Origin of the sequence: Bacillus sp. FSL H8-0534 (assembly GCF_038005885.1) — a bacterium.
In the GTDB taxonomy this organism is placed as follows: domain Bacteria; phylum Bacillota; class Bacilli; order Bacillales; family Bacillaceae_G; genus Bacillus_A; species Bacillus_A pseudomycoides.
On sequence record NZ_JBBOUC010000002.1, the window covers coordinates 173,014 to 269,664 of the forward strand.

At 33.4% G+C, this 96,651-nt stretch carries 79 protein-coding genes and 19 pseudogenes (1 of these 98 only partly in view); 49 read left to right on the forward strand and 49 right to left on the reverse strand.

Annotation, left to right across the window (positions count from 1 at the left end):
- From MHH71_RS27875 to MHH71_RS27885, 3 genes are all read left to right on the forward strand, one after another.
- Nucleotides 1-42, forward strand: partial view of a hypothetical protein gene (locus MHH71_RS27875; protein ID WP_167535696.1) — the end only. Its footprint begins 114 nt before the window's first position; only the last 42 of its 156 coding nucleotides appear in the window; its start codon lies off the left edge, out of view; it ends in the stop codon at nt 40-42.
- 1,207 nt (nt 43-1,249) lie between these two features.
- Complete coding sequence (locus MHH71_RS27880; RefSeq protein WP_006097560.1) at nt 1,250-1,795, forward strand: DUF3967 domain-containing protein; 546 nt, start codon at nt 1,250-1,252, stop codon at nt 1,793-1,795.
- Between the two features lie 1,318 nt (nt 1,796-3,113).
- Nucleotides 3,114-4,652, forward strand: coding sequence for a thiol-activated cytolysin family protein (locus MHH71_RS27885; protein WP_340725667.1), 1,539 nt, complete (start codon nt 3,114-3,116; stop codon nt 4,650-4,652).
- Between the two features lie 379 nt (nt 4,653-5,031).
- Here the strand turns inward: MHH71_RS27885 and MHH71_RS27890 are convergent, their stop codons facing one another.
- Genes MHH71_RS27890 through MHH71_RS27900 form a run of 3 tightly spaced genes read right to left on the reverse strand, consistent with a single transcriptional unit; the run spans nt 5,032 to nt 6,894 of the window.
- Complete coding sequence (locus MHH71_RS27890; protein ID WP_033799343.1) at nt 5,032-5,655, reverse strand: ABC-2 transporter permease; 624 nt, start codon at nt 5,653-5,655, stop codon at nt 5,032-5,034.
- On the reverse strand, nt 5,648-6,517 hold the full coding sequence (locus MHH71_RS27895; protein ID WP_006096961.1) for an ABC transporter ATP-binding protein: 870 nt from the start codon (nt 6,515-6,517) through the stop codon (nt 5,648-5,650). Before MHH71_RS27895 ends, MHH71_RS27890 begins: the two co-directional genes overlap by 8 nt.
- 2 nt (nt 6,518-6,519) lie before the next feature.
- Nucleotides 6,520-6,894, reverse strand: a complete 375-nt coding sequence (locus MHH71_RS27900) for a GntR family transcriptional regulator (RefSeq protein ID WP_006096960.1) — start codon at nt 6,892-6,894, stop codon at nt 6,520-6,522.
- Between the two features lie 1,344 nt (nt 6,895-8,238).
- Here MHH71_RS27900 and hblC point away from each other — a divergent pair.
- From hblC to hblB, 4 genes are all read left to right on the forward strand, one after another.
- On the forward strand, nt 8,239-9,558 hold the full coding sequence (hblC, locus tag MHH71_RS27905; protein WP_078212180.1) for a hemolysin BL lytic component L2: 1,320 nt from the start codon (nt 8,239-8,241) through the stop codon (nt 9,556-9,558).
- Nucleotides 9,559-9,627: 69 nt separating this feature from the next.
- Complete coding sequence (gene hblD, locus MHH71_RS27910; RefSeq protein ID WP_340725668.1) at nt 9,628-10,848, forward strand: hemolysin BL lytic component L1; 1,221 nt, start codon at nt 9,628-9,630, stop codon at nt 10,846-10,848.
- Between the two features lie 36 nt (nt 10,849-10,884).
- Nucleotides 10,885-12,012 carry a hemolysin BL binding component B gene (gene hblA, locus MHH71_RS27915; protein WP_018780621.1) on the forward strand — a complete coding sequence of 376 codons (1,128 nt, stop codon included), beginning with the start codon at nt 10,885-10,887 and terminating at the stop codon, nt 12,010-12,012.
- A 281-nt stretch (nt 12,013-12,293) separates the two neighbouring features.
- Nucleotides 12,294-13,694, forward strand: coding sequence for a hemolysin BL regulatory component HblB (hblB, locus tag MHH71_RS27920; protein ID WP_078212193.1), 1,401 nt, complete (start codon nt 12,294-12,296; stop codon nt 13,692-13,694).
- Nucleotides 13,695-13,823: 129 nt separating this feature from the next.
- Here hblB and MHH71_RS27925 read toward each other — a convergent pair.
- The 4 genes and pseudogenes from MHH71_RS27925 to MHH71_RS27940 form a co-directional block, all read right to left on the reverse strand.
- Nucleotides 13,824-14,429 (reverse strand): annotated as a pseudogene (locus tag MHH71_RS27925) (Tn3 family transposase); the annotation flags it as partial.
- Between the two features lie 241 nt (nt 14,430-14,670).
- Nucleotides 14,671-14,865 carry a hypothetical protein gene (locus MHH71_RS27930; protein WP_006097346.1) on the reverse strand — a complete coding sequence of 65 codons (195 nt, stop codon included), beginning with the start codon at nt 14,863-14,865 and terminating at the stop codon, nt 14,671-14,673.
- An 18-nt stretch (nt 14,866-14,883) separates the two neighbouring features.
- The gene (locus tag MHH71_RS27935; RefSeq protein ID WP_033799451.1) at nt 14,884-15,315 is read right to left on the reverse strand and encodes a hypothetical protein; all 432 of its coding nucleotides are present in this window, start codon (nt 15,313-15,315) and stop codon (nt 14,884-14,886) included.
- Nucleotides 15,312-15,518 carry a helix-turn-helix transcriptional regulator gene (locus MHH71_RS27940; protein ID WP_006097344.1) on the reverse strand — a complete coding sequence of 69 codons (207 nt, stop codon included), beginning with the start codon at nt 15,516-15,518 and terminating at the stop codon, nt 15,312-15,314. Before MHH71_RS27940 ends, MHH71_RS27935 begins: the two co-directional genes overlap by 4 nt.
- 410 nt (nt 15,519-15,928) lie before the next feature.
- On the opposite strand from MHH71_RS27940, the gene MHH71_RS27945 reads away from it, so the two are divergent.
- The 3 genes from MHH71_RS27945 (at nt 15,929) to MHH71_RS27955 (ending at nt 17,306) form a co-directional block, all read left to right on the forward strand.
- Nucleotides 15,929-16,123 carry a helix-turn-helix transcriptional regulator gene (locus MHH71_RS27945; protein ID WP_000956453.1) on the forward strand — a complete coding sequence of 65 codons (195 nt, stop codon included), beginning with the start codon at nt 15,929-15,931 and terminating at the stop codon, nt 16,121-16,123.
- Nucleotides 16,123-16,578, forward strand: coding sequence for a hypothetical protein (locus MHH71_RS27950; RefSeq protein ID WP_006097343.1), 456 nt, complete (start codon nt 16,123-16,125; stop codon nt 16,576-16,578). Before MHH71_RS27945 ends, MHH71_RS27950 begins: the two co-directional genes overlap by 1 nt.
- Before the next feature lie 566 nt (nt 16,579-17,144).
- Complete coding sequence (locus tag MHH71_RS27955) at nt 17,145-17,306, forward strand: hypothetical protein (RefSeq protein WP_006097342.1); 162 nt, start codon at nt 17,145-17,147, stop codon at nt 17,304-17,306.
- A gap of 160 nt (nt 17,307-17,466) precedes the next feature.
- Here MHH71_RS27955 and MHH71_RS27960 read toward each other — a convergent pair.
- Both MHH71_RS27960 and MHH71_RS27965 read right to left on the reverse strand, forming a co-directional pair.
- A pseudogene (locus MHH71_RS27960) lies at nt 17,467-17,696 on the reverse strand (hypothetical protein).
- 244 nt (nt 17,697-17,940) lie between these two features.
- Nucleotides 17,941-19,373: pseudogene (locus MHH71_RS27965) on the reverse strand (IS4 family transposase).
- A 221-nt stretch (nt 19,374-19,594) separates the two neighbouring features.
- Here MHH71_RS27965 and MHH71_RS27970 point away from each other — a divergent pair.
- Nucleotides 19,595-20,824, forward strand: a complete 1,230-nt coding sequence (locus MHH71_RS27970) for a serine hydrolase domain-containing protein (RefSeq protein WP_033799433.1) — start codon at nt 19,595-19,597, stop codon at nt 20,822-20,824.
- A 344-nt stretch (nt 20,825-21,168) separates the two neighbouring features.
- Here MHH71_RS27970 and MHH71_RS27975 read toward each other — a convergent pair whose 3' ends face one another.
- Together MHH71_RS27975 and MHH71_RS27980 are read right to left on the reverse strand one after the other, a co-directional pair.
- Nucleotides 21,169-21,867 carry an NADH dehydrogenase gene (locus MHH71_RS27975; protein WP_033799434.1) on the reverse strand — a complete coding sequence of 233 codons (699 nt, stop codon included), beginning with the start codon at nt 21,865-21,867 and terminating at the stop codon, nt 21,169-21,171.
- Between the two features lie 121 nt (nt 21,868-21,988).
- Nucleotides 21,989-22,135 carry a hypothetical protein gene (locus MHH71_RS27980; protein WP_006097276.1) on the reverse strand — a complete coding sequence of 49 codons (147 nt, stop codon included), beginning with the start codon at nt 22,133-22,135 and terminating at the stop codon, nt 21,989-21,991.
- Nucleotides 22,136-22,852: 717 nt separating this feature from the next.
- Between MHH71_RS27980 and MHH71_RS27985 the strand changes: the two genes are divergently transcribed.
- From MHH71_RS27985 to MHH71_RS30740, 4 genes are all read left to right on the forward strand, one after another.
- Nucleotides 22,853-24,022 (forward strand): serine hydrolase domain-containing protein, encoded by a 1,170-nt coding sequence (locus MHH71_RS27985; protein ID WP_078212152.1) that lies wholly within the window; start codon nt 22,853-22,855, stop codon nt 24,020-24,022.
- A gap of 187 nt (nt 24,023-24,209) precedes the next feature.
- Complete coding sequence (locus MHH71_RS27990) at nt 24,210-25,640, forward strand: IS4 family transposase (protein ID WP_006097613.1); 1,431 nt, start codon at nt 24,210-24,212, stop codon at nt 25,638-25,640.
- A 445-nt stretch (nt 25,641-26,085) separates the two neighbouring features.
- A complete protein-coding gene (locus tag MHH71_RS27995; protein WP_033799543.1) occupies nt 26,086-26,838 on the forward strand; it encodes a DUF4362 domain-containing protein in 753 nt (250 codons plus the stop codon).
- Between the two features lie 1,356 nt (nt 26,839-28,194).
- Nucleotides 28,195-28,374, forward strand: a complete 180-nt coding sequence (locus tag MHH71_RS30740) for an IS3 family transposase (RefSeq protein ID WP_167535699.1) — start codon at nt 28,195-28,197, stop codon at nt 28,372-28,374.
- Between the two features lie 98 nt (nt 28,375-28,472).
- Here the strand turns inward: MHH71_RS30740 and MHH71_RS28000 are convergent, their stop codons facing one another.
- Both MHH71_RS28000 and MHH71_RS28005 read right to left on the reverse strand, forming a co-directional pair.
- On the reverse strand, nt 28,473-29,000 hold the full coding sequence (locus MHH71_RS28000; RefSeq protein ID WP_018783672.1) for a M23 family metallopeptidase: 528 nt from the start codon (nt 28,998-29,000) through the stop codon (nt 28,473-28,475).
- 447 nt (nt 29,001-29,447) lie between these two features.
- Nucleotides 29,448-30,879: pseudogene (locus tag MHH71_RS28005) on the reverse strand (IS4 family transposase).
- 286 nt (nt 30,880-31,165) lie between these two features.
- Between MHH71_RS28005 and MHH71_RS28010 the strand changes: the two are divergent.
- Nucleotides 31,166-32,110 (forward strand): nucleoside hydrolase, encoded by a 945-nt coding sequence (locus MHH71_RS28010; protein WP_006097609.1) that lies wholly within the window; start codon nt 31,166-31,168, stop codon nt 32,108-32,110.
- 315 nt (nt 32,111-32,425) lie between these two features.
- Nucleotides 32,426-32,953 carry a DUF4352 domain-containing protein gene (locus tag MHH71_RS28015; protein ID WP_006097608.1) on the forward strand — a complete coding sequence of 176 codons (528 nt, stop codon included), beginning with the start codon at nt 32,426-32,428 and terminating at the stop codon, nt 32,951-32,953.
- Between the two features lie 536 nt (nt 32,954-33,489).
- Here the strand turns inward: MHH71_RS28015 and MHH71_RS28020 are convergent.
- Nucleotides 33,490-35,499, reverse strand: coding sequence for a serine hydrolase domain-containing protein (locus MHH71_RS28020; RefSeq protein WP_006097607.1), 2,010 nt, complete (start codon nt 35,497-35,499; stop codon nt 33,490-33,492).
- A gap of 277 nt (nt 35,500-35,776) precedes the next feature.
- On the opposite strand from MHH71_RS28020, the gene MHH71_RS28025 reads away from it, so the two are divergent.
- From MHH71_RS28025 to MHH71_RS28055, 7 genes and pseudogenes are all read left to right on the forward strand, one after another.
- A complete protein-coding gene (locus MHH71_RS28025) occupies nt 35,777-36,367 on the forward strand; it encodes a sensor domain-containing protein (protein WP_006097606.1) in 591 nt (196 codons plus the stop codon).
- Between the two features lie 4 nt (nt 36,368-36,371).
- Nucleotides 36,372-38,162, forward strand: coding sequence for a helix-turn-helix transcriptional regulator (locus tag MHH71_RS28030; protein ID WP_033799542.1), 1,791 nt, complete (start codon nt 36,372-36,374; stop codon nt 38,160-38,162).
- Between the two features lie 533 nt (nt 38,163-38,695).
- Nucleotides 38,696-39,025: pseudogene (locus MHH71_RS28035) on the forward strand (IS4 family transposase); the annotation flags it as partial.
- A 230-nt stretch (nt 39,026-39,255) separates the two neighbouring features.
- Nucleotides 39,256-40,365: an acyltransferase family protein gene (locus MHH71_RS28040; protein WP_006097603.1), complete on the forward strand. Its 1,110-nt coding sequence runs from the start codon at nt 39,256-39,258 to the stop codon at nt 40,363-40,365.
- A gap of 172 nt (nt 40,366-40,537) precedes the next feature.
- Nucleotides 40,538-41,194 carry a lysozyme family protein gene (locus tag MHH71_RS28045; protein ID WP_006097602.1) on the forward strand — a complete coding sequence of 219 codons (657 nt, stop codon included), beginning with the start codon at nt 40,538-40,540 and terminating at the stop codon, nt 41,192-41,194.
- A gap of 129 nt (nt 41,195-41,323) precedes the next feature.
- Entirely contained in the window at nt 41,324-41,656 is a 333-nt protein-coding gene (locus MHH71_RS28050; protein WP_001120967.1) for a DUF1904 family protein, read from the forward strand.
- Between the two features lie 136 nt (nt 41,657-41,792).
- The gene (locus MHH71_RS28055; protein WP_340725669.1) at nt 41,793-43,187 is read left to right on the forward strand and encodes an IS4 family transposase; all 1,395 of its coding nucleotides are present in this window, start codon (nt 41,793-41,795) and stop codon (nt 43,185-43,187) included.
- A 148-nt stretch (nt 43,188-43,335) separates the two neighbouring features.
- On the opposite strand, the gene MHH71_RS28060 is transcribed toward MHH71_RS28055, so the two are convergent.
- The gene (locus tag MHH71_RS28060; RefSeq protein WP_340725670.1) at nt 43,336-44,274 is read right to left on the reverse strand and encodes a transposase; all 939 of its coding nucleotides are present in this window, start codon (nt 44,272-44,274) and stop codon (nt 43,336-43,338) included.
- 604 nt (nt 44,275-44,878) lie between these two features.
- Between MHH71_RS28060 and MHH71_RS28065 the strand changes: the two genes are divergently transcribed.
- Nucleotides 44,879-45,067 (forward strand): hypothetical protein, encoded by a 189-nt coding sequence (locus MHH71_RS28065; protein WP_003202969.1) that lies wholly within the window; start codon nt 44,879-44,881, stop codon nt 45,065-45,067.
- A gap of 64 nt (nt 45,068-45,131) precedes the next feature.
- Nucleotides 45,132-45,401, forward strand: a pseudogene (locus MHH71_RS28070) (IS66 family transposase); the annotation flags it as partial.
- 354 nt (nt 45,402-45,755) lie between these two features.
- Here the strand turns inward: MHH71_RS28070 and MHH71_RS28075 are convergent.
- A complete protein-coding gene (locus MHH71_RS28075) occupies nt 45,756-46,376 on the reverse strand; it encodes a GNAT family N-acetyltransferase (RefSeq protein ID WP_078211927.1) in 621 nt (206 codons plus the stop codon).
- Nucleotides 46,377-46,534: 158 nt separating this feature from the next.
- Nucleotides 46,535-46,903, reverse strand: a pseudogene (locus MHH71_RS28080) (alpha/beta fold hydrolase); the annotation flags it as partial.
- A 400-nt stretch (nt 46,904-47,303) separates the two neighbouring features.
- Here MHH71_RS28080 and MHH71_RS28085 point away from each other — a divergent pair.
- The 9 genes and pseudogenes from MHH71_RS28085 to MHH71_RS28125 all read left to right on the forward strand — a co-directional run bounded on the left by MHH71_RS28085 (nt 47,304) and on the right by MHH71_RS28125 (nt 55,451).
- Nucleotides 47,304-49,160, forward strand: a complete 1,857-nt coding sequence (locus tag MHH71_RS28085; protein WP_006096824.1) for a S8 family peptidase — start codon at nt 47,304-47,306, stop codon at nt 49,158-49,160.
- Nucleotides 49,161-49,626: 466 nt separating this feature from the next.
- Nucleotides 49,627-49,758, forward strand: coding sequence for a hypothetical protein (locus tag MHH71_RS28090; protein WP_006096823.1), 132 nt, complete (start codon nt 49,627-49,629; stop codon nt 49,756-49,758).
- A 76-nt stretch (nt 49,759-49,834) separates the two neighbouring features.
- Complete coding sequence (locus tag MHH71_RS28095; RefSeq protein WP_006096822.1) at nt 49,835-50,086, forward strand: hypothetical protein; 252 nt, start codon at nt 49,835-49,837, stop codon at nt 50,084-50,086.
- A 145-nt stretch (nt 50,087-50,231) separates the two neighbouring features.
- Nucleotides 50,232-50,939: an IS6 family transposase gene (locus tag MHH71_RS28100; RefSeq protein ID WP_078211929.1), complete on the forward strand. Its 708-nt coding sequence runs from the start codon at nt 50,232-50,234 to the stop codon at nt 50,937-50,939.
- A gap of 150 nt (nt 50,940-51,089) precedes the next feature.
- Nucleotides 51,090-51,263 (forward strand): annotated as a pseudogene (locus MHH71_RS28105) (IS6 family transposase); the annotation flags it as partial.
- A 467-nt stretch (nt 51,264-51,730) separates the two neighbouring features.
- Nucleotides 51,731-52,387: an amidase domain-containing protein gene (locus MHH71_RS28110; protein WP_006097294.1), complete on the forward strand. Its 657-nt coding sequence runs from the start codon at nt 51,731-51,733 to the stop codon at nt 52,385-52,387.
- 142 nt (nt 52,388-52,529) lie between these two features.
- Nucleotides 52,530-53,197, forward strand: a pseudogene (locus MHH71_RS28115) (IS6 family transposase).
- A gap of 327 nt (nt 53,198-53,524) precedes the next feature.
- Nucleotides 53,525-54,166 (forward strand): F0F1 ATP synthase subunit alpha, encoded by a 642-nt coding sequence (locus MHH71_RS28120; RefSeq protein WP_006097290.1) that lies wholly within the window; start codon nt 53,525-53,527, stop codon nt 54,164-54,166.
- A gap of 445 nt (nt 54,167-54,611) precedes the next feature.
- The gene (locus MHH71_RS28125) at nt 54,612-55,451 is read left to right on the forward strand and encodes a YitT family protein (RefSeq protein ID WP_006097289.1); all 840 of its coding nucleotides are present in this window, start codon (nt 54,612-54,614) and stop codon (nt 55,449-55,451) included.
- A 195-nt stretch (nt 55,452-55,646) separates the two neighbouring features.
- On the opposite strand, the pseudogene MHH71_RS28130 reads toward MHH71_RS28125, so the two are convergent.
- The 6 genes and pseudogenes from MHH71_RS28130 to MHH71_RS28155 all read right to left on the reverse strand — a co-directional run.
- Nucleotides 55,647-55,829, reverse strand: a pseudogene (locus MHH71_RS28130) (SunI/YnzG family protein); the annotation flags it as partial.
- 1,028 nt (nt 55,830-56,857) lie between these two features.
- Nucleotides 56,858-57,088, reverse strand: a pseudogene (locus MHH71_RS28135) (IS4 family transposase); the annotation flags it as partial.
- Nucleotides 57,089-57,137: 49 nt separating this feature from the next.
- On the reverse strand, nt 57,138-57,842 hold the full coding sequence (locus MHH71_RS28140; RefSeq protein WP_078211931.1) for an IS6 family transposase: 705 nt from the start codon (nt 57,840-57,842) through the stop codon (nt 57,138-57,140).
- Between the two features lie 275 nt (nt 57,843-58,117).
- On the reverse strand, nt 58,118-59,164 hold the full coding sequence (locus MHH71_RS28145) for a zinc-dependent alcohol dehydrogenase (RefSeq protein WP_033799386.1): 1,047 nt from the start codon (nt 59,162-59,164) through the stop codon (nt 58,118-58,120).
- A complete protein-coding gene (locus MHH71_RS28150; RefSeq protein ID WP_033799387.1) occupies nt 59,142-60,089 on the reverse strand; it encodes an inositol monophosphatase family protein in 948 nt (315 codons plus the stop codon). Before MHH71_RS28150 ends, MHH71_RS28145 begins: the two co-directional genes overlap by 23 nt.
- On the reverse strand, nt 60,086-61,360 hold the full coding sequence (locus tag MHH71_RS28155; RefSeq protein WP_018783204.1) for an aspartate aminotransferase family protein: 1,275 nt from the start codon (nt 61,358-61,360) through the stop codon (nt 60,086-60,088). Before MHH71_RS28155 ends, MHH71_RS28150 begins: the two co-directional genes overlap by 4 nt.
- A gap of 381 nt (nt 61,361-61,741) precedes the next feature.
- Between MHH71_RS28155 and MHH71_RS28160 the strand changes: the two genes are divergently transcribed.
- Nucleotides 61,742-62,950, forward strand: coding sequence for an MFS transporter (locus MHH71_RS28160; protein ID WP_033799388.1), 1,209 nt, complete (start codon nt 61,742-61,744; stop codon nt 62,948-62,950).
- A gap of 69 nt (nt 62,951-63,019) precedes the next feature.
- Here MHH71_RS28160 and MHH71_RS30745 read toward each other — a convergent pair.
- A pseudogene (locus tag MHH71_RS30745) lies at nt 63,020-63,103 on the reverse strand (IS6 family transposase); the annotation flags it as partial.
- A 697-nt stretch (nt 63,104-63,800) separates the two neighbouring features.
- Between MHH71_RS30745 and MHH71_RS28165 the strand changes: the two are divergent.
- Nucleotides 63,801-65,186, forward strand: a complete 1,386-nt coding sequence (locus MHH71_RS28165) for a glycosyl hydrolase family 8 (RefSeq protein WP_006097088.1) — start codon at nt 63,801-63,803, stop codon at nt 65,184-65,186.
- 198 nt (nt 65,187-65,384) lie between these two features.
- Here the strand turns inward: MHH71_RS28165 and MHH71_RS28170 are convergent, their stop codons facing one another.
- Nucleotides 65,385-66,368, reverse strand: a complete 984-nt coding sequence (locus MHH71_RS28170) for a ribbon-helix-helix protein, CopG family (protein ID WP_340725671.1) — start codon at nt 66,366-66,368, stop codon at nt 65,385-65,387.
- A gap of 353 nt (nt 66,369-66,721) precedes the next feature.
- Between MHH71_RS28170 and MHH71_RS28175 the strand changes: the two genes are divergently transcribed.
- Complete coding sequence (locus MHH71_RS28175; RefSeq protein ID WP_033799759.1) at nt 66,722-67,882, forward strand: tyrosine-type recombinase/integrase; 1,161 nt, start codon at nt 66,722-66,724, stop codon at nt 67,880-67,882.
- Between the two features lie 85 nt (nt 67,883-67,967).
- Here the strand turns inward: MHH71_RS28175 and MHH71_RS28180 are convergent, their stop codons facing one another.
- On the reverse strand, nt 67,968-68,135 hold the full coding sequence (locus tag MHH71_RS28180; RefSeq protein WP_006096994.1) for a hypothetical protein: 168 nt from the start codon (nt 68,133-68,135) through the stop codon (nt 67,968-67,970).
- A 225-nt stretch (nt 68,136-68,360) separates the two neighbouring features.
- Nucleotides 68,361-69,167 (reverse strand): alpha/beta fold hydrolase, encoded by an 807-nt coding sequence (locus tag MHH71_RS28185; protein ID WP_006096993.1) that lies wholly within the window; start codon nt 69,165-69,167, stop codon nt 68,361-68,363.
- A gap of 121 nt (nt 69,168-69,288) precedes the next feature.
- On the opposite strand from MHH71_RS28185, the gene MHH71_RS28190 reads away from it, so the two are divergent.
- Nucleotides 69,289-70,512, forward strand: coding sequence for a helix-turn-helix domain-containing protein (locus tag MHH71_RS28190; RefSeq protein ID WP_170959261.1), 1,224 nt, complete (start codon nt 69,289-69,291; stop codon nt 70,510-70,512).
- 343 nt (nt 70,513-70,855) lie between these two features.
- On the opposite strand, the pseudogene MHH71_RS28195 reads toward MHH71_RS28190, so the two are convergent.
- The 4 genes and pseudogenes from MHH71_RS28195 to MHH71_RS28210 all read right to left on the reverse strand — a co-directional run.
- A pseudogene (locus MHH71_RS28195) lies at nt 70,856-71,574 on the reverse strand (IS6 family transposase).
- A gap of 397 nt (nt 71,575-71,971) precedes the next feature.
- Nucleotides 71,972-72,856 (reverse strand): Rpn family recombination-promoting nuclease/putative transposase, encoded by an 885-nt coding sequence (locus tag MHH71_RS28200; RefSeq protein WP_006097070.1) that lies wholly within the window; start codon nt 72,854-72,856, stop codon nt 71,972-71,974.
- 208 nt (nt 72,857-73,064) lie between these two features.
- Entirely contained in the window at nt 73,065-73,772 is a 708-nt protein-coding gene (locus MHH71_RS28205; protein ID WP_033799380.1) for an IS6 family transposase, read from the reverse strand.
- A gap of 123 nt (nt 73,773-73,895) precedes the next feature.
- Nucleotides 73,896-74,495: pseudogene (locus tag MHH71_RS28210) on the reverse strand (N-acetylmuramoyl-L-alanine amidase); the annotation flags it as partial.
- Between MHH71_RS28210 and MHH71_RS30750 the strand changes: the two are divergent.
- The gene (locus MHH71_RS30750) at nt 74,406-74,597 is read left to right on the forward strand and encodes a zinc ribbon domain-containing protein (protein ID WP_438263647.1); all 192 of its coding nucleotides are present in this window, start codon (nt 74,406-74,408) and stop codon (nt 74,595-74,597) included. The pseudogene MHH71_RS28210 and the gene MHH71_RS30750 overlap by 90 nt on opposite strands.
- 216 nt (nt 74,598-74,813) lie before the next feature.
- On the opposite strand, the gene MHH71_RS28220 is transcribed toward MHH71_RS30750, so the two are convergent.
- Complete coding sequence (locus MHH71_RS28220; RefSeq protein WP_006097727.1) at nt 74,814-75,692, reverse strand: Rpn family recombination-promoting nuclease/putative transposase; 879 nt, start codon at nt 75,690-75,692, stop codon at nt 74,814-74,816.
- A gap of 445 nt (nt 75,693-76,137) precedes the next feature.
- Between MHH71_RS28220 and MHH71_RS28225 the strand changes: the two genes are divergently transcribed.
- The gene (locus tag MHH71_RS28225; protein ID WP_006097725.1) at nt 76,138-77,082 is read left to right on the forward strand and encodes a tyrosine-type recombinase/integrase; all 945 of its coding nucleotides are present in this window, start codon (nt 76,138-76,140) and stop codon (nt 77,080-77,082) included.
- Nucleotides 77,083-77,444: 362 nt separating this feature from the next.
- Here the strand turns inward: MHH71_RS28225 and MHH71_RS28230 are convergent, their stop codons facing one another.
- The 5 genes and pseudogenes from MHH71_RS28230 to MHH71_RS28250 all read right to left on the reverse strand — a co-directional run bounded on the left by MHH71_RS28230 (nt 77,445) and on the right by MHH71_RS28250 (nt 80,816).
- A complete protein-coding gene (locus tag MHH71_RS28230) occupies nt 77,445-78,212 on the reverse strand; it encodes a delta endotoxin C-terminal domain-containing protein (protein ID WP_078211897.1) in 768 nt (255 codons plus the stop codon).
- Nucleotides 78,213-78,291: 79 nt separating this feature from the next.
- Nucleotides 78,292-78,944: pseudogene (locus tag MHH71_RS28235) on the reverse strand (IS6 family transposase).
- Nucleotides 78,945-79,178: 234 nt separating this feature from the next.
- Nucleotides 79,179-79,835: a GAP family protein gene (locus MHH71_RS28240; RefSeq protein ID WP_033799417.1), complete on the reverse strand. Its 657-nt coding sequence runs from the start codon at nt 79,833-79,835 to the stop codon at nt 79,179-79,181.
- Nucleotides 79,836-79,848: 13 nt separating this feature from the next.
- Nucleotides 79,849-80,607 (reverse strand): MerR family transcriptional regulator, encoded by a 759-nt coding sequence (locus MHH71_RS28245; protein WP_006097196.1) that lies wholly within the window; start codon nt 80,605-80,607, stop codon nt 79,849-79,851.
- A 65-nt stretch (nt 80,608-80,672) separates the two neighbouring features.
- Entirely contained in the window at nt 80,673-80,816 is a 144-nt protein-coding gene (locus tag MHH71_RS28250; RefSeq protein WP_003201958.1) for a hypothetical protein, read from the reverse strand.
- Nucleotides 80,817-81,211: 395 nt separating this feature from the next.
- Here MHH71_RS28250 and MHH71_RS28255 point away from each other — a divergent pair, with 395 nt between their 5' ends.
- The gene (locus MHH71_RS28255; protein WP_006097198.1) at nt 81,212-81,880 is read left to right on the forward strand and encodes a DUF4097 family beta strand repeat-containing protein; all 669 of its coding nucleotides are present in this window, start codon (nt 81,212-81,214) and stop codon (nt 81,878-81,880) included.
- A gap of 51 nt (nt 81,881-81,931) precedes the next feature.
- Here MHH71_RS28255 and MHH71_RS28260 read toward each other — a convergent pair.
- A pseudogene (locus MHH71_RS28260) lies at nt 81,932-82,146 on the reverse strand (heteromeric transposase endonuclease subunit TnsA); the annotation flags it as partial.
- 2,031 nt (nt 82,147-84,177) lie between these two features.
- Between MHH71_RS28260 and MHH71_RS28265 the strand changes: the two are divergent.
- The 5 genes and pseudogenes from MHH71_RS28265 (at nt 84,178) to MHH71_RS28285 (ending at nt 87,409) form a co-directional block, all read left to right on the forward strand.
- Nucleotides 84,178-85,097: pseudogene (locus MHH71_RS28265) on the forward strand (ABC transporter ATP-binding protein).
- Nucleotides 85,090-85,827 carry an ABC transporter permease gene (locus MHH71_RS28270; RefSeq protein WP_033799418.1) on the forward strand — a complete coding sequence of 246 codons (738 nt, stop codon included), beginning with the start codon at nt 85,090-85,092 and terminating at the stop codon, nt 85,825-85,827. The pseudogene MHH71_RS28265 and the gene MHH71_RS28270 overlap by 8 nt, the downstream one beginning before the upstream one ends.
- Nucleotides 85,828-85,928: 101 nt before the next feature.
- Complete coding sequence (locus tag MHH71_RS28275) at nt 85,929-86,528, forward strand: undecaprenyl-diphosphatase (RefSeq protein ID WP_033799419.1); 600 nt, start codon at nt 85,929-85,931, stop codon at nt 86,526-86,528.
- Nucleotides 86,529-86,681: 153 nt separating this feature from the next.
- Nucleotides 86,682-86,786: pseudogene (locus tag MHH71_RS28280) on the forward strand (DUF6262 family protein); the annotation flags it as partial.
- Between the two features lie 110 nt (nt 86,787-86,896).
- Nucleotides 86,897-87,409, forward strand: coding sequence for a DUF6141 family protein (locus MHH71_RS28285; RefSeq protein WP_006097205.1), 513 nt, complete (start codon nt 86,897-86,899; stop codon nt 87,407-87,409).
- 317 nt (nt 87,410-87,726) lie between these two features.
- Here MHH71_RS28285 and MHH71_RS28290 read toward each other — a convergent pair whose 3' ends face one another.
- From MHH71_RS28290 to MHH71_RS28315, 6 genes and pseudogenes are all read right to left on the reverse strand, one after another.
- Nucleotides 87,727-87,927, reverse strand: a complete 201-nt coding sequence (locus MHH71_RS28290; protein WP_018783661.1) for a helix-turn-helix transcriptional regulator — start codon at nt 87,925-87,927, stop codon at nt 87,727-87,729.
- Nucleotides 87,917-88,279, reverse strand: coding sequence for a DUF3796 domain-containing protein (locus tag MHH71_RS28295; protein WP_006097206.1), 363 nt, complete (start codon nt 88,277-88,279; stop codon nt 87,917-87,919). Before MHH71_RS28295 ends, MHH71_RS28290 begins: the two co-directional genes overlap by 11 nt.
- A 601-nt stretch (nt 88,280-88,880) precedes the next feature.
- Nucleotides 88,881-89,330 (reverse strand): hypothetical protein, encoded by a 450-nt coding sequence (locus MHH71_RS28300; RefSeq protein WP_006097207.1) that lies wholly within the window; start codon nt 89,328-89,330, stop codon nt 88,881-88,883.
- Between the two features lie 98 nt (nt 89,331-89,428).
- Complete coding sequence (locus MHH71_RS28305) at nt 89,429-89,875, reverse strand: hypothetical protein (RefSeq protein WP_006097208.1); 447 nt, start codon at nt 89,873-89,875, stop codon at nt 89,429-89,431.
- Between the two features lie 449 nt (nt 89,876-90,324).
- Entirely contained in the window at nt 90,325-90,558 is a 234-nt protein-coding gene (locus tag MHH71_RS28310; protein ID WP_006097210.1) for a hypothetical protein, read from the reverse strand.
- A 72-nt stretch (nt 90,559-90,630) separates the two neighbouring features.
- Nucleotides 90,631-91,074, reverse strand: a pseudogene (locus MHH71_RS28315) (IS4 family transposase); the annotation flags it as partial.
- Nucleotides 91,075-91,238: 164 nt separating this feature from the next.
- Here MHH71_RS28315 and MHH71_RS28320 point away from each other — a divergent pair.
- Nucleotides 91,239-91,457: a hypothetical protein gene (locus MHH71_RS28320; protein WP_006097212.1), complete on the forward strand. Its 219-nt coding sequence runs from the start codon at nt 91,239-91,241 to the stop codon at nt 91,455-91,457.
- Between the two features lie 101 nt (nt 91,458-91,558).
- Here the strand turns inward: MHH71_RS28320 and MHH71_RS28325 are convergent, their stop codons facing one another.
- The 5 genes from MHH71_RS28325 to MHH71_RS28345 all read right to left on the reverse strand — a co-directional run bounded on the left by MHH71_RS28325 (nt 91,559) and on the right by MHH71_RS28345 (nt 95,247).
- A complete protein-coding gene (locus MHH71_RS28325; protein ID WP_006097213.1) occupies nt 91,559-91,876 on the reverse strand; it encodes a DUF2834 domain-containing protein in 318 nt (105 codons plus the stop codon).
- Nucleotides 91,877-92,105: 229 nt separating this feature from the next.
- On the reverse strand, nt 92,106-92,573 hold the full coding sequence (locus MHH71_RS28330) for a hypothetical protein (protein WP_033799421.1): 468 nt from the start codon (nt 92,571-92,573) through the stop codon (nt 92,106-92,108).
- A 611-nt stretch (nt 92,574-93,184) separates the two neighbouring features.
- On the reverse strand, nt 93,185-93,937 hold the full coding sequence (locus MHH71_RS28335) for an alpha/beta fold hydrolase (RefSeq protein WP_033799423.1): 753 nt from the start codon (nt 93,935-93,937) through the stop codon (nt 93,185-93,187).
- A 165-nt stretch (nt 93,938-94,102) separates the two neighbouring features.
- Entirely contained in the window at nt 94,103-94,486 is a 384-nt protein-coding gene (locus MHH71_RS28340; protein WP_006097216.1) for a hypothetical protein, read from the reverse strand.
- Between the two features lie 188 nt (nt 94,487-94,674).
- Complete coding sequence (locus tag MHH71_RS28345) at nt 94,675-95,247, reverse strand: histidine phosphatase family protein (protein WP_033799424.1); 573 nt, start codon at nt 95,245-95,247, stop codon at nt 94,675-94,677.
- A 210-nt stretch (nt 95,248-95,457) separates the two neighbouring features.
- On the opposite strand from MHH71_RS28345, the gene MHH71_RS28350 reads away from it, so the two are divergent.
- The coding region (locus tag MHH71_RS28350; RefSeq protein ID WP_340725674.1) for an IS4 family transposase at nt 95,458-96,651 on the forward strand (1,194 nt) is incomplete at its 3' end.

Here is a 96,651-nt window from a genome sequence, read left to right on the forward strand (position 1 = left end):
AGAAAAGAATGGATTATCACAAGAAAAGCAATGTTTAAATGATTTGGAGAGCCAAAATCTAAAGTTGAATAAAATAATCACTCAAATTTTGCGTTTAGGAAAAAAGCGGGTGCTCAGATTCGTTTGTATGATGAGATAGGGGACGAATTAATGCAATTATATTCAATTCAGCTAAGTGATTATAAAGAAGAAGATAGAGCGTTATAAGTGATTTTGGTTAAATCTGTAGGTATTATATTTTATTTTTCATAAAAATAAATGTAAAATTCTACATACCGTATTTATATTAAAAAACAAATTAACCGAATTTAGGGGTTTCCTTGCTTTTTGTTTGGAGTGCTGGCTCGTCGTGTGGGGACGAAACCCCACGTACTAAACGTATCAAAATTTTGAGTAAGAACTATTTTTGAACGAATGATCTAAGCGGTTCGGCTCGTATAATTGCTAGTCCAAGTCGAGAACAATTGCTTTGCTTTTTGTCCTTCGGCTTGGCGAAAAAAGCGAATCGAGCCGAAAAAAGTTTGGCAAGGATTGTTTTTTACTGCAGTAACGAAGTGGAGCAGTAAAAAACCAAAAATACTACCTGTTCCTTGCGGAACTTTTAGCTTTTTCAGGTTTAGGGTTTTAAAGCCCGCCCACCGCCATTAAGGGGTAGCGTCCCGAAAATGCGGATTTACAACGTTAAGTTGTTTATAGTATTAAAAATGAATAACTTAACAACGATAAGGATTTTAAGACAAGTCATACGAGATAGTCGCAAACCTTATTTGAAGCAAAATCAGTTAAGTATCAATAGAGTAAACCCTATTGATACAGGGATTTCTACCTTGACGTTGTAAATCCGCAAAATCCTGATGCTACCCCATATAGTATCTGTTTCTAAAGCATTTCTATTATGAGAACAGAAACGATGTGCGTTTTCAAAGTTTTTTTTCACTACTAGATTCTCCCTTTTTTTGTTTTTGCTTTTATATTTTATAATGAATATTGTATTCGTAGAGAGTTTACATAATGTCCTATTATAAGAAGTTAGATATTCCCATAGTCCCCATGATACTAACATTCTGTGCATGACTTAAGATCTATCCTTCTATTTTACTTTCTAGTAATTCTTTTATATATTGCGTTTAGATGTTCAGGTGTTAAACTATTTGTATATTATCTAAATATCCATCTAAACAGAAAAACAAGGAAACCCTTGTTTTTCTGTTCAGATGTTTAGATGTTTAGAAGGATGGTGATCTGAACAGTGCAACAAAAAGACTGGTTATCAGCTGAAGAAGTAGCCAGGGAAATAAAAGTATCAGCTATGACTATAAAACGAAACTGTCAAACCTACAGTAGTTTTTTAAATTTCCAACAAGGTGAAAAGAACAAGTATTTAATTCATCAAGAATGTATACCTGTTTTTCAATTTATAGCTAAAATGAGAAATAAAAGAAACCTCCAAACAAAACAAATTATTGAGCTCCTCAGTAAAGAAGGATTACCTGAATATATAGACATTGAACCTATCCAAATAACTAAACAACAACCTGAACAGATCCAAGTAGGAGAAGGAGTTGTAGCCATTCAGGAATTGGATAGAATTGTTGCTGAAAGAGTATCTGAACTGCTAAAAAAACATGAAGAAAATTTAAAGGAATGGTTAACTGAACAGCAAAAACAACAACAGGATTTTCAAAAAATTAATGAACGTGATCAAAACCTAATGGCTATGATCCGTGAAAACCAGGAGACTAAAAAATTGATTGCAGCCACCCAACAAAAAAAGTGGTGGCAATTTTGGAAATAGAAAAAGCCTTGCTTATATGCAGGGCTTTTTTATACAGAATTCTATACAGATTTTTGTACTAATAGGGTAATTTTTCCTAAATCCCCGAAAAGGGGGAATAAGATTGATTCATTATAAATTTATATGTTATTTCAAAAAGTACACTTTATGACAATGCTGAAAATCTAGACTATTTCATTTCAAAAATACAACTTAATAATGTTTGAAACATGTCGTACCCCTTATTAACAATACAAAGAAAGGGAACCTGCTACATCCTTATATGCAATATTGCATATAAGGATGTATTGATAAAGCATAAGCGCTTACTATAATATAGATCACATCGTAGCAACAACAAAAGGAGGTGAAATCATATGGCAATCGCAATGGCAGCTTTAAAATTTATCGGTGGGATCCTTCCACTCGTACAAGAACTTTTAAAAGCAGTAATGTAAGTTCGTTATTCAGCAATTATTTATACAAATGATCTGTAGTATAGCGAAGATGAATCAAGGTCCAGATGAGAGGAGGTGAAATCATATGGCAATCGCAATGGCAGCTTTAAAATTTATCGGTGGGATCCTTCCACTCGTACAAGAACTTTTAAAAGCAGTAATGTAAGTTCGTTATTCAGCAATTATTTATACAAATGATCTGTAGTATAGCGAAGATGAATTAAGGTACAGATGAGAGGAGGAAATCATATGGCAATCGCAATGGCAGTTTTAAAATTTATCGGTGGGATCTTTCCACTCGTACAAGAACTTTTAAAAGCAGTAATGTAAGTTCGTTATTCAGCAATTATTTATACAAATGATCTGTGTAGCGAAGATGAATCAAGGTCCAGATGAGAGGAGGTGAAATCATATGGCAATCGCAACGGCAGTTTTAAAATTTATCGGTGGGATCTTTCCACTCGTACAAGAACTTTTAAAAGCAGTAATGTAAGTTCATTATTCAGCACAATTATTTATACAAATGATCTGTATAGCGAAGATGAATTAAGGTACAGATGAGAGGAGGAAATCATATGGCAATCGCAATGGCAGTTTTAAAATTTATCGGTGGATTACTTCCATTCGTACAAGAGCTTTTAAAAGCAGTAATGTAAGTTCATTATTCAGCACAATTATTTATACAAATGATCTGTATAGCGAAGATGAATTAAGGTACAGATGAGAGGAGGAAATCATATGGCAATCGCAATGGCAGTTTTAAAATTTATCGGTGGATTACTTCCATTCGTACAAGAGCTTTTAAAAGCAGTAATGTAAGTTCATTGTTCAGCAATTATTTATAAACAATTATCATACCTTAATACGAAAAAAAGAAGGGAATGAATTTTTTGAAAATTAAAAAAAGTGTTAAAGGAATCAAATTATTAGCATGTTTATTAGTTAGTTTAAGCACTATTAGTTATTCATCTATTTCCTTTGCGGAAACAAAAACAGGTAATTCAGCTGGTGCAACAAAAAATGCAAGTGGCATTGATACTGGTATAGCAAATCTTAAGTATAATAATCAAGAGGTTTTAGCAGTAAATGGTGATAAAGTAGAGAGTTTTGTTCCAAAAGAAAGTACAAATTCAAATGGTAAATTTGTAGTAGTTGAACGTGAGAAAAAATCACTTACAACTTCACCAGTCGATATTTCGATTATTGATTCTGTGGCTAATCGTACATATCCAGGAGCAGTACAACTTGCAAATAAAGCTTTTGCAGATAATCAACCTAGTTTGTTAGTAGCTAAGAGAAAACCTTTGAATATTAGTATAGACTTACCTGGCATGAGAAAAGACAATACAATTACTGTCAAAAATCCTACATATGGTAATGTGTCTGGTGCAGTAGATGAATTAGTATCTACTTGGAATCAAAAGTATTCAAAAACACATACGTTACCTGCAAGAATGCAGTATACAGAATCTATGGTGTATAGTAAATCTCAAATAGCAAGTGCTCTTAATGTTAACGCTAAATATCTTGACAATGCACTGAACATTGACTTTAATGCTGTTGCAAATGGAGAGAAAAAAGTGATGGTTGCGGCATATAAGCAAATCTTTTATACCGTAAGTGCAGAACTACCTAACAATCCATCAGACCTTTTTGATAATAGTGTTACGTTTGACGAGTTAACTCGTAAAGGGATAAGTAAGGCGGCTCCGCCTGTTATGGTATCAAATGTAGCTTATGGTAGAACAGTTTATGTGAAATTAGAAACATCATCTAAGAGTAAAGATGTACAAGCTGCTTTTAAAGCCTTAATTAAGAATCAAAGCGTTGAAGCGAGTGGACAGTACAAAGATATTTTTGAAGACAGTACCTTTACCGCTGTAGTATTAGGCGGAGATGCAAAAGAGCATAACAAGGTTGTTACAAAAGATTTTAATGAAATCCGAAATATCATTAAAGATAATGCAGAATTAAGTTCTAAAAATCCAGCATACCCAATTTCATATACAAGCACTTTCTTAAAAGATAACGCAACTGCTGCTGTTCATAACAATACAGATTATATAGAGACTACAACTACAGAATATTCTAGTGCTAAAATGACGCTTGATCATACTGGTGGATATGTTGCTCAATTTGATGTATCTTGGGATGAATTCTCATATGATAAAAATGGTAAAGAAGTACTAACCCATAAAACCTGGGAAGGAAACGGAAGAGACAGAACTGCTCATTTCAATACAGTTATACCACTTCCGCCGAATTCAAAAAATGTAAAAGTCGTAGCAAGAGAATGTACAGGTCTTGCATGGGAATGGTGGAGAACAATTATTAATGAACAAAATGTTCCATTAACAAATGAAATTAAAGTTTCAGTTGGAGGAACAACATTATACCCAAGTGCTAATATTAGTCATTAGGTAAAAGTGAAGCGCCCTGTAAACAGGGCGCTTTTTCAAATATATCATACTTCTCTATATAATTGTTGTAGCTATCACCTCTCAAAAATAAGTATTTTCTGAACAATCGGGTATTAATCAATTTTCGCTGTTTTTTTTGCTGTAAACTTCCCCAAAAACTCACTCTAGAAACTGTGTCCTAAAAATGTACGTTTTAGATTTGTTGTATGTAGTCTTAAGTGAGCCCTTCAACTCGTCTGTAAAAGTATACCTTTATAAACAGGTAGGGTACCAAAGAAAAAGGCATCTTTACAAGAGGTAGAACCATATAATAAAAAACGTTTCTAATTTTAGAAACGTTTTACTTGTTAGGTATTCTATATTTCTGTTAAAAAAATTTTTAAAAATCAGTATGTTTATAAATTCTCACTGTTAAGAAGTAAGAACCCATAAATATAAGTATGGTAACGATTGAAGCAAGTATAACTAGTTGATTAATAGTAAATTGTGTAGTGAAGCTATATGCAAGGTCAGTAATATTTACATATGCCTCAATTGTTCTCCATAAAACAACAAATACAGGAAAAATAATGCTGACAGCAGCTATCAAATATTTATTGGTAAAGCGATAGAAAAATGGTAAGTAGATAGATGTAAACAACATCGCAGTAAGAATACTAATCACAATTTCCTGTGGAGTTGCAATTTGACCATAAGTCGGAGATACAAACTGAATTATCGCTTGAATCGATAAAGAAAATGACACCACTATAAGCATGAACATCATTGTACCTATATATTTTGACATAATAATTAATTTTCTACTATAAGGAAGGCTGTTAATAAACTTGTGACTATTATTCTTTGCGTCGTAATAATGTAGATTTATCACATAAGAACCAACCGGTAAAACGACCATTAAGTAAAAGCTCCCAAATGTCATAATAAAAAAGCATATGATAATCAAATACAATAATATAATTAATTTTTGCAATCGAAAGTCCTTTAATATTAAATTATACATATTGAATATTCCCCTTTTTTGTATAGTACATAATATCTTCTAACGTCGCTTCTTCAATTAACACATCATTCCCTAGTTGAGTATGTGTATGTAGTGTATTACTTGTAAGTGCTTCAAATCCGATGTTTGTTTCACGAATCCCAATTAATTGTTCCCTGATTTTTGGTGTAAGTAAGGCTGTATCCCCTTTTACAATTGCATATTCTTCAGAAATACTATGCATATCTTTTTCGAACACAATTTCTCCATTATGAATAAATACAATATAATCAGCTATACGGTCTAAATCAGTTGTAATGTGCGTAGAGAAAAAGATTGTTTTATCTTGATCGACCATTAAATCATAAAGGATGTCTAAAATTTCTCTTCGAAATACAGGGTCAAGTCCAGAAGTCGGTTCATCCATAATAATAAATTCGGCATGGTGTGAAAGTGCAAACGCTAGGGAAGTCTTCATTTTCATCCCTTTAGACATCTTTTTCATTTTTATGTTAGTCGGTAACTCAAAGTTTCGTATGTAGGATTGGAAGAGATTTTCATCCCATTTTTTATAAGCTGGAGCAATGAATTTTTTAAGTTGATGAACTGTCATATCTTCATAAAAGTTATTGTCATCATATACGAATCCAATACGCTCTTTAATAGAAACCTGATCCTTTTGATAATCCTTACCAAAAACTTTGATATCCCCACTATCCTTGCTAATAAGATCCATAATTAGTTTAATTGTTGTACTTTTTCCTGCGCCATTTGCACCAATAAATCCTGTTACAAACCCCTTTTTGATGTTGAACGATGCATTTTTTAAGGAAAATCCATTATATGTTTTTGAAACATTTTTCAGTTCTACAATGTTTTCCATTTCTATTCCTCCTCATAAATACGATTAATAATCTGTATTAACTCATCTCTTAATAAATGATTAGCCTTACTCTCTCGAACGATTGTACTGAACTTTTCACGTATTGGATCACTTGGTTCATCTACTTGTTGTTTTTTTGTTTGTTTTGCAACAAATGAGCCTTTCCCCACTATAGAGTAGATGTAACCTGCTTTTTCAAGTTCTTCGTATGCTCTTTTTGAAGTAATAACACTTACCTTCAAGTCCCTAGCTAATGAACGCATGGAAGGTAATGCGTCATCTTCTTTCAATGTTCCATTTGATACTTGTAATATAATTTGGTCAATGATTTGTTGATAAATAGGAGACTTAGACTTATTAGATAGTAAGATTCTCATGATTCAACTCCTTGCGTCTTAAATGCTTATGAACACATTATACACACTATGTACATTATATACAATATATACATTTGGAACGGTGTTAATTTTTCATATAGGATACCGTCACATTGATAAAAAGACGTTATCCTTTCCTATGATTTCTCAGAAAGAATAACGTCTTTTTTCATTTTAGGGGGTATTTTGTCTTGTTAGCTTGATAGCGATGGTGCTACCCCTATTTCTGCTCAAATTTTTTCTTTCTGAGACGAAAAAAATGAGCTGAATTATTATAAATAACTATGAAAGAGAAAATTTTTGTTTTGGAGATACTTCAAAATATTAACTCGATGAGTATGGGGGAAAGGGTGTAGACAAAAATTGTTCTTTCTCTACAGCTAGCTATTTATAAGAACGCATGTTATTTAAACCTTTACTCGGGTATGCAATTTTGCATATCCGAGTAAAGAGGGTTACTGTGTAAAATATGATTAAATTATGTTAAAAAACAATTAAATTTTAGTAAATTTCGTATGTAGATTGAAATAATTATTTTATAATTAGATATATCAAGTTGTAACTATCGCAATTACTTGAAATATATTAAATAATAATTATAGCAATATAACATTTCTACTTACATCAATACGCTATAAATAGATTGTTGAATATAATCGACAAAATTCTACTATTTACGCATTAAAAGTTTAATGTTTTAATAAAGGTGTAATTGGTATGACCACTAAGAGGAGAGAAAATTGTACTAATAAAAGTGCAATAAAGTTGCAAGTAACCTCATGTTAAGGTAATTTTCATAATACTCAGTTAATTTAGTTTAGGAATAATCTAGAATCATCACATTTGTACAAAATGGAATTTTAAGTCTCTACAAAGCAAAAATGATCTTATTTTATTCCGAGGTGAAAGTATAAGCAATGTGCCGTATAATTTCATCTTTTGCAATCTTGTAGGGCTCTTGCTGGCAAAACTAGAAGAAACATTATGAAATTACTTTCAAAAAATTCATGGCAGGGTTAGTTGTAGGAGCAATAGGTTTATCTACCTGGGTTCCTGCAAGTCAAGCAGCAACTCCGGAGAAAAATAAATATTATACTATTCATTTGGAAGCTAATTCAAATATAGGTGATGAAATTTTATTGTTTACTTGTGAAAAACATAGTATTTAAATGAAGGGGAAGTAAGGTCCTTATATTCTATGAGAAGTAAATAATAACGAGAGTTGAACACTCTATTTGAAAGAATTCTCCGTCCTCAAGCGTGTGCAAGGAGAGAGCCTAGCGCTAGGTCATTCAAGATGTATGTATAAGATTCTAAAAAGACAATAGTGAAGAGGTGTACGGAATGAAAAATAAAATAATTACAGGATTTTTAATAACATCCATTGTTACTGGGGCGAATATTCCTATCAATGCTCTCGCAACGCCAATCGTTAAGGCAGAAACGCAACAAGAGAACACGGATATTTCCTCATCATTACGAAAATTAGGTGCGCAATCTAAATTAATCCAAACATATATAGATCAAGCTTTAATGAGTCCTAATGTACAGCTTGTGGAAGTCCCATCTTTAAATACGAACCAAGATCTAATCAAGAAAGATATGAACGAATGGTCAACGGAACTTTATCCAAAATTAATTCTATTAAATTCAAAAAGTAAAGGATTTGTAACTAAATTTAATAGCTACTATCCAGCATTAAAAGGATTTGTAGACAATAGAGAAGATAAAGAAGGATTTTTGGATAGGCTAGAAGTTCTTCAGGACATGGCTATGACGAACCAAGACAACGTACAACGTCAGATTAATGAATTAACAGATCTTAAATTACAGCTTGATACAAAACTTAAAGATCTCGATACTGATGTGACAAAAGCGCAAGGTGTACTAAGTTCAGATGGAACAGGGAAAATCGACCAGCTAAAAAATGAATTACTAAATACCCAAAAATCAATTGAGGGTGATTTACAACAAATAGCGTTGTTACCAGGAGCTTTAAATGAACAAGGGTTTGTTATATTCAAAGAAGTCTATAATCTTTCAAAAGATATCATTGAACCGGCTGCTCAAACAGCGGTGACAGCGTATAACAAAGGAAAAGAAATTAATAACTCTATTTTAGAAGCAGAGAAAAAAGCAGAGCAAGAAGCGAAAGAAAAAGGTAAATCTGCTTTAGAGATTGAAGCTGCCAAAAAAGAAGCTCGTGAAGCAATTGAGAAAAGCAAACAAGCTGAAATAGCTGCAGCTGCAGTTACAAAGACAAAAGAGTATGACCTTACGAAAGTTATTGACCCTGAAAAAATTAAAAAAACATATAGTGCCTTCGCTGAAGTAAATAAACTAACAGCAGAGCAACGAGCACATTTAGCTGATTTAGAGACACAAAACCAAAAATTTTATGATTTAACAAAGAACCTAACAGTAGCAGATTTACAAAAATCAATGCTTCTTATTATGCAAAATGATTTACATACATTTGCTAATCAAGTAGATGTAGAACTTAACTTACTAAAACGCTATAAAGAAGATTTGAATTTAATCAAAAATAATATTACAAAATTATCTACTAATGTTGATACAACTGACCAGCAGTCTCAAAAAGATACATTAAGACAATTAAAAAATGTAACAAGTTATCTTGAAGAACAAGCTAATAAGTTTTAATATTATGAATTTAATGAAAAAATATAAAGATTATAAGAATCTATCAAAAAACTGAGAAGGAGAATAGTTATGAAAAAACTTCCATTTAAAGTGTTAGCTGTAGCCACTCTAGCAACATTTATAACTGCTACGAACGGTAACACTATTCATGTACTTGCACAAGAACAGACCGCTCAAGAACAAAAAGTAGGGAATTATGAGTTAGGGCCTGAAGGGCTGAAGAAAGCATTAGCTCAAACAGGATCTAATCTTCTTGTAATGGATTTGTACGCAAAAACAATGATTAAACAACCAAATATAAATTTATCCAATATTGATTTAGGTTCAGAAGGAGCAGAATTAATTAAAAATATTCACCTTAATCAGGAATTGTCACGAATCAATGCGAATTATTGGTTAGATACAGCGAAGCCGAAGATTCAAAAAACAGCACGTAATATTGTAAATTACGATGAACAATTTAAAAATTATTACGATGTATTGGAAGCTGCTGTACAAAAGAAAGATAAAGCAGAGTTAAAAGAGGGCCTAAATGATCTAATCACTACAATTAATACAAATTCAAAAGAAGTTACAGAAGTAATTAAGATGTTACAAGACTTTAAAGCAAAACTGTATGACAATTCTACAGGGTTTAAAAATAATGTTGGTGGCCCAGATGGGCAAGGTGGATTAACGGCACTATTAGCCGGAAATAATGCCCTGATTCCACAACTGCAAGCTGAAATTGAGAAGCTACATTCTACTCAGACAGAGCATTTTAACAATGTATTAGCATGGTCAATTGGTGGTGGATTAGGAGCATTCATTTTAGTTGCTGCAGCCATTGCAGGAGGAGTAGTAATTGTTGTGACTGGCGGTACAGCAACACCAGCTGTTGTTGGTGGCCTTGCAGCTCTTGGTGCAGCTGGTATTGGTTTAGGAACAGCAGCTGGTGTCACGGCGTCTAATCATATGAACTCTTATAACGAAATTTCTAAAAAAATCGGAGAATTAAGTACGAAAGCCGATCTTGCTAGCCAAGCAGTTATTTCGCTTACTAACGCGAAAGCAACTTTGACAGATCTGTATCAAACAGTGGATCAAGCAATACTGTCTCTAACAAGCATCCAACAACAATGGAATAAAATGGGGGCCAATTATACAGATTTACATGATAATATCGACTCTATGCAAGAACATAAATTCTCTTTAATACTTGATGATTTAAAAGCTGCTAAACAAAGCTGGAGTGATATTCATAAAGATGCAGAATTCATTTCGAAAGACATCGCTTTTAAACAAGAATAGAACTTACAATCAAAACCTATATTGGAGGAATATGAAATGATGAAAAAAATCCCTTACAAACTAATCGCTGCATCGGCATTTTTAACCTTGACAACAACTTCTGTAGTCTCACCAGTAGCAGCTTATGCAAGTGGAATTGAACAAACGAACAATGGAGAGACGTCTCTTTCAGCAAATGAAGCGAAAATGAAAGAAGCCTTGCAAAAGGCTGGGTTATTTGCAAAATCTATGAATGCCTATTCTTATATGTTAATTAAAAATCCAGATGTGAACTTTGAAGGAATTAATATTAATGGATATGTAGATTTACCTGGCAGAATTGTACAAGATCAAAAGAATGCAAGAGCACATGCTGTTATATGGGATACGCAAGTAAAAAAACAACTTTTAGATACATTGACAGGCATTATTGAATACGATACAACATTTGACAATTATTATGAAACAATTGTAGATGCGATTAATACAGGAGATGGAGAGACTTTAAAAGAAGGGATTACAGATTTACGAGGTGAGATTCAACAAAACCAAAAGTCTGCACAAAAATTAATAGACGATTTAACTAACTTAAGAAACGAGATTGGAAAAGATGTTAGAGCATTTGGAAGCAATAAAGAGCTGTTGAGTTCGATTTTAAAAAACCAAGGTGCTGATGTGGAGGCCGATGAAAAGCGTCTACAACAAATTTTAGACTCAGTAAACTATTATAAAAAATTAGAGTCTGATGGATTTAATGTAATGAAGGGCGCTATTTTGGGCCTACCGATCATTGGCGGTATCATAGTGGGTATAGCAAGAGATAATTTATCTAAGTTAGAGCCTACATTAGCAGAATTACGTCAGACTGTAGACTATAAAATAACATTAAATCGTGTAGTTGGAGTTGCCTATATTAATATTAGTGAGATGCATAAGGCACTTGATGATGCTATTAATGCTCTTACTTATATGTCCACGCAATGGCATGATTTAGATTCTCAATATTCGGGAGTACTGGGACATATTAATAATGCATCTCAAAAAGCTGATCAAAATAAATTTAAATTCTTAAAACCTAACTTGAATGCTGCTAAAGACAGTTGGAAAACATTAAGAACAGATGCTGTCACATTAAAAGAAGGGATAAAAGAATTAAAAGTGGAATCTGTTACTCCGCAAAAATAAGGAAATATTGGTTCCGTTGCAAAGTTACTCAAAACATAGAGAATCTATGATTACATTGTTAAATGGTTATAAAATAATTAGTAAATCCCTATATAACGAAAAGGCGAAGTCTGATTCAAGACTTCGCCTTTCACTATAAATTTTCTTTAATACTTGATGATTTAAAGGCTGCTAAACAAAGTTGAAATGATATTCATAGCGATGCAGAACTAGCTTCAAAAGATATCGCTTTTAAAGGAGAAATAAACTTACAATCAAAACCTATATAGGAGGAATATGAAATGATGAAAAAACTCCCTTACAAAATACTCGCTGTATCAACGTTTTTAACTATTACAACAGCTAATGTAGTTACACCAGTAACAGCCTTTGCAAGTGAAATTGAACAAACTAACACTGGAGATATGTCTCTTTCAGCAAATGAAGAACAAATGAAAAAAGCTTTGCAAGATGCTGGGATGTTTGCAAAATCTATGAATGAATATTCTTATTTATTAATCAATAATCCAGATGTGAGTTTTGAAGGAATTACTATTAATGGGTATGCAGATTTGCCTATTAAAATTGTACAAGATCAAAAGAATGCAAGAGCACATGCTGTTACATGGGATACGCAAGTGAAAAAACAGCTGTTAGATACATTGACAGACATTATTGAATATGATACAAAATTTGATAATCATTATGGAACATTAGTAGAGGCGATTAATACAGGGAATGAAGATACTTTAAAAAAAGGAATTACAGATTTACGAGGTGAAATTCAACAAAACCAAGAGCATGCACAAAAATTAATACAAGAATTAACTAAGTTAAAAGACGATATTGGACAAGATGTTAGAGCATTTGGAAGCCATAAAGAGACATTGCAATCGATTTTAAAAAACCAAGGTGCTGATGTGGAGACTGACCAAAAGCGTTTAGATGAAGTTTTAGGACAAGTAAACTATTATAAAAAATTAGAATCTGATGGATTAACAATGGTAAAGATCCCTTTTATTCCCACGCTGATTTCTGGTGGTATAATGATAGGTACAGCAAGAGATAATTTAGGCCGATTAGAGCCTACATTAACAGAATTACGTAAGACTGTAGATTATAAAATAACATTAAATCGTGTAGTTGGAGTTGCGTTTCATAATATTAGTGATATGCATAGTACGATTGATAATGCTATCACTGCTCTTACTTATATGTCCACGCAATGGGATGATTTAGACTCTCAATATTCGAGTGTACTGGGACATATTGATAAAGCATCTCAAAAAGCTGATCAAAATAGATATAAATTCTTAAACCCTAACTTGAATTCAGCTAAAGACAGTTGGAAAACATTAAGAACAGATGTTGTCACATTACAAGAAGGGATGAAAATTGCAGAGAAAAAAGAACAGGATCTTATGAATCAGCTTCGTCCATCAAACGTTTTCTACTTTTATAAAAAAATTCATAACGCATACACATTTGAAATAAAGACTGGAACAAATGCACCAAATGCGTCTTATAAAGTTATGAATTTAACTAAAAACACTGTTCATAACATGTGGAGTGGAGGACCAAATACAAACATGTGGGCTGACTGGCTTTCGTTCAATCCAAAAGATGAATTTGCGGTGGTAGCAGTAGTGGATGGGAAAGAATACATTGTATATAAAGACAAAGTAGAAAATATAATGAACTGAACCCGGAAAGTTAGACAGAAAAATTAGGCAGCTATTGGGGGTACGGCTACGATTCCTTCTTTTTGGAGCCACTCACAAACGTAAAGCAAGAGAGGAGGTTATATGAGTTATCCTCCACTCTTGCTTAGATTAACCAGCTACTTCAATTGGAATCGGTGATACAGGTATATCAAATTCAATATCTGGAGGACGTCTATTAGAATCTAGTCGGTATTTTCCAAAGCGGTTCACATGGAATGTTACATAGGGACTCAGATCAGACAATACTTCCGCATCAATTTTATTTCCCTCCTGTATATATTCATGAAGAATCCGTGTAAGTTGAAATACATTATAAAAAATTAAGCAATTAGCGATTAGATGGTTATATTTAATGATTTTTCTTTGACGTTCCCGATTATTCTCTGCAATAATTCCTTCTCCACCAAAGAATAACCATTTCGCAAATCCATTAAAAGATTCACTTTTATTTGTAGCTGCTTGAATTGTACTTCTCAATTTTTCATTAGATAGGTAATTTAACAAAAATAAAGTGCGAATTGCACTACCTAACTCTCGAAAAGCTTGATATAACTTGTTCTTTTTACTATATGTATTTAACTTATTTAAAATCGTGGAAGGATGAATCCGTCCCATTTTAATTGACATCACTACACGTAACATATCTTTATAATGATTTTCAATCAAATTCCAATCAATTGAGTGTGAGAACAATCCATCAATATGTTGATAGGATAGAGTTTGATCAAAATATTAATTGAACGTGTATTTTGCAACAAATAAAAAGAATCCATTTTGAAAAAGATTAATCAAAACGAATTCCTACACAATACATCTAGAGTTATTATTTATAAAAAAGTTTGATTAGAACTCATGACACCATCATATAAAAGCGTTAAAAACTACTTCAATACATCATTGAATAAGCAGGCATTAAAATTTAGCTATCTAATATTTCAAGGTGCGCTACAATTAATTATTCGGACGTATTCTGCTGATTACATCGATCACACAAAATCTCTTTCGCATTTTTTACTAATACTTTATCTAATACCCCGACAGGCATTCTTGATTTAGTGGGTAAGTTCAACCGAACAATAAATTCTTCCCCTTCAACAATTTCTTTAAAACAAATATGGCAAACTAGTTTTGCTTCTTTAAAAAATGACACCAAATTTATCACCTTTCTCTATTCATCTTCTAAATCTTGTTCTTGCTTTACTCTTAATCTATATACATAATACAGCGGTATAAATCCACAAATAAATACAATAGCTCCTAATAATAGACCATCAATCCAGCTAAAGTTTGGTGTAATAGAAATAAGATATGCAACAGTCACTACAATAATAGTTAGTACTACCATACTAACAATAAGTGATTTCTTTGGATTTTTTATTTCCTTTTCATGTTCCACACTAACACTCATCGATAAATATGCAGATACAACAGATGTTAAAATAAATACCATCCAAAGTGGGTTTTCACGCATCCCATCAAGTCCACCTTGAAAGAACTCGTAACCAAGGATACATAAGATCCCGATTGTTTGGACAATATACGTAATTCTAATATTTTTCAAATTCCTTAAAATGAGTCTTTCATCTGTAATCTTCTTCATTCAAAATCCTCCTGATTTATCCAAAATATTTCGTCTAAGTTTGCATTTACGGCATAGCAAATTTGTAAACATAGCTTTAGTGACGGGTTATATTTCCCTTTTTCAATCAAGCTGACGGTTTGCCTTGTAATACCAACTGCATCAGCAAGCTGCTGTTGTGTTAAATCTGCTTTGACACGAGCAATTTTCACGTGATTTTTCATATAACACCCTCCACAGAATAATGTAACTTATATATTACCTTATGTAAAGTATAAGTTACATAAAACTAAAAAACAACTTCATATCATAAAATAGTAGCTGTTTGTAGCTTTGAAAAGTAACTTAAATCCTTAGAGATCTCTTCAAAAATAAGAAACAGTTTTTATCCAACTTTCATACAAATTATCAATTTTTTTAAATTACCAAACTTTATGCAAATGATACAAAAAGCCAATGCACATATGCGTATTAAAACAAAAGAAGGTCATAGGATACAAATTTATAAAGTTGATTTGTATAGAGGGATATCCCTGGAAATATAAGGTGTTAAAACCTCTAACCATTGACGTATATATATTACTAATGTAATATATATATTACAAAGGAAATAAATGTATTGGAGGCTTCTAATATGCTTACCAAAGTAAAGCGAATTCGACTTGAAAAGGGTATGACACAGGGGGAATTAGCAAAATTAACAAACGTAAGTAGACAGACAATCGGTCTAATAGAAAAAGGCGAATACAACCCATCTTTGAAATTATGTATTGAAATTTGTAAAAGTCTAGGTGTTACATTAAATGATTTATTTTGGGAGGAAGATTAATGTCTAAGTTATTAAAATTATATCTTTTCGGAAAAGGTACTTCTGTTGATGAACGAGAACAAAATACTGCCTTCGAAATAATGGCAAACGCCGGAATTCTAGCTCTTTTTATCTGTTTTGGAGCTATCCTATATGATTTGATTTTAAATAAAGAGGTTACATCACTTGGTATTTTAGCTTTAATTATTCTTTTAACGACATCACTTTATATAGTTATAATGATGAGAGTCAAAAAAATATACTTACGTTTTGCAAATAATAAAACATTGATACGAAAATCGATATTTTCAGGCTTTATTTTCTTTGTTTTATATACTTTATTAACACATTTATCTGGAGAATCAATTACCATGAGGGACCTTATTGGGAACAGTATAGGCGGCGTTTTTTTTGGCCTATGCATGAATGGATATAGTAAATATAATAGTAAAAAAGCGGAAGAAGATGAACTATAATATTAATTCAAAACACCCTTCATTAGTCATTAATGAAAGGTGTTTTTTTATATACATTATCTTTATTGATGTAGCGATTAATCTTATTGCATTATTTCTTTAATAATCGGTACCTGCATAATCAACTTTTATAATGCTTTCAGAATGAAAACGTGATGTCTTTTATGGTAACCAAGTTTATTTTTATCGTTGTGGGGAGCAATCAATTTCTTAAGTTGATGGCTATGTATGGTGACCCCTATAACAGCTATATCTATATTGAGAAATTTATTACAAAATTAGTTGTAAATGTTAAAAAATCGAAAGTAAACTTTTACCCATAAGTTTACTTTCATTTTTTTAATCTCGTTAGATTAATCCCAACTCCCTTGGTATCCTCAAAAATATAAATAAAAGTATACATTCAAAGAATTATAAATTAAGCCTTTATAATATAGATGCGCAAATTAAATTAATTTTATTATATAATTAATTTAATTTATTGTTATTTATCTTTACGACACTATAAATATGTCATTTGTTTGAACCTTACAATTTATAGTTTAAAAGAAAGGAGGTATATCTTTTTGAATAAGAATATACAAAGTGATGCAAAAACGGTAATTGGAATATCTATAGGAATGTGCTTGGGGACAACCTTCGGGTTGCTTATTAATAACCTTGCTCTGGGTATAATAATTGGCATTGCTATTGGATTTGGAATTTCTAAAATAAAACAAAAAAAATAGCTTTATTTATTCTATACAACAGCAGTAGAATAACCCCTTACCTTTGAAGTGGTAAGGGGTTATTCTTATAAATTTTAGTTACCATAATCCCACTTATCAGTAGTCCATGTATCTAAAAATCTCAAAAAGTCCCTTCAGATCTTCTGAAGAGACTTTTTATTCATAAAACCATTAACTTAAGAGATTTTTTCCAATTTGAATAATAATAAATGAACTGAATTAATAAAGTTATTACTGAAATTCCAGTTAAGGTTGCAAAAAAGTTAATCCCAAATCTGATAAATAAGTTACTATTAGAGTGATAACTACAAAAGGAATTGAGGCTAAAACATTATAAAAACGTTTTTTATAAAAAAGATGATCTTTTTTATTTATATAATTATTGACCATAAAAATCCTCCTCTTTCTTTTCTAAACTTCATGTATATTCACATTAATAGAACACCTAAATTTTACCACATCATAAGGTATTATTAACATAAATCCCAAAAAGGGGTAACATCACATGCCCATCAAGCTAAGGTTGGGTATTCCACGAACTTCCGTTCTTGATGCCCACATGCTTGATAGTTTGTTTATTTGTTTTTAAAAATACGCATTCCAAATAAACCTTGATTAGGTATATTTTTAAAGATTATGCAGTTTTCCGCTTTAGATTGGATACAGTGCACTGATAAACAATGCCTAAAATATCAAAGACTGTCTTTTTCTCATATCTATGGGATTTCCGTCCGTTTTTCTGTAAGAAGTCAAACAGACGAAGGAAAGTTTTTGATACTTCTTGGGTGTCTTGTTGGATAGCCTTATATACTAAGTATAGATGATCTTGAATCATATAAATTGCTTTATATTCACTTAATTCTTTTTGTTTTTTTTGTAGTAACAACTGTCGCATTTTGAACATAGTAGAAGAACAAAGAAAAATAGCGATTAACTGTCCATAAAGATGACATTCTAGACGCTCTCGCTTAATATTGTGACAATGATTGATACCAAATAGAGACTTCCATGTTTTAAATACAATTTCTATTTGCCAACGTAGTGAGTAGATATCATGGACCTGTTCCATCGGAATAATTTCCCATGGTATGTTGGTAATATAAACATTGATTTCTGTTAAACGTTTACTTCTTTCAGAGTATGTAACTCCTTTTTTCTTTTCAACATAAGATTGCTGTTTCCTACGTTTATGAATTTGAGTTGATGTAAGTCTGTATATTACAACTCGTGAGGGTAATTTTTGTTGTCCAACATAGACATTCCGAATTTCATAAGTATCTCCTGGTTTTATCTGATGCATGATATCTTCAAGGTCAAGTAAAACATATAAAGATTGCTTTTTAACTGTCCCATCCCGAAATAATTCTGGCGATTCATTTTTTACATATACTCTATTATTTAATTTCAACCGTGAAACGTAGAATGCCCCTCGTTGATCCATCTGGTCTAAATCTTTTAGAGAAAAATATCCTAAATCTCGAATACATAAATCTCCTGGGCATAAGGTATCTAAACACTCTGTACCAAAGGTTTTATCATTATTTTTACCTGGTTCCATTTGAAAATTGAGGAATTTCCCACTATGTAAATCATACTCTAGTTGAATCTTAATACCGGCTGTTTGTGCACATCCTCCTGAACCAGGATAAATAGGAGCTAAATGATTGGGTACTTGAAAAATAGTAGCATCTAAAATACGTATACGTTGAAAATAGGAAGTGTATTGGTTTGGAATTTGAGATGAACCGTTTAGTTGGCTTTTAACTAAACGAGAAAATACACACTGTAGGAATAAAACAGCGCATCGGTTAAAGCGTTGATTAAGTCCTTCTGGACTCATGAGTGTAGTTGTATTCGCATAAAGTTGACTACATAACCGAGTGAGAGAATCGCTTGCTACATGTTGACTAATCCAAATACATAAAGCAGCCAAATTTCGTGCCCCATATTTACTTTTACGTTTACAAAACCTGTTTCCTGTGCAAGTTGTTGAAGGGTATCGGGAGATAAATATCGCTGTAGTTCTTCAGCAAACAAATGAAATTCATCCTGAATCGAAAGATTCATAAAAAAACGCCATCCTTTCTGTATATTTCTACAAAAAGAATAACGTTTTCTGTGAATTATGGATATAAATTTATCTTAGGTTGATAGTGATGTATGGTGACCCCATATACATAAATACATTTTGTCGAAATTATTAAAAAGGGGAATTTTTCTATTTGAAGAACTAATAATTGTTAGCCAATATGTATTAGAAATCTCAATCTAAACTAAAGGAGAACAAAATGGGACAAAACAATAAAGGCTTTTCTGAAACAGGGTTGCGCAAAATGCGCAATGTACTGGCGCAGCATGTCGATTCTGGAAAGATTCCTGGGCTCGTCGCCTTAGTCAGCCGAAACGGCGAGACGCACGTCGAAGCGCTTGGAACAATGAGGCATGATGGTGGCGCACCAATGCGTCGGGACACGATCTTTCGATTGGCGTCCACTAGCAAGCCGATCGCAGTTTCACCGGTAATGGTTCTGCTCGACGAGTGCAAACTGCATTTGGACGACCCAGTAGACAAATGGCTGCCCGAACTCGCCGACCGGCAGGTGTTGAAACGGCCCGATGGTCCGCTGGAAGAGACCGTCCCAGCACGGCGTCCTATCACTGTACGAGACCTGTTGACCTCCACATTCGGGCTCGGAGTGGATCTCACGTTGATGGGTTCTCCGATCATGAACGCGTTCTTCGAGAGTGGGATATTCGACACGCCAGGGCAGGATATGCCCGATCCAGATGAGTTTATGTGTCGCCTAGGTGCACTTCCGCTAAGCTACCAGCCCGGAGAGCGGTGGCAGTATCATATCAGTATTGAAGTGCTCGGCGTGCTTGTTGCCAGGGTCACGGGTCAGATATTCGAGTCGTTCCTGCGCGAACGCATCTTCGATCCACTGGGAATGAAGGACACTGGCTTCTACGTGCCTGAGCGCAAGATTGACCGGCTTCCACCTGCCTTCAACCCTGATCCGCAGACAGGTGAGTTCATCGTGTGGGATGAGGGTGCAGGCGGACGATACAGCAAACCTCCAGCATTCCAAGCAGGCGGTGGTGGGCTGCTCGCAACCGTCGACGATTATCACGCGTATTTGCAGATGCTGTTGAACAAAGGGATGCACGGAACCAAACGGATCCTGTCCCGACCTGCAGTCCGGCTGATGACCACCAACCGTCTTACTCCTGAACAACAAGTATACCGAGACGATTTGGCCAAAAACAACGTCCATTTGTCGTTTGGACAAGGGATACAAGGCGGCTGGGGCTTTGGGATGGCGGTGCGTACCTATCTTGGAGACTACGCGTCTATCGGTCAGTTCGGCTGGGATGGCGGAACCGGCACTGCAGCTTACGCTGATCCAGACAAACAGTTTACTGGAATCCTGTTCACCCAGGTTGGGATGTCCACTCCGGACTCATCGCATCTTATCCAAGACTTCTGGATCACGGTCTACCAAGCGATCGAAGACTGAAACCGAACTTAGGTATTGTTTAAAGGAAAGCGCCAAGACGGATGCATAATCATAGGCTTGGCGTATATTTTTTAATGTTATATTATAATATTATTATTTGAATATATATCCATCTATTTTGAGGATGATGCCCTCAACTATCCGAGAAAAACTGCTTTTATTAATAGATATTAGGGGTCCTGCCACATGCCCATCAAGCTAAGAATTTAGGACTACCCCCAAACGATAATTCTGTATAAATTGCTCAATTTTATCGTTTGGGGGTAGTTTATTTGTGTTAAGTTGATGGCGATGTGGCCGGACCCCTAAAATAAACTACTTTGGTTCAATATTAATATTTATTTTCAGTTATTAGGTGGAAAAACACTTACTGGTATGTCCGACTTATACAATTGCTCTAATATCTTTTGGTCTTTACAATATACTTCTGCATAACTATATTTATTTACTAAATCAATTCTTACGAAAATTGTTTCTTCGGTATTGCACCACCACTCAAAATATTTATCTGAAAATGATTCTCTCTTAATTTTATTTAAAGCTTCCGTTTTTTTAAACTCATCAATTTCACTAATTTTAGCCCCACGTGTTAGCCAATTTTTATGCTTATTAACCATATAATATTTAATTGCATCATCGTCTAAAAATTCTTCTATATTTTCAGCACTAATGAAAAAACGTCCCATGCAGAAATGATATATTTTCCCATCCTCATCAATACAAGGTCCAAAATCTCCTGCATAATGATAATCCATACATTGAACATAGTATTTTCCGTTTTCTTTTTTAAAAAATTTAAGTTCATATTTTTCTTCAAATTCATTGAAGAAAAACATATCCATTCGGAAACCTGTATAAAATCTTTCACCAATTTTATACCAAATGCCACCAAATGATACTTGAAAATCAATCATTTTATCAAAAAAGGGTATTCCTTCATTGGCAAATACTCTTTTAATTTCATCTTTATTTTTAATTGTATCAACTTTCTTACCAGATAATATCATGTCATTTACTGTCTCAGATAAAATTTTTTTCTCCATACTTTTAATACCCTTCATATGAATTTTTGTTACGAATTTTATAACAACTATTCTTTAGTTTATATGTTATACATATTAACTCTTGTGACTATCTGCGTAAAGGATATAGGCCAATAAAAAATCACTTCTCGTTCTCAAGTTTTTCTTTATTGAATTGTGTAAGCATGCCATCTATCGTTTCAATTCCACCTCTTGTTTTTTTCTTTGCAACATTTTGGAATTGTGCAAAATTCGCGAATGGCTCAAACTGTTTTTCCTGATCAACCACTTTAGATTCGGTCTGCTTAGTAACTGTACTCCTTCTTTGTTCAACTTTTCTTTCTAATTGATTAACAGATTCTTGGGTAATTAATTCATTATCAATTGCTACATTCTTCGTTGCAAAAAAGGGTATCGCCTCATGCCCATCAACTTAAGAATTTTATAATGCCCCCAAAACGAAAAAATGAGCTGACTTTTCAGAGTAACTAACTGTAGAGAAAGAAAATTTTCATTTAGGGGGTACTTCAAAACCTTAGCTTGATGGCGATGGGGTCACCATATCAAAAAAAGTAAATTGTACGTTAGATACATTTTTCAACCGCTTCCAGTACGTTAAGGGATTGGTTGTTTTTTATAATGAAATTCTAAATATCTAATGATAATAGGTGAAAAAGACGATCAATAGTTGGGGTACGGAAATGATTCGAATTTACATTCTTTCTCAATACATATTATGGATAAATAAAGTAAAATATGGGCTGAGGGTATGTCTCATGTTGTGTTACTCCTAACAATAACTAAGGATACATAATATGCTTTCATACCCTTAAATAATTTTGTTATAGAAGGGATGGAGATTTAAATGGCTCAAATTGTTGATATTGATAGATACCTTTGTACTGGGGCTTTAATCTATATGAGTGAGGGCCTTTTCCCTAAGCCTAGGAGGTAAGGAACAGTAAACAGCCACCTATACACTATGAATAGAGGAGAGGAATGCCTTATGAAAATACGTAGTCAAATTACATTTGCAAGTCTGGCCCTTTTAATAGCTGGAAGTTCCCTGTTATATACAACACCAACCTCAATTGTAAAAGCAGAGCCCACTCAAAATGTATCTAGTTCGTTACAAACAAATACTCAACGAGATCGTACTTCCGTCAAGCAAGCAATGCGGGATACATTGCAACTTGGATACCCGGGGATACTTGCTAAAACTTCTGAGGGTGGAAAAACGTGGGGGTATGCCGCTGGGATAGCGGATCTGAGAACCAAGAAGCCAATGAAAACAGATTTTCGCTTTCGCATTGGGAGTGTGACGAAGACGTTCACCGCAACGGTTATACTTCAATTAGCTGGAGAGAATCGCCTGAATCTAGACGACTACATCGAAAAATGGTTGCCTGGTGCCATTCAAGGAAATGGATATGATGGTAACAAGATTACTATTCGGCACATATTGAACCATACAAGTGGTATCGCTGAATACTCAAGGTCAAAAGACGCTGATTTTACGGATACAAAAAAATCGTATACGGCTGAAGAGTTAGTGAAGATGGGGATTTCTCTGCCCCCAGACTTTTCCCCAGGAGATGGATGGTCTTATTCAAACACAGGATATGTATTACTGGGTATTCTTATTGAAAAAGTAACCAGAAACAGCTATGCGGAAGAGATTGAAAATCGGATTATTGAACCGCTTGAATTGTCGAATACATTCCTACCTGGCAATTCAAGCGTTATTCCAGGCACCAACCATGCCCGTGGATATGTCCAACCAGACGGAGCAAGTGAGCTAAAAGACGTTACTTATTATAACCCAAGTGCAGGTAGCTCTGCTGGAGATATGATTTCTACTGCTGACGACTTAAACAAATTCTTCTCTTACTTGCTCGGTGGCAAATTACTGAAAGAACAGCAACTAAAACAAATGCTTACTACAGTTCCTACAGGAAAAGAAGGAATCGATGGATATGGTCTTGGAATCTATGAAACTAAGCTTCCAAGCGGTGTCTCGATATGGGGACACACAGGTGGCATTCTAGGGTTTACTACTCTTGTTGGAGGTAAACTTGGAGGCAAGCATACGTTGGTCGTCAATTGGAATAGTTTGGGTAGAACTGACAGTCCTAATCCTTTTAAAAATATCTTACTTGCTGAATTTAGCAAGTAGGCAAAAAGGAAAAACGGAAAAAAACGGATAAATTTTGTCATAGTTTTTATAATTAAAAATAAATTTGGGGCTTTTTGGAATTCAGGCGGCAACCCAACGCTATTAAGCTAATAAAATAAAATCCTCCCTAAAATGAAAAAATACGCTATTCTTTCTGTAGAATCATAGGAAAGGATGGCGTTTTTGTATGAATCTATCGATTTCTGATGAACTACAATTATTTTCTAAAGAATTACAACGACATATGTCACCACATGTTTTAGATCAGTTAGCTAGAGAAATAGGATTTGTTCAACGGAAAAGTAAATATCGTGCACAAGATTTAGTAGCTCTTTGTGTTTGGTTAAGCGAAAACATAGCAAACACTTCATTGACACAACTATGTAGTCTATTAGAAGCTAACACAGGTATTTCTATGAGTCCAGAAGGACTCAATCAACGTTTTAATTCTAGAGCTGTGCAGTTTTTACAACAAGTATTAGCGTATTTACTTCATCAACAATTTTGTTCTTCTAGCAAGATTTCAACTTTGTATACAAACTATTTTCACCGTATTCGTGTATTAGATTCTACACATTTTCAGGTTCCAGATAAATTCGTTTCTACATACCAAGGCTCAGGAGGTAGTGGTCAAAGTGCCGGTATGAAAATTCAATTAGAGTACGATCTGTTAAGTGGTCAATTTCTACATGTTCATGTGGGTGCTGGAAAGCACAATGATAAAATTTACGGTTCTACTTGTCTCGAATCTCTTCAACCGCAAGATGTATGTATACGGGACTTAGGATACTTCGACTTAAAAGATTTACATACCATAGACAAGTACAATGCTTATTTCATCTTACGACTTAAGCTCAATACTCGTATATATCAGAAAAACAAAGAGCCTGAATACTTTCAGAATGGAACGATAAAAAAACATTCTGAGTACATCCAACTAGATATGGAGCAATTTATTGAGCAATTACAGCCAGGTGAAACATATGAAATTCCTGATATTTATATCGGAATGTATCAAAAGCTTCCTACAAGACTAATTCTGTATAAATTAACTGAGACGCAAATGAAACGTAGGCAAAAGGATTTAGCATCTAAAGAACACAAGAAGCAAATTACCTATAAGGAACGCAGTAAACGTCTCAGTGCAATTAACTTTTACATTACGAATATTCCTTTGGAATGTCTACAAAAGGAACAAGTATATGATTTTTACTCATTACGTTGGCAAATTGAACTTATCTTTAAAACATGGAAATCATTTTTTCGAATTCATCAATGTAACTCTGTAAAACTGGAAAGATTAGAGTGTCATCTATATGGACAATTAATTAGCATCCTTCTTTGTTCCTCCACTATGTTTCAAATGCGCCAATTACTTCTCATCAAGAAGAAACGAGAATTGAGTGAATATAAAGCTGTTTATATCATTAAAGATTATTATCCACTTTTTTATCAAGCTCTACAAAAAGACATCCAAGAGCTATCAAAGCTCTTGCTTCGTCTGTTCGATTTTTTACACAAAAACGGGCGGAAATCTCATCGATATGAGAAAAAGACAGTCTTTGATATTTTAGACGTCGTGTACAATTGTTCCAAGCCTCACAATCATGTAGCTTAATTAAAAAAACGAAACCCTTTAGGGTTTATTTCTTGTGCAAACTTTTAAATAATTTATACTTAGTCTTCAGAAAATAGAAAGCTCTTAAGTTGAAATTGATTTTACATAAGTGTAGCTTGATGGCCATGGCGTACCGCCAACATTTTAACAAAAATATACGCTTAGCAAATTTCTGTAGCCTTTTATAGGGGGACGGCAACGATTACTTCTTTTTTGAGCCACTCGGCAATTTCTATGTTTTTTGTAGATTAAAAGAACTTGAATAAAGTTCTTTTTTTACTTGTAATTAAATCCTAGAGTAGCCCCTCATACCCAGAAGCGTTTCCGTACCCCATATAGAGATAAGTGGTCTAAACTTAAACTATTCGAAGCGCAAGTTTTTCAGGGAAAAATAGCGAATTATTGTTATAATCAAATACATAATATGTTTTAGGAGGAACTCAATTTGAAGAAACCATTGATTGTTGGGGCATTATGCTTAGCACTCACTTCTTTAACTGCGTGTAGTAATGACAATGAGAAATCATCCACTGAAGTGAAAAAAGATGAGATTGTTATACATATACCTAAAGAAAAATCTAAAAATCTAGAACGATTTGGAACATTTTCTCAAAATGTAAAAAATAAGAAAAATGACGAAATACAAATTAAAAATTATTTAACTGACGAGGAAGCAAAAGTACCAACTTTAGAAACTGTAACTTATAAAGATGAAAAATTCACTTTTACTTACAAGTACAAAAACGATTATAGAAAGGATATATGTAATAAGCTTGTTACTCCTCAAGAAACACATGGTATAGCATATATGCTAAGAGATTGCGCCCAGTCAGAAGAGGGTATTGTACTTCATAATACAGCGGAGGATGGTGAAGGAATACACTCCATAAAAGATAAATCTATTGAATTTATTGAAGTTGAGGGGGATAAGACCTACATATTCGTAAAGCAATTTGATGTTGGAGCTTTCGTGAACGCTATCCAACATACAAACTTTAATACACTTTCAAATACATCTAATACGCAAAAGTCAAATTACAAAGTAAATGTTCACTTTTTAAGTGGAACAACTCAAACATACTATTTGTGGATTGACAAAGAGAAATCACAAGGAATAATTATGGATTCAGAACAAACAAACCAAGGACATGAAATCGATAAAATATTTGTAGATGACATCATAAAAGTGTTAAATTAAAATGACATATTTTAATGCGCCTCATTAAGATACATTTTTCAGATGATTACATGAACTCCATTACTACGTAAAAAATTGACCGCCCTCACAGGCGGTTTTCTTATACGCTGCTGTCTTCCAACTCCGCCAGTCATCTCGTCCAACACATTCGCCTTTAGGTACAGAAAGCTTCTTTTCAGTCTAGAACTATTTTTTAATGAAACACCTTTTACGTTTTAGGTATTGATAATTTCAAAACAGTACATCTTTATTTTAAACCGACACCTTCTTATATAAAGTAGGCTTTTTTCATTACTTTTAAACCCCTTTATTAATATAGAAGTCTCTGATTGAAAAGATAAAGCATCGTATCTTTTTTAGAAACGTCGCAACTTTATTCAAAACATCGTGCCTTTGTTTCAAACCCACATCAAGGCCTTTCATATTACCTAGATAAATAATTTTTACATAATAAAAAGATACATACTATATTTTTACGTGTTGTGGTTGTGGGCTGGTTGTTGAAAACTTAAAAATAGAAATGTCACATGGTTTTTGGAATTTATTGCAGAATGTCTTCTGTAAATAAATATGATAGTATCTACAGGCTGGGTATTCATCATCTATAAAACCAGTAACTTTATCCAGATAACGGCTTCCTTTATTTATAAAAGAAGCCGTTATTTTTCATTTGTGAATTTCCATTTATTTCACATCTGAAGTTATACCTAATTTTAATTTTAAAACGATATACAGTTACAATTAATTATCGTAAGCGAATCCAGAACCTTACTATTTTATAAATAGAAAAACGTTCATAAAAATCACTTAATTATACGAATGAGACTTCATTTTTTGGTACTTGGGGGTATTAAAATTTCTTAAATTAAAGGGCATGTATGGTGACCCTAATAAGAAAAGACACCCTCTCGAGTGTCTTTCTCTGACTTGAACCACTTCAATTTAATATGAATATATCCGTATTTTTCCCCAGTTATACGTGTAAACACATCCTATAAAACAGAATCAATTATTTATACCAGATTGTTAGTGTACAAATACAAGAGAATTGAGATCAATGTAGAATGACACCACATCTATAAAGTTAATTTATTGATGTGTTACGCCTTTAAAAACGAATCTGCTTTATAGAATGTATCCACAAGTAATATTTTACTACATTTAATAATTCGGTTGGTTTAATTTTTAAAAAATTATGCAATATTTCATAATTTTTAAATTGCACAAGAAAGATATAACCTATTTCTCTTATATTTTCTCTCCTATTTTGAAACAAGTCCTATGAGACGCTGTGAAATACTTTTACATCAGGTTCAATAATTTATCCCAATAGAGTTTACTCTATTGGGATGATTGGTGCCGAAAAATATTAAATTCGTTCATTTCAAAGCGGAATGTTTTAATCTGAGTTCATTTCGTTCAGTAGAAGAAGTTAAACTTGCCGTACATAAATATATTCATTTTTATAACTATCATCGTTTTCAAAAGAAGTTAAAAAACCTGAGTCCATACGAATATCGAACTCAGACTTCTTAACTATGCGTTTTAATTACTGTCTACTTGACAGGGGTCAGTACAATGTAAGGTGACCCCTTTAAGAAACACATATTGTATAAGAAATAAGATCTTACTATTTATTTTTTACAACTATTCTTACTTGTATAGGATTTTGTACCCCAATAATGAATTTGAGAGCCGTTAAATGAAATTTTTTTGACTTGTCCCTGATAACTTTGTTCAAAATGAAGGTGAGCACCTGTTGATCCTCCTGTATTGCCCACAGTTCCAATTTTCTGTCCTATCGTAACTTTTTGTCCTTTTTTAACGCTTTGTGTACTTAAGTGTGCATAGCGAGTAGTCCAACCGTCTCCATGATTGATCTCAATCCATTTTCCATAACTTCTATTTCCCTCATTTTCTACTCTTGATACTGTGCCAGAAGCAGATGCTACAACAGTATCTCCTTCATCGTTTGCTCGGTTAAAATCAACAGAATTTGCTGGACTATGATTAGAACGAGTTTGTCCTTCCCACTTCTGTCCACAAGGAAAAGGCATTTGAAACTTTGGAGTTCCAGCTGCCTCGGCAGTATTAAAACCGCCTATACAAAATGTAAGCAGTAAAGTTGATGCAGTGATTGATAGCAACTTCTTTTTCTTCATAAAAACTCCCCCAATATTCTGAAAATATTTATGTAGATGTATTCTTTTTATTTTCACTCGTTCCCTTCCCAATCTTTTTTTCTCAAAAATAGACAGATTCTTTTAGAAAACAATATTTTTTCCACAGGGCATGATAGTCATCTTCAAATTAAAACATTTTTTTCAGCTTTGCTACTCCTTTTACTTGTTTTTATGTATTCACATCAGAACATAAAGACCCCAAAATGAGAAAATTGGCATCTCCAGGTGAAAATGTACAATTTTATTATTTTTGGAGTACTATAAAATTCTTAAGTTGATGGATGTGTGGCGGGACCCCATCACTATCAAGCTAAGCTTATGCAAAGTCAATTTTAGGCGAGATTGTTTCTTTTTTCTAAAGGGCAAGTGTAGGTGATTGAAAGATTTGCATACGAAATAAACCCTAACGGGTTTCACTTTTTTGAATTAAGCGGCTTGATTATCAGACAGAGTACAATTGTAAATGACACCTAATATATCAAAGACCGTTTTTTTCTCATATCGATGAGATTTCCGCCCGTTTTGCTGTAGGAGATTGAACAGGCGAAGTAACACCTTTGATAGCTCTTGGGTGTTTTTTTGTATAGTTTGGAATAGAAGAAGAAAATAGTCTTTAATCATATATATGGCTTTATACTCACTAAGCTCTCGTTTTTTCTTCATGAGGAGCAATTGGCGCATTTGAAACATGATAGAAGAACAGAGTAGAATGGCAATCAATTGACCATATAAATGGCACTCCAATCGTTCTGGTTTTATCTTTTTACAATGATGAATTTGAAAGAATGACTTCCACGTTTTAAATAAAATTTCGATTTGCCAACGCAAAGAATACCAGTCATGTACCTGTCCCATCGGGACAATATCTGTAGGGGTGTTTGTCATATATACATTGATACCACTGAGTCGTTTACTACGAGGAGAATACTTCATTCCTTTCTTTTTTTCTCTTACAGCTTGATCCTGTAATCGTTTTTGTTGCTGTTGTTTTGTTAATCGATGAACAATTACACGAGCTGGCACTTTATCAATCATTCCTACATAAGCATCAGCTATTTCACATGTTTGTCCTGGTTGAAGGGAGTTCATTAACGTCTCCATATCTATCTGTATATACTCTGTACCTTTCTTAATTCTTCCATCTTGAAAATAATCAGGATTAGGATTTTTTTGATAAATACGTGTATTCGACTTGATACGAGAGATATAGTAGGCCTCTTTATCTTGTATATATTGAAGGTCTTTTAAATGAAAATAGCCTAAATCTCGGATGCATAAATCATTCGCTGTCACAGTTGGGGCACACAGAGAGCCATAAGTGCGATCATGTTGTTTACCTGGACCTGTATGAATATGTAGGAACTGTCCACTTAACAAATCATACTCAAGTTGAATTTTTATCCCAGCTGTATGGCTGCATCCTCCTGCACCTGGATAAACCGATGAAAATACATCCGGGAGTTGAAATGCAGTTGAATCTAAAATACGAATACGCTTAAAAACAGAAGTGTATGGAGAAGAAATCGGCATAGATACGGCCAATTTTTTGCTTAGTAAGTTCGGCTAGTAGGTGTTGTAAAAGTTGGACAGCCGCCTTATTAAATCGTTGATTCAGTCCCTCAGGACTGATGAGTACTGCTGTTGATGCTTCTAAACAGCTAGATAACTGAGTTAAAGAAGTCATAGCTATATTTTGGCTCACCCATACACATAAAGCTACTAAATCTTTTGCTTGGTACTTACTGGTTCGTTGTACAAAACCAACATCTCTAGCAAGATCTTGTAAGGTATTTGGAGATAAAAAACTTTGAATCTCTTGAGCAAATAGTTGTAACTCGTCAGACACAGAAACAGACATAAAAAACGCCATCCTTTCCTATGATTCTACAGAAAGAATAACGTATTTTATTCATTTTGAGGGCCACTTGATGAGCATAAGGTATCAGAAAAAACACATTAAGATTAGTAATTACATACTATTTAATTTCATACAAAAGGAATTTGTTCATTATTAACGAAAGTGTATGTTAACTAGATGAATTCATTCATACACAGTGCTACAAAAAGACATGGGAACAATCTTATACTACGATACATAATTATAATCCGTTTTAAAAACTAGTAAAATTAAGGAGCAACATTGTATGGGGAAAAAAGTACTGTTTTTTGGAGATTTCGGAATTGACGATACGATAGCTATCATATATGCGCATTTGACAGATAAAATTGATGTTATGGGAATTGTTGCAGACTATGGGAACGTACCTAAAGCTGAAGTTGTTAGAAATGTTCGCTTTTTACTTAAAAGTGTAGGAAAAGAATATATAAAAGTTTTTGGTGGGGCGGAGCATTCCATGTCTTCAGAAGCTGAAACTTTTTATCCAGAAGTTCACGGTAAATTTGGGATAGGACCCATTTATCCAGGACTAGAGCTTCAAACATTTGAGAATTTTTTTGAGGTTCTCACACTTATTAAGCAGTATAAAAATGAACTTATTATCGTGAATACCGGAAGGCTAACTTCACTTGCAACTTTATTTCTCCTTTATGGAGATGTGATGGAATATGTACATTCTTATTATATTATGGGAGGAGCTTTTCTATATCCAGGAAATGTTACCCCCATTGCCGAAGCTAACTTTTATGGCGATCCTGTAGCAGCCAATATTGTAATGAGATACGCAAAAAATCTATCAATTTATCCTTTGAATGTTACACAATCAGCTATCGTAACACCAGAAATGGTCAATTATATTCACTCTAAAGGAAAAACTAAGTTTTTAAAGCCTCTTTTAGACTATTACTATTATCAATTTTATCAAAAAAAAGTTCCTGGAATACAAGGTAGCCCGGTTCATGATGTGCTCACTTTGATTGCGATTAATCGTGATGATATTTTTACGTACCATCAATCAGCAGTGATGGTTAATGCACTTGATACTGTACGAGGACAAAGTATAGGAGATTTTAGATCTACTTTTGAACCAGAAACATTCGGTAATCGTCCAAAACATAGGATTGCAATACAAATGAATTATGAACAGTTTTTTAAGGAGTTTATGACTGTAATGACTGGCGACCCATTTTAGTGAAAAACCTTATATATTTTGCTATCAAGCTAGCAAAACATCCTTATGTTCATCAAGCTAAGATTTTAAAGTACCCTCTAAATGGAAATTTTGTGTTTTTATAAACCTGAAATTTATTTTTATCGTTTTGGGGGTAACTTGTTTTCTTAAGTTGATGGGCATGTATGGTGACCCCTTGTAGAAGAAACATTTTCCATCTGAGAGCTTATGCTCTCTTTTTTTATTTATGTTCGACATAATTTGACAAAAAAGTTGTAACCATATTTGTTATGATAGTTCAGGAATCATACATTTTACATAATTGGAGGAAACGAAATGTATAAGAAGATGGGTACACTCGTTATAACTGGAGCGCTTGCTATAAGTCTAGCGGGATGTAGTGATACAGAAGAAACTGCCAAGAAAGTATCAAATGATACAAAAACAGAACAAACAACTGAAAAGAAAGAAGAGAAAAAAAAATTTAAAGTTGGCGAAACAATTAAACTTGGAAATCACAAATTAACTGTTACAAATGTTGAAAAGTCTCCAGGTGGAGAATTCGATAAACCTAAAGAGGGTCATGAATTTTTAATCGCTAATGTAACTATAGAAAACGGCGGCAAAGAAGAAATACATTATAATGCTCACGATTTCAGTTTACAAAACAGTGAAGGAAATATTGTAGATCCAACGTTAACTATGATTAACCAAGATACTCAATTGAATTTTGGAAAACTTGCACAAAATGGGAAAATAACTGGAACTATTGCTTTCGAATCAAAACAAGGAGATCCTAAGCTTCAATTAATCTTCAAACCAATTTCCTTATCAGAAGAAGAAGTTCGAGTAAATCTTCAATAATAATATCTACAAAAAGAAAAGACACTCGAATTGAGTGTCTTTTTTTAAAATTTCACATACTATATCTAATTAATGGGGTATCACCACATCACTATCAAGCTAACAAAACAAAATACCCCATGCCCATCAACTTAAGAATTCAGAATTACCCCAAAACGAAAAAATGAGCTTTCTTGTAATAAAAAACAAATCCGTAATACTAGGAGATTCCTTTTCAATGGCTATATGAGAAATACGTGTATAAGCCAGTATTTAAATTTAAGTATGATACGATTATAGAAAGGGGGGGAAGCTATATGAACGGTCTACAAGGGGTCACCATATCAAAAAAAGAAAATTGTACGTTTAGACACATTTTAGACATAAATTAACCGATCCCCTGTACGTTAAGGAATCGGTTATTTATTTTACTGCCTTTTGATGGAGTTTTTGTCCCATAATGGTTTTTAATTATCGACATTTGCTTTTTGCTTTAGCTTGATGCAGATGGAACACTCCTCCTAAATATTTATCATGATTCATGTTTGTATAAATACCTACTTCTGTATAATAGGTAGGGCATAATAGCCAAAGGCTAAATCGAGCAAGGCACTTGCTTCTTGGCGCAGTAACAGATCCTTCGGACGGAAAATAAAGGATCCGTCCGTGTTGATCGAAGTATCAGGGTCTACGATTCCTTGAGAGGCAAGTGCTCGAATAGATTGGACTGCCCAGTCATCCGCATTATCAAGCAATTTAACTTTCTTAGCTTGGTCAGGTTGAATCTGCTTTAAATTTTGAATCATGGTTGCTGCGATCTGTCGGGTAATCGGAGCTGTACGGTCATATCCAGGAATACCTATTATAAATTTCTCCTTCGCCTCTTTGGATTCGTCTGGAAAAGCACTCCACCCATGTGCACGCAACAAGGAATCAGCAAATTCTCCTTGTGTCATAGTGCCCATCGGATCGAATAAATTACCTTTTTTAGCATCCATGATGTTTAAAGCATGAAGATTATCGATATGCCTTCTATAGTTACCCTTTTGCGGAACATCCACAAAGGACGGCTTGTTGTTAATTTTTTGTGCATCAGCCATAAAATCTAGGCTCTTAGGAGAGCTGTAGTGAAAATATGTGATTTCTCCAGCTGCATTTTTTTTGAAAGCAACCTTTTTACCTTCCGAATCCTCAAATAACAACGGATGAATCATTTTGAGAACTTGTTTTCCGGATATTCCCCCTTCCATGACCAAATCCCCATTTTCATAGGTAAAGTGGGTGCGAATTGCAGCTAAACGTGTGTTTTGGTACAAACCCAAATATTTCTGGGCTTCTTTCTCCTCTAACGGGAGGTATCTAGTTTTTTCCCCCTTCTTAGCAGGGAAATAATGATCCATGAAAGCTTCATACATGTCTATACTCATCGTTGAATCATTATTGTAAGACATGAAGAATGCTGTTTTTTGTTCAGGCACTAAAATCATCAGTGATTGATGTCCCGGCATACTTCCCCCTTTTATTACAACGTGTTGACCATTAGCCAAGTCATTGAAAGGCGTCTCAAATCCAATTGTTGCAACAGGAATTGTCTTATCATCAAAAACTTGATAGGCATGCATCATATCCATGCTTTTTTTACTTACAATTTCTTGGCCTTTAAACTTTCCGTTCTGTAGCTGCATAATCATGTATTTTGACATGTCTTCTCCGGTAGATATAATGCCTCCTTGTGGTGCATCCATTAGACCGTTGCCACTTGTTAGAATCGGATCACCAGTGGGACCGTAATGTGTAGCCATTCTCTTGAGAAGATTAGGCGTAAGGCTCAAACTTGTAGATTTCATATCTAATGGTTTGAAAATATTATTTTCCATATATTGTGAGAAAGGTGTATTTGTAACATTTTCCACTGCAAACCCTGCGAGTGCAAATGCAACGTTGTCATACGTATAAGATTCTCCTGGCGGCCGTACCACCGTTGGCATATGTTTAGAGAAAAATTCCTTCATCGGCATACTATGATTAATGTATTCAGGTCCAGTTATCGTGGTGATATCAGGAAAATCTACTCCGCTGGTATAAGTGAGCATATCAAACAAGGTAAGAGGTTTTCCTGTTTTATTAGGTATTTTCAATCCACCGAGATATTGTTGTACATCTTGATCTAGTTTAAGCTTTCCTTTATCAACTTGCTGCATCACAGCTAAAGCAGTAAAAGTTTTTGAGACTGAAGCGATTTGAAAGACCGTGTCCTTAGTAACGGGAATTTTCTTTTCTTTATCAGCATACCCATACCCTTTATTGACGACAACCTTTCCATCATGAACGACGACAAAACTAGAACCGTTTACATTGTACTTCTTCATTTTTTCCTCAAATAACGGATCAGCAAAAGATTCTACTTCTTTTTTATTATTGGGTGCTTTCGTCATTTGGATATCGGTCGTGGCTGCCGATGATTTTGATTTTCCAGCTTCTAATGATTGTTGAGAACACGCAGAAATCATACTTGTAGAAGTGAGCAGAATTCCAACTATCCCCAGTTTGTTGATTGCTTTTTTCATTTTTGTACACTCCTTTATTTGATTGGAATTTTTTTGGGCACAACGAGTTATTGGCTCGTTAGTTTATGAACAGAGTGTAGCAAGCGGCAAGTCATAGTAGATAGTGAGCTTTTGTCATTTTTATAAAGGACAACAAAAATTGAGGGGGCTAAGGCTGTATTGATAGTCTTGTCATACAAATCATGACACTTTGACACTACCGTATGTGACAGAAAAATTCTTAGAATCAAAGAGAAACTTTTAATGCATTAGCAATGAATGAGAAGGAGAGATTTTAATGACGAAAGCATCAGCTCAAAAAACTTTGCAGGATTTCTATTTTTTGTTGTTTACTTTTGCATCCGGCTTTTTTTACTTTTGCTTCTATCTGGTCAGCATTACATTTGCTTTAGTAATGACAGTTTTCTTCGTAGGTATTCCCTTGTTGGCAGGCGTGTTGCAAACAACTCACACGTTTGTCCAGTATGAACGTATTCAGACGAAGGTTTATACGGATATATCGATAGAGCCATTACCGCCAAGGATAAAAAGAGGAGGAGATAGATGGATTAAAGCGGGAGAAATAATTCTTAATAGTAGCAATTGGAGGGCTATTTTTTGGCTCATGCAGAAATTTTTTGTTGGAATGATTAGCCTTATATGTGCCGTTATACTGTACATAACTCCGCTTTTATTTATTTTTATACCCTTACTTTTTCAATATTTTAATATATACTTATTGGGAATTGCTGTGAATTCATGGGAGAAAGCTATTTTTGTCACGATTGTTGGTTGCATTCTCATCTGGATACATATTTTTATTGGAAACTGCTTAGTTCGAATAATTGGAATGTACACGCGTTCCATGTTTAAAGCTATAAAGGGGTGATAAATTGTTTAAGACTTTGAAACTATGGTTCTGGTATGATTGGGTATTACTTTGTATACGTTTTATCATTTGGCTATCATTGATGTTAACGACTATCCAACACCAAGATCATTTGACTGTACCACTTTGGATCATCATTCTATGGGAAGTTGCTTCATTTTCAGTACCTTGGATTTGTTTAATGTTCAGTTCTCGCTATTATCTATTTGCTGAGATAATTTTATTTGGCGGAGTGTGCTTCTACTTAACTTTATTATTTCCGTCAGCGTATCTTGCTTTTTTAATGCCAACTTTCATGATTGCGGCAAATAGTGCTCATAAATCATATCGTTGGTCGGGTTCTATCACAATTATTTTATTCCCATTGCTCATTACGATATTTTCTCAGGTAACAGATTTATGGGTAATAATCCTACAAATCAGTTTAGCTTTTATTATGGGTTCTTCCTTTCGTTTACTGGTTATCAATTATCGTCAAAGTGAAACTATTCGGAACCAGAAGCAAGTATTAGAACAATACGTATCACAAGTTGAGCGGATTACTTTGCTGGAGGAACGTGACAGGCTCTCAAAAGATTTACATGATACGATGGGGCATTCCTATACCTCAATTATTATGGGGATGGAAACATTACGTACGGAATTAAAGACTAAAGAAGGGGAGCAAAAGCTCGATTCATTATTACAATTGGCTCGTAATAGTATGGAGGAAGTGAGAATGTATTTGCATCAAATGGATTTATCACAAGAATCGCTTCCTTTAACTGTCACGTTGCAACAATTAACAGAGGAATTTGAGAAACATGCAGAAGTAAATGTACGCACTCGAATAATAGGGGAAGAGTATATGGTCTCCAAGCAATCAAAAATGACGCTGTACCGGAGCTTGCAGGAGGCGTTAACGAATGCGGTGCGTCATGGACAATCCACCGAAATTATTGTATCGCTGCATTTTGAGCCGCAACAGATAAGATTGGATGTACAGGATAATGGTTGCGGAGTAGAGGATTGGAAGGATGGATTTGGATTAAGCGCAATGAAAGAACGTATGATACAGCTACAAGGGAGAGTTACTGTATACTCCAAAAAAGGGGAAGGGACCCTCATCTCATGTTTGTTACCGAAAATGGTAGAATTACCGAATGAACGAATACGCTTGTGTATCGTCGATGATCACTCGTTTATTCGAGAAAGTCTTCATACAATCTTGAATGGACAGGAAGACTTGCAGGTAGTGGGAATGGCTGAAGATGGAGAGCAGGCTGTGGAATTGTGTGAAAGCCTGAAACCAGATATAGTATTAATGGATTTGGAGATGCCCAACCTGGATGGGATTCATGCGACCAAAATAATTAAGGGAAAATGGCCTGACATTCGTGTTCTTATCCTTTCAATGTTTCAGGACACAGAAAGGGCAAAAGAAATCATACGAAACGGTGCTGACGGCTATTTGCTGAAGTCCATAGATTCACGTGAACTAGCTGAATCGATTCGACTAGTCTATCGAGGAGGCACGATGATTAACCATGACTTGTTTCATAGAATGTGGGAAGAAAATGAAGAAACAGGATTAGTTGAATCAAAATCAGATGGAAAAGAGTTTGGCTTAACGAAACGCGAACTAGAAGTTTTGAATCTATTATCACAAGGTAGCCGTTATAAAACAATTGCTTCGAAGCTTTACTTATCAAACGGAACAGTAAGAAATTACGCTTCCAATCTCTATGAAAAGCTGGGAGTCAAAAATCGAGAAGAAGCCGTGCAAAAAGCAAAGGATACAGGATTACTTTTGTAAGAGGGAATGTAGTCAATTGCTAGGGTACATGAACGATTCTATATTTCAGGGCTACATTTTAAAAAATGTAATTTGAATGTCTCTATTTGGGATTTTATCGTTTCTATAGATAATATTATATTTTCGTCTTATATCTCAAAAATCAAAAATACCTATTATTTTAAGATATAAGACGTTTTAAATCATTGCCATGACCTTGCTAAAACTCTTGGATTTTGATTACCTTTTTGTTAAATAAAAAAGAGTTTTATAAAAAGTGAAGGAGAGTGTTATATCGCGAACGAAAGATGAGATTTTAGTCCAATATGCTTCTATTGACAATATATTGCAGTCATTTATAAATCTTAACGATCAAATTGGACATAGTGTACACCAAACACCTTGAAATGTGTCCGAATTGTGTCTAAACGTACAATTTTCTTTTTTTGATATGGTGACCCCATGTCCATCAACTTAAGAATCTTTACTACCCCCAAGTGTAAAAAAACGTTATTCTTTCTAAAAAGCTAAATAGAAAGGATGACGTTTTTTTTATGAATCTTTCGATTCAAGATGAATTACAACTATTTTCTCAAGAATTAAAGCAATATATTACACCTGTATTTTTAGCAGAACTTGCAAGAGAAATTGGATTTATAAAGCGAAAACGTAAGTTTTCTGGCTTAGACTTAGCTACGATTTGTATTTGGATCAGTCAACGAGTAGCAAGTGCCCCCTTAGTACAATTATGTAGTAAACTTCATGCAGCCACTGGTACCTTACTCAGCCTTGAGGGCTTAAATAAACGCTTAAATACAAAGGCAGTTTTGTTTTTACAACATATTTTTTCTTTATTGTTACAGCAAAAACGCTGTGAACAAACACAGACTTTAACATTTAAAATAAATAAATATGTTTATGCGTTTCAATAAATTGGAATACCATCTTAAAAAAAACTTTAGATAAATTTTATTTTTTCTTTCTATAATTATTCTATAATTTATGCATGAATATGAAAAATCTCTTTAAAAGATACACAACTTTTTTTGTAGTATCGAGGGTTTAAATGACCTTTATTAACAGCAAAATCTACAATTGACAAGGAGAACACTTTATGAGTAAGAGAATAAACGAATTAGATTCAATACGAGGACTAGCGGCTATCACAGTTGTATTTGGACACTTTTGCTTAATGCTACCATCGTTGCCCAATTCTATTAAATTTTCCCCTCTTAGGTTTTTATGGGCTGGTGGGGAAGCTGTAATCATTTTTTATGTGCTCAGTGGTTTTGTGCTATCTATGGCACTTTATCATTCAAAAACAAATTATTGGGGATATTTTATTAAGCGATTTGTACGAATCTATATCCCTTATTATTTCTGGATATGCATCACCTTTGCTTTATTTATTTTGTTTTCACCATATGAAGTTACGGGACTACGAGATTGGTTCTATGATAAGTGGCAAGGGCCTATAACAAAATTAGATATTATGAATCACTTTGTACTTCTTAATAACTTTTTTACGGATAATTATAATCCGGTTATCTGGTCATTAGCTCAAGAAATGCGTATATCTATCGTGTTTCCCTTGTTATTCCTTCTGTTTTATAAACAAAGTTGGAAGAAAACGATACTGCTTGCTATGAGCTTTTCTTTAATTAGTATTTTCCTTAATATGTTGCATATTGGGAAAGCTGAGGGGTTTTATAATGGTTATGCCGATACACTGCATTTCACATCTATGTTTATGGTTGGAATGCTACTTTTTAAACATCAGGAAGAACTTACTCAATTATATAGAAGTATGAAAAACTTAAACAGAAAACTTCTTATCGCATTAGGGGTCTTTCTATATCTATATTCCATTTTGATTTATGGGCTTTCTAGTAATGCTACTACTTTCTTATTAAAAGATTGGGGTGTCGTAATTGGTGTTAGTATAATAATCATTATGGCAATGAATAACCTAAAGGTAAAAGCTATTTTAAATAAGGGTGTATTTGTATACTTAGGGGAAATTTCATATAGTATCTATTTATGTCATTTTCCAATCACGATGGTACTCTTTAAACTTTTGTATGCAAAGATACCTACCCTTTTTCTTCTTATCTTATGTATTACAACGACAATACTTTGTTCTATATTATCGTATCATTTAATTGAAAAGAAATGCATCAATTGGGCAAAACAAAGAACAACAAAGTTCAAAAAAAAAGTGTGATACTTGTAGGGGGACGGAAACGATTCAAAGAATAACCCGCCTTGAAAAATCCTCCAATTCAGGCGGTTGTTTTTCTTACATTTCATCTTTAAATTCCTATATTAAATTTCACACCTAAAAAAAATGTTGAGTTCAAAAAGGTACGAATTTTTTATACGAGGAGGAGTAATATATGAAGAATACGAGTAAAAAACAAATTATAATAGTATTCTTTATTAGTATTTTAGGTGTAGGAACAATGCTTGGAATATTATATTTTAATCATAAAACCAATATTCAAAAAAATAAAGCGCTCGCTACCGAAAAACGTTTATTGCAATATGAGCCCACCTTGAAAAAAGAATTAGAAAAATATAATTTAGGAGGTAAAACAGCAGTTTTATTAGGAATTATGTACCAAGAGAGTAGAGGTGAGGGCAACGACCCTATGCAGTCTTCTGAATCACTTGGATTAAAGCCAAATGAAATTCAAGAGACAAGCTTGAGCATTAAACAAGGGGTAAAACACTTTGCTCAAATGTACAAATATGGAACGGAAAAAAATGTTAGCATGGATACAATTATTCAAAGCTATAATATGGGACCAGGGTATATTGATTTTATTGCTAGTCAAGAAGTTAAACAACACTCGGAAGATTCGGCCAAAAAGTTTTCTAAGATGAAAGTTGATCAAAATCCAGAGATGTACACTTGTGGTGGAAATAAAAATAATTTTAGGTATCCATATTGTTATGGTGATTTCACATATGTAACAAAGGTGAATGAAAAAGCAAAACTTATTGAAGAACTTCTCCGAAAAAATTCAAAATATAATTCGAAAAAATTGTAATGTAAGGGGTGCCGCCACATGTCCATCAACTTAAGAATGTCATTGAAATGTACCAATAGATTCTAGTGCAGCAAAATAAATTGTGCTATGATGTGAGCAAATATAAAGCTATCTAACGGAGGGATTCACATGCCGCATGTTGTGTTTCGTGGAATTACTACTGAACAATTAAAACGCATAAGCAAGCCATTAGTAGAAGAGCTCGCAGAGATTTGTGAGTGTGGTACGGATAATTTTACGTTGGAACTACCAAGTTCTACGTTTGTATTCAATGGAGAAGAAATAGAAGCGTTTCCTCTTATTGAAGTGAAATGGTTCGAGCGTGGACAGGAAATTCGTGATCGATTTGCCAAGGCCATTACTACATATGTAATGGATTTTGGACTTCCAGAAGTAGAGGTTGTATTTACGGTTTTCACAGAATCAGCGTATTATATTAACGGGAAGCATTGTGCAAGTTAGAGCTATTTGAAAGATTTTTGTAACATTTATAAGGGGGAGCGCCACACATCCATCAACTTAAGGATTTAGACTATTTTTGAAGTTAAAAGCACGTTACTATTCTCTTATGTTAATGAGAAAGGGTGACGTGCTTTTTATGAATATGAACCAAAAACAAGAATTATCTTTATTTGCCGAAGAGTTATATCGATATATGTCTCCCGCTACACTTAATCAATTAGCTATAAAAGCAGGTGGGATGAAACGAAAACGTAAGTGCCACGGGCACCATTTCTTATCTTTGGGTGTATGGTTAAATCAACAAGTCGCTACTACCTCTCTTACTCAACTTTGTAGTCAATTAGAAACTTCAACAGGAGTCTTATTAAGTCCGGAGGGACTTAATCGACGATTTAACTCGGCTTCTGTAGCCTTCTTTCGAACTGTATTTACTACACTTCTACAAGCTAAAATTGGAGGAGTATCTAAGATTTCTCATTCTCTTTCTGCTTATTTTGAGGGGATTCGCATCCTTGATTCTACAACCTTCCAAGTTCCAGATCGATTCGCAGCTACTTATCCTGATGCCGGAGGATATAGTCATAAAGCTGGTGTGAAAATTCAACTAGAGTATGACTTGTTGAGTGGAGAATTTTCTGATGTGGCAATTGAACCCGGAAAACGAAGTGATCAGGCATATAGTGCGACTCGAACAGGCATGGCACAAAAGAATGAACTGTATATTCGTGACTTAGGATATTTTCGTTTACAAGACTTTAAGTCTATTCAAGATAAGCAAGGATATTATTTATCACGTCTTAAGTTACCAACTAAAATATATAGAAAAGAATTCGAAACAGTGGTATTTAAAACAAAACCCGCTCAATTAAGACCGGTATATATACAAATTCATTTGGAAGACATCATGAAACAATTACAACCTGGCCAAGTGTATGAATTACATGATGTATATGTAGGGAGTAAAGACAAACTGCCTACTCGCATTGTGGTTTATAGATGTACCGAGGAGCAAAAACAGAAACGCCTACGCGATCGAGCGATTCGCGAAAAGAAAAAAGGGATTACATATACAGAGCGTACGAAACTTTTACAAGGAATTACGGTATATATGACAAATATTCCTACGGAATGGGTACCAAAAGAGAAAATCTATGATTTATATTCACTACGCTGGCAAATTGAGCTGTTATTTAAAATATGGAAATCTTGGTTTCAAATTCATCGTTGCAAATCTATTAAACAAGAGCGGTTAGAATGTCATCTTTATGGTCAACTCATTAGTATCTTATTATGTTCTTCTACTATGTTTAAAATGAGAGAACTCCCGTTGCGTAAGAAACAGAAAGAGCTAAGTGAATATAAAGCGATGTACATGATTAAGGATTATTTTTTACTGTTTCATCAAGCATTACACAAAAACACCCAAGAGATATCAAAGGTTCTCCTTCGTCTGTTTAACCTCCTACAGCACAACGGACGAAAATCTCATCGATACGAGAAAAAGACAGTCTTTGATATTTCTTACGATTAGTCAATCCTTATTTTTAGATTTTTAATCAATTAAATATCGCAAAGCCTATATCATATATGTTAAATTTAATGCAAACTAAATACCCCTAATATGTATTCGTTTTTTTACTAGGGGGAATAAATATAGTATGATGAATGAGACTATGATTTTAGGCGGTTAACCGATAATCATAGTGTATATTATGTGTAATAAGGTAGAAGAGGAGCTTCAATAACTTATTTACACATGCGATTGACGCAACTTTATGACATTTGTTATAAGGTTGCGTTTTTAATTTATCATAATACTCAACAATGTGGTTCTGTCCGTAACGGCGTAGCTTTATCATGTTCTGGATAATGAGAAAAAGAAGCTTACGCAGATGCTTATTTCCACGTTTATTGATCTTATCTTTGAAAAAAGTTTTTCCTGATTGAAAACGGCGTATATCAATACCTGCAAATGCATTAAGTTGTTTGTTATTTTCGAAGCGAGTAATATCCCCGATTTCAGCTAACAAACGTATAGCCGTATTGGGACCTATTCCTGGAAAACTAAGAATAATTGGATATTCTGTGCGACTTTCAGCTAATCGTACCATCTTCGTGATACACTGTTCTTTTTGATGAAGGAGCTCCTGATAGCGTTTCGCGTACGATTTGAGTTGTTCACATAAAACGTCATCCAGTTCACTATAAAATCTTGAGAGTGATTTTAATTGATAAAATAAGTTATCTGTGCCTGTCTTTTCCCTCCGGGAAGCCGTGAAATGTGTGAGAGCTAATTGATGCGCGTCGCTTCTATCGGTTTTATGAATCCGTAAGGAATCGCATTGTAATTTCGCTTCTAAAGGGTTCAACAGAAAGTATTCAAACTTGTTATCTTGCATAAAACGCTCCAGTTGTCTCGAATAGACACCAGTTGCTTCGAACACAATATGAGGTGATTTTTTATTTTCATTCATAAGTTGATCTATTCGTTTTCGTAGTTCTTCAAAATCGGGCTTAGAATGATTGATTTCACTTTCAAAAATACATTGTTTTTGAGCATTATAAATAACCATATAACTCTTTCCCATACTAACATCAAACGCAATTACATGTTGCATATTTTGCCTCCTTATGTAGAATTGAAGTCCTCATCTTACTCTTATCGATTCCCATTTCTTATACACGATCTCAAGGATCCACATACTAAACTGATTCAAATAAGGTAAGTGAAGAAGGTCTGTTTTGGGTACGGATTTAAAATCCCAATATCAAAGCGACCTATTCTTCACTTCTACTATAAAAAAATAGTAGTGTAAACCAATGCCTTGGTTTACACTACTAATCTTAGTATGTTTTGGGTGTTGTTTATGAGTATACCACTTCTAATCATAAAGTAGCATAGTAAAAAAAAATTGAAACCCGTCAGGGTTTATTTGATATGCCTACTTTTATAACTTCTATAAAAGATTATAAAAAACTAAGTGGAAAGACCGCATTTTGTACAAAAATATACTTTAAGTTGATGGATGTGGGGTACAACCACATCACTATCAAGCTAAGACTGCATTAGGAAATTTTCAGGGGAGTTTTTTTGCTTTTTATAGGGGATCAGTGTAGATTATTTAAAAATTCGCATACGAAATAAACCCTAATTAAAATAGGTATTACTACCATAATGGGTATTGTATGAAAAAAATATTTTATGAAAGCAAGTGAAGAAAAATGAATAATAAATTAATTCAACGTAAATGGGCATTAGTTGTAGCAATTTTGTTTACAATATCATCTATTATGCAGCTAGCAGGAGGAGATATTAAGGGCGGTCCTTATGGAAAGGGACAGTTATTGGCATATTTTTTAATCCCAATATTATTTTATGTTTTGGCATTTAAAAAGAAGAAAGAAAAATAACTTCAAGACAATCTGAACTAGTGGCTTATAGTCGCTAGTTTTTTGATGTTTCTACTCTGTTGAAGCTTTTTTATTAGACGGTCGTTTAGAAATCGATAACAACAGAAGTGAACGTTCTATTAAACCATTTGTGATCGGGAGAAAAAATTGGATGTTCTCAAATACACCGAGAGGTGCTAGAGGAAGTGCCATTATGTATAATGTGGTTGAAACCGTAAAAGAGAACAATTTAAGCCCCTATCATTATCTTCTATATTTGTTTGAAACGCTCCCAAATATCGATTCAAACAATAAGGCCTCACCATACATGCCCATCAACTTAAAAATTTTATAATCCCCCAAAAACAAAAAAAATTGTACATTTTCACATGAAGATGTCAATTTTCTCGTTTTGGGGGTATTTGTATTTCTTAGCTTGATAGCGATGGGGTACCGCCAGTATTTCGGAAAAAAACCACGCTAAGAGCATGTAAGATTTTATACAGTTTTTCGGCTAATCCAGTAACAAACGAGAACCCTAAAACCATGCCAGGATAGGAATGTATAAAAAAATGCATAGATCCATAGAACAAAAAAAGGAGGATCCTTTGTGAGAGTAGGGATCCTCCTTGTCCTTGCTATCGATAATGAGACGTTATGTCTACTAATCTCGTATAGAACATACATGAAAAAACTGTAAAAACTATTACTAAATCAAATCACGATCTCCATTAACAAACTTTGTAGTTTCGTTCCCGTATAATACTTTCTTTGGATTTATAACTATAATTAAAACCGCAACTATTAAATAAAAAATTGCATTATACATAATTAATTCAATTAATTGTCCATTTATTATGCCTATAAAAAAATTAAAGAAAAAGTGGATGATCATTGGAATAATTAAATTTCGATTTAAATTATAAAATGTTGTTTCAATCCGATTTAAATCTAATTCTTGAAATCCAAACTTTATTAGTTCTTCTAAAGCTTCGACGATAACTCCTTTTCCCCAATATAGTGGATTAATAACAGCTCCTAAAGAAGCACTATTATGTGATAATTTCCAGATGCCACAGGTTCCAATAACTTTCTGATCATCCTTAAAAATAATAGACCATATGAAGGACTTACCTTTCTTAGCTGTTTCAATCGTATTTTCTAAAAAAATACGAGTTTCATCTTTATTTTTGTGTACCTCTCGAGGTACATATGTAGTTGTTTGAAGATCTGAATAGACTTCAAATAAATCATCTAAATCATGAAAATCTAGTTTTTTTAATAAAAGACGCTTTGTTTCTAATTTTGGGATTTCATATGTATTTTCCATACTCTCACCTCAGTTAATCGTTATTTTTATATTATATATCTTATTCATGTGAAGTTTACATAACCCAACTTATCGGTATTCAATGTATCTAAAAAACTCCTTCAGTTTGCTTGCTGAAGGGGTTTCGTATTTACATAATTGTCGTTAGCGGAAGTTAATTATACGATCTGAAGAACCTTTTTGACCGCATTTATTACATATTGTGGCTCATCCTTTTGGATATAGTGTCCACTGTTAGGTGCTATAACCAAGGAACTATTTGTTGATAAATTCAATAATTCCTCTTGCATATGCAACCATAAGTTTTGTGCATCAGTGGAATAAAAAGCTTTTTTTCCTGCAGAAAGAATAATAACGTTTGTATCTATAAGTGTTTTTCTGTGTAATCGTACTTCTTCCAGACTCTTCATAAACTGATCATATGTACTTTCATAAATAAATTGTTTATTATAAGCTTCTTGGAAATCTGAAGGCATGATGGGAAGAAATCGTTCTCTATAGTCCTCTGGGGTTGAATCTACAAGGATATAGGGGATGATTCATACATACAAGGTTAAAAAATACGCGTATCAAATAAACCCTGACTTCATAAACGGGCGCAATTGTATAGAAACACGGGCAGAAAATGATTAAACTTTTTTATAAAAACTGTACACACAATCCCAAAGAAAGAGTCGATTTTGATCAATCTTTTTTCAAAATCGATTCTTTTTGTGTACCATAGAATGTGAGTTTGTAAGAGGTTTTTGATCAAACTTTATTCCAAAGCAACAGATGTATAAAGTAATTATGAAAAATTGCATATATAAATAAATTGAAGTTATTTTAGATACTCATTATAATTTATTTAGTATACAGCTTAGTACGTAATTATTTTGATATTTTTATAGGAAAATGTTTGAAAATAAAAAAGTAGAGGGAAAATGAATGAAAATTTTTAAAGGAATGCTAGTGTCTACACTAGCAATTACAGCTTTTACGGGATTAGGAAAGACTTCTCATATAGTGAGTGCCGCTTCAAACAATTCAGTAGTACAGCAAAAAGAAGCTAATGTAGAAGAAAAAGAAGAAAAGCAAATCATTGTAAAGTTTAAAAATGAAATCAATTTACCGTATGAGGATGGTATAGAAAAGCGAATAAAACATGAAAAAAATGATAGAGTACTAGAAGACTTTTTTTTCGAATTCTCAGATTTAACATTAACTCGCTTATTTACATCTGTAAGTCCTGAAGAAATTCAAAATCTAGATGAACGTACACAAACATCCGATAATAATTCATCTGCTAATTTATTAAACTATTATACACTTCAAATTCCTAAGGGTGTACAAGCAGAAAATTTACTGGAAAAGCTAAAAAAATCTTCCCTAATAGAAGATGTATATATTAACGAACCGCAAAAATTAACACCACCTGAAATACAGATACCTAATTTATCCCTTAATCCATCTGATGATCCTAGATTTAAAAGCCAAGGGTATCTTACAGAAGCACCATCTGGAATCAATGCACCTTATGCATGGGGTATAAAAGGCGGAGATGGAAAAGGTATAACATTTGTAGATATGGAGTATGGATGGTTATTAAATCAAGAGGATTTAATAAATCAAAATATTAAACTTATGTCTGGACAGAATTTAGATCAGCACGTTGGTCATGGGACTTCAGTATTAGGAATTGTTTCAGCGGAAGATAATAATATAGGTAATATTGGTATTACACCAAAAGCTACAGTAAAGGTAATATCTCAAATAAGAGATAATGGTCAGTATAACACAGCAGATGCCATATTAAGCGCTGTAAATAATTTAAACGCTGGTGATGTTTTATTATTGGAGGCACAAGCATCTTATGATGGATATGGCAAGAATTATTTACCAGTTGAAGTGCGACCAGAAGTATTTGATGCCATTCGTACTGGAACGGATAAAGGAATCGTGATTATCGAGGCTGGAGCAAATGGTTCAAATGACTTAGACAAATTTAAAGATAGAGATGGAAAACAAGTCTTAAATCGTAATAGCAAAGATTTTAAAGATTCAGGTGCAATCATGGTCGGAGCTGGTTCATCAACTGTTCCTCACGGACGTTTATGGTTTTCAAATTATGGAAGTCGAATTGATGTATATGGATGGGGTGAAAATGTAGATACAACTTCTGCGGAACCAAGTAGAAATCTTAAAAATTTATATACGTCTAGCTTTAACGGTACATCGAGCGCTTCACCAATTATTGCTGGTGCAGCCACTTCCATACAAAGTATCGCTAAGGAACACTTGGGTCAACCTTATAAACCAAGTGAGTTAAGAAACATCTTAAGTAACTCAAGCACAGGAACACAATCTAAAGATCCATCTTTCGATAGAATTGGTGTTTTACCAGATTTAAAAGCTATATTGTCAAAATTAGGATTCCAACCAAATGGAGAAGATACAGCTTCAAAACACCCGCAAGAACAAGAGCCAAATAACCAACATATACAGGCAAATCCGTTAACCTTCAATACGACTATTGAAGGAAATCTTAACGACGATGATAACGTAGATGTCTATACTTTTACGGTTAATTCACCGCAAAATATAGATATTTCCCTATTAAATGAAAAACAGATTGGAATGACATGGACACTTTATCACGAATCAGATCTACAAAACTTTGTAGCATATGGGCAAAATGAGTCTAATATCATTAAAGGAAAATACAACGCGAAACCAGGGGAATATTATTTGTATGTCTACAAATATGAAAATAAAAATGGGTCGTATGTATTAAATGTAAAATAGATTTTATGTATATGCATACATGAAGCAAAAGGAACTCTCTAAATGAACTGTACCCCAATTGTTAGACGTAACTAATAATTGGGGTACAGTTTTTTATGGGGTTCAGCCGAGATACATGGAAAAAAGGTTATAGGGATACATTATTTACCAAAAAACGTTTTTTGAGCGTATTTGTAACACAAACGATTATTTTTGGGACAATCGGATATCAATCAATTTTCGCTGTTTTTTTGCTGAGAAATTCCCCAAAAATTCACTTTAGAAACTATGTCCTAAAAATGTACGTTTTAGATTTCTTGTATGTAGTTTTAAGTGATCCTTTTAATATATCTGTAAAAGTATACCTTTATAAACATAACTTGTATCCCTATAAAATCAAGGATTATCACGTTTATAAATATGATCGAAAACATTTATAAACTTCTTAGCGTACAATTTTCTCGAAATAATATGGAATGTAGTTTCAGTGAAAGTTGATGTAGATGCAAAAGAAGCTAACGAAAACATTAAGAAATTAACTACTGCAGCTAATGAGTGTGTTGAAGCGTTAGAACGATTAGAAAAGAAACCATCCTCTTTAGAGCTGTCACTTCGGTGATGGCTTTTTGTTCATTTGAATAAAAGGATAATTATGGTTTTTGTTGAATGAATAGATTGGGAAAGGTGGAGAAATTATGCAATATAGAGAAATGTTGAAAGAATTAGCGGTAGGGGGAATATATATCGAAAAACAAATTTCTAATTTGTTATGTACTAATAGAAAAGAATTAACTATTTTATGCGATTCTGTAACAAAGTTCGGTGAATCTGAAACAGAAAGATTTCAAGTGATAGGTAAATATGAAATATATGTTCATAAAAGTCAAGGTTACTCTTATCATGCACCATCAAAAAAGACAATGGTTTATGTTATAGAAAAGATTTAAAAGCATCCAAAACGGGATTTGCATACAAATCGATTTATCTTGTACAATAATACGGTTCTGGTGCAAAAACTTCAGGGCAATTGCAAATAATCTCTAAATCTTGGACATACTGATACTATTACTCTAAAAAAGGTGTGTGATCGGTATGAAAAAGGAAAATTTGTTCAAATGGAAGCATTATCAACCTGATATGATTTTATTAACTGTGAGATGGTACCTACGGTACAACCTCAGTTTTCGGGATTTGGTAGAAATGATGGAGGAACGAGGTTTGTCTATTGCTCACACCACCATTATGCGTTGGGTGCATCAATATGGACTTGAATTAGACGAAAGAGTACGATGTCATCTTAAGACGACAAATGATTCCTGGAGAGTCGATGAAACGTATGTGAAAATAAAAGGTCAATGGATGTATTTATATCGCGCAGTAGATTCAAAAGGAAACACCATTGATTTTTATCTAAGTGAATCAAGAGATAAACAAGCAGCCAAGCGCTTTTTCAAGAAAGTCTTGGCTGCTTCTCATATTTGTAAACCTCGTGTTATAACAGTAGACAAGAACCCAGCCTATCCCGTAGCGATTCAAGAGTTAAAAAAAGAGAAACGTATGCCTGAAGGCATACAAATAAGGCAAGTTAAATATCTCAATAATATAGTGGAACAGGATCACCGTTTCATTAAGAAATGTGTACGTTCTATGTTAGGATTCAAGTCGTATGAAACAGCCACTTCTATATTGAGCGGCGTTGAAGCCATGCATATGATGAAAAAAGGACAACTTAACCTACAGGTGAAATCTGCTCAAAATGAAGTTGGGTTCATACATAAGTTGTTTAGAATTGCATCATAATCTGTCATTGAATAGGCCATGTAGGTTCTATATCTCTATCAAACGGTTTTTGCACCAGAACCCAAATTTTTCTTTTCCATACCGATCACACACCTTTTTAGAGTAATAGTATCAGTATGTCCAAGTTTTATAGATTTTTTGCACCAGAACCATATCAAGCGACGTTTTTCCCAATCCGCAGGATTTCAAAATCTTCGTCATGCTTCACGTACCTTGAAAGGAATCGAAACCATTCATGCTATATATAAACAAAACCGCCGTTTGCGACCAAACTGCGGTTTTTCAACGTACAATGAATTGCAAAAGTTACTTACAATTGCTTGAGATTCAATTGCGCTCAACCTAAATTTTTATCTCTTAAGAAACTCTGCACCAGAACCTTTTGGTGCATATTCATAAGAAGCACGTCACCCTTTCTCATTAATATAAGAGAATGGTAACGTGCTTTTAACTACAAGAATAGTCCAAATCCTTAAGTTAATGGATGTGCGGCTGGACCCCAAAATAATGTTTATGAGGAATTATAATAGAATTAAATGGGTTATTATTTATAACAATTGTTTCTCAACTTTTTTTAAAAGGTTTCTCCGTTAATTTGCAGAAAAATTTACAATATTAGGTTTATTGTAGAATATAAAAATGACCCGTATTTAATAAATTTTATTTCGGATTAACATAAATAGCCTATTAAAAAAATAAAACAAAGGAATCTCTTAATTATATAAAATGTACGCGATATCACTAACACAATATAGTTAAATTCAAAAAATCAACAGTAAGGAGAGGTTTGTATGAAATTTAAGAAAAAAATAATGTGCACAACATTATTTTTTGGTATTTTGGTCACTCAAAATCCGCTAGACAGTACAATTGCTTTAGCATCAACAATAGATAATTATCAAAAAAGCCAAGATGAATTAGCTACTAATAACTTAAACGAAAATCAACAACTTAATATAAAAAATGCATTAGATTATGTAAATAACTGGTGGAATAATAGGAATCCTGATTATGCAAAATGGGATCCAAATGATTGTATGAATTATGTCTCTCAAATTCTAAAAGCTGGCGGAATAAAAGAAACACTTCCATCAACTATACAACCTTCAGGAATTGATTCAAATAAAAATTACTGGTACAGCAAAAAACAAAGAGATAATATTTTTACTGAATCTAGCACATGGATAAACGTCGAAGATTTTTATACCTTTTGGAGTAAAACTCAAAAAGTAATTACACCAGATAAATTAAATATTATGAGAGATATTGAAGTTGGAGATGTTATACAACTTCAAAAAAAATCAGGAGGAAGTTACTATCATGCAATGTTTGTAGTAAAAAAGGATTCAGAAACTGTTTATTTAACAGGACATACTAACGATAGAGAAGCTTTAGATATTAGAAATATACAAGGAGATAATTTCCGAGTAATTAAATTTTCTAGGTAAGAATCACGGTTCTGGTGCAAAAAATTAGAAATATATGGAAGCAATCTCCCAAACTTGGACATACTGATACTAGTACTCTAAAAAAGGACGTGATCAGTATGAAAAACAAAATCTATTCAAGTGGAAACATTATCAACCTGATATTATTTTATTAACCGTAAGATGGTATCTACGATACAACCTCCGTTTTCGTGATTTAGTCGAAATGATGGAAGAACGCGGGCTATTTATTGCTCATACAACCATCATGCGCTGGGTTCATCAATATGGCCCTGAATTAGATGAGCGATTAAGGTGTCATCTTAAGACAACCAATGATTCTTGGCGAGTTGATGAGACGTATGTGAAGGTCAAAGGTTAATGGATGTACCAGTATCGTGCTGTCGATTCGAAAGGAAATACCATCGATTTTTACCTAAGCAAAGCAAGAAACCATAAGGCTGCAAAGCGATTCTTCAAGAAAGCTTTGCAGTCTTTTCATATTTCTGAGCCTCGTGTCGTGACAGTCGATAAGAATCCAGCTTATCCTATAGCAGTTGAAGAATTAAGAAAAGAAAAGAAAAAAAGATGCCATTAGGCATCCAACTAAGGCAAGTGAAATATCTCAATAACATAGTGGAACAAGATCATCGGTTTATTAAAAAGCGAGTTCGTTCGATGTTAGGATTCAAATCATTCCGTACAGCCACTTACATACTGAGTGGCATAGAAGCGATGCATATGATGAAAAAGAAGCAACTTCATCAAGGGGGAAAATCTGCCCAAATTCAAAAAGATTTCATTGATAAATTGTTTGGTATCGCATCATAATCTGTAATTTAGTAGGAAATTCAGGTCCTACTTTTTTTATAATTTATTTTTGCACCAGAACCCTTTTTTTCGAGTTATTCTGAGAAAAAATCCTATACTATTTTTGTTAAGAACGAGAATTGAGATAAGTATATAAGATGGTTTGTTTCGGGATAAATAGCGAAATATCTAGAAGTAATTTGTATAAATCTAAGTATATTCAATACGCAATATGCAGGATTGCATGAGAAATATAGTTGCTATTTTCATAACCTGTAACCATAATGGTTACAGGTTGATTATATCCAATCAAACAACTAAAATCATCATGAATGGAGATGTTACATAATGGGTATGAAAAAAATAATTTTAGCTGGAGCTTTAGGTATCACAGCATTATCAGGAACGAATTTACCAGGATTAGAAGCAACAAAAGCGAGTGCTGCTTCTATTGAATCGAATTTCTCGACGTTAGAAGGACGAGTAGTAGAAGTGGATAATGGAGTGATTGTCGTAAAATCTAAGCAATATGAGGAACCTGTTAGTGTTTATATTGATTCACTATCAAATGTGAAAGTAGGAGATGAAGTAAAAGCTACTGGATCTATGATGCGTAATTTTACAGAATATATGGTTGCAACTGCAGTTGAAAATACTTCAAATAAGTTAGGTATGCACATGAAAGAAGATGGCTCACCTGATTATGTGATTGGGGAAGTATCAAAAGTAGCAACGATGGAGGATGAGGTAGAAGGTTCTACTAAATATGTCGTTGTTCAGTATCCATCGGTAAATGGGAAGAAAGCTATTATTGATGTGTACTTAACAAAGGGACAAGTATTTAATACGGGTGAGAAAGTAAAAATTGATATGAAGTATGTAGGTTGGGGCGGAATTTCTATTAACTGGAACACAACGGATCATATCGAAAAAGTTCATGAAGCAAAGAACAACATTGAAAATAATGATGATGTATGGATCTGGTCTTAATAAGGCGAATAAAAGTCGTTATTTGCGATTTATTCCAAACACAAATGTATAAACCGAATGTATGTAAAGTAAGAACAAAATAAATAACGTATCATGCAGTACCCATCTAATTATCATGTGTATGACAATTAGATGGGTACTTTTTTATTTACTCTACAATTAGGACAATCTATGGCCTCGCATATTTGTTTTTTATTCGAAGTTTGTGCGATTCAGTGTTCATATTCATTTTCAAGCGTGAATTGCATGTAAAATCGAAACTTTATCTGCAGTACATAATAAATAATTTTGTTTTACTGTTTTAATTACATGTGGTTTTAGAATAAAGTTGGATGAAAATCCTATATTAAAATAAAAACAGACCACTGTTCGATTTAAATGTTCCACGATATAATGATGAGAGTTTATGCCTAAATAAATATTTATATAAGAAGTGAGGTATTGTATGAAAAACAGAACCACAGACATTATTTTTATTATTATTGGTGCATTTCTTTTCGCGTTAGGTGTGAATTTGTTTGTTATCCCGAACGAGCTTGGTGAAGGAGGAGTAACGGGTATCACGATTATTACCTACTATTTATTTGAGTGGTCACCAGGCTTAGTTAACTTAATTCTAAATGCGATTTTGTTAATAGTTGGCTATAAATTTTTGAATAGGGTAACAACAATTTATACAATCATTGCTGTAGTTACTAACTCGTTATTTCTTCATTTGACAGAAGGTTGGAATATTGCTTCGAATGAAATGCTGGTAAATGCCATTTTTGGAGGAGTATTTATAGGGTGCGGGATTGGTCTAATTATTCGGGTTGGTGGAACAACAGCAGGTACTACCATCTTAGCAAGGATGACACATAAGTACTTAGGCTGGAGCATTAGCTATGGTCTATTGTTCTTCGATTTAATAGTTGCTTTTTCATCTTATTTCATCATTGGTGCGGAAAAGCTGATGCTGACAATTATTATGCTATATGTAGGAACTAAAGTGATGGAATTTGTAATCGAAGGTTTGAATCCAAAAAAGGCCATTACGATTATTTCTGATAAACCGAATGAAATTGCCAAACAGGTGACTACATCAATGGACAGAGGAGTTACCGTATACTCAGGTCATGGCTATTACACTAAAACCCCAAAGGACATTCTTTATATTGTTATTAATAAGCAAGAAGTAATAAAGCTAAAACGGATTGTTCAATCTACTGATCCGAATGCTTTCATCGCCATACACGATGTTCGTGATGTGTTCGGAGAAGGATTTGTAGATATTTCTAAGGCTTAATAAGAGGTTGATTTTAAAGAATTAGAATTTGTTTTTAAAAAGGCAGAAAATGATCAATCTATTTTATAAAAATAAATCCTAATGCTAAAATATGAGAATCTATTTTGATCAATTTTTATTCAAAATAGATTCTTTTTATTTATCGTAAAATGATGGCTTGTTGGGTATTATTTATCAACCTTTATTCCAAAGCTACATTACCACACGATCTGTTGTACCGTATGCTGTTCTAATGCGGAGTACATCTGGTTCTTCAACACCAGCATACGTAGTAGCTATGGTAACCTCAATAATTTCACTTAATGGATTTTGAATCTTAGCTAATTGTCATGAAATAATTAATTCTTCATTTGTTTTTTTGACATCGATACCTAGCATGTTTCCAAGGTCTTTCTGTATTAGTGTCATTAATCTACGATACAAAAGTACCATTTTAATAGAAAAATAAATTACATAAATTACATAAATTACATAAAATGAGGTACCTGGATTCTAGTTATAAAAAATTAAAACTGAACTTTATTAATATAATCATATTCCTCATTGTATTCCCATTGTATTGTGTATCACAGTAAAAATGTTCAATAAAATAGAATGCTTTTTCTTTGTAGAAATACGCACAAGCTAATTTTTGTAGTGGAATGTATATGAACACAAGTAAGTGGCTACTTGTCGAATTAGGCAGTTTGTCTCAAAAATAATTCTGTATATTTACAAACAAATACACATGGTCATGTAAGGGGATACTTTCTGTCATTGGAAAACCACTGATATAAAGGAGTTTTAAAACACATACTTTTAATTAGTTTACATAAGAAATCTTATCGGTAGTTATAAAATGAGTGGAATTCCTTATCTCAAAATGTATATATATATTGTGTTATTGAGATAAAAAGAGGAAATTGTTCCTTTTTAAATTATGTTTATAAATAACATTATAATGTAGACTTCTCTAGTGTGCCTGTTAGATAATTATTTAAATAAGACTTAATATTGTGAAATTAAATTCTCTTTAAGTGCTAGTATTTATTTTGAGTTAAACTTTGTATATATCTCATAATAAAGAGTATTCTTAGATTTTGAGATAAAAGACAAAAATACTAATTTATGTGCCTCCCCTTCTTAATAAAATTAACAATAATTTTCCATTGTTGGACTAGAGTTAAATTTGGTTATATGTATTAAAAAAGGAACCCACATGGGGTCCCTTTTTTTAACTTTCACTCTTTTTCAAAAGGTGCATATTTGCACTATATTTATTATAGGGGTTTAATATCATGCCCATCAAGCTAAGGTTGAGTATTTCATGAACTTCCGTTCCTGTTGCCTACATGCTTGATATTTTGTTTATTTGTTTTTAAAAATACGTATTCCAAATAAACCTTGATAAGGTGTGTTTTTAAAGGTTATGCAGTTTTCTGCTTTAGATTGGATACAGTGCACTGATAAACAACGTCTAAAATATCAAAAACTGTCTTTTTCTCATATCGGTGAGATTTTCGTCCGTTTTTCTGTAAGAGGTCAAACAGACGAAGAAAAATTTTCGATACTTCTTGGGTGTCTTGTTGTATAGCTTCATATACTAAGTACAGATGATCTTGAATCATATAAATTGTTTTATATTCGGTTCTGGTGCGAAAATGTTAGTTAGAAACATAGAGTAACAATTTCCTCTATATTTCTAGCTTATGAAGATAAACCAAATAATTTATGAATAAATTGTTTTTGATTTTGGACAGACTTGTTCTGAACAAGTTGTCGTTTTTTCATCATATGCATGGCTTCGACACCACTCAATATAGAAATTGCTGTTTTAAATGACTTGAATCCTAACATAGAGTGAACTCGCCTTTTAATAAACCGGTGATCTTGCTCCACTATGTTATTAAGATATTTCACTTGTCTAATTTGGATGCCTTCTGGCATCCTTTTTTCTTCTTTTAACTCTTCAATTGCTACAGGATAAGCGGGGTTCTTATCTACTGTTATCACGCGGGGTTTAGAAACGTATGAAAAAGCCAAGGCTTTCTTGAAAAAGCACTTGGCTACTTGTTTATCTCTTGATTTACTTAGATAAAAATCAATGGTATTCCCTTCTGAATCAACGGCACGATATAAATACATCCATTGCCCTTTCACTTTAATATAAGTTTCATCGACTCTCCATGAATCATTTGTTGTTTTAAGATGATGTCGTACTTTCTCTTCTAATTGAGATCCATATTGATGAACCCATCGCATAATCGTTGTGTGAGCTATGGATAAGCCTCGTTCCTCCATCATTTCCATTAGGTTACGGAAGCTCAAATTGTACCGTAGGTACCACCTTACTGTTAATAAGATAAGTTCCGGCTGATAATGCTTCCATTTGAACAAATTTTCCTTTTCCATATCGATCACACACCTTTTCTAGAGTAATACTATCAGTATGTCCAAGTTTAGGAGATTACTTGCAAAAGTTTTAGAGTTTTTGCACCAGAACCTAAATTCTCATCTAAAATTTGTACAGTAGTCAAAACAATGATTTTAATCTATTGATATACTCTTTAAAAGGTCGATATATAAAACTCTCTGGACATCCAGATTCTCCTGATGATGAGATAAAAGTGGGAAGGAAAATTATTATTTTCATTGAATTTATAAAACAAATAGCTGGTTAATATTTCTTAGATACGATTAGGTTCAGAGACTAAAATTGTTTTAATGGAATTAATATCTTTTCTTTCATTAGTAGTTGGATCAAACCCCATTAAGTTACCAATAGCTGTATCAAAATTTTCAAGTGCTACTTTTTCCGTAATTAAATTCGATAATTCTGGAAGGTCTATAGCGCAGGATAAAGCCTTTTCCATCATATGATGTGCTTCTCCAGTTCCAATAATTGTAATTCCTTTTGATAGTAATTCAAACGGTTTAACTTTGAACTCATAGGTATCATCAAACCCCATCGGAATAAGCCTTCCACCTTTTTCAATAAGCGGATATGCCCAGTCTAGTTGATTACCTATGGCATCAAAAATTACATCGAACTTTCTTCCTTGATTAATTCGGTAGATTTCTTCTAAGGTGAGTTTTTGCGGATGATATACATATTTGGTTATTTTTCGTGCAGCTTCTGTTCTAAAGGGACCAATTTCTGTGGCAACTGTAATTCTAGAAAGTTTTCGAGTAATCATCTGAACTAACAGTCCAATCGGTCCAGACCCTAAAACTAGAACGGAGTCATCTGGTTTTATATTAGCTTTTTCTATAACGCTAAGGACACATGAAAGAGGTTCAATTAATGTAGCTCTCTCCCATTCCATTGATTCAGGTAATTTGTAAATAAATCTATCTTCTCCAACATAATATTCTCCAAAAGTCCCATGAGAACCGATTCCTAGCTGCCATTCATCGAACTCTTCGCAATAGCATGTTAAACCTTTTCTACAGTAATAACATTTCCCACAAAACTGAGTAGGATCAATTACGACACGATCTCCTACCGTTACATTTCTAACCTCTTCCCCTATTTCCACTACGACTCCAACCGATTCATGTCCCATAACCATATTTGGAGCAGCATACATCTTCCCTTTTAGTACATTCAAATCGGTCCCGCAAATCCCAGTACCATAAATCCTGACTTTTACGTCATTATTTTTTTGTATTTGAGGTTCTTCCACTTCTTTATATTCTAATGTTTTATTTTCAGTCCATACCAATGCCTTCATACTTTTCCTCGCTCCGTTTCCAATTAATTTGTTCCAATAAATTTTGGTGTAATTCTTTGGTAGAAGCTGCTATACATGACTGCTGGTTAATATAACTGAGATCTGTTAAAAGAGTTTCATCTAAAGAATTACCATATGCGTCAGTAATAATAACTCCTGCTTTTTTCGCTAGAAACACACTGGCAGCTATATCATATGGAAAGAGGTGTAAGACTTGACCATTTCCTACTCTTTGAAAATCTGGTAACAAATCTGGATAATCTTTTAGAAGTCTATTCCCGATATCTACATATGCATCCATTTGACCTGTAATAATTCGTGAAATAGAATAAGATGCACTATTAAATATAAATACGCCACCATTATTTGCTGACTCATCGATCAGATGTCCATAAGATTCAATCATTAAGTTAGTAGGATGACCATTAAACTCAAAACTCCAAAACATATTCTTAATGTCTTTGTCCTGGCTTAAGTTTGGTAATTGGCTATTATAGCCTTCAAATTCTATAGAATTTGAAAAAATATCACTATACATGTAATTACCTGTTTTAAGTTCCATTAGAAACGCATATTCAATATCTTTAATTTTAGAATTGTCTTTGTATTTTGCTAGAGCAATAGAAATACAAGACATTTCAAGTCCTGCAGCTGCAGGACGAGTACCATCAATCGGATCTACAATTAAAATATATTGTGGATTTTTTCCAAAAATCTTAAGACCACCATCTTCAGTATAGAATGCAACAGGTTCTTTCTTATCTGATATATAATCAAGGACCGCATTTTCTGCTGCAGTATCAATATTAAACTGTGCATCTCCACCTGGAGAGTATCCATTAACTATACGGTTTTTCAAAGTTCCCTTTTGATTTTTCACCTTATTATATACGTATTTTCCTAACTCAATAATATAGGTTTTCACTTGATTTCCTCCAATAGATGAGTTAATTTATAACACAGTTCTTCTGCCTCACTTAGAGTAATAGTAAGAGGTGGACGAATTTTAAACACATTCCCGTAGCCATATCTAGATGTTCTGATAATTATGCCATGATCCATAGCACGTTTTGCAATATGATTTGTAAGTTCAACATCAGGTTCATTATTATCTTTTACTATTTCAACCCCAATCATTAAACCTACACCTCTTACATCTCCAATAAACTTAAATCTTTCTTTCATTTTTTCTAAACGTTCCATAATATAATTTCCAACCACAGTCACATTTTCCAAAAATCCAGGTCTTTGTAATATATCAATTGTGGTACATGCTGCTGCAGATGCCATTACATTCGATCCATAAGTAAAAGAATGATGGTGACCAGGCATACCCACATACTTCTCTTCAGTAAGGATAGCTGCAACTTGGAATCCAGTTCCACCTAAACCTTTAGCTACTGTCATCATATTAGGTTGTACATCAAAGTAATCAGCAGCAAACATTTTACCTGTTCTACCAAATCCCGTTTGTATCTCATCAAAAATTAATGCAATATCGTGTTCTTCACATAATTTTTTCAACGATTTGAAATATCCCTTAGGTGGAACAATATTTCCTCCATTTCCTGATATCGGCTCAACCATAATAGCTGCAACATTCCCTGTACTTGCATATTCAATAAAATCATTAATTCTCTCGACACACAACATTCCACAAGAATCAGATTTTTGATTGTAAAAACAACGCAGGCAATAAGGATCTGGGACTTGCAATCCAAAGGAAAATTGAGGTGGGAATGGTTCTCTTCGAAAAGCATTTCCTGAAAGGGCTGACATCATATATGTTTGTCCCAAATGGCTGCGGAATAAAGAAATAACATCACGTTTCCCAGTATTGTATTGTGCCATTTTAATAGCGCCTTCATTCGCCGCTGAGCCACTGCTAACTTTTGGGTGTGCCCTTGTGAGATTGCTAGGAGCAATTTCAACAAGTTTCTCTGCTAATTTATTTACAGGGTCTGTTTGATAAGATGAAGTAACATGAATCAGATTATCCATTTGATTTTTTACTACATCAATCACTTCTTTATTGCTGTATCCTAAATTCAAATTAAATGTAGCTGATGCGCAGTCAAAATATTTATTTCCATCCTGATCGTAAAGGTAGATACCTTCCCCTCTCTCCATAACGACATTGTCTACTTTGTAATACAGACTGTCAGGGTTTGTTAAACTTTTAACTTTACCATTCATTTTTACAACACTCCTATTATTTTAGTAATGTTAAAATTTATGTGTTAGGGGGCCCAACCTAACTAATAATGGATTATGACTGTATTTACTATGCACCACAATTTGAAAATTGTTATTAAATAACAGTCTCATAATATAATGTGAAATATCCGTACTACAAGTTAAATTAAGGTAAATTATGTTGAGAAAATAAAAAATACAAAATTTTTTAAAAAATCATAAAAAAAGGTAGTATAATTAAAAATTGTTAACATTAAAAATTTAAATTTTGAAATTTTAATTTTTTCTATATAATAATATTGGTAATATCTAGATATTAGAGGTTTATTATATGCAATTGATTTAAACAATAAATATATTATTAATAAGGAGGAGAAATAGTTGCTAAAACGTTTACTTTGGATAAGCTTCTTTTCGTACATGTTAATCGCTTTTACCTTAGTTATCATTGGTGCAATGCTACCTGAAATTCTAATTCACTATAAGCAAAATTATAGTAATGGTGGTTTACTCATCTTTGGTCAATTTGTTGGTTTTTTACTTGGTGTACTTAGCATGCCTATTCTAGTTAGAAAACTAGGACGTAAAAATGTAGTTCTCCTGGGTTTAATTATGATTAGTCTTGAGCTTTTTACATTTTTTCTACCAAATTGGTATTTTCTTTTTCCATTAGTCGGATTAGCAGGATATGGAGCTGGATTAGCGGAATCTTGTATTGGCACAATCATTTTAGTTACATTTCAAGAAAAACAAGCCACAGCAATGAGTAAACTAGAAGTTGCGTTTGGATTAGGTGCACTATTCATGCCACTTTTCTCCAGCGTACTTATAGGTAAGGGTATTTGGGAATATGCATTTTTGATATTAGGATTGAGCTCATTTTTAGTTATGCTCGGATGGAAGGTATTGTCTTTTGGCGAAGTCGATGAATTTCTTATAAAGAATACCAATACTAATACATCTGTTAATAAAACAACTGGTTCTTATACTAAAAAGACGTTTTTAATCATTACATTTTCTGCGATATATTTCTTCTGTTATGGTGGAAGCGAAGTATCTATTGTTCATTTTTTGCCTTCAATTTTCATGGAAGAGTGGGAAGTCCCTAATTCTCTTGCAACACTGACTGTAACTGTTTACTGGATGGCAATGGTAATAGGACGTGCGTTAACAGGTGTTATCTCTGAAAAGCTTACCTATAACACGTTTTTACTTTTAATTAATATTGGAGGCCTAGTTGTACTTATATTGCTAGCCATTAGTGGAAATGTTTGGTTGGGTTTCTTTCTATGCTTCTTTCTGGGGTTATTTATGGCAGCAATGTTTGCGATTGCCTTAATTATCACAAACCTATATTTTCCTGGACAAACAGAAAAGACAACCAGTATATTATTAGCTACCAACGGTCTTGGTGGCTCATTAATTCCAATTATTATAGGACAGAGTATGGATAAGTACCCTGCTCAAATTACTTTTTGGCTATTTGCCTGTATAATGTTAATAATGTTAATATTGATAATTGGAATTCAAATTTTGGGAAATGCTAGTTTATCAGTTATACGAGAACATGATAATAATCATAAAATTTAGATTTAGGGTTCTGATGCAAATATATGAAGAAGAACATGGATAATAGTAGATTTCTAGTGGAATCGTATTTTATACTATAAGTCCAAATACTTGGTGGATGAACTTTTTCTGGTTTTGGACAGACTGATTCTGTAAATCAATCTGTCCCATTTTTTTCTATATAACAAGATTTAAGTAGTCCAATATAAAAAACCATTATGCAAAAGGAAACACCTACGCAGAACCGTAGCTTAGGTGTTTCCTTTTTGTTTATAGAGCATGCTCGGTCAGTCATATTCCTATAAAGATAGTAAAAAACATAAAATCAGACATCTTTTGAAAAATATTAAAGACTATTTCAATAATCACCAAAAAACGGTACATTTTCTATATAAATACATTTTAAGAGGTGATTATATTGAAAAGTTCCTTTAGCTTATTATTGGCTGTTGTGGTGGCATGAATAATGGCATTGGGTGTAAGTGACTCAAATTTACATGCGGATTCTCCTCCCAAAGAAAAATTTCCGTAACAAATAGTATCAAAAAATCTTGGAAAGCAAACAACAGTAAATTTTGAGAGCTATATAAAATCACATCCCATTTTATCTAAAATTTCAACTCAATTGTATCTGCTAAGACACATAAATATGGTGATTTTACTTTCTTATATAAACTACTAAATCAGGAGTAATTGTATCCGCTCTGTACGAAAACTACCTAGAAATACAACTTATATATATCATTTGTAAAATGGAATTGAGCAAAGATGAAAAGTACATCAAAGTTGATGTATTAGTAAAGTAAATTTCATAGCATTATAGGATTGTTTCTGTACTTTACGAAAATTAATTTTTTAAAGGAGCCGAAAAATGAGCCGAAAAAGAAAGATATTCACTTTTATATCCGCATTTGGTATAGGTTTAGCAAGTTATACTAATTGTACTGCTGCAGAGGTTTTAGACAACACTTCATTAAGAAATACTGGAGACATAATAAATCCTTCTACTACATCAAACACTCTTCAAGTAGCAGCTGTTGCTAAAGAGATGAAACCCTTTCCACAGCAAGTAAACTACTCTGGTATTATTAAACCGAATCATGTTTCGCAAGAAAGTTTGAATACTTCAGTTAAAAATTATTATAATAATTGGAAAAATAAGTATCTAAAGAATGATCTTTCTTCACTTCCAGGTGGTTACTACGTCAAAGGAGAGATTACAGGAAATGCAGACGGCTTTAAACCGTTAGGAACTTCAGAAGGACAGGGTTATGGTATGATAATCACGGTTTTAATGGCAGGTTATGATTCAAACGCCCAAACTATTTATAATGGCTTATTTAAAACAGCGAGAGCTTTTAAAAGTTCCGAAAATCCCAATTTAATGGGTTGGGTTGTAGCCGATAGTAAAAAAGCTCAAGGGCATTTTGATTCTGCGACAGATGGGGATTTAGACATTGCTTACTCACTTCTTCTTGCTCATAAGCAATGGGGGTCAAATGGCACAATCAACTATTTGAAAGAAGCTCAAAATATGATTACAAAAGGTATTAAGGCTAGTAATGTGACCCAAAATAATAGTTTGAATTTAGGTGATTGGGGTTCAAAGAGTACATTTGATACTAGACCCTCCGATTGGATGATGTCTCATTTAAGAGCTTTCTACGAATTTACAGGAGATAAAACTTGGCTTAATGTTATTGATAATCTCTACAATACTTATTCACAGTTTACAAATAAATACTCGCCAACTACAGGATTGATTTCTGATTTTGTTGTGAAAAATCCACCACAGCCTGCGCCTAAAGACTTTTTAGATGAATCAAAACATACCGATGCATACTACTATAATGCGAGTCGTGTACCACTCCGAATTGTTATGGATTATGCAATGTATGGAGAAAAGAGAAGTAAGGTGATTTCTGATAAGGTCGCTACGTGGATTAAAAATAAAACAAAAGGTAACCCATCTAAAATTGTGGACGGTTATGAACTAAATGGAACAAACATTGGTGATTATCCAACAGCTGTGTTCGTTTCACCATTTATTGCTGCCGGTACAACTAACAGTAATAATCAAGCGTGGGTTAATAACGGATGGGATTGGATGAAGAATAAAAAAGAAAGCTATTTTAGTGACAGTTATAATTTATTGACCATGTTATTCATAACTGGTAATTGGTGGAAACCGACATCCGATGAAAAAAACATACAAAATCCAACAAAGTCAGAAATTCAGTCTGAATATAAGGAATAGAATCCATATGCAGTATTTGAACTACTCCCACTTCTATAATTGGGAGTAGTTCTATGAATACTGAAAACCTGCTTTGGTACAAAAACTCTAAAACTTTTGCAAGTAAATCTCCTAAACTTGGACATACTGATAGTAGGACTCTAGAAAAAGATGTGTGATCAGCATAGAAAAAGGAAAAATTGTTCAAATGGAACCTTTTTATTTTTGATTAAGTAAGTGCAGATTAATTCTATCTCGAATTGCTTCTTTAATAAATTCTTCGATGGAACTGTTTGTTTCTTCTACAATTTTTGTTATGGATTTATACTCGTTACTTGTGAGAGTTACCGGTTTTGTTACGGCATTACTATCTAAATACACACTATTATTAACGCGTTGTATCAGTTTTCCTTCTATTATATAGGGTGCCAAACTGGCCATCCATTCGGTCTGCATTCCAGATGGTAATGATACTAGAGATTGACGAATATCAAAATACCAAAATTCATCTTCTATTGATATTTTTAAGTTTCTCGGTGACACATACTGTAATATGAGATCAGTAAATCGAAAAATATCACTTCGTAATTGATCAGTTTTAGGGAAGCGGAATTTCACAAATCTTTGATGATGACTTCGCGGTTGATCAGATAAAACATAGGCAGGCTCATATCCTACTTTTATTGCATCCCCTAATGTTATGTCATTCCCAAATTCATCACGAAGTATTATATCTCCACGTTTTGGAATCGAGATAATACGTGCTAACGTATTCCCTTTCATAAACCTTTGTAATAATACTACATTATGCTTTTGTGAGTATGTATAGATCGTATTTTTCCGCTCTATTTGTTGTACTAATTCACGGATGTCATCTTCTTTTACAAATTTTGTTTTACGATTACGATGCTCCTGTATAGTACAAGCTAACTCTCCCTCTTCTATCCATTTTTCGAGTTGATACATACTGATATGATACGCTTTGCTTGCTTGATATAAAGTAATTCCTTCTACCTCAAGTTCTCCTTTTAATTTCTCTACCTCTTCCCTGTTAAATAAAAAACTTCCATCTAAACGCCATGTATCCTTATTAATTGGATTTAGTTGTCCCTGTTTCATTAAATTATTAAATGTGAAGTGACTAATATCTAAGTACTCTTTTACCTCATTCGTGGTCATATTTATTTCATATGTACTAAGCATTTACGTTCCCCCTAAGATTCCATTTATATATATAAGAAATAATATTATTATGTAAATTATAATTTATAAAATAGGTAATTTTAATTTATTATAACATAAATAAAAAGTAAACTATTTAAATTGATATCTAATAACGAGATATAATTTATAATTAAATTCATTTTTACTATAGTTAAAAACGAATAAACAAGAATGAATAAAAGTAAACAAATAACAACCATAGAAAATGTGCAATTTTCTATGGTTGTTATTTGTTACTAATAATTAAAGTTTAATTTCTTTATACAACTAGTTTTACATGTATATAGGTTATAATAATGATAGAGTGTAATTCCTTTAGGAGTTGATATATGATGAAATTTGAAATGAAGACACTAAATAAGGATAGTTCTTTAGAAATTATTGGAAAACAAAAATATGAATTCGCAAATATAATTGCAATTTGGAATGAAGATATTCTAAAACAAGCGGAGCAAAGAAAAGAAAACAATGAACGAGAAGATAAACAAACGTATGATGGTTTTTCTGATGAGGAGATACTGTACTACTATTTAAACCGACAAACTCATTTTGATAAGGAAAAACGGATAAAGGATAATTCACGTGTTTTATATGCACGTGATCTAAGTCAATTCTATTTTTTTATTAAACAAAGCACAGAGTATCTGCAGCAAGATGTAAAAGATTATGAAGATGGTCGTGTATGGAGGAATCTACGAAAACGTCATATCCGTAACTATCAAAGGTGGTTGTCAGAAGAGGCAGTTTCCTATCAATCCAGGGAGAAATACAAACCATCCACAATAAGTAGAAAGCTAGGTGTAATTCGATCCTATTTAAAATGGCTATATGAAATCGGATATATTCAGGAGCCACTTCATGTAGAAGTATTGAGTACCACAGTAGGCAAGCATCATAAACCAAAGAGGGATTTATCCTATGAAGAAGTAAAGCAGTTACTTCGTTATTATCAGGATAACGAGATTAATTATGCTTTATTATCTATTCTTGCGACAACGGGGCTACGTGTCGCGGAAGTTGCTCATGCGAAGTGGGAAAACCTTGAATTTGATTCAATACGTGATCGGTATTACTTGACTGTAGATACAAAGGGTAATGGTGAAAGAATTGTTTCTATTAATAAAGAGATTTTTCATCGTATTGTTGCCTTTCGTATACGCCGACGACTTCCTATTAATATAGGTAATAAAAATGGTGGTACCATCTTTCAAACTAAAAATCATACAGCATATCGAGAAAATTATTTATCTCAGTACATTACAAAGATTATTAAGGATACGGAGCTACCGTTTACGAAAGATATTAGAATAACGCCTCACTTCTTTAGACACTTTTATGTACAGTACTTGTACGATTACAAAGAGTTACCACCACATCTTATCGCAGCCGCAGTAGGTCATAAAGATGATAGAACGACAAAAGAAAATTATTTAAAGCAACGTTTAATCAAGGATAAGGATGCGGGGAATTTAATTGGTGAAGATGAATTTTAATATGTAATTAATACATAATAAATTCAAAAAAGGAAAGGTGAAACCAATATTGGTTTCACCTTTCCTTTTGAATTGTTTTAAATATTTATACTGCATAGACTTCAATTTTTGTAGGATTAGAAAAGCGACGTTCTAATTCTTTTTTAATTTTTTCAATAGCAAAGAACGCAGAAGATGCATATACAGTGATTACTTTTTTTATTAAAGTATTACCCGTTATTAAAATGTATCTTATTGAATATGATGAAATCATACTCTCACCCTTTCACATATCTATTGTATTTAATATATATGCTGACAGATGTAGATATATTCTCAAAAGATATAAGGGAAGTAGACAAGTGGTATGAAAGGATTTTTTTGCACCAGAACCATCCTTTCTGTATATTTCTACAAAAAGAATAACGCTTATGGGTATAAATTCATCTTAGGTTGATAGTAATGTGGCGATACCCCAATTTTGAGTTATAACAAATTATTACAGAGTGGAGTGTTTATTTTTATTTTTATTTTTTACCATATCTAATATATCCCTTATTACACCAACAACAACTTGAGGTTGATCAATATGTATTGCGTGTCCAGCATCTTCAACAACAATATGTTTTTTATTAGTCGACAAGTTAGCAAGCTCTCCCTGGAATTTCATCCAAGTAGCCATAGACTCCACTGTATGAAAAGGCTGCAGCCCCCCTGTTACAACAATGAGTGGAATGTTTCCAAGTGATTTAGAAGTACGAATTTGTTCTAAGCTTTCTTCCACTTCATTAAGAGAACCTTCCAAAGTAAATTGATTATAATAAGCCGCCTGAACTTCTTTTGTAAATAAAGAGGGCAATATTCTGTTTTGATCCTCGTGAGTTGAGTCTAAGAGAACGACTCCTACTACTTCCTCTGGATATGTGCTTGCAAATAATCTTGTATTTAACCCTCCAAATGAGTGTCCGACTAATACATATGGAGGTTTTATACCTGCTTTATTAAGTAATATACGTAGATTTTCGACACTTTGCTGACTATGGCGAGGTCTTTCATTCATTTCACTTTTTCCAATACCAGCTCTATCATAAATAAACATTTTTGAGAACTTTGAAATGTCATCTTTAATAGGATTCCAGCTTTCTAAAGTGGCTCCATATCCAGCATCAAAAACTAGGGTTGGACCTTCATTATTTCCCCCTAACAATTCATAGTATAATTCAATACCACCTATATCTAATTTTTGTCCTGTTTCATTCGCAATAAATTCACTCATATCCAATTCTCCCTTTTTCTTTTTATCCATTGAAAATTCCAATTAAACAAGTTCAATTTAATTGAACTTATCGTAACATGGACTGATTTTCTTTTCAATCTAAAGTTTAATATAATTGAACTAGTAGACTGAATTACAAAGGATGTTGAAAATGAATGAGCTAGGAAAACGAATAAATAAATTAAGAGTAGAAAAAGGTATGACACTTGTAGAGTTAGCTGGTAATAAAATGTCAAAAGGGATGTTGAGCATGATTGAAAATGGGCATTCGAACCCTTCGATGGATAGTTTGAAATTTATCGCGCACCAGTTGGGCTGCGATCCTCAATATTTATTAGGGAGCTCTACATCCGATGAGCTAAAGCACTTATTTAATAAAGTAGAGGAAGCGTTTGAAAAAAATAATGATGAACAGATAATTAATTTGACACAAGACATGTTGGACCAACAGTTTCCCATTTCATTTGAATCTGCTAGGATATTAGAGATTTCTGGAAGGGTAGTTATGAAGTCCGAGCAAAAACGTGGAGAGATATTGATAGAACGAGCAGTAGCAATCTATGAGCGGTTATCCCTTTATAGCCACTGCGTGGCTGCTAAAGTATATATGGTAGAATACCGTGCAAAAGAGGGTAATTACCATGATGCACTGATAATGTTACGAAATATAAGAAAAGAGTATCATGAAAAAGCAACAGTGATTGATATGGTCGTTGAAATAGAAGCGAATTACATTGAAATGGTCTTACACTTCGGGATAGGTGACTATAAATCAGGAAAGAGTAAGCTTAATCAATTAATTGAACTATCTAAGAGGAAAATGGTCTTTTATAAGATGGATAATATCTTCCGAATTGCAGCGTTTCAAGCCCTTCTTCATAACAATGAAAATGATTATGCTTATTTTATCGAGAAGTCAGAACAGTTTGCTGTTTTTAGTGAAAATGATGAATCTCTAGCTTTTACACTGTTACTTCAAGCACATTATCATAATCAAACATCAGAGGATTATGAACAGGCCCTTTATTACTTAGATAGGTTTGCTACCCTAGTAAAGGGGAACCTCGGAAGTGACTATTATTATCTTGAAAAAGGTAAAGTATTATTAGGAAAAGGACATGTAAAAGAAGCACTTGAAACATTTGAGCAATTTAAGATGCCAAATACGACTATTTACCCACTTGAATTATGTATTCTCTACACTGCAGATGCATATAGAGCAAATTGTCTTTTACAACTAGGAAGAATAGAGGAAGCACTTATCTATGCGCAGAGAGCAGCTAGTAAAATAGATTCGCTACCTCAAACGCCTTATCAAGGTTTTATAAGAAACACCTTAGAGTTAGTGAATAAAACCTATAATAAAAATGAATAGTTTATAGAGAATAAAGAAAAGAATGTCAATTTAAGAAAAGCAACTAGCCCAAAACAATAAAATTAACATTTCTATATCGAGAATGAACAAGTTTTTTGTTTTGGGGGTTATCTATTTTCTTAAGTTGACGAGCATGGGGATGATTCATACATACAAGGTTAAAAAGTACGCGTATCAAATAAACCCTGACTTCATAAACGGGCGCAATTGTATAGAAACACGGGCAGAAAATGATCAAACTTTTTTATAAAAACTGTACACACAATTCAAAAGAAAGAGGGTTCTGGTGCAAATACTTAGGAAAGATATAAAGAGGCGAAAAGTTTCCTAGTGGGATCTAGTCTTAAGCAGCAATTCCAAATAGTTGATGGATGAACTTCACTTGATTTTGGACAGACTCGTCCAGTAAAACAAGTTGCCTTTTTTTTTACCATATGCATAGCTTCTATTCCAGAAATAATGGATGTAGCTGTGCGAAAGGTTTTCAATCCTAACATCGAACGAACTTGCTTTTTAATAAACCGATGATCTTGTTCCACTATGTTATTGAGATATTTCACTTGCCTTAGTTGGATGCCTAATGGCATCTTTTTTTCTTTTCTTTTCTTTTCTTAATTCTTCAACTGCTATAGGATAAGCTAGATTCTTATCGACTGTCACGACACGAGGCTCAGAAATATGAAAAGACTGCAAAGCTTTCTTGAAGAATTGCTTTGCAGCCTTGTGGTTTCTTACTTAGCTTAGGTAAAAATCGATGGTATTTCCTTTCGAATCGACAGCACGATACAGGTATATCCATTGACTTTTTACTTTGATATATGTTTCATCGGCTCTCCAAGAGTCATTGGTTTGCTTGAGATGACGACGGATTCTTTTGTCTAATTCAGGACCATACTGATGAACCCAACGCATAATCGTTGTATGAGCAACGGATAAGCCCCGTTCCTCCATCATTTCCACCAAATCACGAAAGTTCAAGTTGTATCGTAGGTACCATCTTACTGTTTGCAAAATAATATCATGATGATAATGCTTCCACTTGAATAAATTTCGCTTTTCCATACTGATCACGCACCTTTTTAGAGTAATAGTATCAGTATGTCCAAGATTTAGAGATTACTTGCAATTATCTTGAAGTTTTTGCACCAGAACCTATTATCTTAACAAAGAAAATTAAAAAACGAATTTAAAAGGGTCCTTATGTTGAATACATGTACTCAACGTAAGGGCGGATTATGTAAAATGACAATAAAGTTATTTAATTAGCAAGTAAAAAGTGATATTGTGAGCAGAATGAAAAATATCAAAAAGTTGATTTAGAAAAAGCACTGCCAAAATCTTCAGCAATGCTTTTCGATTAGACGTACTACGATAATGAGCGTCTACTATCTTCTATACGTTTGCTCATGAATAGAATACAAATTTGTATTTAAAATAAGTTCTGTGTGTGTTTATATATTTACTTTAATTTCAAGATACGTTCTACTTCCTCCACACTTAACTTACTTGCTTTTGCAATAGTTTCAAGCGGTACACCAATTTCATGCATCCCTCGAATCATTTGCATCTTACCTTGCTCAATGCCTTTTTCCATACCCTCTTGTTCTGCATGTGCAAGCTTCGCTTGTTCATCAAGTAAAAGCTTTTCACGAGCTTCATATGCAATTCGGAAAGAAGAATCATGACTCATATTTTCCCATTTATCCATCGCTTTTTGTAAGATTGGATCTTGATTCATAGCAATCTCCTCCAGTGTTTGAGTTAAATGTTCATCTTCATGTGCCGGTAATAATAACATCCAACGAACAAATGCATTTTCCCATGGGTTCACTTTTTCTTCGCGCCACTGTTTAACTAGCTTTGGGATCTCTACAAAATGGATTTCCATATCATCACTCAATACTTGATGTGTCCTTGTATTCCAGAGTTTCCCTGTTGTATGAAATGCTTCATCACTAGAAAATAACTTGAAATCTAATAGGTTAATGGTTATTGTTTTTCGAAGCGAACGATACGGCATGCCTTCTTGCATTTGAGAGGTATATAATTTAGACCAATAATAGAGGGAACGTTTAATCATATCATGTGTATTGCGAATCTGTATCTCTACATTTATTTGTGTCCCATTATCAAGAGTTGCGAGTAAATCTAAAATGGATAATTTATCGTCTTCATATGATTTGTGGAGATGTGTGTCTTCCAATTGTAAAGACACAATCGGCACATCTAAAGATTCTTCTAAAATGGCATTAAGAAAGCCCGTGAGAATATCTTCACTTCCTTTTGTACCAAATAATTGTTTAAACGCAAAATCAATTCGTAAATTTACTAACTTATTGGACATGGATTTCTTCTCCCTGTCGTTTCTTTTTCTTAGTATTATTGTACAAGATAAATCGATTTGTATGCAAATCCCGTTTCTGTTGCAAAGTAAAACATAGAGAATCTAGGGTTGCATCGTTAAATGGTTATGCAACCATTAATAATTCCGGTTCTGGTGCAAAAACCATTTGATAGAGATATAGAACCTACATGGCCTATTCAATGACAGATTATGATGCAATTCCAAATAACTTATGTATGAACCCAACTTCATTTTGAGCAGACTTCACCTGTAGGTTAAGTTGTCCTTTTTTCATCATATGCATGGCTTCAACGCCGCTCAATATAGAAGTGGCTGTTTCATACGACTTGAATCCTAACATAGAACGTACACGTTTCTCAATGAAACGGTGATCCTGTTCCACTATATTATTGAGATATTTAACTTGCCTTATTTGTATGCCTTCAGGCATATGTTTCTCTTCTTTTAACTCTTGAATCGCTACGGGATAGGCCGGGTTCTTGTCTACGGTTATCACACGAGGCTTAGAAACGTGCGAAAAAGCCAAGGCTTTCTTAAAAAAGCGCTTGGCTGCTTGTTTATTTCTTGCTTTACTTAGATAAAAATCAATGGTATTCCCTTCTGAATCAACGGCCCGATACAGATATATCCATTGACCTTTGACTTTCACATAGGTTTCATCGACTCTCCAGGAATCATTGGTTGTCTTAAGATAACGTCGTACTCGTTCATCTAATTCGGGTCCATATTGATGAACCCAACGCATAATAGTTGTATGAGCCATAGATAGTCCACGTTCTTCCATCATTTCGACTAAATCACGAAAACTGAGGTTATACCGTAGGTACCATCTCACAGTTAATAAAATCATATCAGGTTGATAATGCTTCCATTTGAACAAATTTTCCTTTTTCATACCGATCACACACCTTTTTTAGAGTAATAGTATCAGTATGTCCAAGTTTAAGAGATTCTTTGCACCAAAACCTACGAGCGTGTATTGATTTTTATTTCCCCAAAATAATTACATGAAAATCTATTATTTCGAACTATCCCATGACCCATCTGAGTTAAAATAATACCACTTGCCATCAATTTGTTGCCAGCCTGTTATAATGTCGTCTGTTGGTTGAGAAAGGTTATTATAATACCCCTCAACACCATTTACGAATGAATCCCATAGTCCATTATTAATCATGTTAGCAGGACAGTTTTTACCACTCCATCTTTGGTGTTTTACGATATTATTTAACGGTACACCCGTTTCTTTCATTAAATAAGCTACAAGTTTCTTAGCGTTATTTACTGCTTTACTGTAGTTACCGTCTCTGTTAACTGCGATTTCAATTGCAATAGATTGTCTATTACCTGGACCATCACCGTCTCCTGCGTGCCACCCGTTCTCGTTTAATGGTAAGTGTTGATAAATCTCTTTATCGTCTACTGTAAAGTGCCATGATGCAGTTCGGTCTGTGTTCCCTACTGCTTGGTTATATAGATATTGAGCGTGGTTTCTAGCACCTGCTCCTACACTTGTATTATCAGTCTCATGAATTGTAATATACTTTGGACTCATGTAGTTTTGAGGACGAATATTATCGTTACCTACTGGAACAATCCATTCAGTGAATGGGATTGCCCTTCTTGTGGCACACATCACGATAGAGATCGGAATGCAGCACTCAATCTTAGAAACGAAGCAATTCGTATCTTAACCGTAGGAACTACGGGGATAGCCTAATTCATTAGAGTTCGATAGAACTCTGTACCTAGGAATCTCCCACTTCAAACAGTCCGTGAGGACGTTAAGTGGTGAGTAGTTCAAACGGATCCAATTGAATTAAAGAAAAGCGATTGGATGGAAGAATAGAGCACAGACAATACAGAGTACAAGAATGCGAGTGCAATAATCAAAAGCTTTGCGAGATCTTTCGCAAAGCTTTTATAATGATACATATTATAATAGTATTTTTTGTATTTCTTCTGTGCTTAGACCAGTAAATTTTGCAATATCTTCTAACGACATTCCATTTTTATGCATACCACGAATTAATTGTGCACGCTCAGCTAATTTACCTTCCTCTTTACCTTCCTCATGAGCATGAGCTATTTTAGCTTGTTCATCTAGAAGTACTTTCTCACGAGCTTCATAAGCTGTTCGGAAAGAAGAATCATGGCTCATATTTTCCCATTTATTCATTGCCTTTTGTAAAATTGGATCTTGATTCATCGCAATTTCCTCCAATGTCTGAGTTAAGTGTTCATCTTCATGGGCTGGTAGCAATAACATCCAACGGACAAATGTATTTTCCCATGGATTTACTTTTTCTTCACGCCATTGTTTCACTAATTTTGGGATCTCTACAAAATGGATTTCAATATCGTCACTTAAAACCTGTTGTGTTTTCGAATTCCATAATTGTCCGATGGTGTGAAATGAGTCTTCATAAGAAAATAATGTGAAATCTAATAAGTTAATGGTAATTGTTTTCCGAAGTGAACGATATGGCATACCTTCTTGCATTTGGGATGTATAGAGCTTACTCCAATAGTATAAAGAGCGTTTTACCATATCATGTGTATTTCGGAGTTGAATCTCAATATTCACTTGCGTTCCATTGTCGAGTGTTGCTAATAAGTCTAGTATGGATAACTTATCATCTTCATAAGACTTATGGAGATGTGGGTCTTCCAATTGTAGTGATGAAATAGGTGTATCTAAAGATTCTTCTAAGATAGCGTTTAAAAATCCAATTAAGATTTCTTCATTCCCCTTTGTTCCAAATAACTGTTTAAAAGCAAAATCAATTCGTAAATTTACTAATTTTGTGGACATGGGTTTCCTCTCCCTGTCTTTCTATTCTTAAATATATTTTATAAGATAGTCCCTTACATATGCAAATGCTTCTGTATTTCAAGTTTACATCTGTCTATAAATGTATACTTTTATAGACAATCCAAAGGCTCTCCACATCTTTGAATACATAGTAATAAAAAGTGAATCAAAAGGTGTACCTTTTGATACTGCACAAACAAATTAGTAATAAATTTCTCAATATAGATATTGTCACTATTTTTAGCTATAATATTCAAAATTAACAGTTAATGTAATATGATAAAAAAGTGATGGTTATCCCCTATTTGTTTCTCCTTATGCCATAGATAAGACCGAGTTTCTGGTCTTATCTTTTTTATTTATATATTTTCTTTGGAGATGAATGGGTAAGTGGAATATGTGTAAAATTTGATATACTAAAAGAAAAAATTAGGATGATAAGGCTATGCCAACAAAAGAATTCCAAGACACAGTACAGCATTTTGCTTCTTTCTTATTAGATAAAGGAAGAAAACCTTCCACAATTAAACGATATGTTTATGATATCGAAGATTTTGGTCAGTGGTTGCAAAAATCTAAAAAACTTCCTACATGCAATATATGGACGAGACTTGATACAAAGGATTATGATGAGTATTTCTATGATTTAAAACAGCAACGACAGTACTCTGAAAAAACAATACATCGTGTCTATATTGTCTTAAATAGACTATATCAGTATTTGCAACTGCCAAATCCGTTAGAAGACATGCAACTTATTATTCAACCGAACCGTGCGCTACGTGATGAAGATTTTATTATAATAGAGGAAGAGAAAATGTTAAAGTCCATTTTAGCTTCATTAAAAGGATTAACAGAAAAACAACGTTCCGTTCGTCCATTGCTTATGGATCGTAACATTTCTATTGTCCATTTGCTCATTCATAATGGATTATCCTTACAAGAACTTGTCGGTTTACAGATGAAGCACGTCCATTTTGAAAATAATAAGATCTCAGTACCAGGAATAGTGGGTATAGAAAGAACGATTCTTTTGACTGAAGACGATAAAAAGCGATTATTTAGCTATTATAAAACCCTCCCTGAACCAGTTCGTCCAAGATATCATAGCAATGATCCACTGTTCGTAGCCTTCGATTTTACTCGGAAAACTTATCATTGGTCATATGAAAATAATGCACCCAAAGCTCTAACAGAGATTGCCGTTCAAAAGATGCTTCGACTTGAAGTTGCAAGGGCAAATTTAAGAAAAGGAATTTCAGCACAACACTTGCGTAATACCTTCATTTTAAGGTTAATAAAACATCAAATTTCAGAGGATGAAATTATAAAACAAGTAGGGTTTAAATCTAAGCTTTCGTTAAAAAGATATTATGATTACATCGATTAAAAATAACGGGGGAAGATAGTGTGGAGAGAAATAAAAAAAGAGCAACAGTACATAAGAGTGTATACATTAAGGGATAGAAGTACAAAATCCATTAAAGTTGAATCTTGGCGAACGTTTAAAGAGGAAATGAGAGTTCTATGTCAAAATGAATCCGACATTTTTCAAATAGGGGTACGGCAACGATTAAAAGAATAACCCGTCACATCTGAAAATTCTTCCATTTAAGTAAGGAACTTATCAGAAAATATGGTAGGTTCCTGTTTTATTACTATAGTATTAAAACATCTCATAAAATTAGCAAATAAATAACCGACTCCTTAACATGCAAGGAATCGGTTAAATTTTGTCTAAACATACTATTATTATTCAGAAACTGGGATAAGTTCAGTTTTGTCAATATACAGTTTACAATGTGGGCAGTGTAACATGTTTACTGCAGTTATCTCTATAAGAAATTTAGGTACTAAGGGTGATATTAATCCATCAAATTCAGCATATTGAAAATTTTCAAACGTCAACTTTTCTTCAGAATTCTTTGTCTTTGTAATCTTTGCGAAGGCCCTTTGACCAAAAAACTCATCAGGTGACTGTTTTACTTCCATAAACAATTCGCCACTTCCCTCTGATGCATATCGAACTCTAACACGATATTTTTGAGATAATTCATTTTCTGCTGCCGTGGCATAAAGATAAACTAATTGTTCTGTACGCTCAAAATTATGCAGAACTACTACATCTCCACCTGTATATCCGGAACCCTCTACAATACTTACACCTAATCCAGTTACATAATCTTGGAGACTTTTTACGGCTGGAATTTGTGTAATCTTTTTGGAATCAATAAAGTTATAGAAATCTACACTCCGATGTGTCCAAACAAATACAGGTAAGTAGCCAGACTGAATGCTATAACTACCTACGTTCCAAAAAGGGTAAGTAGTTATATGAGCTAACCTATGATTATATGCTTGATAATTTGGTTGATCAATTGTTTCTTGTGGTAATTCATTTTCTGAATCATAATTTTGTATGTTTGATGGAATAGCTGTATGTGTTTTTGAATAAGAATAAGTTGTTGTAGTTTGGCTATCCCTTTTAACGGTTCCGGTGCAAATACTTAGGAAAGATATAAAGAGGCCAGAAGTTTCCTAGTGGAATCTAGTTTTAAGCAGCAATTCCAAATAGTTGATGGATAAACTTCACTTGATTTTAGACAGATTTGTCCAGTAAAACAAGTTGCCCTTTTTTTACCATATGCATAGCTTCTATTCCAGAAATAATGGATGTAGCTGTGCGAAAGGATTTCAATCCTAACATCGAACGAACTCGCTTTTTAATCAACCGATGATCTTGTTCCACTATGTTATTGAGATATTTCACTTGCCTTAGTTGGATGCCTAATGGCATCTTTTTTTCTTTTCTCAATTCTTCAACTGCTATAGGATAAGCTGGATTCTTATCGACTGTCACGACACGAGGCTCAGAAATATGAAAAGACTGCAAAGATTTCCTGAAGAATCGCTTTGCAGCCTTGTGGTTTCTTGCTTTGCTTAGGTAAAAACCGATGATATTTCCTTTCGAATCGACAGCACGATACAGGTACATCCATTGACTTTTTACTTTTCATCGACTCTCCAAGAGTCATTGATTTGCTTGAGATGACGACGGATTCTTTTGTCTAATTCAGGACCATACTGATGAACCCAACGCATAATCGTTGTATGAGCAACGGATAAGCCCCGTTCCTCCATCATTTCCACCAAATCACGAAAGTTCAAGTTGTACCGTAGGTACCATCTTACTGTTTGCAACATAATATCATGATGATAATGCTTCCACTTGAATAAATTTCGCTTTTCCATACTGATCACTGTAGCTTTGAAATAAAGTTTGATCAAAAATGCCTCATAAACCCCTATTTTACGATAAATCAATAAAATCCATTTTGAAAAAAGTTTGATCAAAATGGATTCTTCATCAGCAGAATTAAAATTGGTCTTTATAAAAAGGTTTAATCATTTTTTGCCTTTGTTATTCAAAAATCGTACCCGATTGTTGAATAATTCTACTTTTATCTAATACTCTGGTCAAACATCCTACAAATAATCCAGGCTATTAAAAATCAGGATGAGTCCAACTATACACATAATCCACGAAAGAGTCGATCCTGTATTATTAGCGATTTTCACTCGAAGCTTCTCGAGAGATGTTTGCATCCACCGCCCAAACAGGAGATAGAAAAGAAACAGCACGAGGGAAGGCAACACCATGATAAAGTTGTATCCAGCTAAAATAGAAGACCATTCCACCCACGATAGATTAGAAGTAGTCATTATGCCAATTGCTGCAAAATAAGGAAATGCAGTACCTACTTCAATTAATGAAGTAGTGAATCCCAGAGCAACCATTGAAAGAATGCTTTTTGATTTTGGTGCAGGTAGGTCTGAACTTTTCTTTGTTGGAACATAAAAACTTGCTATGAACAATATCACCCCAATAATAAAGAACGTCCAGCTTACGATTCGATTTTGAAATACGCCAGAAATAATCTCAAGCAAGAAATCTAATCCTAACATGAGTGAAACTCCAACAGCAAAATAAAATCCTGCTATCGTCAATAAATAAACCAATAAACGTTTGGTAAGTCTCTCTTTATCTGTTAAAAGCAAATATACTGTTACCCCTAATGTGGCAGGGCTTAGCGTGTCCAATAGGGCCAATCCCCCTATTAGGAGAAGTAGTTCTGTACTCATCATTCTTTCCCCCTTATTCCGGTTGGGGATTATTCTTTTCAGCCATAAAAATGGCATATGCCTGATCCATAAACTCAAGCACATCCTGGTCAATTGGATATAATCTCAGTTTCTCTGATTGCTTTGGCGACATCCTTATTTCCCACAGCTTATCTAAAAATTCATCCTCACCTTCAAACTCCTCTAAGCGCTTTTCATCCATTCTTCTAATGATATTTTGGACTTTGGGTGCTTTTGGGCTGTCCTCCATATAACGCTTTAACTGACCTATCAGAGCAATCCATTCGAGTGAATCACAGCTGTCACTTGTCATATTGGGAACCTTTTCCCATAGTTTTATTTCTCTGTCTTTAAATACAGATTCACGATAATACTGCTGTATTTCTTTATCTTTACTGGATAATTGCATAATCTTCTGAATCGCGATCCAGTTTTCTTCTCCTTCTATCGCGATTCCATGTATCATTTCCCGTAAGGATAACTCTATTTTCTTTAAATTTTCCTGTTCTTTTATTACAAAAGATAATTGACTCTTTAAACTATCCGACCAATCCCACGCACTGGAAGCGAGCATATTCTTAATCTCATGTAACGGAAATCCAACCTTTTTTAAAAATTGAACCTGCTGTAGTTTTTTTATTTCTTCATTCGTATATAAACGATGGCCACCCTCTGTTTTGGATGCTGGTTTTAATAATCCGATTTGATCGTAGTAACGCAGTGTTCTTACTGTAACACCTGTCAGCTCCCCAACCTTATTAATGTGTATCAACTCATAAACCTACCTTTCTGTACGTTAAGACTCTATCGTTAACAATTGTTTTATTCATTCCACATTTATTCTTCTTTACGAAAAAAATTTTTAAGTAAGTATCCTGCTCCTAAGCCAATCAGTACACCAGGAAATGCATTATCCAGTGTCAGTCCAATACCTGCACCTATAATGACGCTTCCATAAATAATAATATCTCCCTGTTTCATCTAAAAACCTCCTATTTTCCTAATCTCTTTTATCTAGATATCTCTAAATATATAAATACAAATTAAAAAACCAATATAAACCCTTCTTTTTAGGTGGGAGCGAGCATCCGTTCATGCATAGAAGCGGTTAGATCCTTTTCCTGTGCCCCATGCCAAGTGAAAACAAAGAGAAAAAACGAGTGCAGGTCACCTTTTGTTATCCATAGCCGCGACTTATATGTCGAAAAATCAAAATGGATATATATAGTAGTTACTAAACAGTATATAAAATGACGCAACGTAAACTTCAAGTTTTTTTAGACTTTTTTTAATTTTCATTAATAAATCTATATAAAACTTGAAATTGACGTGACGTCACCTCCTATAATGGTATCCAACGAGAGGAGTGTTGAAAGATGAAGAAATACTTTATGGTCATGTCGGTTATTCTTGCTGTAATGTTTTTAAGTGCCTGTACGGAAGGTTTGGAAAGTGAAGACTTTCAAATGGCTTCCCTTAAAGATATAGATACCATTCACATAGATCATGGAAGCACAAAGATAAATATAGTATCAGCGGATATAGATGAATTGGAAGCGTACTTACTTTTATACGACAATGGTCCGGGAATTTTAATGGATAAGGGGAAACGAAAAATAATGATTCGAGTAAAAAATGATATAACCCGTCTGTTTAAAATCGATTGGATGCCCCAATTGGAAGTTCGAATTCCCACTGAATTCACAGGAGAAATCATAGTCGATGGCTCCTCTGGCAGCGTCGTTGGTAAGGAGCTGCAAACGCACAACCTGCGAGTTAATGGAAGTAGTGGTAACGTAAAACTTGACTTCCTTCACTTTCATAGTGAGGTTTACGCTACTACAACAAGTGGAAATGTGGACGTTTCCTTGAATGGGCATGAACCAGATGTCACGCTACTCCTCAAATCCAACAGCGGGAGACGTTCAGTCAGCATCGTATTAGATAATCATCAACAAGGTAAAAAAGAAACAAAAGGAACGTCTGGGAGCGGGGATTATAAAGTGCAATTGGAAACCTCTTCAGGAAATATATCATTGAAATAATACAGGTACTATTTGAAGTAATAGAGGGAATTTCTCTCTGATATCTATCTATAAACACGAAAATTCAGTTAAGTAAAAGTGGTTTCGTTCCAAGTCTGATAAAAATTCATGCTGACGCTTCGTTTTGATACCCTTAATCTCGTCGATCCACCCAATGATGAAACATCTTGAATCTTCAACTAAGGCTGATAATCTGGACATATACCTGAACCTCGATCTTGCTTCATCCACTTTTCAATTTCAGATGTTCTTTTTCTTTTAGACATAAAAAACACCCCCTTTAGACAATCATATCTAAAGGGGGCAAAGCTTCGCAACTTTATTAAAAACATCGCGACTTTATTCCAAATCCACAATCACACACCTTTTTTAGAGTAATAGTATCAGTATGTCCAAGATTTAGAGATTACTTGCAATTATCTTGAAGTTTTCGCACCAGAACCATATAAAGTATTACTAGCGCGTTAACATACACATAGTATTCCTGGATTAGTAGATTAAGAATCTATCTTTTTTAGGAAAAGAAAGAAGCATCCATTATAGTAATTTTTTCTTTGTTATATATGAATTATATATTGATGATGAATTACCCTTCTGCTGAGAAGAGTATTCTACCATAAAAAAATAAATAACCAACTAACATGAAAAACAAAATGATTAGTATTGTACGAAAATTACACATAGTAGTCCTCCTTAGGGTATAAGGGGAGTTTAATACATACTGCACCTTTTACATATATTGCAATGTAGGACAAGTTAGTTGCTTATATCCTATTCATTACTCCTAATCGCATTGAAGAGCATTTGCCCTATTGGTTCTAGTGCAAATATGAATATAAGGACAAATGTGTTGTAAATTCCTAACGGGATCTTAGCTTATACAATGAATACAACCAAGTGCTTGATGCAAATATTGACTAGTCCCCTAAATCTATCTGTCTCGTTTTGACCATATTCATGACCTCTATTCAATTGATTATCTTTTTATCAGTTTAAAAGGATTTTAATTCTAACATGTTCCAATTCCGTTTTTTAATATACCAACGGTCTTGTTCAATGATATTGTTTGAATATTTTTTTACACGAAGTAGCATATCTTGAAGTATGCTGTTTTACTTGTTTTACAACAAGATGGGCTTTAGCGCCATCTGCAGTTATCATACGAGATTTATAGTATGAAAGGCAGCCAAGACTTTGTTAAAAAAGCGCTCAGCTGCCTTTGTCATCGTCATACACGTCCTTTATTTATTAATATTATCAGTGTACACAATGAAAATATTTTTTGAACCAGAGCCTGATTTTGTCAACTTACTTTAATTTTATTATTCTTGAATTGCTATTTCTTCCTTTATTATTGTTTCAGTAGACGCACTCGCTGCTGAAGAATAACCTATTGAAAAAGTGCTATCGCACAAATTGGTAATAGTTTTTTTCATTCCTCTCCCCTCTTCTTATATTTTTTCACATCACATTGGATGTATTTATAGGATATATCCGCTATATAAATATGAGATGCAGTTTAGATGTATTTCATTTAAAGATTTAATCGCAACAAAAAAGAATCATTTCCTACAGGATAGAGGCTACTTTACTTCTTCATATTCCTTCATAATTTTATAAAACGTGTTTCTTTTTAGTTCTAACTAGGGGTACCGCCACATCGCCATCAAGCTAAAGTTATGCAGTGCCCCCCTAAATGAAAATTTTTATCTCACTACAATTATTTATAACCATTCAGCTCTTTTTTTCGTTTTGGGGTTGATCTGTTTTTTTAAGTTGATGGCAATGGGTCACTATATCATTCTGGGAAAATTGTACGCTAAGGACTACAAACCCTTATCATTACAGTATTTTATAAAGATGAACATATGTTCAGAAAGATAAAAACCTAAGTTTAATTGAACATTGATTTGTTTACACACTTTATGAACATGATTATAGCTAGAAAACGTTGATATTATTGGGTTTTATCCTCTGTTCATAAATATAAAATTTTCTGTACACAGGTATGTATTCGCAGCAAAGATACAAATTTCACAAGAAGGTTGGATAATATACAACAAAGTTATAAACTTGATGTATCCTTAGTTAAGGTAGACAAATAAGATCTGTTATATTTTTTTGAATATAAGTTTTTAGCAGCTATTTGTACAGCTGCTTTTATTATTTTTGTATCATTGTTTAATATTTGTTCTTCTACTTCTTAATTAAGAAATAGTTAAGAAATAGTTAAACCCCATTTAAAAAAATTTTCCCATAATAAAATTATAGACACACAAGAAAGTTGGTATTTTCACATGAGTACAATAATAAAAACCGTTAATTTAACGAAGAGATATGGCAACCAGAAATCAGTTGATAACTTGAATTTAAATGTACATCAGGGACAGATTTATGGATTTATTGGTCGAAATGGTGCAGGTAAAACAACTACTATCCGAATGTTACTAGGATTAATAAAACCTACAAGTGGAAAAATTGAAATATTTGGTGAAGACTTAGCGCAGAATCAGAAAGAAATTTTAAGAAGAATTGGTTCAATTGTTGAAGTTCCAGGTTTTTATGAAAATCTAACCGCAAAGGAAAATTTATTAATTAAGGCAAAAATCATTGGAGTTCATAAAAAAATACGATTGAAGAAGTATTAGAGATTGTCGGACTACAACATGAAGCGAAAAAACTGGTCGGAAAATACTCTTTAGGAATGAAGCAACGATTAGGAATTGCAAGATCTCTTCTCCATTATCCAGAATTATTAATATTAGATGAACCAACTAACGGCTTAGATCCAATTGGTATTAAAGAAATGCGAAAGCTGATTAAATCTTTAGCAAAGGAAAGAAATATAACGATATTAATTTCTAGCCATATTTTAGCTGAAGTCGAACAGCTAGTCGATCATATGGGAATTATTCATGAAGGAAAACTATTAGAGGAGATTGCTCTTGATACACTTCGAAAAACAAATCGTCAATACTTGGAATTCCAAGTAAATAATGATAATAAAGCCGCGATGCTGTTAGAAAGTCAATTTCATAACTCAGATTATGAGGTTCATAATGAAGGAAACATTCGTGTCTATTCTCATTTGGGACAACAAGGAAAGATTAATAAAGCGTTTGTCCAAAACGATATTGAAGTATTAAAAATTATGATGAGCGAGGATAAATTGGAAGATTACTTCACCAAATTGGTTGGAGGTGGAACAATTGGTTAGTTTATTATACACAGAACTATTAAAATTAAAACGGTCTTATATGCTTTTGATTAGTATTATGGGGGCAGCGGTAGCACCTTTTATGGTAGTAGTAGCTTCATATATAAGCATAAAAACAAAACATCCTACTCCAACTATTGTGTTTGAACAACTGTTTAATGAAGTCACTTTGTATACTGTTGTAGTGATTGGAGTCCCTCTATTTGGAGTCATCACCGCTTATCTTTTTAATCGTGAATATGCAGAAGACACATTAAAAAATTTATTAACTATTCCTGTATCACGCATTAAATTCCTTATAAGCAAATTAATAGTCTTATTCTTATGGATTATGCTCTTAATTTTGGTTGCTTGGGGACTAACTGTCATTTTCGGTCTATTAGGACAGTTTAAAGGTCTTAATTCATTATTATTAATAAATTCCTTAAAACGACTTCTTATAGGTGGAGCATTTCTTTTTATTCTATCAACACCAGCCATATTTATAACAATTGTATTAAAGAGTTATGTACCAACTATGGTATTTACGATTGTAATAGTCTTATTAAACTTAATGACGACAAATTCAAAACATAGAGGATTGTTTCCATGGCAAGCAGCAGGAGATATTTCAAGAAATACGCTTCTTCCCACTTACCCTCCTGAATATTCCTATATTGTTATTTTTGCAACATCTTTTATTGGATTAATATCATTAATTATCTATTTTAAAAGGGTAGATATTCACTGAGCAATGTAATATTTGAACCTACCTAAGGTTTAATTAGATAAAAACCATTTAGATTTATATTTAATTTATTGATATATATCGATTTAAGGAGTGTATTTAAAATGTCTTTTTCTCAATTAAATATTGATGCTTTTCGAGCCATCAATGATTTAGGTAAACAATATTCATTCCTAAACTCACCCATGATATTTTTGGCGGAATATATGGTATATTTTTTAGGCTTAATTATTATAGCTTACTGGTTTACTCGCTCTCGAAAAAACAGGATGATGATTATTCAAGCGATGGTTGCTTTCGTGACTGCTGAGATAATTGGAAAACTAGCAGGGAAATTTCATTTGAATTATCAACCATTTGCAGTATTACCTGATGTTAATAAACTTGTCGATCATGCAGTAGATAATTCATTTCCTAGTGACCATACGATTCTATTTTTTTCAATTTGTTTTTCATTTTGGCTTGTTCGTAAAAAGACTGGATGGTTATGGCTTGTGCTTGCACTCTGTGTAGCTATCTCTCGTATCTGGGTAGGAGTTCATTATCCTTTCGATGTCGTAACAGGAGCTTTATTAGGAAGTATTTCAGCATTATTTTCGTATTGGTTAGCACCGAAAATTGCATTTATCAAACAATTACTTAATCTTTATGAAAAAATGGAGAAAAATGTCTTACCATCCAAAAACAAATCGAAAGACTTTTGAGTATACATAATTGTAAAAAAGAACTGTACATTATAAAAATCTAAAATAAATAAAGCAGTATATTGAAGAGGGAACATACGATATTGTGTATGGTTCAGGATTCTGTCATCAACAAATATTCTATAAAAAATTCCCAAAATGATATGGTGAGGCCTTATTGCTTCTCTAAAAAGGAAAAATAAGAAATTGGAAGATGAAAACAAGCAATTAAGAGAGCAACTGAAAGTAGCTTACGCAGATGTATATAAGATGTTATAGTCAATAGGAGAACGTTGTTCTCCTTCTTCAACTATCGGACCAGATTGTTGAAGAAAATATCCTTGAAATTAAATCAAATAAATAAACCATTTAGGAGGTGACAATCATTAATGAAACAACAAGAACATGTTATCTTTCGTGAGGTTCAGCGACCACAACAAATTTGGGTATGGATACTCATATTGGGGATCGCCATACTGATGTGGTATGGATTCATTCAACAAATTATCCTTGATACCCCGTTTGGAGATAAACCAGCTCCCAATGGGATATTAATTGTTTTGTGGTTGTTTTTTGGGATTGCCTTTCCTGTATTAATGCTTGGGGCATTGAAACTGATCATTGAGGTCCGTGAAAAAGGTCTTTATGTTCGTTTTGTTCCTTTTCATTTTCAATATAAGCAGTACCTTTTTAAAAATATACGTCACTATGAATGCATTACCTACAGTCCACTAAAACGATTTGGAGGATGGGGAATTCGTTTTAACCTTAAGGGTGAAAAAGCCTATAACATGAATGGAAAGAAAGGTATAGAGCTAAAGTTGAAATATAACACAGTGGTAATCGGTACTCAAAAACCGGACGAATTAAAAAAAGCATTGGACTCGGCACAAAAAGCATAATGAAAATTAATCTTCAACAAACGGGCGCGATTGTTGAATAAGAAAGGACATTACATATTAGTCATATAAAATATGTAATGTCCTTAAATTTATTGGTTTTTTTAATTTAGGTCTTGTGTAGCTTTGAAATAAAGTTTAATCAAAAACACCTCGCAACCTCATATTTTACGATAAGTAAAAAGAATCCATTTTGAAAAAAAGATTGATCAAAATGGATTTTCGTGTTAGAAATATAAAATTAATTTTTATAACAAAGTCTGATTAAAACTCCTAGAAATGTTTAATAGGAAAGTTGACTTACTTGCACTAAAATTAACTTATTCTTCAAACCAAAACAGAACCTCAATAGGTGCTTTCAAAACCTTCGCAATATCATAAGTAAGTTTGAATGAAGGATTATATTTTCCATTTTCGAGATTCCCAATTGTTTCTCTTCTGACCCCAACCTTGTTAGCTAAATCTTCTTGAGACATATTTAGCCTTACCCTATATTCTTTCATTCGAGTCTTAATTGGCATCTTGCATCCCTTTCTTTTCTCTATGTTCAAATATTTCAAGACTAATTAGGAATGTACCGAATGGTATGAAAAGCGAAATTGTAACAAGGAATCTAATTACATCTAAATTTTCCAAAATCAAAACACTTAATGTTACTATAATGCCCAGTATGAGTGCTACGAAAAATGCTCTTGTAGCGGCGATACGAACATGCTGTATAAAGAGCTCATCGGGCACAACCTTTGCATACAAAAAGAAGAAAAAGAAACCGAAAAAATAACCTACAAACGATGAATAATCACCTAAAAATGAGAACGGGCTTAAAAAGCCAAAAAAACCGAGAAACCCCAAATAAGATAATTTATTTTTCATATAATCCCTCCTGTGTGATATATTTCGCTCTTTATGATAAAAATATATCACATAGATTAAGAAATAAAAAGGTCCTATGGTTCATTTCTATAAAACGGTACGACTTTTTTATAAACAGTTAATCTTTTTTTAAAACGGTTAAACTTTGTTATAAACGATTCAACTTTCTTTCAAATCCACATCTTGATAAATAGATTTTTCAAAATGGTTTCTTTTGTCTTGGCATAATATGAGAGTTTGTAAATGCTTTTTGATCAAACTTTATTCCAAAACAACAACTGAAAAAATAAGTTTACGGAACATATTTAAAGAGAACGTTTTTGAAAACTTCAAATCTAATTACCTTAAAGTCAACGTTTTATCATACATTTCAAAGCTGTTTACAAGTGGCCCGAAAAAGAACGAATCGTTGCCGTACCCCATATCCATCAACTTAAGAAAAATAAACACCCTCCCAAACGAGAAAATGAGCTGACTTCTCAAAGTAACTACCTGCAGAGAAAGAAAATTTTCATTTAGGAGTATATTAAAACCTTAGCTTGATGGACATGTGCCCCTAGCCCTAAATAAATCTTAAATACAAGCATGTACATCTAACCTCCTAGTCTATTATATGTGAATTCCTACAAGTATCACATTCCCAAAACGCTATCGAAAATTTCTCGTTACCATCTTCATCGTATACTACAATCACATCATAGTCTAAATTGCTTTCAGATTTACAGTACTTACAATTCATAACTACTTGTTGAAATTCCCCGTTTTCGTATACAAATCTATCGTCTTCATGTAATTCATTTTCCATTTCTTCTATGCTATACGTTTTCTTCTGTTTTATCTTTTGTTTGATAATCGAAGACACCCATATAATTAGAAAAATAAGCCACAAGCAATTGATGATAAATAAAATCCATAATGAGGGTCTTCTTTGTGAGTTACGGTGTGTCACATAAACGGTTACAGCAACTACTAACCCTAAAATTAAGTAAATACCAGTACCTATTAACCAATTCGTTATGTCTGGTGATGAATAGCATTCCTTTGTATTCATGTTTACACTCCTAAAATGGTATTTCAAAATGTATTTTTCGTCTATATCTACAAATCTATCGTCTTGTAATAAAACATCTTTAAAATCTATTATTATTCTTATACTCTTATCCCGTCTATTCGTCTTTCTCTCCCATACCCTTCCCCTAGTACATCAAGACCTGTTTTACCTTCTGCCATACAATGTGTACAGATTTTCAGTTTTAATTGTAAAGAAGGATTGTCTTTCTCTCCAAACTTCTCTGTCTTATCAACTAAATCACTATAACCCTCACATGATATACAAGCACTCTTAGTCTGTACGTACAACTCTCCTGTTATGCTATTTATAAACAGGAATCTGTTATCTTTTTCTAAGTCTTGTCGTAATAACATTACATCTATCTCTCTTTTCTGTTCATGTACCTTTACTCTGTGTCTCATTGTCATAAATGCAGAAATTAACAGGGCAGGAATCCAAAATATAATGATAATAACAAACAAAATAGCGGGATACCCTGTCTTTTCTGCTAAAGGAAAATATACCCCTCTTCTTTGTATTCTCAATCACTACGACTCTATCGCAATCATTCATGCTGATACGCTTTTTGAATACGCAACACTTCAAGCAACGTGGGCACATGTAAGCTAATCGCAATATCATAGAGCATGATTAATCGTTCCTGCATCTCGTCTATCATTTCATCTAATTCAATACTGCGCAAACCATACTCTATTATCAACTTGGTGAATATTTCAGATTCTACAAGGTCGGAAGAAATCAGATGTAATATTTCTTCGATTTTTGGAAGAATGATTGATTCGTATTCCTATACAAACTCAGCTTTGTCCACGACAAACGGGTATTTTGTATATTCCTTTCTGAAGGATGGCAATCGTATGCCGTTTTTCAGCATACTTACTCTTCCCATATACAATTCTAGATCAAACTTCTCTGTTTCTTCATTTTCGATCTTACCACTCTTAGGCCCAATCTCTTCTAAAGCGGATTGATACTATTCCTGTAGCAGCATATCGAATATACAAGACGGATATTCTTTCGCACGGCTCATTTGAACCCATGCTTTCATTGTCCCTTGCATGAGATTCGAAAAATTTTGCATATCGTATTCGCCGTGCGCGATTACTGTACAATTTTGGTCTTTCACACTCAACGTTAGTATCATATCCCCTGTTACTTCTTGCACATTTCCATCTTGATCCGTAATTTTTGTATGCACATACTTCATTATGAGACCCCCTCTTGTAACATTTTAATATTAATATATTATATGTTACCTGGCTATGTATATTTGGTATTGACTGCATCCTCCGGCACCAGGATAAGTAGATACGAATCGATCTGGAACTTGAAAGGTTGTAGCATCAAGGATACGAATGCGCTCAAAGTAAGCAGAAAGAGAATGAGAAATCTTAGATAACCCTCCAATTTTAGCTTGTAGAAGTGTAGTAAATACAGTTCGAAAGAAGGCTACAGAAGCCGAATTAAATCGTCGATTAAGTCCCTCCGGACTTAATAAAACTCCTGTTGAAGTTTTTAATTGACTACAAAGTTGAGTAAGAGAGGTAGTAGCGACCTGTTGATTTAACCATACACACAAAGATAAAAAATGATGCCCGTGGCATTTACGTTTTCGTTTCATACCGCCTGCTTCTATAGCCAATTGATTAAGTGTAGCGGGAGACATATATCGATATAACTCTTCGGCAAATAAAGACAACTCTTGTTTTTGATGCATATTCATAAAAAGCACGTCACCCTTTCTCATTAATATAAGAGAATGGTAACGTGCTTTTAACTTCAAGAATAGTCCAAATCCTTAAGTTGATGGATGTGGGGCGGTACCCCATAATGTATACCTTTTGAAACGTAAAAATAAGATTAATAAAGAAGAATGGGGAAATATTTATGTTCAATAATTATATAAACGCAAAAGATACACTTTTTTATAAAAAACGTTTTTACAATGTATTAGCTTCAATCCCTTTTGTATTTATTTCGGTAATAGGGATGTATTTGTTAGAGGTTGAATTAATGTATTTTGTAATCGTTGCAGGTATTGCAATAATGACTTTATTAATTCAGTTAATTTATTATTATTCAAACTGGAAAAAATCCCTTAAGTGAATTTGGTAAGTTTCAAGATAGATTGCCTACCGATAATGATGCGTTATGTTAACCTCACATGTATAGAATATACAGTTAATTAAAAGTGAAAAGAGTAATTCTTATGTTGTTTGTTGGAGTTTGGAATGCCTAAAATAAAGAAATAAGGGTAGAGCAAAAGACAGTCCAACTGTTACTGTTGCAATAATACATATCCACCAATATCTAATTTGGTATTTTTTTGTTTCGCTATATAAAAATACCCAAAATACTAAACAAGAAATAAAAAAGTCTGCAGCAAAGAAAGTAGATATACGATTAGCAAATAATTCTTGTGAAAAAAGAAGCAGGTTAAATCCATTTTCCATCAAAAACGGAATGAAATAAGAGTAGGGTACAACTGCCCCAATTATTGATAACAGTATATATATTTTCTTCACATATAATCCCCCTTAAATCAATTAATCACATAATCTATATTTATTTCAAAGGAAAAAATTGTATTTCATAAGCCTATTTAAACATTTTAGGGATTGATTTTGATTCAAGTTTTTACTTCCTCTAACGAGAATTATGTAAAGGAGCTGTCCATATGGGCAGCTTATTGTATTTTTTGCTTAACTTAGTTCAAATTTCCAAAAAAGACGATAGGATTTCCTATCGTCTTTTTTATTTTTTATTAAAAAATAAATTTAAATCAGTTTTATCTGTATCATAAGCTAATGCTTCAGCAATACAATCTTGAATAATTTCCAATTTAGCTTTTTCAAAGAATGGTACTGAAATAATATAATCTGATCCTGCCCTTTGAATAATCAATATATTTTGCATACCACTACCTAAAATACCAATGCCAATTAATAGTAAAATGAGTCCGAATACAAAGTTATTTCCTATGGTATTAAAGGAAAAAAGAAGAATAATCAATCCTAATATAATAGGTTTTATTCTATACTGAGAAGAAATCATTGAAGAACTAATATTTTTCAAAGGAATGCTTTGATTATCTTTTCCAGCAGGAATAAACCCTAATATAGTGTTCCCTGTTGATACTTTTACAAATCTTGAATCAACTGAAACAAACCCTTTAATCCAAAAAAACAAAAGTGACAACGAAAAATCTGTTTTTTTCTCCATTCCATCCTCCCAAAATGTAAAATATTCCATTCATGAAAATATTATAGCAAATTTTCTGTAAATTTGGAATAGTAACGATTCGTTCTATAACAAAGGCGACGCGTAGAACACTATCTGTTTTAAACGTTCGTTTTTTGGTACTTATAACGAAAACCTTGTTATACCAGGGGATTTAACCTTAGCGTACAGAATCCGCGAAATGTTGGTGCTACCCCATGCCCATCAACTTAAGAAAAATAAAGGCCTCAAAAAAGAAAAAATGAGCCGAACTCTTATGAATAACTGTGAAAAGGTAAAATTTTTGTTATGGGAGATTTCTGAAAATCTTAGCTTGATGGGCATGGGACTGAACCCCCAATACTTTATTTTAATAATGACTCTTTTCATGAAATAAAACTCAGTTATCAGTCTAAACCATTTTGTATATCTAACAATAACAAGTGTGCATTTGTAGAATTTTAATTAAGTTTAATAAAAACGAAATCGCTCAACCTAATCAAGCATCCAATAAAAAACTCCATTTTGAATAAAGATTGATCAAAATAGAGTTAAGCTTTCTAATGAAGTATGGAAATCTTATAAAAAAGTTTGATTACTTCACAGTCCAATTTTCAAATGTTATCAATTAACCTTTTTACTGCATTAACTACGACTTCTGGTTCATCATTTTGTATATAATGGGCACTATTTTTAGCTATTATAAATTCACCATTAGAGGATATTTGAAGAATCTCCTTCTGCATTTTATTCCATAGCCCTTGTGATTCTTCTGAATAATGAGCTTTTTTACCTGCTGATATAACAATTAAAGGGACACTCAGTTTCCTTCTTGAATCCTTTAGCTGTTGCAGGCTTTCCATAAATTCATCATATGTACCCTCATAAACAAATTGTTTGTTATAAGCATCTTGAAACGCCTTAGGCATTGTTGGCAAAAACCTATCTTTATAGTCTTCGGGTGTAGAGTCAACTAGCACTACCCCTGCGACCTCTTGAGGATATTCAGAAGTATATATGCGTGCATTTACCCCACCAAAAGAATGTCCCACCAAGATGTAAGGGGGCTTAATACTCAATCGAATAAGGGCTTCTTTTAACTCTTTTACCATATATGTACTTGTTCTAGGATTCAAGCTTTTCCCGCTTTTTCCTAATCCAGCTCTATCATAAACGAGAACATCTGTAAGTACAGAAATTTCAGACACAACAAACTTCCACGATTTGGAATAGTCTCCATATCCAGCATCCATTATGACAGTTGGCTTATTCTTTTTGTCCCCATAAAATTTTGTAAATAATTTAAAACCATTAAGTTGAACAAATGTTTCTTTCACTGTTTGAGCTATCATCTTTATATCTCTCATACTATACCCCCTATGTAAAACGCTAACATTACTTTCCACCGTCTTCAAATAACCTGCCCCTCTGCTTAATGAAGAATCCTGAAGTTAGACTTTTATTGAACTTTATTATTAATTATCAACCTTTATTTCAAACCAACAGCATTTTTACCTTTCAGATAGTCTCTTTTATTCTAATTTCTTCATTTCTTTCAGCCGTTCTATATCCTTTTCTGAAGCCTTTTCTATTTTATACAATTCATAGCTACCCTTTGTCTCATTTATCACTACAAATTCAATTTCATTCCGAATATAGCTCTTAGTTTTTCCTTTTTTATAACCAATAACATTATCTAATATAGTTTCCCCACTATCTTTTTTATATAAATTATAGCTAACAGGTGGACGACCAATTACATACTTATTATCAGAAAATCCGACTATATCATCCCTCCCTAATCCTGTCGAAACACTCCAGACAAAAATAATCTGAAATATAGAATAAACAACAATACCGCATAAGAAAAAAAATAGGATTGATTTAAAAAATAACTTTAAAGGTATCCTTCCCAAAAAATATTCCCTCCCATTTCACCTCGAGATAGCAAGAACAAAACGTGAATTTTGTACGCTAAGGAACCGAAGTTTTTAGATTGTTGAACTCAATCCCCCGTCAGTGCCATAAGAAAAAGAGTTACCGCAGTAACCCTATTGCTTATAATACACATCATTGGGAGAAGCTATGGATGAGTAAGGTCAATCTATGAAATTTCCCACAATCTTTTAACCTCCACCAATTCCTGTCCATTGAATTCCATTCTATATATATCTGGTTTTGATGTCTGTAGTAAAAAATTCAATTCATACTTACTGTCATAATATCCCATCATCAAAGTCATTACAGCTCCATGAGTGCCTAATACTACTTTCTGCCCTCGATAGGTGTTTAATAATTCTTTTAAGACTTTTATAGCACGTTTCTGACAGTCGGCATTAGACTCTCCTCCCGTTAAAGCAAAGTCAGGGTCTAAGAATGACTTTTTTATCAAAGGGAATAATTCTTCATCCGACATTCGTTCCTCTTCAGCAATAAAAATTCTCTCTTTTAAGTCTTCAAATACTAAAACTTCTTGTCCTATTTGCTTCGCTAACTGCTGAACAGTTAGAATTGAACGATTGTACGGACTTGAAATAACAACGTCAATTCCCTCACCTCGTAATACATCTGTTATTCGTTGAACGTCTAATTTTCCTTTTTCAGTTAATCCTCTTGTCTCTTCTTTTCCAAATTTCGGTGAATCCCCGTGTCTCACCATATATATGAAAGTTTTCATAATTACCTCCATTTTTTCAGTTTTCTTTACAATTCCTCCCTGATGCTAGCATATATATCCAAGTTTGTCTCCTTTAATTAACAGAAAACTGCGAATTTGAAATAAATTCACGATATTTGTAAGAAAGACGCGAAGTTTTCACTATCCTCAGGTATAAAAAAACGTTATTCTTTCTAAACAAGCTTGATTATTAGAAAGGATGAGATTTTTATGAATCTTTCGATTCGAAGCGAGCTACAATTATTTGCTGAAGAATTACATCAACATCTTACCCCATCATTTTTAGAAAAACTCGCTAGAGAACTAGCTTTTGTACAACGAAAGCGTAAGTTTTCAGGACGTGATTTAGCTATTATTTGTGTGTGGATTAATCAACGTGTAGCGAGTGATTCCTTAGTTCGACTGTGTAGTCAACTTCATGCTGTTACAGGAACTCTTATGAGCCCAGAAGGACTAAATAAACGCTTCAATAAGAAAGCTGTTTGCTTTTTAAAACATATCTTCTCTATATTATTAAAAAATAAAATTTGTGAAACATCAGTGATTCCAAGCTCTTCAATTACCTATTTTCAACGGATTCGTATTTTAGATGCGACGATTTTTCAAGTGCCAAAACATTTAGCTAGTGTGTATCCTGGATCAGGTGGTTGTGCACAAACAGCAGGTATAAAGATTCAATTAGAATATGATTTACATAGTGGACAGTTTTTAAATTTTCAAGTTGAACCGGGGAAGAACAATGATAAGACCTTTGGAACAGAATGTTTAGCAACATTACGACCTGGCGATTTATGTATTCGGGATTTAGGCTATTATTCACTGGAAGATTTAGATCAAATGGACCAACGAGGCGTGTATTATATATCGCGACTTAAACTAAATAATATGGTGTATATCAAAAATGAGTTTCCTGAATACTTTCGAAATGGAACAGTAAAAAAACAGTCTCAGTACATCAAAGTTGATTTAGAACACATTATGAATACCTTAAAACCGGGACAGATCTATGAAATATCAGATGCTTATATCGGAAAGGATAAAAAACTATTTACACGAGTTATTATATATCGATTACCTGAAAAACAACTTCGAGAGCGTAAGAAAAAACAAGTGTATACGGAAAGTAAAAAGGGTATTACGTACTCAGAGAAAAGCAAACGATTAACTGGTATGAACATTTATGTTACCAATACACCTTTGGAATGGGTTCCGATGGAACAAATATATGATTTTTATTCCCTCCGCTGGCAGGTTGAAATTATCTTTAAAACTTGGAAATCCTTATTTCAAATTCATGATTGGCACAATATCAAACGAGAGCGATTAGAATGCCACATTTATGGAAAACTCATCGCTATTTTTCTATGTTCTTCTACTATGTTTAAGATGCGACAATTAATTTTA

Bases quoted from the DNA above. Each gene is read 5' to 3' on its own strand.
- MHH71_RS28085 (WP_006096824.1), top strand. From the start codon at position 47,304: ATGAAAATTTTTAAAGGAATGCTAGTGTCTACACTAGCAATTACAGCT.
- MHH71_RS27900 (WP_006096960.1), bottom strand. From the start codon at position 6,894: ATGAGAATCTTACTATCTAATAAGTCTAAGTCTCCTATTTATCAACAA.
- MHH71_RS28110 (WP_006097294.1), top strand. From the start codon at position 51,731: ATGAAATTTAAGAAAAAAATAATGTGCACAACATTATTTTTTGGTATT.
- hblA (WP_018780621.1), top strand. From the start codon at position 10,885: ATGATGAAAAAAATCCCTTACAAACTAATCGCTGCATCGGCATTTTTA.
- MHH71_RS27985 (WP_078212152.1), top strand. From the start codon at position 22,853: ATGAAAATACGTAGTCAAATTACATTTGCAAGTCTGGCCCTTTTAATA.
- MHH71_RS28200 (WP_006097070.1), bottom strand. From the start codon at position 72,856: ATGTCCAATAAGTTAGTAAATTTACGAATTGATTTTGCGTTTAAACAA.
- MHH71_RS28220 (WP_006097727.1), bottom strand. From the start codon at position 75,692: ATGTCCACAAAATTAGTAAATTTACGAATTGATTTTGCTTTTAAACAG.
- MHH71_RS27895 (WP_006096961.1), bottom strand. From the start codon at position 6,517: ATGGAAAACATTGTAGAACTGAAAAATGTTTCAAAAACATATAATGGA.
- MHH71_RS27935 (WP_033799451.1), bottom strand. From the start codon at position 15,315: ATGAAGAAGATTACAGATGAAAGACTCATTTTAAGGAATTTGAAAAAT.
- MHH71_RS28095 (WP_006096822.1), top strand. From the start codon at position 49,835: ATGCAATATAGAGAAATGTTGAAAGAATTAGCGGTAGGGGGAATATAT.
- MHH71_RS27940 (WP_006097344.1), bottom strand. From the start codon at position 15,518: ATGAAAAATCACGTGAAAATTGCTCGTGTCAAAGCAGATTTAACACAA.
- MHH71_RS28000 (WP_018783672.1), bottom strand. From the start codon at position 29,000: ATGAAGAAAAAGAAGTTGCTATCAATCACTGCATCAACTTTACTGCTT.
- MHH71_RS28010 (WP_006097609.1), top strand. From the start codon at position 31,166: ATGGGGAAAAAAGTACTGTTTTTTGGAGATTTCGGAATTGACGATACG.
- MHH71_RS28335 (WP_033799423.1), bottom strand. From the start codon at position 93,937: ATGAGAGATATAAAGATGATAGCTCAAACAGTGAAAGAAACATTTGTT.
- MHH71_RS27885 (WP_340725667.1), top strand. From the start codon at position 3,114: ATGAATTTTTTGAAAATTAAAAAAAGTGTTAAAGGAATCAAATTATTA.
- MHH71_RS28170 (WP_340725671.1), bottom strand. From the start codon at position 66,368: ATGCTTAGTACATATGAAATAAATATGACCACGAATGAGGTAAAAGAG.
- MHH71_RS27950 (WP_006097343.1), top strand. From the start codon at position 16,123: ATGTCTAAGTTATTAAAATTATATCTTTTCGGAAAAGGTACTTCTGTT.
- MHH71_RS28300 (WP_006097207.1), bottom strand. From the start codon at position 89,330: ATGAATACAAAGGAATGCTATTCATCACCAGACATAACGAATTGGTTA.
- MHH71_RS28015 (WP_006097608.1), top strand. From the start codon at position 32,426: ATGTATAAGAAGATGGGTACACTCGTTATAACTGGAGCGCTTGCTATA.
- MHH71_RS28025 (WP_006097606.1), top strand. From the start codon at position 35,777: ATGACGAAAGCATCAGCTCAAAAAACTTTGCAGGATTTCTATTTTTTG.
- MHH71_RS28040 (WP_006097603.1), top strand. From the start codon at position 39,256: ATGAGTAAGAGAATAAACGAATTAGATTCAATACGAGGACTAGCGGCT.
- MHH71_RS28065 (WP_003202969.1), top strand. From the start codon at position 44,879: ATGAATAATAAATTAATTCAACGTAAATGGGCATTAGTTGTAGCAATT.
- MHH71_RS28155 (WP_018783204.1), bottom strand. From the start codon at position 61,360: ATGAATGGTAAAGTTAAAAGTTTAACAAACCCTGACAGTCTGTATTAC.
- MHH71_RS28060 (WP_340725670.1), bottom strand. From the start codon at position 44,274: ATGCAACATGTAATTGCGTTTGATGTTAGTATGGGAAAGAGTTATATG.
- hblD (WP_340725668.1), top strand. From the start codon at position 9,628: ATGAAAAAACTTCCATTTAAAGTGTTAGCTGTAGCCACTCTAGCAACA.
- MHH71_RS28255 (WP_006097198.1), top strand. From the start codon at position 81,212: ATGAAGAAATACTTTATGGTCATGTCGGTTATTCTTGCTGTAATGTTT.
- MHH71_RS28145 (WP_033799386.1), bottom strand. From the start codon at position 59,164: ATGAAGGCATTGGTATGGACTGAAAATAAAACATTAGAATATAAAGAA.
- MHH71_RS28250 (WP_003201958.1), bottom strand. From the start codon at position 80,816: ATGAAACAGGGAGATATTATTATTTATGGAAGCGTCATTATAGGTGCA.
- MHH71_RS28345 (WP_033799424.1), bottom strand. From the start codon at position 95,247: ATGAAAACTTTCATATATATGGTGAGACACGGGGATTCACCGAAATTT.
- MHH71_RS28045 (WP_006097602.1), top strand. From the start codon at position 40,538: ATGAAGAATACGAGTAAAAAACAAATTATAATAGTATTCTTTATTAGT.
- MHH71_RS28020 (WP_006097607.1), bottom strand. From the start codon at position 35,499: ATGAAAAAAGCAATCAACAAACTGGGGATAGTTGGAATTCTGCTCACT.
- MHH71_RS28120 (WP_006097290.1), top strand. From the start codon at position 53,525: ATGGGTATGAAAAAAATAATTTTAGCTGGAGCTTTAGGTATCACAGCA.
- MHH71_RS28165 (WP_006097088.1), top strand. From the start codon at position 63,801: ATGAGCCGAAAAAGAAAGATATTCACTTTTATATCCGCATTTGGTATA.
- hblB (WP_078212193.1), top strand. From the start codon at position 12,294: ATGATGAAAAAACTCCCTTACAAAATACTCGCTGTATCAACGTTTTTA.
- hblC (WP_078212180.1), top strand. From the start codon at position 8,239: ATGAAAAATAAAATAATTACAGGATTTTTAATAACATCCATTGTTACT.
- MHH71_RS30750 (WP_438263647.1), top strand. From the start codon at position 74,406: ATGAATTGTAATATACTTTGGACTCATGTAGTTTTGAGGACGAATATT.
- MHH71_RS27970 (WP_033799433.1), top strand. From the start codon at position 19,595: ATGGGACAAAACAATAAAGGCTTTTCTGAAACAGGGTTGCGCAAAATG.
- MHH71_RS28275 (WP_033799419.1), top strand. From the start codon at position 85,929: ATGTCTTTTTCTCAATTAAATATTGATGCTTTTCGAGCCATCAATGAT.
- MHH71_RS28190 (WP_170959261.1), top strand. From the start codon at position 69,289: ATGAATGAGCTAGGAAAACGAATAAATAAATTAAGAGTAGAAAAAGGT.
- MHH71_RS28055 (WP_340725669.1), top strand. From the start codon at position 41,793: ATGAATATGAACCAAAAACAAGAATTATCTTTATTTGCCGAAGAGTTA.
- MHH71_RS28285 (WP_006097205.1), top strand. From the start codon at position 86,897: ATGAAACAACAAGAACATGTTATCTTTCGTGAGGTTCAGCGACCACAA.
- MHH71_RS28125 (WP_006097289.1), top strand. From the start codon at position 54,612: ATGAAAAACAGAACCACAGACATTATTTTTATTATTATTGGTGCATTT.
- MHH71_RS28100 (WP_078211929.1), top strand. From the start codon at position 50,232: ATGAAAAAGGAAAATTTGTTCAAATGGAAGCATTATCAACCTGATATG.
- MHH71_RS28310 (WP_006097210.1), bottom strand. From the start codon at position 90,558: ATGAAGTATGTGCATACAAAAATTACGGATCAAGATGGAAATGTGCAA.
- MHH71_RS28330 (WP_033799421.1), bottom strand. From the start codon at position 92,573: ATGGAGAAAAAAACAGATTTTTCGTTGTCACTTTTGTTTTTTTGGATT.
- MHH71_RS28185 (WP_006096993.1), bottom strand. From the start codon at position 69,167: ATGGATAAAAAGAAAAAGGGAGAATTGGATATGAGTGAATTTATTGCG.
- MHH71_RS27890 (WP_033799343.1), bottom strand. From the start codon at position 5,655: ATGTATAATTTAATATTAAAGGACTTTCGATTGCAAAAATTAATTATA.
- MHH71_RS28225 (WP_006097725.1), top strand. From the start codon at position 76,138: ATGCCAACAAAAGAATTCCAAGACACAGTACAGCATTTTGCTTCTTTC.
- MHH71_RS28205 (WP_033799380.1), bottom strand. From the start codon at position 73,772: ATGAAAAAGGAAAATTTGTTCAAATGGAAGCATTATCAACCTGATATG.
- MHH71_RS28290 (WP_018783661.1), bottom strand. From the start codon at position 87,927: ATGCCAATTAAGACTCGAATGAAAGAATATAGGGTAAGGCTAAATATG.
- MHH71_RS28050 (WP_001120967.1), top strand. From the start codon at position 41,324: ATGCCGCATGTTGTGTTTCGTGGAATTACTACTGAACAATTAAAACGC.
- MHH71_RS28075 (WP_078211927.1), bottom strand. From the start codon at position 46,376: ATGGAAAATACATATGAAATCCCAAAATTAGAAACAAAGCGTCTTTTA.
- MHH71_RS28240 (WP_033799417.1), bottom strand. From the start codon at position 79,835: ATGAGTACAGAACTACTTCTCCTAATAGGGGGATTGGCCCTATTGGAC.
- MHH71_RS27945 (WP_000956453.1), top strand. From the start codon at position 15,929: ATGCTTACCAAAGTAAAGCGAATTCGACTTGAAAAGGGTATGACACAG.
- MHH71_RS27975 (WP_033799434.1), bottom strand. From the start codon at position 21,867: ATGGAGAAAAAAATTTTATCTGAGACAGTAAATGACATGATATTATCT.
- MHH71_RS28295 (WP_006097206.1), bottom strand. From the start codon at position 88,279: ATGAAAAATAAATTATCTTATTTGGGGTTTCTCGGTTTTTTTGGCTTT.
- MHH71_RS28140 (WP_078211931.1), bottom strand. From the start codon at position 57,842: ATGGAAAAGGAAAATTTGTTCAAATGGAAGCATTATCAGCCGGAACTT.
- MHH71_RS28180 (WP_006096994.1), bottom strand. From the start codon at position 68,135: ATGATTTCATCATATTCAATAAGATACATTTTAATAACGGGTAATACT.
- MHH71_RS27990 (WP_006097613.1), top strand. From the start codon at position 24,210: ATGAATCTATCGATTTCTGATGAACTACAATTATTTTCTAAAGAATTA.
- MHH71_RS28320 (WP_006097212.1), top strand. From the start codon at position 91,239: ATGTTCAATAATTATATAAACGCAAAAGATACACTTTTTTATAAAAAA.
- MHH71_RS28175 (WP_033799759.1), top strand. From the start codon at position 66,722: ATGAAATTTGAAATGAAGACACTAAATAAGGATAGTTCTTTAGAAATT.